The 115,343-nt window shown below is 59.5% G+C and carries 95 protein-coding genes, 1 tRNA gene, 3 rRNA genes, 1 pseudogene and 2 riboswitches (2 of these 102 running past the window's edge); of the genes and pseudogenes, 38 read left to right on the top strand and 62 right to left on the bottom strand.

Going from position 1 to position 115,343, the window contains the following annotated elements; all coding sequences use genetic code 11:
* Nucleotides 1-264 carry the end of a nucleoside-specific channel-forming protein Tsx gene (locus AC6I7Z_RS17505; protein ID WP_033793233.1) on the top strand. 603 nt of this gene lie to the left of the window's left edge, so the window shows 264 of its 867 coding nt (coding positions 604-867); the start codon falls outside the window, past its left edge; its stop codon occupies nt 262-264.
* A 317-nt stretch (nt 265-581) separates the two neighbouring features.
* On the opposite strand, the gene yjdN is transcribed toward AC6I7Z_RS17505, so the two are convergent.
* Nucleotides 582-1,019, bottom strand: coding sequence for a VOC family metalloprotein YjdN (gene yjdN, locus AC6I7Z_RS17510; protein ID WP_497815139.1), 438 nt, complete (start codon nt 1,017-1,019; stop codon nt 582-584).
* Nucleotides 1,020-1,093: 74 nt separating this feature from the next.
* Entirely contained in the window at nt 1,094-1,990 is an 897-nt protein-coding gene (locus AC6I7Z_RS17515) for a LysR family transcriptional regulator (RefSeq protein ID WP_497815140.1), read from the bottom strand.
* A 104-nt stretch (nt 1,991-2,094) separates the two neighbouring features.
* On the opposite strand from AC6I7Z_RS17515, the gene AC6I7Z_RS17520 reads away from it, so the two are divergent.
* The 4 genes from AC6I7Z_RS17520 to AC6I7Z_RS17535 all read left to right on the top strand — a co-directional run bounded on the left by AC6I7Z_RS17520 (nt 2,095) and on the right by AC6I7Z_RS17535 (nt 8,044).
* Nucleotides 2,095-3,408 carry an amidohydrolase gene (locus AC6I7Z_RS17520; protein ID WP_497815141.1) on the top strand — a complete coding sequence of 438 codons (1,314 nt, stop codon included), beginning with the start codon at nt 2,095-2,097 and terminating at the stop codon, nt 3,406-3,408.
* Complete coding sequence (locus AC6I7Z_RS17525; RefSeq protein WP_497815142.1) at nt 3,405-4,847, top strand: M20 family metallopeptidase; 1,443 nt, start codon at nt 3,405-3,407, stop codon at nt 4,845-4,847. Before AC6I7Z_RS17520 ends, AC6I7Z_RS17525 begins: the two co-directional genes overlap by 4 nt.
* Before the next feature lie 77 nt (nt 4,848-4,924).
* Nucleotides 4,925-6,445 carry a p-aminobenzoyl-glutamate transporter gene (gene abgT / locus AC6I7Z_RS17530; protein WP_497815143.1) on the top strand — a complete coding sequence of 507 codons (1,521 nt, stop codon included), beginning with the start codon at nt 4,925-4,927 and terminating at the stop codon, nt 6,443-6,445.
* A 186-nt stretch (nt 6,446-6,631) separates the two neighbouring features.
* Nucleotides 6,632-8,044: an MFS transporter gene (locus AC6I7Z_RS17535; protein ID WP_497815144.1), complete on the top strand. Its 1,413-nt coding sequence runs from the start codon at nt 6,632-6,634 to the stop codon at nt 8,042-8,044.
* On the opposite strand, the gene AC6I7Z_RS17540 is transcribed toward AC6I7Z_RS17535, so the two are convergent.
* The 5 genes from AC6I7Z_RS17540 to AC6I7Z_RS17560 all read right to left on the bottom strand — a co-directional run bounded on the left by AC6I7Z_RS17540 (nt 8,041) and on the right by AC6I7Z_RS17560 (nt 13,592).
* Nucleotides 8,041-8,553, bottom strand: a complete 513-nt coding sequence (locus AC6I7Z_RS17540) for a PIN domain-containing protein (protein WP_497815145.1) — start codon at nt 8,551-8,553, stop codon at nt 8,041-8,043. The genes AC6I7Z_RS17535 and AC6I7Z_RS17540 overlap by 4 nt on opposite strands.
* Nucleotides 8,534-9,601, bottom strand: coding sequence for a helix-turn-helix domain-containing protein (locus AC6I7Z_RS17545; protein ID WP_497815146.1), 1,068 nt, complete (start codon nt 9,599-9,601; stop codon nt 8,534-8,536). The genes AC6I7Z_RS17540 and AC6I7Z_RS17545 overlap by 20 nt, the downstream gene beginning before the upstream one ends.
* A 145-nt stretch (nt 9,602-9,746) precedes the next feature.
* Complete coding sequence (locus AC6I7Z_RS17550) at nt 9,747-11,063, bottom strand: c-type cytochrome (protein ID WP_497815147.1); 1,317 nt, start codon at nt 11,061-11,063, stop codon at nt 9,747-9,749.
* A 10-nt stretch (nt 11,064-11,073) separates the two neighbouring features.
* Complete coding sequence (locus tag AC6I7Z_RS17555; protein ID WP_497815148.1) at nt 11,074-12,858, bottom strand: GMC family oxidoreductase; 1,785 nt, start codon at nt 12,856-12,858, stop codon at nt 11,074-11,076.
* A gap of 2 nt (nt 12,859-12,860) precedes the next feature.
* The gene (locus tag AC6I7Z_RS17560) at nt 12,861-13,592 is read right to left on the bottom strand and encodes a gluconate 2-dehydrogenase subunit 3 family protein (RefSeq protein ID WP_033749195.1); all 732 of its coding nucleotides are present in this window, start codon (nt 13,590-13,592) and stop codon (nt 12,861-12,863) included.
* A gap of 297 nt (nt 13,593-13,889) precedes the next feature.
* On the opposite strand from AC6I7Z_RS17560, the gene sbmA reads away from it, so the two are divergent.
* The 4 genes from sbmA to AC6I7Z_RS17580 all read left to right on the top strand — a co-directional run bounded on the left by sbmA (nt 13,890) and on the right by AC6I7Z_RS17580 (nt 18,675).
* The gene (gene sbmA, locus AC6I7Z_RS17565) at nt 13,890-15,131 is read left to right on the top strand and encodes a peptide antibiotic transporter SbmA (protein ID WP_497815149.1); all 1,242 of its coding nucleotides are present in this window, start codon (nt 13,890-13,892) and stop codon (nt 15,129-15,131) included.
* A 281-nt stretch (nt 15,132-15,412) separates the two neighbouring features.
* A complete protein-coding gene (gene rbsK, locus AC6I7Z_RS17570) occupies nt 15,413-16,330 on the top strand; it encodes a ribokinase (RefSeq protein ID WP_497815150.1) in 918 nt (305 codons plus the stop codon).
* A gap of 9 nt (nt 16,331-16,339) precedes the next feature.
* A complete protein-coding gene (gene fucP, locus AC6I7Z_RS17575; RefSeq protein ID WP_497815151.1) occupies nt 16,340-17,665 on the top strand; it encodes an L-fucose:H+ symporter permease in 1,326 nt (441 codons plus the stop codon).
* A complete protein-coding gene (locus AC6I7Z_RS17580; RefSeq protein WP_497815152.1) occupies nt 17,662-18,675 on the top strand; it encodes an aldose 1-epimerase family protein in 1,014 nt (337 codons plus the stop codon). Before fucP ends, AC6I7Z_RS17580 begins: the two co-directional genes overlap by 4 nt.
* A gap of 49 nt (nt 18,676-18,724) precedes the next feature.
* Here AC6I7Z_RS17580 and AC6I7Z_RS17585 read toward each other — a convergent pair.
* From AC6I7Z_RS17585 to AC6I7Z_RS17600, 4 genes and pseudogenes are all read right to left on the bottom strand, one after another.
* Nucleotides 18,725-20,366: pseudogene (locus AC6I7Z_RS17585) on the bottom strand (dihydroxyacetone kinase subunit DhaK).
* 107 nt (nt 20,367-20,473) lie between these two features.
* Entirely contained in the window at nt 20,474-21,514 is a 1,041-nt protein-coding gene (yncE, locus tag AC6I7Z_RS17590) for a 7-bladed beta-propeller protein YncE (RefSeq protein WP_497815153.1), read from the bottom strand.
* A gap of 211 nt (nt 21,515-21,725) precedes the next feature.
* Nucleotides 21,726-21,935, bottom strand: a complete 210-nt coding sequence (locus tag AC6I7Z_RS17595; RefSeq protein ID WP_081140671.1) for a YdgH/BhsA/McbA family protein — start codon at nt 21,933-21,935, stop codon at nt 21,726-21,728.
* A gap of 215 nt (nt 21,936-22,150) precedes the next feature.
* Nucleotides 22,151-23,338 (bottom strand): MFS transporter, encoded by a 1,188-nt coding sequence (locus AC6I7Z_RS17600; protein WP_497815154.1) that lies wholly within the window; start codon nt 23,336-23,338, stop codon nt 22,151-22,153.
* Nucleotides 23,339-23,443: 105 nt separating this feature from the next.
* Between AC6I7Z_RS17600 and AC6I7Z_RS17605 the strand changes: the two genes are divergently transcribed.
* A complete protein-coding gene (locus AC6I7Z_RS17605; RefSeq protein ID WP_048783044.1) occupies nt 23,444-24,403 on the top strand; it encodes an AraC family transcriptional regulator in 960 nt (319 codons plus the stop codon).
* Here the strand turns inward: AC6I7Z_RS17605 and AC6I7Z_RS17610 are convergent.
* The 3 genes from AC6I7Z_RS17610 to gltP all read right to left on the bottom strand — a co-directional run bounded on the left by AC6I7Z_RS17610 (nt 24,400) and on the right by gltP (nt 28,597).
* On the bottom strand, nt 24,400-25,944 hold the full coding sequence (locus AC6I7Z_RS17610) for a methyl-accepting chemotaxis protein (RefSeq protein WP_497815155.1): 1,545 nt from the start codon (nt 25,942-25,944) through the stop codon (nt 24,400-24,402). The genes AC6I7Z_RS17605 and AC6I7Z_RS17610 overlap by 4 nt on opposite strands.
* Nucleotides 25,945-26,130: 186 nt before the next feature.
* Complete coding sequence (gene murQ / locus AC6I7Z_RS17615; protein ID WP_497815156.1) at nt 26,131-27,030, bottom strand: N-acetylmuramic acid 6-phosphate etherase; 900 nt, start codon at nt 27,028-27,030, stop codon at nt 26,131-26,133.
* Nucleotides 27,031-27,295: 265 nt separating this feature from the next.
* A complete protein-coding gene (gene gltP / locus AC6I7Z_RS17620; protein WP_497815157.1) occupies nt 27,296-28,597 on the bottom strand; it encodes a glutamate/aspartate:proton symporter GltP in 1,302 nt (433 codons plus the stop codon).
* 547 nt (nt 28,598-29,144) lie between these two features.
* On the opposite strand from gltP, the gene acs reads away from it, so the two are divergent.
* The 3 genes from acs (at nt 29,145) to AC6I7Z_RS17635 (ending at nt 33,220) form a co-directional block, all read left to right on the top strand.
* Nucleotides 29,145-31,100, top strand: a complete 1,956-nt coding sequence (acs, locus tag AC6I7Z_RS17625; protein ID WP_497815158.1) for an acetate--CoA ligase — start codon at nt 29,145-29,147, stop codon at nt 31,098-31,100.
* A gap of 144 nt (nt 31,101-31,244) precedes the next feature.
* Nucleotides 31,245-31,574, top strand: coding sequence for a DUF485 domain-containing protein (locus AC6I7Z_RS17630; RefSeq protein WP_033749179.1), 330 nt, complete (start codon nt 31,245-31,247; stop codon nt 31,572-31,574).
* A complete protein-coding gene (locus AC6I7Z_RS17635) occupies nt 31,571-33,220 on the top strand; it encodes a cation acetate symporter (protein WP_434124183.1) in 1,650 nt (549 codons plus the stop codon). The genes AC6I7Z_RS17630 and AC6I7Z_RS17635 overlap by 4 nt, the downstream gene beginning before the upstream one ends.
* 61 nt (nt 33,221-33,281) lie before the next feature.
* On the opposite strand, the gene AC6I7Z_RS17640 is transcribed toward AC6I7Z_RS17635, so the two are convergent.
* From AC6I7Z_RS17640 to AC6I7Z_RS17650, 3 genes are all read right to left on the bottom strand, one after another.
* Nucleotides 33,282-33,827 (bottom strand): YfaZ family outer membrane protein, encoded by a 546-nt coding sequence (locus tag AC6I7Z_RS17640; RefSeq protein ID WP_033749177.1) that lies wholly within the window; start codon nt 33,825-33,827, stop codon nt 33,282-33,284.
* Between the two features lie 118 nt (nt 33,828-33,945).
* On the bottom strand, nt 33,946-34,641 hold the full coding sequence (locus tag AC6I7Z_RS17645) for an LrgB family protein (RefSeq protein WP_497815159.1): 696 nt from the start codon (nt 34,639-34,641) through the stop codon (nt 33,946-33,948).
* Nucleotides 34,634-35,059, bottom strand: coding sequence for a CidA/LrgA family protein (locus AC6I7Z_RS17650; protein ID WP_033749175.1), 426 nt, complete (start codon nt 35,057-35,059; stop codon nt 34,634-34,636). The genes AC6I7Z_RS17645 and AC6I7Z_RS17650 overlap by 8 nt, the downstream gene beginning before the upstream one ends.
* A 103-nt stretch (nt 35,060-35,162) precedes the next feature.
* Here AC6I7Z_RS17650 and AC6I7Z_RS17655 point away from each other — a divergent pair, with 103 nt between their 5' ends.
* On the top strand, nt 35,163-36,065 hold the full coding sequence (locus AC6I7Z_RS17655) for a LysR family transcriptional regulator (protein ID WP_286870559.1): 903 nt from the start codon (nt 35,163-35,165) through the stop codon (nt 36,063-36,065).
* Between the two features lie 14 nt (nt 36,066-36,079).
* Here the strand turns inward: AC6I7Z_RS17655 and AC6I7Z_RS17660 are convergent, their stop codons facing one another.
* The 4 genes from AC6I7Z_RS17660 to soxR form a co-directional block, all read right to left on the bottom strand.
* Complete coding sequence (locus AC6I7Z_RS17660) at nt 36,080-37,729, bottom strand: Na+/H+ antiporter (RefSeq protein ID WP_497815160.1); 1,650 nt, start codon at nt 37,727-37,729, stop codon at nt 36,080-36,082.
* Between the two features lie 149 nt (nt 37,730-37,878).
* Nucleotides 37,879-39,228, bottom strand: a complete 1,350-nt coding sequence (locus tag AC6I7Z_RS17665) for an NCS2 family permease (protein ID WP_497815161.1) — start codon at nt 39,226-39,228, stop codon at nt 37,879-37,881.
* A gap of 311 nt (nt 39,229-39,539) precedes the next feature.
* A complete protein-coding gene (locus AC6I7Z_RS17670) occupies nt 39,540-40,205 on the bottom strand; it encodes a glutathione S-transferase family protein (protein WP_497815162.1) in 666 nt (221 codons plus the stop codon).
* A 47-nt stretch (nt 40,206-40,252) separates the two neighbouring features.
* Nucleotides 40,253-40,738, bottom strand: a complete 486-nt coding sequence (soxR, locus tag AC6I7Z_RS17675) for a redox-sensitive transcriptional activator SoxR (RefSeq protein ID WP_033749168.1) — start codon at nt 40,736-40,738, stop codon at nt 40,253-40,255.
* Nucleotides 40,739-40,821: 83 nt separating this feature from the next.
* Here soxR and soxS point away from each other — a divergent pair, with 83 nt between their 5' ends.
* Together soxS and AC6I7Z_RS17685 are read left to right on the top strand one after the other, a co-directional pair.
* Entirely contained in the window at nt 40,822-41,247 is a 426-nt protein-coding gene (soxS, locus tag AC6I7Z_RS17680) for a superoxide response transcriptional regulator SoxS (RefSeq protein ID WP_497815163.1), read from the top strand.
* A gap of 262 nt (nt 41,248-41,509) precedes the next feature.
* Nucleotides 41,510-41,791 carry a YjcB family protein gene (locus AC6I7Z_RS17685; protein WP_033749166.1) on the top strand — a complete coding sequence of 94 codons (282 nt, stop codon included), beginning with the start codon at nt 41,510-41,512 and terminating at the stop codon, nt 41,789-41,791.
* A 240-nt stretch (nt 41,792-42,031) separates the two neighbouring features.
* Here the strand turns inward: AC6I7Z_RS17685 and AC6I7Z_RS17690 are convergent, their stop codons facing one another.
* Both AC6I7Z_RS17690 and AC6I7Z_RS17695 read right to left on the bottom strand, forming a co-directional pair.
* Nucleotides 42,032-42,982: an ATP-grasp fold amidoligase family protein gene (locus AC6I7Z_RS17690; RefSeq protein ID WP_033749165.1), complete on the bottom strand. Its 951-nt coding sequence runs from the start codon at nt 42,980-42,982 to the stop codon at nt 42,032-42,034.
* Between the two features lie 8 nt (nt 42,983-42,990).
* Nucleotides 42,991-44,247, bottom strand: a complete 1,257-nt coding sequence (locus AC6I7Z_RS17695; RefSeq protein WP_497815164.1) for an oligosaccharide flippase family protein — start codon at nt 44,245-44,247, stop codon at nt 42,991-42,993.
* 525 nt (nt 44,248-44,772) lie between these two features.
* Between AC6I7Z_RS17695 and AC6I7Z_RS17700 the strand changes: the two genes are divergently transcribed.
* Complete coding sequence (locus AC6I7Z_RS17700; protein ID WP_048781395.1) at nt 44,773-45,168, top strand: transposase; 396 nt, start codon at nt 44,773-44,775, stop codon at nt 45,166-45,168.
* A gap of 545 nt (nt 45,169-45,713) precedes the next feature.
* Entirely contained in the window at nt 45,714-46,037 is a 324-nt protein-coding gene (locus AC6I7Z_RS17705; RefSeq protein WP_497815165.1) for a hypothetical protein, read from the top strand.
* 55 nt (nt 46,038-46,092) lie between these two features.
* On the opposite strand, the gene AC6I7Z_RS17710 is transcribed toward AC6I7Z_RS17705, so the two are convergent.
* Nucleotides 46,093-47,052, bottom strand: a complete 960-nt coding sequence (locus tag AC6I7Z_RS17710) for a DMT family transporter (protein ID WP_497815166.1) — start codon at nt 47,050-47,052, stop codon at nt 46,093-46,095.
* 80 nt (nt 47,053-47,132) lie between these two features.
* Complete coding sequence (locus tag AC6I7Z_RS17715; RefSeq protein ID WP_497815467.1) at nt 47,133-47,960, bottom strand: AraC family ligand binding domain-containing protein; 828 nt, start codon at nt 47,958-47,960, stop codon at nt 47,133-47,135.
* Between the two features lie 126 nt (nt 47,961-48,086).
* Here AC6I7Z_RS17715 and AC6I7Z_RS17720 point away from each other — a divergent pair, with 126 nt between their 5' ends.
* Complete coding sequence (locus AC6I7Z_RS17720) at nt 48,087-48,611, top strand: isochorismatase family protein (RefSeq protein WP_497815167.1); 525 nt, start codon at nt 48,087-48,089, stop codon at nt 48,609-48,611.
* A 145-nt stretch (nt 48,612-48,756) separates the two neighbouring features.
* On the opposite strand, the gene ssb1 is transcribed toward AC6I7Z_RS17720, so the two are convergent.
* Nucleotides 48,757-49,311, bottom strand: a complete 555-nt coding sequence (gene ssb1, locus AC6I7Z_RS17725) for a single-stranded DNA-binding protein SSB1 (protein ID WP_497815168.1) — start codon at nt 49,309-49,311, stop codon at nt 48,757-48,759.
* 226 nt (nt 49,312-49,537) lie between these two features.
* Here ssb1 and uvrA point away from each other — a divergent pair, with 226 nt between their 5' ends.
* Together uvrA and AC6I7Z_RS17735 are read left to right on the top strand one after the other, a co-directional pair.
* Complete coding sequence (uvrA, locus tag AC6I7Z_RS17730) at nt 49,538-52,375, top strand: excinuclease ABC subunit UvrA (RefSeq protein ID WP_497815169.1); 2,838 nt, start codon at nt 49,538-49,540, stop codon at nt 52,373-52,375.
* A gap of 294 nt (nt 52,376-52,669) precedes the next feature.
* Nucleotides 52,670-53,734, top strand: a complete 1,065-nt coding sequence (locus tag AC6I7Z_RS17735; protein WP_497815170.1) for an NAD(P)-dependent alcohol dehydrogenase — start codon at nt 52,670-52,672, stop codon at nt 53,732-53,734.
* A 38-nt stretch (nt 53,735-53,772) separates the two neighbouring features.
* Here the strand turns inward: AC6I7Z_RS17735 and AC6I7Z_RS17740 are convergent, their stop codons facing one another.
* The 6 genes from AC6I7Z_RS17740 to dnaB all read right to left on the bottom strand — a co-directional run bounded on the left by AC6I7Z_RS17740 (nt 53,773) and on the right by dnaB (nt 58,789).
* Nucleotides 53,773-54,108, bottom strand: coding sequence for an MmcQ/YjbR family DNA-binding protein (locus tag AC6I7Z_RS17740; protein ID WP_497815171.1), 336 nt, complete (start codon nt 54,106-54,108; stop codon nt 53,773-53,775).
* The gene (locus AC6I7Z_RS17745; protein WP_497815172.1) at nt 54,105-54,527 is read right to left on the bottom strand and encodes a secondary thiamine-phosphate synthase enzyme YjbQ; all 423 of its coding nucleotides are present in this window, start codon (nt 54,525-54,527) and stop codon (nt 54,105-54,107) included. Before AC6I7Z_RS17745 ends, AC6I7Z_RS17740 begins: the two co-directional genes overlap by 4 nt.
* Nucleotides 54,528-54,670: 143 nt before the next feature.
* On the bottom strand, nt 54,671-55,864 hold the full coding sequence (locus tag AC6I7Z_RS17750; RefSeq protein ID WP_497815173.1) for an amino acid aminotransferase: 1,194 nt from the start codon (nt 55,862-55,864) through the stop codon (nt 54,671-54,673).
* Between the two features lie 48 nt (nt 55,865-55,912).
* A complete protein-coding gene (locus AC6I7Z_RS17755) occupies nt 55,913-56,527 on the bottom strand; it encodes a YitT family protein (protein ID WP_497815174.1) in 615 nt (204 codons plus the stop codon).
* Nucleotides 56,528-56,767: 240 nt separating this feature from the next.
* The gene (locus AC6I7Z_RS17760; protein ID WP_048781401.1) at nt 56,768-57,259 is read right to left on the bottom strand and encodes an Lrp/AsnC family transcriptional regulator; all 492 of its coding nucleotides are present in this window, start codon (nt 57,257-57,259) and stop codon (nt 56,768-56,770) included.
* A gap of 123 nt (nt 57,260-57,382) precedes the next feature.
* Nucleotides 57,383-58,789: a replicative DNA helicase gene (dnaB, locus tag AC6I7Z_RS17765; RefSeq protein WP_497815175.1), complete on the bottom strand. Its 1,407-nt coding sequence runs from the start codon at nt 58,787-58,789 to the stop codon at nt 57,383-57,385.
* 95 nt (nt 58,790-58,884) lie between these two features.
* On the opposite strand from dnaB, the gene AC6I7Z_RS17770 reads away from it, so the two are divergent.
* Nucleotides 58,885-59,868: a quinone oxidoreductase gene (locus AC6I7Z_RS17770; RefSeq protein ID WP_497815176.1), complete on the top strand. Its 984-nt coding sequence runs from the start codon at nt 58,885-58,887 to the stop codon at nt 59,866-59,868.
* 189 nt (nt 59,869-60,057) lie between these two features.
* Here the strand turns inward: AC6I7Z_RS17770 and pspG are convergent, their stop codons facing one another.
* The 3 genes from pspG to AC6I7Z_RS17785 all read right to left on the bottom strand — a co-directional run bounded on the left by pspG (nt 60,058) and on the right by AC6I7Z_RS17785 (nt 62,858).
* Complete coding sequence (pspG, locus tag AC6I7Z_RS17775; RefSeq protein ID WP_497815177.1) at nt 60,058-60,324, bottom strand: envelope stress response protein PspG; 267 nt, start codon at nt 60,322-60,324, stop codon at nt 60,058-60,060.
* A 176-nt stretch (nt 60,325-60,500) separates the two neighbouring features.
* Nucleotides 60,501-61,496 (bottom strand): tRNA dihydrouridine(20/20a) synthase DusA, encoded by a 996-nt coding sequence (dusA, locus tag AC6I7Z_RS17780; protein ID WP_497815178.1) that lies wholly within the window; start codon nt 61,494-61,496, stop codon nt 60,501-60,503.
* 111 nt (nt 61,497-61,607) lie between these two features.
* A complete protein-coding gene (locus AC6I7Z_RS17785) occupies nt 61,608-62,858 on the bottom strand; it encodes a conjugal transfer protein TraF (RefSeq protein ID WP_497815179.1) in 1,251 nt (416 codons plus the stop codon).
* 445 nt (nt 62,859-63,303) lie between these two features.
* Here AC6I7Z_RS17785 and zur point away from each other — a divergent pair, with 445 nt between their 5' ends.
* The gene (gene zur / locus AC6I7Z_RS17790; RefSeq protein ID WP_033749147.1) at nt 63,304-63,825 is read left to right on the top strand and encodes a zinc uptake transcriptional repressor Zur; all 522 of its coding nucleotides are present in this window, start codon (nt 63,304-63,306) and stop codon (nt 63,823-63,825) included.
* A gap of 48 nt (nt 63,826-63,873) precedes the next feature.
* Here the strand turns inward: zur and AC6I7Z_RS17795 are convergent, their stop codons facing one another.
* The 4 genes from AC6I7Z_RS17795 to AC6I7Z_RS17810 all read right to left on the bottom strand — a co-directional run bounded on the left by AC6I7Z_RS17795 (nt 63,874) and on the right by AC6I7Z_RS17810 (nt 66,809).
* Nucleotides 63,874-64,086: a CsbD family protein gene (locus AC6I7Z_RS17795; RefSeq protein ID WP_033749146.1), complete on the bottom strand. Its 213-nt coding sequence runs from the start codon at nt 64,084-64,086 to the stop codon at nt 63,874-63,876.
* 180 nt (nt 64,087-64,266) lie between these two features.
* Nucleotides 64,267-65,589, bottom strand: coding sequence for an MATE family efflux transporter DinF (gene dinF, locus AC6I7Z_RS17800; RefSeq protein ID WP_497815180.1), 1,323 nt, complete (start codon nt 65,587-65,589; stop codon nt 64,267-64,269).
* 130 nt (nt 65,590-65,719) lie between these two features.
* Nucleotides 65,720-66,334: a transcriptional repressor LexA gene (gene lexA, locus AC6I7Z_RS17805; RefSeq protein ID WP_033749144.1), complete on the bottom strand. Its 615-nt coding sequence runs from the start codon at nt 66,332-66,334 to the stop codon at nt 65,720-65,722.
* A gap of 106 nt (nt 66,335-66,440) precedes the next feature.
* Complete coding sequence (locus tag AC6I7Z_RS17810; RefSeq protein ID WP_497815181.1) at nt 66,441-66,809, bottom strand: diacylglycerol kinase; 369 nt, start codon at nt 66,807-66,809, stop codon at nt 66,441-66,443.
* Between the two features lie 128 nt (nt 66,810-66,937).
* On the opposite strand from AC6I7Z_RS17810, the gene plsB reads away from it, so the two are divergent.
* On the top strand, nt 66,938-69,361 hold the full coding sequence (gene plsB / locus AC6I7Z_RS17815) for a glycerol-3-phosphate 1-O-acyltransferase PlsB (RefSeq protein ID WP_497815468.1): 2,424 nt from the start codon (nt 66,938-66,940) through the stop codon (nt 69,359-69,361).
* A gap of 104 nt (nt 69,362-69,465) precedes the next feature.
* Here the strand turns inward: plsB and ubiA are convergent, their stop codons facing one another.
* The 3 genes from ubiA to psiE all read right to left on the bottom strand — a co-directional run bounded on the left by ubiA (nt 69,466) and on the right by psiE (nt 71,355).
* The gene (gene ubiA / locus AC6I7Z_RS17820) at nt 69,466-70,332 is read right to left on the bottom strand and encodes a 4-hydroxybenzoate octaprenyltransferase (protein WP_497815182.1); all 867 of its coding nucleotides are present in this window, start codon (nt 70,330-70,332) and stop codon (nt 69,466-69,468) included.
* A 30-nt stretch (nt 70,333-70,362) separates the two neighbouring features.
* Nucleotides 70,363-70,875: a chorismate lyase gene (ubiC, locus tag AC6I7Z_RS17825; RefSeq protein ID WP_033749141.1), complete on the bottom strand. Its 513-nt coding sequence runs from the start codon at nt 70,873-70,875 to the stop codon at nt 70,363-70,365.
* 69 nt (nt 70,876-70,944) lie between these two features.
* Nucleotides 70,945-71,355, bottom strand: coding sequence for a phosphate-starvation-inducible protein PsiE (gene psiE / locus AC6I7Z_RS17830; RefSeq protein WP_497815183.1), 411 nt, complete (start codon nt 71,353-71,355; stop codon nt 70,945-70,947).
* A 288-nt stretch (nt 71,356-71,643) separates the two neighbouring features.
* Here psiE and AC6I7Z_RS17835 point away from each other — a divergent pair, with 288 nt between their 5' ends.
* Nucleotides 71,644-73,269, top strand: a complete 1,626-nt coding sequence (locus AC6I7Z_RS17835; protein ID WP_497815184.1) for a Na/Pi cotransporter family protein — start codon at nt 71,644-71,646, stop codon at nt 73,267-73,269.
* Nucleotides 73,270-73,295: 26 nt separating this feature from the next.
* Here the strand turns inward: AC6I7Z_RS17835 and panS are convergent, their stop codons facing one another.
* Together panS and lysC are read right to left on the bottom strand one after the other, a co-directional pair.
* Nucleotides 73,296-74,213, bottom strand: a complete 918-nt coding sequence (gene panS, locus AC6I7Z_RS17840) for a ketopantoate/pantoate/pantothenate transporter PanS (RefSeq protein WP_497815185.1) — start codon at nt 74,211-74,213, stop codon at nt 73,296-73,298.
* Nucleotides 74,214-74,453: 240 nt separating this feature from the next.
* Nucleotides 74,454-75,806 carry a lysine-sensitive aspartokinase 3 gene (lysC, locus tag AC6I7Z_RS17845; RefSeq protein ID WP_033749137.1) on the bottom strand — a complete coding sequence of 451 codons (1,353 nt, stop codon included), beginning with the start codon at nt 75,804-75,806 and terminating at the stop codon, nt 74,454-74,456.
* A 110-nt stretch (nt 75,807-75,916) separates the two neighbouring features.
* Nucleotides 75,917-76,109: riboswitch (Lysine riboswitch) on the bottom strand.
* A gap of 363 nt (nt 76,110-76,472) precedes the next feature.
* Between lysC and pgi the strand changes: the two genes are divergently transcribed.
* From pgi to AC6I7Z_RS17870, 5 genes are all read left to right on the top strand, one after another.
* Entirely contained in the window at nt 76,473-78,119 is a 1,647-nt protein-coding gene (gene pgi, locus AC6I7Z_RS17850; RefSeq protein ID WP_033749136.1) for a glucose-6-phosphate isomerase, read from the top strand.
* 511 nt (nt 78,120-78,630) lie between these two features.
* Nucleotides 78,631-78,879, top strand: coding sequence for an exopolysaccharide production protein YjbE (gene yjbE, locus AC6I7Z_RS17855; RefSeq protein ID WP_033749135.1), 249 nt, complete (start codon nt 78,631-78,633; stop codon nt 78,877-78,879).
* Between the two features lie 73 nt (nt 78,880-78,952).
* Complete coding sequence (locus AC6I7Z_RS17860; protein ID WP_497815186.1) at nt 78,953-79,600, top strand: YjbF family lipoprotein; 648 nt, start codon at nt 78,953-78,955, stop codon at nt 79,598-79,600.
* Nucleotides 79,597-80,334, top strand: a complete 738-nt coding sequence (locus AC6I7Z_RS17865; RefSeq protein ID WP_497815187.1) for a capsule biosynthesis GfcC family protein — start codon at nt 79,597-79,599, stop codon at nt 80,332-80,334. Before AC6I7Z_RS17860 ends, AC6I7Z_RS17865 begins: the two co-directional genes overlap by 4 nt.
* Nucleotides 80,334-82,424 (top strand): YjbH domain-containing protein, encoded by a 2,091-nt coding sequence (locus tag AC6I7Z_RS17870; protein WP_497815188.1) that lies wholly within the window; start codon nt 80,334-80,336, stop codon nt 82,422-82,424. The genes AC6I7Z_RS17865 and AC6I7Z_RS17870 overlap by 1 nt, the downstream gene beginning before the upstream one ends.
* A 122-nt stretch (nt 82,425-82,546) precedes the next feature.
* Here the strand turns inward: AC6I7Z_RS17870 and metH are convergent, their stop codons facing one another.
* Nucleotides 82,547-86,230 carry a methionine synthase gene (gene metH, locus AC6I7Z_RS17875; protein ID WP_497815189.1) on the bottom strand — a complete coding sequence of 1,228 codons (3,684 nt, stop codon included), beginning with the start codon at nt 86,228-86,230 and terminating at the stop codon, nt 82,547-82,549.
* A 195-nt stretch (nt 86,231-86,425) separates the two neighbouring features.
* On the opposite strand from metH, the gene iclR reads away from it, so the two are divergent.
* Complete coding sequence (gene iclR, locus AC6I7Z_RS17880) at nt 86,426-87,253, top strand: glyoxylate bypass operon transcriptional repressor IclR (RefSeq protein WP_497815190.1); 828 nt, start codon at nt 86,426-86,428, stop codon at nt 87,251-87,253.
* On the opposite strand, the gene aceK is transcribed toward iclR, so the two are convergent.
* From aceK to AC6I7Z_RS17920, 8 genes are all read right to left on the bottom strand, one after another.
* Nucleotides 87,250-88,968: a bifunctional isocitrate dehydrogenase kinase/phosphatase gene (aceK, locus tag AC6I7Z_RS17885; RefSeq protein ID WP_497815191.1), complete on the bottom strand. Its 1,719-nt coding sequence runs from the start codon at nt 88,966-88,968 to the stop codon at nt 87,250-87,252. The genes iclR and aceK overlap by 4 nt on opposite strands.
* A gap of 57 nt (nt 88,969-89,025) precedes the next feature.
* Entirely contained in the window at nt 89,026-90,327 is a 1,302-nt protein-coding gene (gene aceA, locus AC6I7Z_RS17890; RefSeq protein ID WP_497815192.1) for an isocitrate lyase, read from the bottom strand.
* Between the two features lie 16 nt (nt 90,328-90,343).
* On the bottom strand, nt 90,344-91,915 hold the full coding sequence (aceB, locus tag AC6I7Z_RS17895; RefSeq protein ID WP_497815193.1) for a malate synthase A: 1,572 nt from the start codon (nt 91,913-91,915) through the stop codon (nt 90,344-90,346).
* A 262-nt stretch (nt 91,916-92,177) separates the two neighbouring features.
* Nucleotides 92,178-93,107, bottom strand: coding sequence for a homoserine O-succinyltransferase MetA (metA, locus tag AC6I7Z_RS17900; RefSeq protein WP_497815194.1), 930 nt, complete (start codon nt 93,105-93,107; stop codon nt 92,178-92,180).
* Between the two features lie 239 nt (nt 93,108-93,346).
* A 5S ribosomal RNA gene (rrf, locus tag AC6I7Z_RS17905) occupies nt 93,347-93,462 on the bottom strand.
* 199 nt (nt 93,463-93,661) lie between these two features.
* Nucleotides 93,662-96,566, bottom strand: a 23S ribosomal RNA gene (locus tag AC6I7Z_RS17910).
* A gap of 212 nt (nt 96,567-96,778) precedes the next feature.
* A tRNA-Glu gene (locus AC6I7Z_RS17915) sits at nt 96,779-96,853 on the bottom strand.
* A 92-nt stretch (nt 96,854-96,945) separates the two neighbouring features.
* A 16S ribosomal RNA gene (locus AC6I7Z_RS17920) occupies nt 96,946-98,487 on the bottom strand.
* The 16S, 23S and 5S rRNA genes sit together here with 1 tRNA gene alongside, the layout of an rRNA operon.
* Before the next feature lie 614 nt (nt 98,488-99,101).
* Here AC6I7Z_RS17920 and purH point away from each other — a divergent pair.
* Both purH and purD read left to right on the top strand, forming a co-directional pair.
* The gene (purH, locus tag AC6I7Z_RS17925; RefSeq protein WP_497815195.1) at nt 99,102-100,691 is read left to right on the top strand and encodes a bifunctional phosphoribosylaminoimidazolecarboxamide formyltransferase/IMP cyclohydrolase; all 1,590 of its coding nucleotides are present in this window, start codon (nt 99,102-99,104) and stop codon (nt 100,689-100,691) included.
* Between the two features lie 16 nt (nt 100,692-100,707).
* Nucleotides 100,708-101,988 carry a phosphoribosylamine--glycine ligase gene (purD, locus tag AC6I7Z_RS17930; protein WP_497815196.1) on the top strand — a complete coding sequence of 427 codons (1,281 nt, stop codon included), beginning with the start codon at nt 100,708-100,710 and terminating at the stop codon, nt 101,986-101,988.
* A 35-nt stretch (nt 101,989-102,023) separates the two neighbouring features.
* Here the strand turns inward: purD and AC6I7Z_RS17935 are convergent, their stop codons facing one another.
* From AC6I7Z_RS17935 to nudC, 6 genes are all read right to left on the bottom strand, one after another.
* Nucleotides 102,024-102,686: a DUF1481 domain-containing protein gene (locus AC6I7Z_RS17935; protein ID WP_497815197.1), complete on the bottom strand. Its 663-nt coding sequence runs from the start codon at nt 102,684-102,686 to the stop codon at nt 102,024-102,026.
* 68 nt (nt 102,687-102,754) lie between these two features.
* On the bottom strand, nt 102,755-103,027 hold the full coding sequence (gene hupA, locus AC6I7Z_RS17940) for a nucleoid-associated protein HU-alpha (RefSeq protein ID WP_033755847.1): 273 nt from the start codon (nt 103,025-103,027) through the stop codon (nt 102,755-102,757).
* A gap of 188 nt (nt 103,028-103,215) precedes the next feature.
* Entirely contained in the window at nt 103,216-103,806 is a 591-nt protein-coding gene (locus tag AC6I7Z_RS17945; protein ID WP_033793167.1) for a YjaG family protein, read from the bottom strand.
* A gap of 62 nt (nt 103,807-103,868) precedes the next feature.
* Nucleotides 103,869-104,537 carry a deoxyribonuclease V gene (gene nfi, locus AC6I7Z_RS17950; RefSeq protein ID WP_497815198.1) on the bottom strand — a complete coding sequence of 223 codons (669 nt, stop codon included), beginning with the start codon at nt 104,535-104,537 and terminating at the stop codon, nt 103,869-103,871.
* A 2-nt stretch (nt 104,538-104,539) separates the two neighbouring features.
* Entirely contained in the window at nt 104,540-105,607 is a 1,068-nt protein-coding gene (gene hemE, locus AC6I7Z_RS17955) for a uroporphyrinogen decarboxylase (RefSeq protein ID WP_497815199.1), read from the bottom strand.
* A gap of 41 nt (nt 105,608-105,648) precedes the next feature.
* A complete protein-coding gene (gene nudC, locus AC6I7Z_RS17960) occupies nt 105,649-106,419 on the bottom strand; it encodes an NAD(+) diphosphatase (RefSeq protein WP_497815200.1) in 771 nt (256 codons plus the stop codon).
* 152 nt (nt 106,420-106,571) lie between these two features.
* Here nudC and rsd point away from each other — a divergent pair, with 152 nt between their 5' ends.
* From rsd to thiE, 3 genes are all read left to right on the top strand, one after another.
* The gene (gene rsd, locus AC6I7Z_RS17965) at nt 106,572-107,081 is read left to right on the top strand and encodes a sigma D regulator (protein ID WP_497815201.1); all 510 of its coding nucleotides are present in this window, start codon (nt 106,572-106,574) and stop codon (nt 107,079-107,081) included.
* A gap of 134 nt (nt 107,082-107,215) precedes the next feature.
* Nucleotides 107,216-107,316, top strand: a riboswitch (TPP riboswitch).
* A gap of 86 nt (nt 107,317-107,402) precedes the next feature.
* On the top strand, nt 107,403-109,328 hold the full coding sequence (gene thiC, locus AC6I7Z_RS17970; protein ID WP_497815202.1) for a phosphomethylpyrimidine synthase ThiC: 1,926 nt from the start codon (nt 107,403-107,405) through the stop codon (nt 109,326-109,328).
* Complete coding sequence (gene thiE, locus AC6I7Z_RS17975) at nt 109,325-109,957, top strand: thiamine phosphate synthase (protein WP_497815203.1); 633 nt, start codon at nt 109,325-109,327, stop codon at nt 109,955-109,957. The genes thiC and thiE overlap by 4 nt, the downstream gene beginning before the upstream one ends.
* Before the next feature lie 182 nt (nt 109,958-110,139).
* Here thiE and AC6I7Z_RS17980 read toward each other — a convergent pair whose 3' ends face one another.
* Nucleotides 110,140-111,609 carry an aminotransferase-like domain-containing protein gene (locus AC6I7Z_RS17980; protein WP_497815204.1) on the bottom strand — a complete coding sequence of 490 codons (1,470 nt, stop codon included), beginning with the start codon at nt 111,607-111,609 and terminating at the stop codon, nt 110,140-110,142.
* 173 nt (nt 111,610-111,782) lie between these two features.
* Between AC6I7Z_RS17980 and AC6I7Z_RS17985 the strand changes: the two genes are divergently transcribed.
* Complete coding sequence (locus tag AC6I7Z_RS17985; RefSeq protein ID WP_497815469.1) at nt 111,783-111,974, top strand: DUF1127 domain-containing protein; 192 nt, start codon at nt 111,783-111,785, stop codon at nt 111,972-111,974.
* 97 nt (nt 111,975-112,071) lie between these two features.
* Here AC6I7Z_RS17985 and AC6I7Z_RS17990 read toward each other — a convergent pair whose 3' ends face one another.
* Nucleotides 112,072-113,007 (bottom strand): LysR family transcriptional regulator, encoded by a 936-nt coding sequence (locus AC6I7Z_RS17990; RefSeq protein ID WP_497815205.1) that lies wholly within the window; start codon nt 113,005-113,007, stop codon nt 112,072-112,074.
* A gap of 85 nt (nt 113,008-113,092) precedes the next feature.
* On the opposite strand from AC6I7Z_RS17990, the gene AC6I7Z_RS17995 reads away from it, so the two are divergent.
* Complete coding sequence (locus AC6I7Z_RS17995) at nt 113,093-113,392, top strand: hypothetical protein (protein ID WP_497815206.1); 300 nt, start codon at nt 113,093-113,095, stop codon at nt 113,390-113,392.
* 141 nt (nt 113,393-113,533) lie between these two features.
* Here AC6I7Z_RS17995 and rpoC read toward each other — a convergent pair whose 3' ends face one another.
* Nucleotides 113,534-115,343, bottom strand: the 3' end of a protein-coding gene (gene rpoC, locus AC6I7Z_RS18000; RefSeq protein WP_497815207.1) for a DNA-directed RNA polymerase subunit beta'. The gene runs 2,414 nt beyond the window's last position; 1,810 of the gene's 4,224 nt are visible here — the last part of the coding sequence; the start codon falls outside the window, past its right edge; it ends in the stop codon at nt 113,534-113,536.

A 115,343-nucleotide genomic window follows, 5' to 3' on the forward strand; every position in this document is an offset into this window, starting at 1 on the left:
AACCTGAGCTATATCGGCTTTACCAACTTCGACTGGGGTTCCGATCTGCGCGACAAGTCAGACGCGTCGCGCACCAGCAACTCCATCGCCTCCAGTCATATTCTGTCGCTGGGCTACGACCACTGGCATATTTCCGCCGTGGCGCGTTACTTCCACAACGGCGGCCAGTGGGCGGATGGTCAGGAGCTGAACTTCGGTCGCGGACCGTTTGAAGTGAAATCAACCGGCTGGGGTTACTACCTGGTGGCGGGTTATAACTTCTGATAAAAGCGGGCTACTAACTGCTGCCCGCTTGAAAGCAGTGCTATCGCAGGAGAGCTGGCCCGATCGCAAAGACGCAAAAAACGGCATCCCTGCCAGCTCGGCCTGCGCGGATACGCACCTCATCCCTGAGGTGCGCCCGTTGCCGGGCCAACGCGATGCGTTGTTCAAAAACGCTCCCGGCGTTTTTGTCCATGGCGCAGGACGCTTTGCTCTTCGGGCCAGCTCTCCTGCTTGCAGGCATTTTAGCTGTCTGTAAGTAACCGTTTTGCAGTCGGATCAGCCTCACCGCGTAAACACTTTACTTGCCTGAGACAGACTTATTCCTGCGGCTTCTCAACGTTGATGCGCCACGGAATGCCGAACTTATCGATAAACATCGCGAAGCCGTTCGACCAGAAAGTCTCCTGCCACGGCGTCGTGACCTTGCCGCCCGCCGACAGTTTCTCAAACCAGGCTTTACCCTGTTCGACGTCGGTGGTCGACAGGCTAACCGCGTAACCGGCGTGCTCCGATGCCGGCGGCTTCTCGGTATTGCCATCGCTTAGCATCAGTTCTCCTTCGCCGATACGCAGCTGGGCATGCATAATCTTTTCCGGCGGCAGCGGCGCCGCAGATTGATCGCCAACCTGTTCGCCCTGATCCGGCATATCACCGAACGTCATTTTATGGAGCAGCTCTCCCTCGGTAGCCTGCAGATAAAAGTCGATAGCCTCTTCGCAACGGCCATAGAGAAACAGATAAGGACTGACTTGCATCTTCACCTCTATATTGTCGGTTGGATTTCTTACAGTACCTTACCAGTGTAGACGATCGGCTTTACCCGTTGTTTTTACTGGCAATAACGCCGAAAGAGCTGCGCCATGTAAGCGCTCATCGGCGTCAGCGCCGTCTCCTTTCGCTGGATCAAATAGAAGGTCGCTTTCGGTAAGGGATCGTCCAGATCCAGCGCCACCAGCTGCTGGCCGAGCACCGCATCGTTGATCACATCGACCGACAGAATACTGACAAAGTCGCTCTGCGCCACCAGACTGGTGCAGGCCATAAAGGTCTCGCAGGAGACCACGATTTTGGGTGCCATGCCGCGCTCGGCAAAGAGGTCGTGCAGCAGGCGATAGTAGCTGCCCTTCGGCGTCGGCATCGTCCAGTCGCACTGCTGGAGCGCCTCAAGCGAGCGCGCCTTCTCCATCGGGTGCCCCTTGCGCACCACCACTTTGTAGTCGCGCTGCATCATTTTCTCAAAACTCAGCTCCTGATCGAGATGGCTCTGATCGTAGGTATTGATGGTGAAATCGAGCTCGCCCTGGCGCAGCTCCGGGATCATCGACACCAGCTGGCCTTCAACGATGCGCACCTTAACCAGCGGATATTCGCGATGAAACTGGGTGATCACCTGCGGCATGATGGTGCGCGCCACGCTGCCGCCCACGCCAATATTCACCTGGCCGCCTGCCAGTCCAAGCCGCTGCTGAATATCCTCCTGCGCCACACGTAATTCTTCCAAAACCAGACTGGCATGGCGAAAAAAGTTATCACCCACGTCGGTCAGCACCACACCTTGCTGGCGACGAATAAACAATTTCGCCCCCAAAACCTGCTCCAGCTCCTGAATCGCTTTGGTCAGCGCAGGCTGGGAAAGCCCGGAAAGTCGGCTTGCGGCGCGGATGCTGCCCTGACGCGCCACCTCGACGAAGGCGCGTAGCTGATGCAATTTTAGCTGTGACGGCATGATAACCACGGTTTATCAGGAGTAAGTTATTCGCATCTTATGCGGTCAGGAAGGCTTGTGTAAATTCGGGTGTGTGCATAAAAAACCAACAATAAGGATTTCCTATGACAACCCTCTCTGAGCAGGTTCAGGCGCTGGCGCCGCAGATGCAAAGCTGGCGGCGCGATCTCCATCAGTTTGCCGAATCCGGCTGGCTGGAATTCCGTACCGCGACGCGGGTGGCCGACGCGCTGCATAAGCTGGGTTATCAACTGCAGCTGGGCCGCGAGGTGATTAACGCCGAGGCGCGGATGGGACTCCCCGACGCTGAGGTCCTGAAACAGCAGGAGGCGCGTGCGCTGCAGCAGGGCGCGCTGCCGCAGTGGCTGCCCTATTTTTCCGGCGGCTTTTGTGGCGTCGTCGCCACGCTGGAGACCGGTCGTCCCGGCCCGGTGATGGGATTCCGCGTCGATATGGACGCGCTCGATCTCAACGAGAGCCAGGCGCCCGATCATCTGCCGCAGCGCGAAGGTTTCGTCTCCTGCAATCCCGGCATGATGCACGCCTGCGGCCATGACGGCCATACCACTATCGGGCTGGCGCTCGCCAGCGTGTTGATGGCGATGAAGTCGCAGCTGAGCGGCACGATCAAGCTGATTTTCCAGCCTGCCGAGGAGGGCGTGCGCGGCGCGAAGGCGATGGTGGAGGCGGGCGTGGTAGACGATGTCGATCTTTTTACCGCGATCCATCTCGGCACCGGCGTGCCCGCCGGCGAGCTGGTGTGCGGCAGCGACAGCTTTCTCGCCACCACCAAGCTGGATGTCCATTTCACCGGCGTCGGCGCGCATGCGGGCGGCAGGCCTGAAGAGGGGCGCAACGCGCTGCTGGCGGCGGCGCAGGCGACGCTGGGGCTGCACGGGCTGCCGCAGCACAGCGGCGGCGTGGCGCGCGTCAACGTCGGCGTGCTGCAGGCGGGCACCGGCCGCAACGTGGTGGCCGACACCGCGCTGATGAAGGTCGAAACGCGCGGCGTCAGCAACCAGGTCAACGACGACATTTACCAGCAGGCGCTGCGCGTGATCGCTGGCGCAGCGGCGATGTACGGCGTGGAGTATGAGGTCAGGCTAATGGGCGCGGCGCGCAGCTGCACGCCGACCCAGCCCTGGGTCGATTTCCTGCACCAGCAGGCGGAGGCGCTCGGCATCTTCGACTCGGTGGTGGATCGCAAGGCGCAGGCCGCCGGATCGGAAGACGCCACCTATATGATGGAGCGCGTTAAACAGCGCGGTGGTCAGGCGACCTACGCCATCTTCGGCTGCGATCTGGCGGCGGGCCACCATAACGCCCGCTTCGACTTTGACGAAAGCGTGATGGGCAAAGCGGTGCAGATGCTGGCGACGCTGGCGCTCAATCAGGCGCAGTTCGGCGGTGCGCGATGAACGCAGATTTCCTTGCCGACTATATCGACGCCAGCCAGGCGCGCTTTACCGCCCTCAGCGACGCCATCTGGGACACGCCGGAAACCCGCTTCGCCGAAACGCGCTCCAGCGTGCTGCTGGCCGACGCGCTGGAGCGCGAGGGTTTCACCGTGACGCGCGGCGTCGGCAATATTGAAACCGCCTTCGTCGCCAGCCTGGGCGAAGGCAAGCCGGTGATCGCCATTCTCGGCGAGTTCGACGCGCTGGCCGGGCTGAGCCAGCGGGCGGGCTGCGCGCGGCCAGAGCCGCTGGAGCAGAACGGCAACGGCCACGGCTGCGGCCATAATCTGCTCGGCACCGCCGGACTGGCGGCAGCGTTCGCGCTGAAAGCCTGGATGGCGCAGCACGGCGGGCGCGGCACGGTGCGCTTTTACGGCTGTCCCGGCGAAGAGGGCGGATCCGGCAAAACCTTTATGGTGCGCGAAGGGCTGTTCGACGATGTCGACGCCGCCGTCACCTGGCATCCTGAGGGCTTCAGCGGCCTGTTCAACCTCAGCACCCTCGCCAATATCCAGGCAGCCTTTCACTTTAAGGGCGTGGCGGCGCACGCCGCCAATTCGCCGCACCTCGGACGCAGCGCGCTCGATGCGGTGACGCTGATGAACACCGGCGCCAACTTCCTGCGCGAGCATATCGTGCAGGAGGCGCGGCTGCACTATGCGGTGACCAACAGCGGCGGCGTCTCGCCCAACGTGGTGCAGGCCGACGCCGAAGTGCTCTACCTGATCCGCGCGCCGGAGCTGCCGCAGGCGCAGGAAATCTACCAGCGCGTCATCAATATCGCGCAAGGCGCGGCGCTGATGACCGACACGCAGGTGACGGTGCGCTTCGACAAGGCGTGCTCCAACTACGTGCCGAACCGCGCGCTGGAAGCGGTGATGGAGCGCTATTTGCATCACTTTGGTCTGCCCCACTACAGCGAGGATGAGCGCGCCTTCGCCGCCGAGATCCGCGCCACGCTGAGCGAGGAGGATCTGCGCAACGCGCGGCTCAATGCGGCACGCACCGGCGGCGAGGCGGGCGCGGCGTGGATCGAGGCGCACGGCGACAAGCTGCTGATGGATGAGGTGGCGCCCTGCGCGGCGACGCGCGAGCTGCTCTACGGCTCCACCGACGTCGGCGACGTCAGCTGGGTCACGCCCGTCGCGCAGTGCTTTGCGCCCTGCTTTACCTTCGGCACGCCGCTGCACACCTGGCAGCTGGTGGCGCAGGGCCGCACCAGCATCGCGCACAAGGGCATGCTGCTGGCAGCGAAGGTGATGGCCGCCACCGTGCTGGATCTGCTGACCGACGAGCAGGCGCTGGCGCGCTGCCGCGCCGAGTTCGAACGGGCGCGCCGCGCCCAGCCCTATACATGCCCGATTCCCGAAGGCGTGACGCCTTCAAAACTGGCCAACTGAGCCGCGGCCGCGCCACAGGCGCGGACCGATAACACAATAAAAACACGCAAACACGACCATACAAGACGAGGAATATCATGACCGTAATGTCGGAGAGTCGCAGCCCTGGGAAAGTGTTCGGCTGGATCGAGCGGGTCGGCAACAAAGTCCCTAATCCCTTCCTGCTGTTTGTTTATCTGATTGTGGTGCTGATGGTGGCGACCGCCATTATCAGCACTCTCGATCTGGCGGTGAAAAACCCGGTCAGCGGCGAGATGGTGCGCGTCAACAACCTGCTGAGCGTCGCGGGCCTGCAGTGGATCCTGCCCAACATCATCAAAAACTTCAGCGGCTTTACGCCGCTCGGCTCGATTCTGGCGCTGGTGCTCGGCGCCGGCCTGGCGGAAAAAGTGGGCCTGTTGCAGTCGCTGATGGTGAAGATGGCGTCGCGCGTCAGCCGCCGCTACGCCAGCTATATGGTGCTGTTTATCGCCTTTTTCAGCCATATCTCTTCCGATGCCGCGCTGGTGGTGATGCCGCCGCTCGGCGCGCTGATCTTTCTCGCCGTAGGACGTCATCCGGTGGCGGGCCTGCTGGCAGCGATCGCCGGCGTCGCCTCCGGCTTTACCGCCAACCTGCTGATCGTCACCACCGACGTGCTGCTCTCCGGCATCAGCACCGAAGCGGCGAAGGCGGTCAGCGACACGGTTCACGTCAGCGTCATCGATAACTGGTTCTTTATGGCCACCTCGGTGATCGTGCTGACCGTGGCCGGCGCCATTCTCACCGACAGATTTATCGAGCCGCGCCTGCCGCAGTGGCAAGAGGGCAGCAGCGATCGGCTGGCGGCCCTGACGCCGCTGGAGAATCGCGGCCTGCGCGCGGCGGGCATTGCGGCGCTGCTGTTTATCGGCGTGATGGCGCTGCTGGTGGTGCCGGAGCATGCGCCGCTGCGCGATCCGAAAACCGGCGGCATTGTGCCCTCGCCTTTCATCAAGGGCATCGTGCCGATCATTATCCTGTTTTTCTTCGTGGTGGCGACCGTCTATGGCGCGGTCACGAAGCAGATCCGCCGCCCGGACGATATTCCGCAGCTGCTGGTCGAGCCGATGAAGAGCATGGCGGGCTTTATCGTGATGGTGTTTCCGCTGTCGCAGTTCGTGGCCTTCTTCAACTGGAGCAACATGGGCAAGTTTATGGCCATCGGGCTGACCGACGTGCTGGAGAGCGCAGGCATCAGCGGCGCGCCCGCCTTTCTCGGCCTGATGTTCCTGTCGGCGTTTCTCTGTATGTTTATCGCCAGCGGCTCGGCGATCTGGTCGATTCTCGCGCCGGTGTTCGTGCCGATGTTTATGCTGCTCGGCTTTCACCCCGCCTTTGCGCAGATGATCTTTCGCATCGCCGACTCGGCGGTGCTGCCGCTGGCGCCGATGTCGCCCTTTCTGCCGCTGTTCCTCTCTTTCCTGCAGCGCTACCAGAAAGATGCCCAGCTCGGCACCTATTACGTGCTGATCTTCCCCTATCCGGTGGTCTTCTTCATCACCTGGATCGCGCTGCTGCTCGCCTGGTATGCGCTGGGATTGCCTATCGGACCTGGCGTCTGGCCGCAGATGCCGTAGCGGCTTCGCCACGGACGGCGAAAAGTGCAACGTACGTTGCTAAATACTCACCAACAACCCTCTCGGCAAGGATCGCCGAATTGATTATTCTGCACTCTCTTCGCTTGCTAACGGTCACTATTTTTACAACATCGCCCTGCCGTTAGCGAGACAGGCAAACACCGTCACACCGAGGTTCATAAAATAATGACAACCACCTGCACTCCAGGGATGGCGCCGGGGTTCGCTGCGCCGACGCCAGATAACAGCTTAGCGGCGCGCATCGACGCGCTGCCCTCGTCGCGCGGCCTGTGGCGTTTTATTACGCTGCTCGCGCTCGGCGGTTTCTTTGAACTCTACGATCTGTTTGAGACCGGCTATATCAGCTCCGGCCTGCTGGCCGCCGGCGTGTTCCACACCGGCAGCGCGGGCGTGTTCGGCATCGCCGATCAGGCTGCCTTCGCCTCCGCCACCTTTCTCGGCCTGTTTGTCGGCGCCAGCCTGCTCGCGCCTTATGCCGACCGCTTCGGCCGACGCCTGACCTTTATGTGCGCGCTGGCGTGGTACGGCCTTTTCTCGCTGCTGATGGCCTTTCAGCAGAGCGCGGAGATGATTATTCTGTTTCGCTTTCTGGTGGGCATCGGCCTCGGCATCGAACTGGTCACCATCGACACCTACCTTTCGGAGTGGGTGCCGACGCATCTGCGCAGCCGCGCCTTCGCCTTTTCGTTTTTCGTGCAGTTTCTCTCCGTGCCGACGGTGGCGCTGATGTCCTGGTGGCTGGTGCCGCAGACGCTGTTAAGCCTGGAAGGCTGGCGCTGGGTGGTGATCGCGGGCGCGCTCTGTTCGCTGATTATCTGGTTTATTCGCAAGGATCTGCCGGAGTCGGCGCGCTGGCTGGCGCAGCAGGGTCGTCATCAGGAGGCGCATCAGGTGCTGAGCGCGATGGAGAAACGCTGCGGCGTCGCGCCCGGCGCAGACTTCCCGCCGGATGACGCGGCGGCGCAGCTGCCGAAACGCGGCCGGTTCAGCGAGATCTGGTCGCCGGCCTACCGCAAGCGCACTCTGATGCTGGTGGTGATGAACTTCTTTCAGGCGATCGGCTTTTTCGGCTTTGGCAACTGGCTGCCCGCGCTGCTGTCGGGCAAAGGCACGACCGTGACCCACAGCCTGCTCTACGCCTTTTTTATCACCCTCGCCTACCCGCTCGGCTCGCTGATTTGCAGCCGCTACGCCGATAAGTTTGAGAACAAATGGCAGATCGTTTTCTCCTGCCTGATGACGGTGGTGTTCGGCACGCTGTTCGCGTTTCAGACCAACCCGGTGCTGCTGATCCTCTGCGGCTTTCTGATCACTTACTCCAATGCCTGGCTGACCTTTAGCTATCACGCCTACCAGACAGAGATTTTTCCCACCCATATTCGCGCCCGCGCGGTCGGCTTTTGCTACTCCTTCAGCCGCCTTTCGACGGTCTTCAGCAGTATTTTGATCGGCCTGATTTTGCAGTATGCAGGCAGCCAGGGCGTCATCGCCTTTATCGTGGCGAGCATGCTGATAGTGATGCTGTCGGTGGGGATTTACGGACCGAAGACGCGCGGCATCGATCTGGAGAATATTTAACTGTCTGGCTGCGGGTCGCTAAGGTCCGCTAGCTCATCGGACAGGCGCTGAAACGCCATCTCCCAGGGTAAACGCCTGCCGCTCGCGCGCATCAGTGAATAGGCGCGATGGGCGGCAGCGCGATCGATGACGGCGTAGCGTACCATCTCTTCCACCAGCCACAGCGTGCCTCTGACCTCGACCTGTTCAGCTTTCGCCGCCATTCGCAATGCTTTATCGCCCGTGAGCAACGGGCAGTTTTCCTGCTTAGCCAATGCCAGAGCGAAGCAGTCATAGCGGCTGGGACCCTGAACGCGCATCACCAGCTGGCTGACGTAGCGCAGCGTTTGCGGCGTCATCTCGCCGAGAAGCAGACCCTGCTCCAGCAGATAAGCATGATGCTCCGCCAGCTCGTCATAAAAGAGTAAATCAGGCACCGTGAACCGGTAAGGCAGCTGAAACAGAAAGCGAATCAGCTCGCCCTCTTCCAGATCGATGAGAATGTTGGCATCACTGATAAGAATCAACATCCGGCGAGTCCAGTTTTCGCGTGCGGTGGAACTGCGACAGTGAGATGCCGAGCAGCTCGGCAGCCTTAGACTCGCTGAGGATCCCTTCCCCAAGGCCGCGGAAAACCAGCTGCGAAAAAAGCGTTGTGCTTTCAGTCGGATAAGCCTCGCCCGGCTCCAGCGTGCGCCAGTGACTGGCGGAAAACAGCATAAACAGCTTTTGCCGCGTGTGGTCGCTGATAATGCCAAGATCGGCGGCCCGATAGATGCAGGCCATCATGCTCAGGCCCGCTTCCTGCTTCAGCAGATAAAGCTCACGCACTTCCAGCGCGTGGCGACGCGCGCCCAGGCGCTGACGCATTGTACTGGCAGGTAGCAAAAAAGCGCCGGCAAAGCGATGGCACGCCTTCTCTTCGTCCAGGTCATTCGCCAGGCGGTGATGCAGCACCAGATGACCCAGTTCGTGCGCCAGCGTAAAACGCTGGCGGTCGCCTGGCCATTTGCCAGAAATCACAATCACCGGCATACCGTTGACCTTCGCCTGGCAACCGTCGAACTTTTCGGCATGGTCCGCCTGCGTAACAATCACCAGAATGCCCTGACGCTCCAGCAGATCGATCAGGCTGGCAATGGGCTGGCTGCCCAGACACCACTTCTGGCGCAGACGCTCCGCCACCTTTTCCACGTCGTCGTAATGGGTGAGTCGCTGGGTAGAGAAAAGCGGCGCGCTAAACGCAGGAACGGGGAAACAGGGCCAGAGCGCGGCGAGTTCCATCCAGCGCTCTACCTGGTCGATGATATCCGCATGAATGCGCGTTAAGGCTTTTTTTGAGAGATTGCTGCGTTTACGGTACTCAACCTCTTTCAGCTCAACCGTCGTAGGCCGAAAAAAATATTCGTTTCTGACGCCCAGCGCGCGCGACATTTTCAACAGCACAGCCGAACCCGGCATGCTTTCATTATGCTCATACTTCTTGATCATGTTGGCGCTAACGCCTGCCAGCAGAGCAAGCTCTTTCATTGACAGGCCAGACGCAGCGCGGGCACGAAACAAACGCTCACCAAACACGCCAGCCTCCTGTGGTTTACAAATAAAGATGAAAAAAACTTTTCGTAAACCGGATTATGCGCGCGCAGTGCTGCATTTTCAATCAAAAATGGGGGGCTATGAGGGAGGAAAAGAGGCCCGCCGTTAGCCGGGCCTCCTGAGGTCACTACTGATTTTCCAGCTGATGGATATCCGCGCTGCCCTGATAAGGCTGGATGGTCTTATCTTTACGCAACTCCGCCACATCCTTCGCCGTGACGTCCGATTTGCCGCCGTTGCCCCAGCTGACGCGGATAAAGTTCACCACGTCCGCCACCTGCTGATCGTCGAGCCGCCAGCCGAACGCTGGCATGGTGATGGTGGTTGGCGCGCCTTTCACGCCCGGCAGGGTGCCGCCCGCCAGCACGATATGGATCAGCGAGGTGGGGTCTTCAGCCATCACCACCGGGTTGCCGCGCAGCGCCGGGAAAAAGCGCTGATAGCCGCTGCCGTCGGTTTTATGACAGGCGGCGCAGCTATCGACATAAACCGATGCGCCGGTCGCGCTGTCGTCCCCTTTCCACAGCGCTTTCGCCGTGGCGTCATCGACGCTAAACACCGCCTGGCTCGGGTCTTTCGCGCCGAGCGATTTCAGATAGTGGGCGATCGCCGCGATATCCTCATCGCTGAGGTGCTGCAGGCTGTGCTCCACCACGTCGGTCATGCCGCCGAACGCGGCGGTATGGTCGTTGCGGCCGTAGCGCAGGAACTGGCGCAGATCCTCTTCGCTCCAGCGTCCCAGTCCGTCGCGGTTATCGCCGCGCAGGTTGCTGGCGGTCCAGCCGTCAATCGGCGCGCTGCTGCCCGCCAGATAGTCATTGCCTTCGCCGTTGTTCAGCGCTTTTTCCTGCATGGTGATGCTACGCGGCGTATGGCAGGCGCCGCAGTGGCCCAGGCCTTCCACCAGGTAGCGGCCGCGCGCCAGTTCAGGATCTTCCTGCGCCATCGGCTGAAACGCTTTTACATCCGGCGCGAACATCGTGCGCCAGATCGCCAGCGGCCAGCGCATCGACAGCGGCCAGGGGATATCGCTTTTGTGGTTAGCCTGCTCGACCGGCGCGACGCCGTGCATAAAGTAGGCGTAGAGCGCCTGCATATCCTCGTCGCTCACCACCGCGTAGGAAGGGTAAGGCATCGCCGGATAGAGGGTATCGCCATTTTTCGCCACGCCGTGACGCACCGCCTTCTGGAAGTCGTCGTAGCTGTAGTCGCCGATGCCGGTCACTTTGTCCGGCGTGATATTGGTGGAGTAGATGGTGCCGATCGGCGTCGCCATCGGCAGGCCGCCGGCGAAGGGTTTGCCCTCTTTGCTGGTATGACAGGCGACGCAGTCGCCCGCGCGCGCCAGATACTCGCCGCGTTTTACCCGATCGCCGCCGTTATCGTCCGCCAGCGCGGCAAAGGTCATCGTGCCCAGAATCAGAGCCAGTAAGCCGTTTTTCATCGCCATTTCCTTATGCCTGCACCAGTGGACCCGGGTTTTTCAGATACTGTTCGCGGATCGCTTTCGCCGACCAGTAGGTCAGCGCCGCCACCATGCCCGTCGGGTTGTAGCCCAGGCCCTGAGGGAAAGCGGAGGCGCCCGGCACAAAGACGTTCGGCACGTCCCAGCTCTGCAGATAGCGGTTCACCGCGCTGGTGGCGGGATGGTCGCCCATAATGGCGCCGCCGCTGATGTGCGTGGTCTGATAGACCGTGGTGTCGAAATGGCTGCCCGGCTTTTTCGCGCCGCCGATAATCATCTTCGGACTCATCGCTTCGGCGATCTTATGCATCTTGCCGACCATAAACTGCGCCATCCTGATGTCGTTATCCTGCCAGTCAAAGGTCATGCGCAGCAGCGGCTGGCCGTGGGCATCTTTGTAGTTGGGATCGAGGTCGAGATAGTTCGCGCGGTAGGACTGATGCGCGCCGTGGGCGTCCATAGAGATATGGTGCGTGTAGGTATCCGCCACTGCCGCCTTCCATTTGCTGCCCCAGTTCGGCGTGCCGGTGGGCGTCGGCAGACCGGAGATCGGCTTGGTGCCTGCCTGGTTGACCCAGAACGGCGAACCGCCGACGAAGCCGTGCGGCCCGTGGTCGAAGTTGTCGGCGTTGAAGTCGTCGACGCCGACGCCCGCGCCGCCCGCGCCGATAAACGGGTTGGTGGTGGTGTTTTTGTCGAACAGCGCCTTCAGGGTCGAAATATTCTGGTAGGCGAAGTTGCGGCCGACGGTGCCTTCGTTGGTGATCGGGTTATAGGGCTTGCCGATGCCGGAAAGCAGCATCAGGTGCACGTTGTGGAACTGGAACGCCGACAGGATCACCAGATCCGCCGGCTGCACCACTTCACGCCCCTGCGCATCGACGTAGGTGACGCCGGTGGCGCGCTTTTTGTCGTCGGTCAGGTTGACGCGCAGCACGTAGGAGTTGTTGCGCAGCTCGAACTTCGGCTCCTGGCGCAGCGCGGGCAGGATATTCACGTTCGGCGACGCTTTCGAGTACATGTAGCAGGCGTAGCCGCTGCAGTAGCCGCAGAAGTTGCACGGCCCCATTTGCGCGCCGTAGGGGTTGGTGTAGGGGCCGGAGGTGTTGGCCGACGGCAGATCGTAAGGGTGATAGCCCACCGACTTCGCCGCCTCGGCGAAGAGCTGCGCCGAATAAGTGCGCTTCTGCGCCGGCAGCGGGAATTTGTCGGAGCGATCCGGCGCGAACGGGTTGCCGCCGCTCTCCTTGCCGACCACCTGCCCTTTAATGCTCCACGGCGTGCCGGAGGTGCCGAAGACTTTTTCCGCCTTGTCGAAGAACGGCTCCAGTTCGTCATAGGTGACGCCGAAATCCTGGATCGTCATCCCTTCCGGAATAAAGTTTTTGCCGTAGCGCTCTTCATAGTGGCTGCGCTGGCGCAGCTCGGTCGGATCGACGCGGAAGTGTACGCCGGACCAGTGCAGCCCTGCGCCGCCGGTGCCGGTGCCCGGCAGAAACGCCGCCAGCTGGCGATAGGGAACCGCCGTCTGCGAGGCGTCGTGACGGATAGTGACGGTGCTTTTCGACAGATCCTGGAAGAGCTTTTTGCGGATGTTATAGGTCAGCTCGTCGATTGACTGCGGATAAGATCCGTCTGGATAGGTGTCGCGATGCGGGCCGCGCTCCAGCGCGACCACGTTAAGACCCGCTTCGGTCAGCTCTTTCGCCATAATTGCGCCGGCCCAGCCGAAACCAACGATTACCGCGTCTGCTTTTTTCATCTCGTTTGCCATGATTACGCGCGCTCCCCGCGAATAGATACTGACGGGAACGGATAGCGTTCGCCGCGTTCAACCCAGTCCATAAAGTCGGCGCGCGCGCCTGGGAAGCCGATCAGCTTCCAGCCCACCATATTCTGGTTGCCGCCGTGGATCGGGTCGCTGAAGAAGCCTTCGCGGGTGTTCTGGATCAGAAAGGCGAAGAAGGTTTTCGCCGGCAGCTGACGAAAATCGGCCTGGCCGCTCTCCATCGCCTGCAGCAGCGCGTCCTGCTGCTCGCCGCTGAGATCGGCGAACACCTTGCCGTGCTGGCGCTTGCTGTAGTCGTCGGCGTCCGCTAGCCCCAGACGGTAGATCTGCTGCGGCACCAGCGGCAGCTGATAGCCCAGCTCTTTCGGCAGGTCCGGATTGAATGGCCCCTGCATATACCAGTTGGCGCCGGTGGCGTAAGGGGTGTTCATCTGGCGGTCGATAAATTCCGGCACGCCCGCTTCCAGCGCGCCTGGGCCGCGCTCGTCATTGGGGATCAGGCGGGCGACGGCAGCCTTGATAAAGGCGAACTCTTCAGCGGTAAACCAGCTGGGCTGGTAGTCGCGCGCCGGCTGCGCCGCCGCGGGATCGGCAGCCTGCACCGCAGGCGCCATGCTGAAGCCGCCGACGACGGCGCTGCCCGCCGCCATAGCTGGTGCCAGCGCAATGGTCTTTAACAGAAAATCCCTGCGCGTCTGCCCACGTTTTTGTTCTGACATGACATTGCCTCAGTACCGCTTATAATGCGGCATGAAAGTTAAACAGTTGCGTTGTAATGGTTTTTTTATGCGGATTAAGGGTTACAGCAGCACTGTTACCGGTAACAGTTGGCGCTAGTGTAACACTGTTGTGGTGAAACATTTAGTTCGCCGAAACAAATTCGCACAAATTCATTAACATCTCGTCGCAATGCTTTACCTGCCGCGGACGATAACTGTCACCATCGGAAACAACACACAACAGACAGATAACGCTAAAAGACGTTATAAAAGAGTGCACACAACAGCGGAGAGCCCATGTTTAAGTCCTATTTCCCCCGGCCAGCGCTGTTTTTCAGCTCGGCGGCGATCTGGAGTCTGATCGCGATTTTTGCCTGGTTCGGCTTTGCCGATGACCTGCCGTCCCGCTGGCCAGCGCTGCATGCTGCGATGCAGCAGCCGCTGCCGACCACGGCCGCGCGCTTTATCGCCCCCAGCCAGCTCTGGTTTTATGGCTATTACTGGATAGTGGTGGCGATATTCGCCCTGGCCTGGCGCGTTATCGATAACCATCCGTGGCAGCGCTGGTCAGTATGGGGATCGGCGCTGATTATCTTCGTCACCTGGTTCGGCGTGCAGGTCGGCGTCGGCGTCAACGCCTGGTACGGCCCGTTCTACGATCTGATCCAGCAGGCGCTGACCAAAGCGGGGTCAGTACCGATTAGTCGCTTTTACAGCGGCATAGGCGATTTTCTTGGCATCGCCCTGATTTCGGTGGTCGTTGGCGTCACGAATTCCTTTTTCATTAGCCACTGGGTGTTCCGCTGGCGCACCGCGATGAACAACTATTACATGCACAACTGGCAGCGCCTGCGTAAGGTTGAAGGCGCGGCGCAGCGCGTGCAGGAAGACACCATGCGCTTCGCCAGCACGCTGGAGGACTGGGGCGTGAGTTTCCTTCAGGCGCTAATGACGCTAGTGGCCTTTTTGCCGGTGCTGATCAGTTTGTCGCATCACGTTAAGGATGTGCCGCTGCTCGGCGATATTCCCTATGCGCTGGTGATCATCGCGCTGCTCTGGTCGCTGTTCGGCACGGCGCTGCTGGCGCTGGTGGGCATCAAGCTGCCGGGGCTGGAGTTCCGCAACCAGCAGGTTGAGGCGGCCTATCGTAAAGAGCTGGTCTACGGCGAAGACCATGCCGATCGTGCGACGCCGCCGACGGTGCAGGCGCTGTTCAGCCGCGTGCGTTATAACTATTTCCGCCTCTACTTTCACTATCTCTACTTTAATATCACCCGCATTCTCTATCTGCAGATTGATAATGTTTTCGGTCTCTTTGTGCTGTTCCCGTCAATCGTGGCGGGCACCATTACCTTCGGTTTGTTAAACCGCATTACTAATGCGTTCGACCAGGTGCGCTCATCGTTCCAGTATCTGATCACCTCCTGGTCGACGCTGGTGGAACTGATGTCGATCTATAAGCGTCTGCGCAGTTTCGAGCAGATCCTGCAGGATATTCCGCATCAGGAGATGATGCGCGAAGCGGCGGAAAACGAGTAAAGCAGCAAACGCAATCCGGGCGCAGCGCGGCAGAGCGCTGCGCCTTTCCCCACTTCCCCTTTGCGCGTTTCGCATGCCAGCCGCCAGCACCTCAACGCCCGCCGCTCTTAAAATCCTTTAGAATTGTTAAAATAATCACATTTACAGTTGCCGTTAACAGGCGATTTAACCGTTTGCATCGCGATTTCAGGTTGTGAAATTTGTCACATTATTAACTTTAACAAGCTGATAATGTGATTTTAATAACATTAAAACAGAATAAATTCACCTGGGAGCAAACAATGGACATCGCGGTTATCGGGTCAAACATGGTTGACCTTATTACCTATACCAGTCAGTTGCCTAAAGCAGGCGAAACGCTGGAAGCGCCGGATTTTGCCATTGGCTGCGGCGGGAAAGGCGCGAATCAGGCGGTGGCGGCCGCGAAGATGGGCGGACGCGTAATGATGGTTAGCAAGGTCGGCGACGATCTCTTCGCGCCGGAAACCGTCGCCAACCTGCAGCGTCAGGGCGTCGATACGCGCTACGTCACCACCGCGCCGGGCACCTCGAGCGGCGTGGCGCCGATCTTTGTCGACGAGCAGTCGCAGAACCGCATCCTGATTATCAAAGGCGCCAACCAGCAGCTGCGCGCGGCCGATATCGACGCTGCCGCCGAGGCGCTGAAAGCGTGCCGGCTGATTATCCTGCAGCTGGAGATCCCGCTGGAAACCGTCTACTACGCCATCGATTTCGCCCGTCAGCACGGCATCAACGTGATCCTCAATCCGGCGCCGGCGGTGGAAAATCTCGATATCGCTTACGCCTGCAAGTGCGACTTCTTTATGCCCAACGAAACCGAGCTGGAGATCCTGACCGGCATGCCGGTCGCCACTGATGAAGAGGTGAAACTGGCGGGCCAGACGCTGCTCAGGCGCGGGCTGAAGAACCTGATCATCACCATGGGGGCGCGCGGTTCGCTGTGGATGAGCGGCGACAGCCTGCACCAGGTGGCGCCGACGGCGGTGAAAGCGGTCGACACCAGCGGCGCGGGCGATGCCTTTATCGGCTGTTTCGCCCAGGCGCTGGTGCAAAGCGGCGATGTCGCGGCGGCGATGGCGCAAGCCTCCGCCTACGCCGCCTGCAGCGTGACCGGCCGCGGCACGCAGCGATCCTATCCCGACGCGGAAACCTTCCAGCGTTTTCTTAACGTTAACTGAGGTCGAGCTATGCAGCAGAACATTGTTCAGCAACCCGACGGCTACTTAAATAAAACGCCGCTGTTCCAGTTCATTTTGCTCTCGTGCCTCTTCCCGCTATGGGGCTGCGCCGCGAGCCTGAACGATATCCTGATCACCCAGTTCAAAAGCGTTTTCGCCCTCAGCGACTTCGCCAGCGCGCTGGTGCAGAGCGCCTTTTACGGCGGCTACTTTCTCATTGCTATTCCGGCCTCGCTGGTGATCCGCAGAGCAAGCTATAAGCTGGCGATCCTGATGGGGCTGGCGCTCTATATCGGCGGCTGCGTGCTGTTCTATCCCGCCTCGCATATGGCCACCTACACCATGTTCCTCGCGGCGATTTTCGCTATCGCCATCGGCCTGAGCTTTCTGGAAACCGCCGCCAATACCTATAGCTCGATGATTGGCCACCGCGATCGCGCCACGCTGCGCCTCAACGTCAGCCAGACCTTCTACCCGGTCGGCGCGCTGATGGGCATTGTGCTGGGCAAATATCTGGTGTTCCGGGAGGGCGACAGCCTGCAGAGCCAGCTGGCCGGGATGAACGCCGAACAGGCGCACGCGTTCCGCCTCAGCATGCTGGAGCATACGCTGGAGCCCTATAAATATCTGGTGATGGTGCTGGTGGTGGTGATGCTGCTGTTCCTGTTTACGCGCTATCCGCGCTGCAAACCGGCGTCGAGCGAAAAATCCCTGCCGTCGCTCGGCGAAACGCTGCGCTACCTGGCCGGCAACCGCCACTTTAAGCGCGGCATCGTGGCGCAGTTCCTCTATGTCGGCATGCAGGTGGCGGTGTGGTCGTTCACGATCCGTCTGGCGCTCACGCTGGGCGCCACCAATGAACGCCACGCCTCTAACTTTATGATCTACAGCTTTATCTGTTTCTTTATCGGCAAATTCGTCGCTAATTTCCTGATGACGCGCTTTCGCGCCGAGAAGGTGCTGATGGCCTATTCGGCGCTCGGCGTGCTGACCCTGGCGTGGGTGATGTTCGTGCCGAACTTCACCGCGGTCTATGCGGCGGTGTTTGTCAGCGTGCTGTTCGGCCCCTGCTGGGCGACGATTTATGCCGGCACCCTGGCGACCGTCGACAACAAGTACACCGAAGTGGCGGGCGCGTTTATCGTGATGTCGATTGTCGGCGCCGCTTTTATCCCGGCCATCCAGGGATTCGCCTCCGACCATCTGGGCTCAATGCAGCTGGCGTTTGGCGTCTCGCTGCTCTGCTTCGCCTGGGTGGGTTTCTATTTCTGGGGCGAGCTGCGTCATAAAAAACAGGCGCGGCAAACCGGCCGTTTAGTCGAGGAGATGCCATGAAAACGCGTCTGCCGCTCTGTCGGGAACAGTTTCACGCCACGCCGACCACGCTGCTGCAAAACGCCGAGTTCCACGTCGAGCTTTTCCGCTACCCGGCTGGAATCGAAGCGGTGCGTATCAGCAATCAGCGCGGCACGGTGACGGTGCTGCCCTTTTACGGCCAGATGATTTGGGACGCCTGTTTCGACGGCCGGACGCTGACCATGGGCCACAGCTTTAAGCAGCCGCTGCCGGGCAGTTCGATTATCGACACCTACGGCTGCTTTGCCTTCCACTCTGGGCTGCTGGCGAACGGCTGTCCGGCCGAAGATGATGATCACCCTCTGCATGGCGAAATGGCCTGCGCGCGCATGGACAGCGCGTGGCTGGTGCTGGAGGCGGATCGCCTGTCGCTTGAGGGCGAAACCGAGTATGTGAAAGGCTTTGGCCATCACTATCTGGCGGCGCCGGCGGTGCGGCTCGAGGCTGGCCAGCCGCGCCTGCATATCGAGATGAAGGTGACCAACCTGGCGGGCGCGCCGATGCCGCTGCAGTATATGTGTCATCTGAACAGCGCATGGATTGATGGGGGCGAGTTTAAGCAGTCGATCCCGCAGCAGGCTTTCCAGCTGCGCACCTCGGTGCCGGCGCACGTAAAGCCGACGCCGCAGTGGCAGACCTATACCGCCGCGCTGGCGCGCGATCCGCAGGCATTTCAGCGGCTGGATCGGCCGGAGATGTGCGATCCGGAGATCGTCTTCTTCGCCGACGATCTGCCGCAGTATGGCGACGAGATGCAGTTCGAGCTGCATTCGCCGCAGGGCTTCGCGCTGATGACGCGCTTCAGCAGCCGGCAGTTTCCGCACGCCACGCGCTGGATGCTGCACAACCGCGATCAGCAGGTGGCGGCTTATATTCTGCCAGCCACCTGTCGGCCGGAGGGCTTCAACGCCGCGCAGCGCGCCGGCACGCTGCTGTGGCTGGCGCCGGGCGAACAGCGCCATTTCAGCGTCGAGACGGGCATAGTGTGACGTCGTGCGTGATGGCGACCCGCAGGGTCGCCAGCCGGCCGCGCGAAGGTTAACCCGCCAGCGCGGCGAAAACCTTCTCCACGGCGTAAGCGCCGGGATCTTTCACCCCATCCAGCGTCTGCTGATTCAGGTAGGATGAGCGCCCCGCTCTGGCGCTCTGCATCTGCGCGGTGGAATCGGCGCCCTGGGCCGCCGCCGCAGCCGCCTCCGCCAGCGATCCGCCCGCCGACAGCGCCTCCAGCGCCGGCTCCAGCGCATCGACCAGCGTGCGGTGACCAATCTGCGCGCCGCCGTAGTGCTTCATCTGCTCCAGTCCCTGCGTCAGCGCCTCCGGCAGCGTACCGCCCTGCGCCAGCCGCTGGCCCGCCGCGGTAAACAGGATCGACATCAGCACGCCGCTCGACCCCGCCCATCACCGTCGCCAGCTGCTCGCCCACCAGCGCGAACAGCGACGGCAGATCCGCCAGCGGCAGCTGCTGCGCCTCCAGCGCGCTCTTCACCTTACGCGCGCCCGCGGCGAAGGTCGAGCCGGTGTCGCCGTCGCCGACTTTCGCGTCCAGCGCGTTCAGCTCGGCTTCAAGATCGATCAGCGTCTGCGCCACGCGCCCCACCACCTGCGCCGTGCGCTCGTCCTGAGAAGGCGTAAACTCGAGCTTGCTCACCACGCGCTGGCTGCTCAGCGTCGTGACCGGCTCCACCGCATGGACTGGTGCCCAGCCCAGCACCTCTACCGGCGCTTTCAGCGCTTCGAGAAACGCCGCCTCCACCTGCAGCACCGTCAGCGAGAAGCCTTTCATATCGAGCGCGCTCACCAGCGTCGCCGGGCCAATCAAATGGCTGATCTGCGCCGCCAGCGGGCTTTTCAGCACGTCGCGCGTCACCAGCGCCAGCTCCAGCATCGAGAAGCCGCCGAGATTGTTCACCAGCAGCACCGCGCGGGTGCCGGAAGAGAGACTGTTGGCCAGCTTATCCGTCATGATGCTCACCAGCTGCTGGCTGTTCTGCGTGTCCAGCGTGATGACGCCCGGCTCGCCGTGAATGCCCATGCCCAGCTCGCTCTCGCCCTCTTTCACGCGGTTGTCGCGCTTCTCGCCGGGAATATGGCAGGTGGAAAAGGCGACGCCGATGCTTGCCATGCCCTTAATGGCGCGCTGCGCCAGGGTTTTCACCTGCGCCAGCGACTGTCCCTGCTCTGCGGCGTAGCCGGCGATTTTGTGGATGAGAGCGGTACCGGCGATGCCGCGCGGCTGGGGGTTGTCCGGCAGGGCGATATCGTCCTGCACCATCACCATCTCGACCTTGTAGCCCAGCGCGCGCGCCTTCTCCGCCGCCAGGCCGAAATTGAGCCGGTCGCCGGTGTAGTTTTTCACGATCAGCAGGCAGCCCGCGTCGCCGGTAACGTTAATAATGGCGCTCAGCACCGCGTCGACGCTGGGCGAAGCGAAAATATCGCCGCAGACTGCGGCGGTCAGCATCCCTTTGCCGACGAAGCCGGCATGCGCCGGTTCATGTCCCGAGCCGCCGCCCGAAATCAGCGCCACCTTGCTTTTATCCCAGTCGTTGCGCACCACCACCCGAATGTCGTCGCCTAAGTCGAGGCGGCTAAGGTTGTGCCACGGCGTGCTCAGCAGCACCCCCTCGATCGCTTCGTTGACCAGATTATTTTTTTCATTCATCAGGAACTGGCTCATTGCATCCTCTCCAATGGTGTTGATGCCGCCAGGCAGCGGCACGCTTTAAAGGTAGCCGAAGAAATGCAAAGGGCGGCCGATGGCCGCCCCTGAGGATGTGGCTGGAATCAAAGCGCGATGCGCATCACGCTGTCGGGGTTTTTCGGCGGCGCTTTGCGCGATCCCGGCTGTTTGACGCTGACGTAGAGCGCCTTGCCGTCGGCGGAAAGCGCCAGGCTGTTAGGCAGGCCCGCCGTTTTCACCCTGCGTTTCACTTTATAGCTGCTGGCGTCGATGATGCTGACCTCGCCCGCTTTGCGGTGGGTGACGTAAAGCTCGTCGCGCTGCGGATTGAACAGCACCGCCAGCGACTCTGGCGCGGCGATCGCCTGGATCACTTTCCCATCGCGCAGATCGACCACCAGCACCTGCGGCTGCTTCGAATCGCTGAGGAAGGCGCGCTGACCCTGCGTATCCAGCGCGATATTCAGGAAGAAATGCGCGTTGTCGTCGCCGATTTTCTGCCGCTTTTCAACGGCGTTAGTGCGGCTGTTGATGGTGATAAGTTCGCCGTCGGCGTTGGTGACGTAGAGTTTCTGCCGCTCGCTGTCGACCGCCAGGCCGGTAGCCATTTTGCCGGTGTTCGGCACCACGCTGATAAGCTGCAGGGTTTTGCCATCCACCACCCAGACCACGCTCTGCGGCCCCAGCCCGGTGACGTAGACGCGGTTGGTTTTCACATCGACGGCGATTTCGCGCGGCTGCAGCGGCCGCACGCTGTCGCCGCGCTGGCGGCCGTCCAGCACCAGCGTGTTGAGCACTTTGCCGCTGACGGCGTCGATGGCGGTCAGCGCGCCGTTCAGGGTATTGCCGATATAGAGCACGTTGGTTTGCGGATTGATCGCCGCGCCGAAGCTTTTCAGCTCGGTGGGGATGGTTTGCTTTACGGCCAGGCTGTGCGCATCAAGGCGGAATACCGCGCCGCCCGGCGCATCGCTGCCCTGCGACGCGGCGAGGAACAGCGTATCGTCGCTGGGGCTAAAGGCAAGCTCATAGGCGCCCTTGCTGACCGGCTGGGTGAGAGGGTCCGCATGCGCCAGCATGCCGGAGGCGGAAAAGAGCGCGGTGGCGAGCAGCGTCGCGCGCAGCGCAGAGGATAAGGATGTCATGATCTCTCCATAGCAAAAAATTCACCGCCATCAGGCAGTGCTGGAAAGCTCACATTGCAAACCGAATAAAAAAAGCGAAACGGCCATAAGGCCAGCAGAGACAATTTTTTTGGCAGATCATAAGGATTTATCGCCAGAAGGGAAGCGGTTTCATCCGCTTAAACGCCGCCAGGACGCCCGAAGGCGTCCTGTCAGCAACAGCCGGTCGGACTTATTTCAGCAGTTCAGCCGTCATGTGCACGCCGTTGTTGTTGTAGGCTTCGGTCACTTTGTATGAGGCGCCCGCTTCTTTCGCCTGCGCCGCGATTTTTGCTTCCGCGCCGTCAAGGGTAGAGTCGATAGCGGTCACGCTCTGGGCGAAGCTGGTCAGCGGAAGAACGGAGAGAGCGATAACAGCAGCAAAAGTTTTGATAGTTTTCATGGTCAATTCCTCGGTAGATGTTTAATCAGATAAGGCGTGTTGCCTTGTTGAGATGAATAATAGACCGAGGATGAAACTGTTGATAGCGGAGATAATTGCCGTTCTTTATCAAATTTACTGACAATCAAATCGCACATTGGGTGTAGCGGCGCCGCAAAAGGTTAACTCGCTGGCAGAAAGAAAAAGGGCAGCATATTCCGCTGCCCTTCGGCCAATTAGCCGTGATGTCGCACGCGAGTGAAGATGGTAAGCGAGGCGAGCAGCATCAGCACGCCGCTGGCGAGAAAGACGCCGCCTGCGCCCTGCAGGTCGAACATCCAGCCGCCCGCCGCCGCGCCGGCCGTAATCGCCAGCTGGATGGTGGCCACCAGCAGGCCGCCGCCCGATTCGGCGTCGTCCGGCACCGCGCGCGAGATCCAGGTGGACCAGCCGGTCGGCATCGAACCAAACGCCAGGCCCCACAGCGCCACGCCCGCGGCGACCAGCCAGGAGACGTCGACAAAGCTCACCAGCAGCAGCGCGGTGGCGCTCATCACCAGCGCCATCGCGCTCAGCGTCAGCGATACGCTGCGCGTTACCAGATAGCCCGCCAGCGAGGTGCCGAAAAAGTTAGCCACGCCAAACGCCAGCAGCACCAGAGAGAGCTGGTTGAGATTAAGCTGCGCGCTGCTCTCCAGAAACGGACGCAGGTAGGTAAAGAAGGCGAAGTGGCCGGTAAACATCATAATCACCGCCAGCATGCCCCAGCGCATCAGCCCGCTGCGCAGCAGGTCGAGCACGCCGCCGCTGCGCGCTTTATTCTCTGGCGGCATCGCCGGCAGGGTAAAGCTCTGCCAGATCAGCGCCAGCACGCCCAGCCCGGCGGTCAGCATAAAAATATTGCGCCAGCCGATCAGGCCGCCGAGATAGCTGCCGAGCGGCGCGGCGATAATGGTCGCCAGCGAAATGCCGCTGAAGACGATCGAGAGCGCGCGCGGCACCTGGTCGCTGGGCACCAGCCGCATGGTGATGGCGGTCGAGAGCGTCCAGAAGCCGCCAATCGCCATGCCGAGCAGCACGCGCGCCAGCAGGATCAGCGTCAGGTTGCTCGCCAGCGCCACCAGCAGCGCCGAGGCGACCAGCAGCAGCGTAAAGGCCAGCATCACCACGCGGCGATCGAGCCGCCGCGTGACGCTGCCCACTATCAGACTGGTCAGCAGCGCCACCAGCGCGGTCACCGTTACCGTCTGTCCCGCCTGCCCTTCCGACACCTGCAGCGAGGCGGCGATCGGCGTCAGCAGACTGACCGGCAGAAATTCGGCGGTAATGAGGCCGAATACCCCGAACGCCATCGAAAATACCGCGCCCCAGGCTGGACGCGTGGGGACGGAAACCTCATCAGCCACTTCTGTACTCAGACTCATGCAGCTTCTCCATAAAAAAATTTATTAAGGCTGGAGCATAGAGGCAGCGGGCAAGACGATCTATGATGGCAACACCTTCATTATTGATAATTCGTCTGGAATGCAATGAGCCACTATGAAGATCTGACCAGCGAACTGCTGATGGGCATGCGGCTGCACGGCGTGACCTATCAGCGCATCCAGCTCGCCGCGCCCTTCGGGCTGCGCTATGAGCATGCGCCGGGCCGGGCGCAGTTTCACTTCGTCGGGCGCGGCCCGCTGCTGGTGCGCGGCGCGTCGGGCGCAATTTTTACGCTTAATACCGGCGACGCGCTGCTGATCCCGCACGGCAAGCCGCACAGCCTGCTCTCCTCGCCCGACGCCGACTGCGAGAATATCGCCGCCTTCAGCAGCAAGCCGATCTGCGACAGCGTCTGCGCCATTGGCGCGCCCGCCGACGCCTGCGACGACGAGGAGAGCGTGATCCTGTTCAGCGCCTGCATGAAGTTCGAGCTGGGCGGCATGCAGCCGCTGATCAACACCATGCCGGATATCATGCTGGTGAGCACCCTGCTGTCGCAGTATCCGGAGATCCAGCCAATTCTCGACGCTATGGAGCGCGAGTCGCGCACGCGTCACGCCGGCTTCGCCGGTATTCTGTCGCGGCTGGCGGATGTGGTGGCGGCGCTGATCGTGCGCGGCTGGGTAGAGAACGGCTGCGGTCAGGGCAGCGGGCTAGTGCAGGCGATGCGCGATCCGCGCCTGAGCAAGGCGATCGCCGCGATGCACCGCGAACCGGGAGAGAACTGGACGGTAGAACGGCTGGCGCGCGTGGCGGGCTGTTCGCGTTCGGTGTTCGCCGAGCGCTTTCAGAACGCCACCACCATGACGCCGCTGCGCTATCTCACCGAGCTGCGCATGCGGCTGGCGGTGCAGCGCATCGTCAATAACGGCGAAGCGGTGGAAGTGGTGGCCTTTCAGCTCGGCTACGGCTCGCTCGCCGCTTTTAGCCGCGCCTTTAAGCGTATTGTCGGTCAGCCGCCCGGCGCGCTGCGCGCCGGGCGGGAAGAGGCGCGCGCCTCCTAGCGGAAGACGCTGATCGCTTCCACCAGGCGGTTAGCCTGACGCGTCATGCGGCCGGACGCCTCGGCGCTCTCCTGCACGCGCGCCGCGTTGCGGTGGGTGATGTCGTCGAGGTCCTCGACCGCCGTAGAGACCTCGCTCAGCGCGGTGGACTGTTCGGCGGTGGCGGCGCTGATCTGCGCGATCAGCGACGAGACGTTCTGCACCTGCGCAACGATGTCCTGCATGGTGCGTCCCGCCGCGTCGGCGTGCCGGCTGCCGAGCTGAACCCGGCTGGAGCTGGTTTCCACCAGGCTTTTGATTTCGCTGGCGGCCTTCGCGCTGCGCTGCGCCAGGCTGCGCACTTCTCCCGCCACCACCGCGAAGCCTTTGCCCTGCTCGCCCGCGCGCGCCGCTTCCACCGCCGCGTTGAGCGCGAGGATATTGGTCTGGAAGGCGATGCCGTCGATCACGCTGGTGATGTTGGCGATGCGCTGCGAGCTTTCGGCGATCTCCGCCATCATGCCGACCATTTCCTGCATTACGTCGCCGCCCTTGCTCGCCGCCTGGCTGGTGCGCGCCGAGAGCGTATTGACCTCGCCCGCCGTTTCGGTGTTGCTTTTTACCGTGGCGGTCATTTCGTTCATGGTGGCGGCAGTCTGCTGCACGTTAGCCGCCGCCTGTTCGGTGCGGCGGCTTAGCTCGCTGTTGCTGCTGGCGATGGCGTCGCTGGCGCTCAGGACGTTAATCGCCTGGCCGCTGACGTCATCCACCAGCCAGCGGAACATCAGGCCGAGCTGGCCGATAGCACGCTGCGTCATCCCCACCTCATCGACGCGATCGATTTGCTCAACTTTATGGCTGGCGCCGGTGGCCACGCTAAGCGCCTGCTGGCACATGCGTTCGATGGGGCGCGAGATTTGCTGTTCCATCCACAGGCTGGTCAGCAGCAGCAGCAGCGCCATGCCGCCGGTAAAGCAGCCCAGCGAGGCGGGCGTCATGCCGAGCAGCGCGGCGCTGATTGCCGCCAGCGGCAGCAGCGCGATCAGCGGCAGGCGGATGCGCCAGCGCAGCGGCAGCGTTTTCAGCAGTGACCCGACGCGACGCCAGCCGGTGCGGACGATCAGCCCTTTATGGAAGCGCCGCCCTTTCGTCCGCCCTTCGCGAAAATCGCGGTAGAGCGCTTCAGTGGCGCGAATTTCCGCCTCGTCCGGTTTGGTGCGCACCGACATAAATCCCTGCACCTTGCCGTCGCGCACCACCGGCACCGCATTGGCGCGCACCCAGTAGTGATCGCCGTTTTTACGGCGGTTTTTCACCAGCGCCGTCCAGGGTTGGCCCTGCTTGAGCGTCGCCCACATGTCGGCAAACGCCTCGGGCGGCATGTCGGGATGGCGCACCATGTTGTGCGGCTGGCCGTTGACCTCTTCCGGCGTAAAGCCGCTGACCTCGATAAAGGCGTCGTTGGCGTAGGTGATGTAGCTGTTGATATCGGTGGTCGACATTAACGTCGCGTTATCGTCAAACACGAATTCGCGCTGGGTGACTGGCTGATTGTTACGCATGACGGGTCCTTGAACGAGCTGCTGAAGGTAGGGAGATTATCAGTTATGTTTTTTTATGTTTTCGGCAGCGAAAGACCCGGGCTTTAGAGGCGGCAATAAATTTTTCCCGCTTAAAAAGAGGCTGGCGAGCAATTGACCCGCCAGCCGTTTATCTGTGAATCGTTAGTCCTTTTTAATAATCCTGTGTTAGCCCTGTAGCGCGCGGCGGATAAAGCCCTGATGCCTGTTAAGGCGCGCGCGGGCTTCTTCGGCGTCGATGTCGGCCAGCAGCATCAGGATGGCGGTTTTGCAGTGGCCGTCGCAGGCCGCCAGCGCGCGGCTGGCGTTCGCTTCGTCGCAGTCGGTGGCCTGCATGACGATGTTGATTTGGCGCTGTACCAGTTTCTGGTTGGTGGCCTCTACGTCGACCATCAGGTTGCCGTAGACTTTGCCGCTGCGGATCATCGCGCCGGTGGTGAGCATGTTGAGCACCAGTTTCTGAGCGGTGCCCGCTTTCATGCGCGAGGATCCGGTGACCACTTCCGGGCCGACCACCGGCGTGAGCGCGATGTCTGCCGTCTGCGCCATGGCGCTGTTGGGGTTGCAGGTGAGCGCCGCCGTGGTGGCGCCCAGCGTCCGGGCATATTCCAGCGCGCCCAGCACGTAGGGCGTGCGGCCGCTGGCGGCGATGCCCACCAGCACATCTTTTGCGCTGAACTGGATGTCGCGCAGGTCCTGCGCGCCCTGTTCGCGGTCGTCTTCCGCATTTTCTACCGCCTGCAGTATCGCCTTGTGGCCGCCGGCGATGATCCCCACCACCTGGCCGCGCGGCGTGCCGAAGGTCGGCGGGCATTCGCTGGCGTCGAGGATGCCGAGTCGTCCGGAGGTGCCTGCGCCGCTGTAGATCAGTCGGCCGCCCTGCGCGAAGGCGGCGACGATGGCGTCAACCGTCTGGGCGATCTGCGGCACGATCGCTTCGACCGCCAGCGCCACTTTTTTGTCTTCGTCGTTGATGACGCGCAGCATGGCGTCGGTGGAAAGCTCGTCGATGTTCTGGCTGGCCGGATTGCGGCCTTCGGTGATGAGCTGGCTGAGGTCGATGGTCATGGGGCGTGCTCCGGGCATGATTTATTCAGGCCCGGTTTTATCATATTTGCGGGATAAAAAAAGGGTTCAGACGAGGTCTGAACCCTGTTACATGGCCTGATGTTGCCTGGAAAGCCGGAGCCTGCGCGGATAAGACGGCCCGATCGCAAAGACGCAAAAAGCGCCATCCCTGGCAGCTCGGCCCGCAACATCCATGTCGCGGGACGCTTTGCTCTTCGGGCCGTCTTATCCGCTTGTTAGCAAGGGGAGTCGCCTGTAAGAAGCGTTAGCTCGCCGTTTGTGCGCGCAGCTGCAGCTCGTAGGCTTTCGCCTGCTCGGCGTCGAACTGGTTCTCCCAGCGGGCAATAACCAGCACCGCCAGCGCGTTGCCGATAACGTTAAGCGCGGTGCGCGCCATATCCATAATGCGGTCGACGCCGGCGATAAAGGCCAGGCCTTCCAGCGGAATGCCGACGCTGCCCAGCGTCGCCAGCAGCACCACGAACGAGACGCCCGGCACGCCTGCGATACCCTTGGAGGTCACCATCAGCGTCAGCACCAGGATGATCTCGTCGGTCAGCGACAGGTCGATGCCGTAAAGCTGCGCGATAAAGATGGCGGCGATGCTCTGATAGAGCGTTGAGCCGTCCAGGTTAAAGGAGTAGCCGGTCGGCACCACGAAGCTGGTGATCGCCTTCGGCGCGCCGTAGGCCTCCATCTTCTGCATAATGCGCGGCAGCACGGTTTCCGAGCTGGAGGTCGAGTAAGAGAGGATCAGCTCATCTTTCAGGATACGCATCAGAGTGGTGATACGCAGCTTACAGAAGCGCGCCACGCCGCCGAGGATAACGAACGCGAAGAAGAGAATCGCGGCGTAAACCAGCAGCACCAGCTTCGCCAGCGGCCACAGCGAGGTAAAGCCGAAGTTGGCGATGGTCACGGCGATCAGCGCGAAGACGCCTACCGGCGCGTAACGCATGATCATGTGCGTCACTTTAAACATGGTTTCCGACACGCTGCGGAAGATGTTGACCAGCGGATCGCGCTGCTCTGACGGCAGCGCCGACAGGCCCATGCCGAACAGCACCGAGAAGAAGATAATCGGCAGCATGTCGCCCTTCACCAGCGAGGCGAAGATGTTCTGCGGGATCAGCGACAGAATGGTGGTGACCAGGCTATGAGGCCCGTTCTGCACCGCTTCGGTCGTGGCTTCATACTTAGAGATGTCCACCGTTGCCAGCGTTGACATATCAATGCCGGTGCCGGGTTGAAACACGTTAGCCAGCGTAATGCCGACCACAATGGCAAGGGTGGTGATCACTTCGAAATAGACGATAGTTTTGACGCCAATTCGTCCCAGTTTCTTGGCATCGCCCACGCCGGCAATGCCGACAATCAGCGATGAAATCACGATAGGCACAACGATCATCTTGATCAGATGAATAAAGATATCGCCCGCCGGGCTGAGAATGTTGGTGATTAACCATTCACGATCGTCTGGCTGATTATGCAGCACTGAACCGACAACGATGCCGAGCACCAGCGCAATCAGAATCTGCCAGGCCAGGCTTATTTTAAAACCTTTCATAACGCGTTATTTCCTCAGTCAAAACCCCTATTGCTACGCTGCGAAGGTGCAGAGAAGGATACACACAGGGAAGTGAGCAAAAGCCCGGTAAATTAGAGGGTTATTGAGGACAGCGTCCTCGACGAAAATGCGAAAATTCCCGTACTTTTTTCAGACGCCGTCTGGTTGAGTCCTGCTGAGCAGGGGCGAGATAAGTACCATTTTCACTGTGGTAAATGCAACCCCTGGCGTGTTCGATTAAAGATTAGCCACTCTAATAGCATAAAATGCTGTTTGGTTATCAAAACCCTAACCTGCTGTTCTAAAAAGTAATACTTATTAAATTATCCGCATAGCTATGCAGCGCTGCGCAAAAAGGCGGCGGGTTCGTTTGCTGGATTTTTCGCCAGGCGCAAGCGCGGATAAGGGCGCAGGTTTGACGGTTTTATCAGGCATAGCGGGCAGGCGCGCGCTCGTGATCTGAGGCGCAAAAAAGAAACAAAGCTCTGGCTCAGGCTTCACTTAACCTTTGATTGACATATTATTAACATCTTCAAGGAGATCCGCCATGAGCCAACTACATAAACACCCGATACCTGCCGCCATTGCCGCGAATGCCCTGATCACTGCCGAGCAGTATCAGACGATGTATCAGCAGTCCGTCAGCGACCCGGATGCGTTCTGGGGCGAACAGGGGAAAATCCTCGACTGGATCAAGCCCTACAGCAAAGTGAAAAACAGCTCTTTCGCGCCGGGCAATATTTCTATTCGCTGGTATGAGGACGGCACGCTCAATCTGGCGGCCAACTGCCTCGATCGCCATCTGGAAAAGCGCGGCGACCATCCCGCCATTATCTGGGAAGGCGACGACGCCAGCGAAAGCAAGACCCTGACCTTCCGCCAGCTGCATAACCAGGTGTGCCGCTTCGCCAACGTGCTGCTGTCGCTGGGGGTGAAAAAAGGCGACGTGGTGGCGATCTATATGCCGATGGTGCCCGAAGCCGCGGTGGCGATGCTGGCCTGCGCGCGCATCGGCGCGGTGCATTCGGTGATTTTCGGCGGCTTTTCGCCGGACGCGGTGGCGGGCCGCGTGGTGGACTCCAGCGCGAAACTGGTGATCACCGCGGATGAAGGCGTGCGCGCCGGTCGCCCTATCCCGCTGAAGAAAAACGTCGACGACGCGCTGAAAAACCCCACCGTCAACAGCGTGAAAAATGTGGTGGTGCTGAAGCGCACCGGCGGGCCGATCGACTGGCAGGATGGCCGCGATCTCTGGTGGTCCGAGCTAATGGATAAAGCGAGTGAGCAGCACGCGCCCGCCGAGATGCAGGCGGAAGATCCGCTTTTTATCCTTTATACCTCCGGCTCTACCGGCAAGCCAAAAGGGGTGCTGCACACCACCGGCGGCTACCTGGTTTATGCGGCGACCACCTTCAAATACGTTTTTGATTATCACCCGGAAGATATCTACTGGTGTACCGCCGACGTCGGCTGGGTCACCGGCCACAGCTATCTGCTCTACGGCCCGCTGGCGTGCGGCGCCACCACGCTGATGTTCGAGGGCGTGCCAAACTGGCCGAAACCGAGCCGCATGGCGGAAGTGGTGGATAAGCATAAAGTAACCCTGCTCTATACCGCGCCGACGGCGATCCGCGCCCTGATGGCGGAGGGCGACAAGGCGATTGAGGGCACCAGCCGCCAGAGCCTGCGCATCATGGGCTCGGTGGGCGAACCCATTAACCCGGAAGCCTGGGAGTGGTACTACAACAAGATTGGCGACGGCCGCTGTCCGATTGTCGATACCTGGTGGCAGACCGAAACCGGCGGCTTTATGATCGCGCCGCTGCCGGGCGCCACCGAGCTGAAAGCGGGCTCCGCGACCAAACCTTTCTTCGGCGTGCAGCCTGCGCTGGTGGATAACGAAGGCAATCCGCAGGAGGGCGCGGCGGAAGGCAACCTGGTGATCACCGACTCCTGGCCGGGCCAGGCGCGTACGCTGTTCGGCGATCATGACCGCTTCGAGCAGACCTACTTCTCTACGTTCAAGAATTGCTATTTCAGCGGCGACGGCGCGCGCCGCGACGAAGATGGCTACTACTGGATCACCGGCCGCGTCGACGACGTGCTCAACGTCTCCGGCCACCGTCTCGGCACCGCCGAGATCGAGTCTGCGCTGGTGTCGCATCCCAAAATCGCCGAAGCGGCGGTGGTGGGCATTCCGCACAGCATTAAAGGTCAGGCGATCTACGCCTATATCACGCTGAACCATGGCGAAGAGCCGTCGCCGGAGCTTTATACCGAGGTGCGCAGCTGGGTGCGGAAAGAGATCGGCGCCATCGCCACGCCCGATATCCTGCACTGGACCGACTCGCTGCCGAAAACCCGCTCCGGCAAGATTATGCGCCGCATTCTGCGCAAGATCGCCGCGGGCGACACCAGCAATTTAGGCGATACCTCTACGCTGGCCGATCCGGGCGTGGTGGATAAACTGCTGGAGGAGAAGCAGGCGCTCCGTATGCCGTAAACCGTCTTACCGGCGGGAGGTCTCTTCTTCCCGCCGCCCTTTCCTTACGCAGTGTGTTTCTGAAGTCACATAACAATATCTGACCAGGCCTTCCTCGCGCAGCAGCGTGAGGCTGCCGCCTGCATAACCTCTGGAGAAACTGTGATGAACGACGCCCTTTCCACTCAGGAGGCGCTCAATCAACGAATTGAGCGTCATCCGCGCTTTCAGGAGCTGGTGCATAAGCGCCAGCGGTTCGCCCTGGTGCTGTCGCTGATTATGCTGGTGCTCTACGTCGGCTTTATTTTGCTGATCGCTTTCGCGCCCGGCTGGCTCGGCACGCCGCTGCATGACGGCACCAGCGTGACGCGCGGCATTCCCATCGGCGTAGGCCTGATTGTGATTTCTTTTGTGCTGACCGGCGTTTACGTCTGGCGCGCCAACGGCGAGTTCGATCGCCTGACGAAGCAGATCCTCAGCGAGGTAAAACCATGAAGCGTCTTTCTCTCTGGCTGCTGGCGCTGCTGCCCGCCTCCGCGCTGGCGGACGCCCTGACCGGCGCGGTGCAGCAGCAGGCCACCAACTATCAGGCGATCGGCATGTTTGTGGTGTTCGTCGCCGCCACGCTGGGCATTACGTACTGGGCGTCGAAGCGCACCCGCTCGCGCAACGACTACTATACCGCCGGCGGCAATATCACCGGCTTTCAGAACGGCCTGGCGATGGCGGGCGACTTTATGTCCGCCGCCTCTTTTCTCGGCATCTCCGCGCTGGTGTATACCTCCGGCTACGACGGTCTGATCTACTCGCTCGGCTTCCTGGTGGGCTGGCCGATGATCCTGTTTCTCATCGCCGAGCGCCTGCGCAACCTGGGCCGCTACACCTTCGCCGACGTCGCCTCCTATCGCCTGCAGCAGAAGCCGATCCGCACCCTCTCCGCCTGCGGCTCGCTGGTGGTGGTGGCGCTCTACCTGATTGCGCAAATGGTGGGCGCGGGCAAGCTGATCCAGCTGCTGTTCGGCCTCGACTATCATATCGCCGTGGTGCTGGTGGGCATTCTGATGGTGCTCTACGTGCTGTTCGGCGGCATGCTGGCGACCACCTGGGTGCAGATTATCAAAGCGGTGCTGCTGCTGTTCGGCGCCTCTTTTATGGCGATCATGGTGATGAAGGCGACCGGCTTCAGCTTCAATAACCTCTTTACCCAGGCGATGGCGGTGCATCCGAAAGGCGCGGCCATCATGCAGCCGGGCGGGCTGGTGAAGGATCCCATTTCCGCGCTCTCGCTCGGGCTGGGGCTGATGTTCGGCACCGCCGGATTGCCGCATATTCTGATGCGCTTTTTTACCGTGGCGGACGCGCGCGAGGCGCGTAAAAGCGTCTTCTGGGCCACCGGCTTTATGGGCTACTTCTACTTCCTGACCTTTATTATCGGCTTCGGGGCGATTCTGCTGGTCGGGGCAAATCCCGCCTTTAAAGACGCCAGCGGCGCGCTGATCGGCGGCACCAATATGGCGGCGGTGCATCTGGCGAACGCGGTGGGCGGCAGCACCTTCCTCGGCTTTATCTCCGCCGTGGCCTTCGCCACCATTCTGGCGGTGGTCGCCGGGCTGACGCTGGCGGGCGCGTCGGCGGTATCGCATGACCTTTACGCCAGCGTTATTCGTAAAGGCCAGGCGACCGAGCGCGAAGAGCTGCGCGTGTCGAAGATTACCGTACTGGTATTGGGCGTGGTGGCGATTGCGCTGGGCATCCTGTTTGAGAAGCAGAACATCGCCTTTATGGTCGGCCTGGCGTTCTCAATCGCCGCCAGCTGTAACTTCCCGATCATTCTGCTGTCGATGTACTGGTCGAAGCTGACCACGCGCGGCGCGATGATCGGCGGCTGGCTGGGGCTGATCACCGCGGTGGTGCTGATGATCCTCGGCCCGACGGTCTGGGTGCAGGTGCTGGGTCACGCCTCCCCGGTTTATCCCTATGAATATCCGGCGCTCTTCTCGATGATCGTCGCCTTTGTCGGCACCTGGCTCTTCTCCGTTACCGACCATTCGCCGCAGGGCGCGCAGGAGCGCGGCCGCTTCCGGGCGCAGTTTATCCGCTCGCAGACCGGTATCGGCATCTCGCAGGGCAAGTCGCACTAATCTTAGGGCGCGGCAAAATAAAAAAGGCGGCTGATAAGCCGCCTTTTTTTATCCGATCGAATCAGAAACGCAGCGAAGCGCCGACGTACGGGCCGTCGACCAGCACGTTGTCTTTACGGCCGCCTTTGTTGTTCAGCTCGATATACTGATAGCCCACGCGCAGGTTCAGCAGCGAAATCGGGGTGAAGCTCAGGCCGCCAGCGGCTTCCTGATAGCTGTCGAGATGGTCAGTCAGACCTTCTGGCGCGTAGTAGTACTCGCCGTACAGGCCCCACATGCTGTTGAAGCTGTACTGCGCGCCGCCGCCCAGCGCCACGGCGAAGCCATCTTTACCATCTTCCGGATGGGTGAAAATGGTCTTGGCGGTCGGCGCCAGACGCAGTCCGCCGATATCGACGTTGTAACCCAGTCCCAGGCCGTAGGTGCTGCCGTCGTGATCGCTGCGCAGCCAGTTGCCTTTAAGGAACAGGCCCGGAGAGGTGGTGCCCAGACCGACGTTCAGATTAGTGTTGTGCTCGCCGACATCCACGCTGCCTTCGATAGCCTGCGCCGCGCCGCTCAGCAGGACCAGACCCAGTGCGCTCCCGGTAACAAGTTGCTTAAACATGATTCCACTCCATGAAAGGACAATAATTTCGGCGCAAAGGTTAACAGCCTGAAATCCTCTGACAACTCTATTTGGCAACCTTTACGTAAACAGACATGTCGATCGGCAAATTTTGTTGTCAGGCTGCCCACATCAGGTGGCCGATCAGCGGCGCCAGCACCACCGTCACCACGCCGGAAAGCATCATCACCAGGCTGGCGACCACGCCCTCCTGTTCGCCCAGCTGGTAAGCGCGCGCCGTGCCTGCGCCGTGCGACGCCGCGCCGAAGCCCGCCCCTTTCGCCACGCCCTGCCGGATAGCGATGCGCAGAAACAGCACGTCGCCGATCGCCATGCCGAACACCCCGGTGATCACCACAAACAGCGCCACCAGATCGGGCTGGCCGCCGATAGGCTTCGCCGCCGCCAGCGCGAAAGGCGTGGTGATGGAGCGCACCGCCAGGCTGCGCTGGATTGATTCAGGCAGCGTCAGCAGCCGCGCCAGCCACACCGAACTGCACACCGCCACCAGCGTGGCGGTCAGCACCCCAGCGCTCAGCGAAAGCCAGTGACGGCGAATAATCGTCATGTTTTCATACACCGGCACGGCGAAGGCGAGCGTCGCCGGGCCGAGCAGCCAGAGCAGCCAGTGGCTTTCGGCGATATAGTCCCGCCAGGAGACGTGCGTAATCAGCAGCAGCGCCACCAGCAGCACGGGCGTCGCCACCAGCGGCATCAGCAGCAGCGTGCGCCAGCGGCGATAGAGACGCTTGTTGAGAAAGTAGATCAGCAGCGTGACCGCCAGACAGAGCAGGCTCAGGATAAAATCACGCATCGCGCTGTTCCCTGCGCGCCGCGCGCGCCACTTCATAGCGGTAGAGGCGATCGACCACCAGCGCGGTGGAGGCGAGCACCAGTACCGTGCTGAGCGCAATCACCACGCAGATGCGCCAGCCGTCGACGCGCAGCAGGTCGCCGTAGTTCACCACCGCCACCACCGCCGGAATAAAGAACAGCAGCATTTCGGCCAGCAGCCAGCGCGAGCCCGCCCTGACCCAGCGCAGCGGCAGCACGCGCGTGACGATCAGCGCCAGCAGCAGCAGCATGCCGACGATATTGGCGGGCAGCGGCAGATGCAGCCAGCTCACCAGACGATCGCTGGCGATAAACATGCCAATGTACAGCAGCAGCTGCAGCGGCAGCCAGAGTCGTTGCAGCCTGCCTACGCGCTGCGGGCTGAGCGCTAACGCCATTTTCGTTTCTCCTTTCATCAGATTCGGCGCTTAGTATAAATCCGCAACAGAAGGTGAAAAAAATGAATTAAAATCATTCCAGTCATGCCAAAAGGGAATAGTTATGGACGTCCGCGCTTTACGCTACTTCACCGAGGTGGTGCGCCAGCAGAGCTTTACCCGCGCCGCGCAGAAGCTCTATGTGACTCAGCCCACCATCAGCAAAATGCTGCGCCAGCTGGAAGAGGAGCTGGGCTGCACGCTGCTGCTGCGCGACGGCCGCAAACTGCATCTGACCGACAGCGGCCAGGCGGTCTACCAGCGCGGACTGGCGATTCTGCAGGAGTTCCACCAGCTCGAGGCGGAGATCGGCGACATCAACCAGCTGAAAACCGGCGAGCTGCGCCTCGGCATTCCGCCGATGGTCGGTATGCAGATCGCCGGCTCGATCTCGGCGTTTCGCCGCCGCTATCCCGGCGTCACCCTGAACATCGCCGAATTTGGCGGCCTCACGGTGCAGCAGGCGGTGCTGGCGGGCAGCCTGGATATTGCGCTTACCGCCCTGCCGGTCGATCCCGATCTGCCGCTGAACACGCTGCCTCTCATGCACCATCCGCTCTGCGTGCTGGTGCCGCGCCAGCCCGCCTGGCTTAACCGCAGCCATATCGCGCTGACGGAGCTGGCGGCGCATCCGCTGCTGATTTTCAACGAGGAGTTCTCGCTGAACCGCCAGCTGATGAAGGCGTTTCAGCGCCTTGGCGTTACGCCACATATCGCGGTGCGCAGCGGACAGTGGGATTTTCTGGCGGCGATGGTGCAGGCGGAGATGGGGCTGGCGATCCTGCCGGAGCCGATCTGTCAGCGGCTGGATAAGCAGTCGCTGCTGTGGCTGCCGCTGGAGTCGGAGCTGATGTGGAGTCTGGGATTGATCTGGCGGGAGGGAAGCTATCTGTCGCGCAGCGCGCAGGCGTGGATCGCCTGCTGCCGCGAACACTGGCCGGATGAAGCGCCGCGCCTGTCGGTATAGGCGCGGCGCGCGGCTTACTCTTCTTTCTCGATCAGCAGCGCTTCCAGCAGGTCGAGATCGCGCAGCAGCCGCTGCATGCTCTCATCGGAGATCTGCTGGGTGGCGCGCAGGTGATAGACCTCGGCGCGCTCGGCGCGCAGCGCGGTCAGGCGGAAGCGACGCTCCAGATTCTCGGCAAACAGCGCCTGCTCCAGATCGCTTTTGCCGTCGGCGCGGCGGCGCAGATTGCCGATAACGCGCAGGCTGACCTCTTTAAGCAGCTCAGGATCGATATTCTCTTCGCTGCTGTTCTCCAGCCGCTCTTCCATTTTATGCAGGCTTTCGATCGCCACGCTCGCCATCACCGCGCGGGCGTTTTGCAGCTCGCGGCGGTGTCCGGCTTTATCGATGCCGTCCACGCCGCGCAGCAGCAGCGGCAGCAGCACCACGCCCACCAGCAGCGAAAACAGGATCACGCCGGTCGCGATAAACACCAGCTCATAGCGCGCCGGAAACGGCTCGCCGGAGGTCAGGAACAGCGGGATAGAGAGCACGCCCGCCAGGGTAATGGCGCCGCGCACGCCGGCAAAGGTGGCGATCAGCAGTTCACGCAGCGAATAGTTGGCGAACTCCATCGGCTTCTTCTTCAGCACGCGCTTGCTGAGACGCTGCATGATCCAGAGCCAGCCGAAGCGCACCGCCATCAGCGCGCCGTAGACCAGGATAATGTCGGTGAACAGCATCCAAAGCTCGACGTTGGGATCGGCGTTGGCGGCGTCAATGGAGGTGCCGATAATATCCGGCAGCTGCAGGCCGAGCATCAGGAACACCATGCCGTTAAACACGAATTCCAGCATCTGCCAGACGCTGTTGGCGCGCAGGCGCATCGCCAGCGGCGCCTGACGGATAATGCCGGAGCGGGTAATGGTCATGCCCGCTGCGACCGCCGCCAGGATGCCGGAGACGCCGAGATGTTCGGCAATCAGGTAGGAGGCGAACGGCAGCAGCAGCAGCAGCACGGTTTGCGTCGCCGGATCGTCGCCACTCCAGCGGCTCAGCAGGCGCAGCGATTTACCATAGAGCCAGCAGACCGCCACGCCCGCAATCAGGCCGCCGATCGCGACTTTGAGAAACTCGACGCTGGCGCCGCCCCAGGTAAACACCATGGTGCCCATCGCCACCGCAACGGCGAACTTCAGCGAGACCAGGCCGGAGGCGTCATTCATCAGCGCCTCGCCCTGCACAATCGACATGATTTTCTTCGGAATGCGTCCCTCGCCGACGATGCCGGAGAGCGCCACGGCGTCCGTCGGCGACAGCACCGCCGCCAGCGCAAAGGCGGGGATCAGCGGGATACCCGGCACCATCCAGTAGATAAGGTAGCCGATGCCGACCACGGTAATCAGCACCAGCACCAGCGCCAGGCCGATAATTTCCCGGCCATGATGCAGGAACTCGCTGATCGGCGTCTTCCAGCCGTCGGCAAACAGCAGCGGCGGAATAAACAGCACCAGGAAGAGTTCCGGATCGAAATCGACATGCAGGCCGAAGGTCGGCCAGGCGAGCAGCGCGCCGGCGAGGATCTGCACCAGCGGCAGCGGGATCTGGAACGGCAAGATGCGCGCGGCCACCCCGGAGAGCGACACCACCAGCGTCATAATGAGAATAGTGAAGAAGATTTCCATGCTTTCCTTAGGCGAATCGTAAAGTCAGAAAAATGTTGTGAGCGCTAAAGTGTAAAGCAAAGTGCGCAGAGAATGACACGTCACGCGTGCGGCGCAGCGAAAAATCAGGAGAACATTCCGGGCGAGACGGCGCTCGCCCGTTTTTACTGCTAGATCGCCCAGCCGCCTGCGTAAAAAATCACCAGCGCGGCGGCAATCACTACCGTGCCGACGTTCAGCCTGCGCCACTCGCCGGCGAACAGGCGCCCCACCACCAGCGTGGCGAAACCGAGCATGATGCCGGTAACGATATTGCAGGTGAGTACGATAAAGACCGCGGTCACCAGGCCGGACATCGCATCGACGAAGTCGCCGAAGTCGATTTTCGCGACGTTGCTCAGCATCAGCAGGCCGACATACATCAGCGCGGGCGCGGTGGCGTAGGTGGGCACCAGATAGGCGAGCGGCGACATAAACAGAATCGCCAGGAACAGCAGGCCGACCACAATCGCCGTCAGGCCGGTCTTGCCGCCCGCCGCCGTGCCGGCCGCGGATTCGATATAGACCGCCGCAGGCGACGCGCCGACCAGGCCGGCGAACAGGCTGCTGACCGAGTCGGTGGTCAGGGCGCGTCCGCCGTTGATGATCTGGCCCTTCTCATCCAGCAGGTTCGCCTGTCCCGCTACCGCGCGGATAGTGCCGGTGGCGTCGAACACCGCCGTCATCACCAGCGCCAGCACGCTCGGCAGCACCACCGGCTGTAGCGCGCCCATAATATCCAGGCTGAACAGCAGCGACTCGCCCTGGCTGTCGCGCAGGCTGGGCATGGCGAACAGTCCCTGAAACTTCACTGCCGGATCGAAGATCAGCCCGAGAATCGAGATGGCGATAATGGTGAGCAGAATGCCGCCCGGCACCCGGCGCTTCTCCAGCCCGACGATCGCCGCCAGTCCCAGCAGCGACATCATTACCGGGAACGAGGTGAAGTGGCCCAGCGCCACCGGCATGCCGGCCGCGGGGTTCTTCACCACCAGCCCGATACCGTCGGCGGCGATCAGCAGCAGAAACAGGCCGATACCCACGCCGGTGCCGTGCGCCACGCCCATCGGCAGATTGCGCAAGATCCAGGCGCGGATGCCGGTCACGGAGATAACGGTGAACAGCAGCCCCATCAGGAATACCGCGCCGAGCGCCACCGGCACGCTGATATGCTGGCCGAGCACCAGGCTAAAGGCGGTAAAGGCGGTAAGCGAGATAGCGCAGCCGATGGCCATCGGCAGGTTGGCCCACAGCCCCATCACGATAGAGCCGACGCTGGCGACCAGACAGGTGGCGACGAAGACCGCCGTCGGCGAAAAGCCCGCCTTGCCCAGCATGCCAGGCACCACAATGACCGAGTAGACCATCGCCAGGAAGGTGGTCAGTCCCGCCAGAATTTCCTGCCGGACGCTGCTGCCGCGTGCAGAAACAGAGAACCAGGCGTCCAGCTTGCCAGCGGACGAGCGTGATTCGTATGACATAGTTGAGCCTCAAGAATTTTTTGTTGTGTGAAACGCCCTGCGTCGCTGCCTGCAAAATCCCTGGTTATCGACCCGACGCAATGGCGCGCCAGGCGGCAGGCAAACGTTTACTTCGCGGCGGATAACTCTCCGCTATGCGGACAGATAAAAGGCAAGGGATTATCCGGCGTTTGGCAGCAGATTTTCAACTGCTTCCTCGCCTTAATTCAGGATAAAGAAGAGCGCTTACCGGCGTTTCTGAAGGCTTGTGCGGCATCGGCGCCTGGGCCGCCGCCGCGTTACTCTTTGATGTCTCAGATTTTTTGGGGCGCTCAGCCGCCCGGCAGCACCTCGCCGCCCTGCTGAATGGCGCGCTGCCAGGCGGCGCGCTGCTGTACGGTATTCAGCCACGCCGCCGTGGCGGGCATATCCTCCAGGCCGCCGCGCGACCGCAGCGCCAGCAGAGGAAAACTCATCTGGATATCGGCAATGCTGAAGCGCTTGCCGGCGAACCAGGGCTGAGCGGCCAGATGCTGCTCGATCATCTGGCGATGCGGCACCAGCTGCTTGTCGAGCCAGGCCTTCTGCATGCCCTTGCCCAGCGCCGCGCCCGCCGGACGCAGCAGCCAGGGTACCGGCGCCTTGCCGAGGCGGCCAAAGACCAGCTTCATCACCAGCAGCGGCATCAGCGACCCTTCGGCGTAGTGCAGCCAGTAGTTCGCCTGCAGACGCGCCTGCTCGTCGAGAGAGGTAAGTCGCTGTTCGCGGTCATATTTGCCTTCGAGATAAGAAAGGATGGCGCCCGATTCAGCCACCACCTGGTTGCCGTCGGTAATCACCGGCGACTTGCCGAGCGGATGAACCTTTTTCAGCGCGTCCGGCGCCAGCATCGACGCCTCGCGCTGATAGCGTTTGATTTGGTAAGGCACTTCCAGCTCTTCCAGCAGCCACAGCACGCGGTGCGAGCGCGACTGCTCAAGATGGTGGACGGTAATCATAGTCAATTCCTGTTATGAACCTCAGGCAAGTATAGCGCTCATCCTCTTTAGCGCGGCGGCTCGCCTTTATCATCCTGTTCGGGATCGAGCAGCACCGCGCCGGAGCCCTGCTGCGCCAGCCGGTCGCCGGGGTTGCGCAGCGGACAGTCGCGCATCGACAGGCAGCCGCAGCCGATGCAGCCGTCGAGGTCGTTGCGCAGGCGCGTCAGGGTTTCAATGCGCTTATCCAGCTCCTCGCGCCAGTGCTGGGTCAGGGCGTCCCACTCGTGGGTCGACATGCGCTTGTTGGCGGGAATATGCATCAGGCTGTCGCTGACGGTGGCGAGCGGGATGCCGATGCGCTGGGCGATTTTGATAATGGCGACGCGCCGCAGCACGTCGCGGCTGTAGCGGCGCTGATTGCCGCCGTTGCGCGTGCTGGAGATGAGCCCTTTGCTCTCATAAAAGTGCAGCGCGGAGACCGCCACGCCGCTGCGGCGCGCGACTTCGCCCGGCGTCAAAACCGGTTTCGGGTAGTTGCGATCTTTTTTCATCTGGCTCTTTACCTCAAGTTAACTTGAGGAATTATACTCGCCTCCGTCAAATAACGAATCCCTCAGGACTAAAGGACGAGATTATGATGCAAGAAGAGATCATTCACTCCCTGACGCGCTGGATCGACCAAAACCTGGATAAGACGCTGTCGATTGATGAAGTGGCGGCCAGGTCCGGCTATTCAAAATGGCACCTGCAGCGTATGTTCCGCACCGTGACGAAACAGACGCTAGGCGGCTACATTCGCGAACGTCGCCTGACGCTGGCGGCGGAAGCGCTGCGCCAGACGCAGCGTCCGGTATTTGATATCGCGATGCAGTACGGCTATGACTCGCAGCAGACCTTTTCCCGCGTCTTCCGCCGTCAGTTTTCGCAGACGCCGACCGCCTATCGCCACTTTATGCGTCGCCAGGCGACTCAGCGTCCGCGTATGCTGAGCTTCGACTGCAGCGAAACGGCGGCAAGCTATACCCAGCGCACCACCGGCGAATGCTGCCCCGTTCGCTAAGCAAAAGGCGCCCTTAGCGGGCGCACCTTCCCGACTTCCTCGCCTAATGCCCTGATTTTTCGGCCAACATTTCGATAAAAAAATTTCTACCATACCAGGTACAAATTTTGTTCAAAAAATCAAATCCAGTGATATAATGTGACCCAGCTCACATATTACACCCCTTATGACGGCGAAAAGCCTTTCCCTGACCACGCTTTTCGTCGCCAGTGATGTCCGGTAACCGTCAGGGATAATCACTCAGATTCAGAGGCTTAAGTCGATGGCGACCATAACCACCAGCTTGATTGTCATGCGTTGGGAACTGCTCAGCGCAATCATGATGTTTTTTGCCAGCACTCTTAAAATTAAATTCCGCCAGAGCAGCCATCACGTGATGGCGTTTATGTGCGGCGGCGTCGGTCTCGGGATGACCTGCTGGTTCGTGATGGGGCTGCTGGGTATCTCGCTGAGCATGGAAAATGTGCATCACTTTATGCTGGTGACCAAAGATACTTTTATTCAGGTGATGAGCCAGACCCCGCCCGACTGGCCGATGCCTTAACCGTTAGCCAATAAAAAACCCCGCATAGCGGGGTTTTTTATTTTGCTGAGGTTACACAGAGCTGACGAAGCTGGCATGGCCCGATCGCAAAGTCGCTTAACGCATCCATGCTCGCTCGGCCCGCGCCTTCCATGGCGCGGGACGCTTTGCTCTTCGGCCCATGCCAGCTTCGTTTTGGCTTCGTTAGCCGTCTGTAATAAAAAACCCCGCAGCGCGGGGTTTTTTATTTTGCTGTGTGACTCAAACTTTCTTCAACAGCGCAGGGATATTGACGTCCTGCACCGAAACGCCCGGTATCTGCGTGCCGCGGCGATCCTGAATCCACATATCTCCCATCATCTGGTTAAGTCCGCGATCCAGCCCTGTCACCAGACCTGCGCCCGGCGTAAAGGTCAGCTCGCCGAAATAGATGCGGCCTTCATGGATATACCAGTCCACGCGCACATAGTCGAAATCGCTCGCCAGCTTCTTGCTCAGATCGAGCGCGTGCTGCAGCGAGTCGGCGATTTTCGTCACATCCAGCCCGGTATCGCGAATCTTGTGGAACGCTTCGGTCAGATTGTTAACGTAAAAATTCATCGACAGCTGCGGCTGGCAGCGGTTGTAGATCACCTGCAGCACATATTCAAAGCGGCCGTCGCGCTTGTTGAACATATGGAATTTGTAATCGATCGGCGCCGTTTTGCCGTCGCCGATATACTTTTCAACCAGAATACGCGGCTTGATATAGCGATAGTGGATCTCGCGCGCCTCGTTGGCGAAGTCGGTCTTCAGCCACTTATAGCAGCTGTTGATAATCTGCTGCTTGCGCAGCGCGTCCGGCTCTTCCAGCAGGATCTCTACCATGTTGGACGCGTGATTCGGCTTGATCACCGTGCCCTTCCAGCACTGCAGGCTGTTCAACGATGCCGGATCGGTCGACTCATGCACCAGCGGAATCAGATACTCGTTGCCAATTTTCTCGGCGATATAGTCGCGCACCGAATACTTATCCGAAAGGCGGCCGTAAATCTGGTAGTCGCCATAGACGAACTTGCGGTACAGCACCTTTTCGTTGAAGACCTTGGGTTGACGCAAATTGGGCAATTTTTTGAACTTGTGGAAGTAGTAAATGCGGTCCTGGTATGCCCAGGGCATCTTCTTAATGAAGTACTGCACACTTCTTCTGAGTTCATCTTTCAACTTAAACATATCTGACCTCATTTGTAGGTTTTGTAGTTGAGTGAGGAAACCTGAATTCTTTGAATGACGCCGTTTTTGAAGAAGTAATTCATTACGGTAAGCGACAAGAGTTCCGACACGAAGACGCTCCATGCGGCGCCCATAATGCCGTAGCCCTGGATCAGCCACCATGAAAGCGGCAGGCTGATGACCATCAGGCAGATGATTTTCTTCAACAGATAGTTGAAACCACCCTCTTTTACCATGTAGCGGTAGGCTACGGTGCCCATAGCGGAGAAACAGGTCGCCATTGACAACAACGTAATGAGACTTCCTGACTGTGTGTATTCTGAACCGTACAAAGCGATGATGATTTTCTCGCCGAACAGCGCGATGACCAGCAACATCATCAGTGAAACTCCCATGACATAGCCGTTAAGCCGCGCTGCCAGCTTAATAGCCACTTCGCCGCGTTCCCTGAAGATTTCAGTGAAGCATGAAGTTATGAGCGCCACGGGGATAAAAATCCACGAAGCCGCGATAGTGTTGGCCGCCGCAAACAGCCCGAGATCGCTTGCCGACGCAATGCCGGCCAAAAACATCTGCGCAGCTTTAACCTGCACTGAAATAAAAATGCTGGAGATCGCCAGCGGCAGACCGGCGTACATCAGATAGCGCAGATAGGCGCTGCGTTTCTCCTGCGGCGGAGCAATATCCTGCGTTTCGCGGTAAAAGTTGTATCGCTTGATAACGTAAGGCACCAGCGTCACGGCCACGATAGAGAGCGTCAGCCATGCCGGATTCAGGCGCAGCCAGGCGATAACAAAGCTGATGGTAAAGCTCAGCAGCATGCCGAGCGAGTTGGCAACGGTATTGAGCCGGGAGGCGAGGCGCGCGTTGTTGTAGACGCTGAAGGTGTCCTGCGTCACGAATACCGAGGCGACGAACGACGCCAGCGTGAACGCCAGAAAATTCTCCGGCATGGTGAACCATACCCATGCCAGCACCGGCGCCGCGGTGACCAACAGCAAAATCATGCGCAGCGTGCGCGCCACGTTCATCAGGCGCAGCCCTTTCGGCGCGCTTTTGCTGATCCGCTTAAACAAGATAGTTTCGGTACCGAAGATGGCGACGGTCTGGACCATTGAAAATAAAGAGGTAGAAAACGCCATCTGGCCAAATACGGTTGGCCCGAATGATTTCGCCACGTAGGAGGTCACAAATATGACGCCAAAAACCGAGACGATCTTCTCAGACATCATCCAGGCGGCATTAGACATTACGCTTAATTTCATTGACTCATCCTTTGCATTACTTACTTCAACCGCTTCGGTACAACGTCCCTGTAACGAATTAACAAGCGCTCAGTGGGCCTGGCGTTATTTAAAGATTTCAAACCAGGCTGGTCCGAAAAATGAGAATCAGAACACGATTCGGTGAATATTTTCAGGATAATTCTGATTAAATTTGGCTCAGAATGGCAAAACTGGAATCGATTTCACGGTGAAAACAGAACCCATTCGCAAGCCATTTCCCTGCGAATTTAGCAAGCACGTTATGCTAAATATCAAATGTACGTAGAAATTTTTCGTATTTGGGATGGGAAGAATCTATAACAAAAATCCCCGGCCAGGAAGGTGCGCCCATCCGATAAGAATAAAATAAGATTTATCCCATGATGATATTTATTCTAAATATCTTAATTTAACCCACGCAATTCTAATCGCGCACTTTAATACTGCATTAATAGTTTATTTACAGTGCCAGATATTAATACAGTACATCTCATCCATTAATCGATAAGAAAGGTAAGAGCATTTATGAGAAAGTCACGATATAGCGAAGAGCAAATCACAAATGCCATTAAAGCTTCTGAATCAGGGGTTAAAGTCAGGGAGATTTGTGACGAGCTGGGGATCTCTGAGGCCACCTTCTATAGCTGGAAAAAGAAATTCTCCGGCCTCTCTTCGGAGGAAGGAAGGAAAATCAAAGAGTTAGAAGACAAACTACAAACACTTACCCGTGAGCTGCAAACGCTCAACTCAGATAAGGAGATGCTGCAAAGCGTATTGAAGAACTTCTTTACTACCAACGAGAAGCGTCAGGCGGTCAACTTCTTGCAGAGCACGTTCGACATCGGCACGCGCCGCAGCTGCCGCCTGCTCGATATTAGCCGCAGCGTTTATCACTATCCGTCAGGCTCGGAAAATCGATAAAACCAATAATACTGCCCTAAACTGACTTAGCGCTGAGATTGTTCTTACCAGAAGAGATGATGACACTTTAAGATACCATTCGTGGCTTTAATTTTCGCTCCATGCATTCCTGATGGGTTTGCCGCCGGATCGATTTTCATTTTTTGCGGTAATATTGATAAGCACCAGCAAAAGTCTCGCATTTCTCGCTACTTCTCCTCTCGCCCAATCTCATTTCGATGAGATTGGTGCTTTCTGCTTTACATCAGGCATGTTAATACACGGTGCTAAAACGCTCTCCTTTCATTAAGCCGCGCTGAACAGCTTTTCTAAGATAAGTCATTTTTACTTCAACATAGGCTGGCACTAAGATTACATCCAGTGGAGAATATTTAACCAACCTTAAATAAGCGGAGCGGTAAAAAAGTGCCAGGAATTTTCCTGGCTGAAAGGTTTATCAATGCTTATCGCTTTCCTTATTCGGGTGCGAACTCATATAAGAATATTCAGCATAAAGATCGCCAAAGCTAAAGTTTCGTAAATTTTCTCATTGGGAATTATTCTTAATGGCCAGCTCCTTTCTGGAAAAAAAGGTGGTTTATCAGACGCTATTCTCAGGGCCAAATGCCAATAAAAACGCACCGGCAGACGATAAATATGCAGCAAAATGGCGAATTGATCGCCATTGTCCAGACCCTAAAGCCTGTCTGGGAGGGAATATCAGCCGTCTGAAGAGCTATTTGCGGTCTGTGAAAGAAGTTAAGCGCCGGTTAAAGAGAGGAAAAAATGCGATCGCGATCGCTTTTTATTACGCTTCTCACGCCGCCTTTAGCGATTTAATAGCAAAAGAGCGGCAAATTTTGCCGCTCCGCTCTGCGTATTATTCTTAAAACGGTGTGAAATCAGCAGGTCAGCGCCTGTTAATTAAGGTGCTGGCCGGAGGAATTAATGCTCAATCGAGGTCAGCAGCGGCTCAGGCTTGATGCGCATCGCCCAGAGCACGCCGAAGATCAGGCAGAGAATACCGGTCAGCGTCAGCAGCGGCGGCCAGCTTTGTCGCCAGAGAAAGGTCCACAGCAGGCCGGACAGCGTTTCGAATACGATAAGCGGCCCCATAAAAACCGTCGGCAGGCGCTGGCTGGCGGCATTCCAGCACAGGGTGCCGAGCCAGGAGCAGAGCAGGCCAATCATCAGCATCAGCGGCAGAAAACGCTGCGGCTGCGGGCCAAACGGCAGCGCGAAGCCCGGCTGCTGCCACGCCAGCTGGGCGCTTACCAGCGCATACATCACCAGCGCCAGCGGCAGCGTCACGATCCCCTGCGCCGTCGCCCAGGTGGATGGCTTATGCTGCGGATGGGTGCGCAGCCAGCGCGCGTTGCGCAGCGGATACCAGGTCCAGCATGCGACTGCCAGCACCGCCAGCGCGATGCCGCTCAGGTAGCGTGTTAAATCCCATTCGCCCTCTTGCCCGCGCAGTTCGGCGATATTAACGCACGCCAGACCGGCGCCGATCGCCAGCAGCGCAGGCGCCAGCCGACGCCAGGCCAGGCGTCCTTCAAGATGGCCGTAACAGAGGTTGGCGGTAATCGCCATCACCACCGGCAGCGTGCCGATAATCATGGTGGATACCGGCGCGCCGGTGCGCTGGATCGCGCTGGCGAGAAAAGTGTAATAAAGGAGGTTGCCCACCAGCGACAGCTTTAGCGCCTCGCGCCAGTCAGCCGGCAGCAGCTTGCGCAGGCGACGGCGATCCAGCCAGGCGAGCGGCAGCGCGATCAGTCCAAACGCGACATAGCGTCCGGCAGACTGCAGCGCGCCGGGATAGTCCGGCACCAGCAGCGGCCCAACGAAAATCAGTCCCCACATCAGCCCTGCGGCAAGGGCAAACAACACGCCAGCTAACATCGTCTCTTCCTTTATTAAAGTGCGTAAGGAAGTGTGGCGGAAAAAGCAGGGGGAAATCTTGTAGCAGATTGCGGTGCGTCTCAGGCGCCGCGCACCTGTTTTTGATAGCGCACCGGCGTAATGCCGTAACGCTGGGCGAAGGCGCGGGTAAGATGCGCCTGGTCGCTCAGGCCGACGCTCGCCGCCACGCTGGCGGCCGACAGTCCACGCGCCAGCAGCAGCTTGGCTTCGTATAGCCGATAGGCCATCAGCATCTGATGCGGCGTAACGTGAAAGTGGGCGCGGAAGGCGCGCAGAAAATGCCACGGCGAGAGCCCCGCCAGTGAAGCCAGCTCTTCCAGCCTCACCGACTCGGCAAGATTGTCGCGCAGGTAATCGCGCACCTGGTCGAAGCGGTGCCGCCCCTCTTCTTTCCCTTTCTGCGCCATGCGCGCCAGCGGCCGCAGCTGCGCCAGCACGTCGCCCAGCAGGCTTTGCCGCGCCAGCGGGCTGTCGGCCAGCCACAGCGCCGACAGCGTCTGCGAGAGCGGCAGCGCCAGATGCGAGTCGGTGCGCAGCGCTTCGCTGAACCACCAGCCGCGGTCGCCGGTAAGCTGCGCCATTTCATCTGGCTGGATGTAGATCATCTGGTAACGCCAACCCTCATCGCAGGCGGATTCGCCGGTGTGCAGCTCATCGGGATTCATCATTATCAGCGAATGGGTCGGCGCCGTGTACTGCGCGCCGCGATAGCGAAACCGCTGCGCGCCCGATTCGATAGTGCCGATGCCGAAAGCCTCATGCGTATGCGGCTCAAAAGCGTAGCGGGTGATATGCGCCTGATAGAGTTCTACGCCTGGCAGCTCAGCAAGCTGGCGAAACTGCGCGCGATCTTTTTCGCAGGGAAAAATAGCCGGAACGCCCTCCACCTCGACCTCCTCGTTAACCAGACAGGCTTTCAGCATGCCAGCGATGGCTGGCGAATTGCAAAAGAGTTTTGCCCTTTCGCCACGGCTGGTTGACACTGAAGCGCACCGTTCACAAGGAGAAAGAAGATGACCCAGCGAGTTGTTGTCGTTGTCGATATGCAAAACGGCGTGTTCGCCACGCCGCGCTTCGATCGCGCCGGGCGTATAGCGCGTATCAATCAGCTCACTGACGCAGCCGACCGGGCAATCTTTATCACTCACCGCGAAGGCGAGATGCAGCCAGGCACCGAAGCGTTTGAACTGCTGCCCGAGCTGCGCCAGCCGGCAGGTTCGCTTTACGTGACGAAAACCGCCTGCGACAGCTTCTGGCAAACCGGACTGGCCGCCGCGCTGACTCAGCTCGACATCGATAATTTCGTGATTTGCGGTTGCGCGAGCGATTACTGCGTCGATACCACGATTAAAGTCGGCGCGGGCCTGGGCTATCGCATTACCGTCGCCGCTGATGCGCACACCACGGCGGATCGCACTTACGCCAGCGCGGAGCAGCTGATTGGGCAACACAATGAGGTGTGGGCGGGCTTGTCTCTGCCGGGAAATGTGCCGCAGGTCGTCAGCACGGCGGAAATTTTAACCAGATGGGCCGATTAACGCCATTTCGGCAGGCGATCGCTCCCCGCAGGCATTGTGCTGCGGCTTATAGATTGCGGACGATAGCGCCCTGGCAACCGGTTAAGCGCGCAAGAAAAAGCCCCGCGTAAACGGGGCCTGAGATCGTGATGCGATGGCGCAACAATCAGAACGGGATATCGTCGTCGAAATCCATTGGCGGTTCGTTGTTGTTGCTCGCCGGGGCGCTCTGCGGCTGCGGACGCGACTGCGCGCCGCCGCTGAACTGATTTCCGCCCTGCGGCTGCTGCGGCTGGCCCCAGCCGTTGTTGTTGCCGCCGCTCTGCTGGCCGCCGCCCATTGGCGCGCCGCCTGCGTTAGCGCCGCCCTGCTGACGGCCGCCCAGCATCTGCATGGTGCCGCCGACGTTAACCACGACTTCGGTGGTGTAACGATCCTGGCCGCCCTGATCCTGCCATTTGCGCGTGCGCAGCTGGCCTTCGATATAGACCTGCGAACCTTTACGCAGATACTCGCCAGCCACTTCCGCCAGCTTGCCGAACAGCACCACGCGGTGCCACTCGGTGATCTCTTTGTTTTCACCGGTCTGCTTGTCACGCCAGCTTTCCGAGGTGGCCAGCGTAATGTTGGCAACCGCGCCACCATTCGGCATGTAGCGCACTTCCGGATCCTGACCCAGATTCCCGACAAGAATCACTTTATTTACGCCACGACTGGCCATGTTGCTCTCTCCCGATGAGTTAATGCTAAGAGTCTAAACCATCAATTCTACCACGTCCTGCTAAGCGATCCCACTTTCGAGCCGTCTCGCAGAAGCGCTCATTTTACACCCAAAACGCAAAAAATACTGGATATTTAATCAGTCTATTTTTTGTGCCATAATATCGTGTTTACGCTAAATCGTGTCGCAAGGACACAGAGCGTGCTGCTTAATCCGGGAAAGGTGAATGGATAAGATCGAAGTTCGTGGTGCCCGCACCCATAATTTGAAAAACATCAACCTGATCATCCCTCGCGACAAACTCATAGTGGTCACCGGCCTGTCAGGCTCCGGCAAGTCCTCTCTGGCGTTTGATACGCTCTATGCGGAAGGTCAGCGCCGCTACGTAGAGTCGCTCTCTGCCTATGCGCGCCAGTTTCTCTCCTTGATGGAGAAGCCGGACGTCGACCATATTGAAGGTCTGTCGCCCGCTATCTCTATCGAGCAGAAGTCCACTTCACACAACCCGCGCTCGACGGTCGGCACCATTACCGAGATCCACGACTATCTGCGTCTGCTGTTCGCCCGCGTTGGCGAGCCGCGCTGCCCGGATCACGACGTGCCTCTGGCGGCGCAGACCGTGAGCCAGATGGTGGACAACGTGCTGGCGCAGGATGAGGGACGCCGCCTGATGCTGCTGGCCCCGGTGGTGAAAGATCGCAAGGGCGAGCATACCAAGACGCTGGAAAACCTGGCGGCGCAGGGCTACATCCGCGCGCGTATCGACGGCGAAGTGTGCGATCTCTCCGATCCGCCGAAGCTGGAGCTGCAGAAGAAGCACACTATTGAGGTGGTGATCGATCGCTTCAAGGTGCGCGAGGATCTGGCAACGCGTCTCGCCGAGTCTTTCGAAACCACGCTGGAGCTCTCCGGCGGCACGGCAATCGTCGCCGACATGGACGACCCGCACGCGGAAGAGCTGCTCTTCTCCGCCAATTTCGCCTGCCCGATCTGCGGCTACAGCATGCGCGAACTGGAGCCGCGTCTCTTTTCGTTCAACAACCCGGCGGGCGCCTGCCCGACCTGCGACGGTCTGGGCGTACAGCAATATTTCGATCCCGACCGCGTGGTGCAGAACGGCGAGCTGTCGCTGGCCGGCGGCGCCATTCGCGGCTGGGACCGTCGTAACTTTTACTACTTCCAGATGCTGCGCTCGCTGGCCGAGCACCTCAATTTTGACGTCGAAGCGCCGTTCAACACGCTGAGCGACAAGGCGCAGCAGGTGATCCTGTACGGCTCCGGCAAAGAGAATATCGAGTTTAAATACATCAACGATCGCGGCGATACCTCGGTGCGCCGCCATCCGTTCGAAGGCGTGCTGCACAATATGGAGCGCCGCTATAAAGAGACGGAGTCCACCGCGGTGCGCGAAGATCTGGCGAAGTTCATCAGCAACCGCGCCTGCGCCAGCTGCGAAGGCACGCGCCTGCGTCGCGAAGCGCGCCACGTGTTTGTCGAGAACACCAATCTGCCGACCATCTCCGATATGAGCATCGGCCACGCGATGGATTTCTTCCGCAACCTGAAGTTGAGCGGCCAGCGCGCCAAAATCGCGGAGAAGGTGCTGAAGGAGATTGGCGACCGTCTGAGCTTCCTGGTGAACGTCGGCCTGAACTACCTGTCGATGTCGCGCTCCGCAGAGACGCTTTCCGGCGGCGAAGCGCAGCGTATCCGTCTGGCGAGCCAGATCGGCGCAGGCCTGGTAGGCGTGATGTACGTGCTGGATGAGCCTTCCATCGGCCTGCACCAGCGCGACAATGAACGACTGCTCAGCACCCTGATCCACCTGCGCGACCTCGGCAACACCGTGATTGTGGTCGAGCATGACGAAGACGCCATTCGCGCGGCGGACCACGTGATCGATATCGGCCCCGGCGCTGGCGTGCACGGCGGCCAGGTCGTGGCGGAAGGCACGGTGCACGAAATCATGGCGGTGGAAGAGTCGCTGACCGGCCAGTTCCTCAGCGGCAAGCGCGAGATCGCGGTGCCGCAAGAGCGGGTGAAAGGCGATCCGGCGAAAACGCTGAAGCTGAGCGGCGCGCGCGGCAACAACCTGAAAGATGTGACGCTGACGCTGCCGGTCGGCCTGTTTACCTGCATCACCGGCGTCTCCGGCTCAGGTAAATCGACGCTGATCAACGATACGCTGTTCCCGATCGCGCAGCGTCATCTGAACGGCGCGACCACCGGTGAAGCGGCGCCTTATCGCGAGATCAACGGGCTTGAGCACTTCGATAAAGTGATCGATATCGACCAGAGCCCAATCGGCCGCACGCCGCGCTCCAACCCGGCGACCTACACCGGCATCTTTACGCCGGTGCGCGAGCTGTTCGCGGGCGTGCCGGAAGCGCGTTCGCGCGGCTACAACCCGGGCCGCTTTAGCTTTAACGTGCGCGGCGGACGCTGCGAAGCCTGTCAGGGCGACGGCGTGCTGAAGGTCGAGATGCACTTCCTGCCCGATATCTACGTGCCCTGCGACCAGTGCAAAGGCAAGCGCTATAACCGCGAGACGCTGGAGATTAAGTACAAAGGCAAGAGCATCCACGAAGTGCTGGAGATGACCATCGAAGAGGCGCGCGAGTTCTTTGACGCCGTCCCGGCGCTGGCGCGCAAGCTGCAGACCCTGATCGATGTCGGCCTCTCCTATATTCGTCTCGGCCAGTCGGCGACGACCCTTTCCGGCGGCGAGGCGCAGCGCGTCAAGCTGGCGCGCGAGCTGTCGAAACGCGGCACCGGCCAGACGCTCTATATTCTAGATGAGCCGACCACCGGCCTGCACTTCGCCGATATCGCCCAGCTGCTGGAGGTGCTGCATCAGCTGCGCAACCAGGGCAATACCATCGTGGTGATTGAGCATAACCTTGACGTGATCAAGACGGCGGACTGGATTGTCGATCTCGGCCCGGAAGGCGGCAGCGGCGGCGGTGAGATCCTTGTCGCCGGCACGCCGGAAACCGTGGCGGAGTGCGAGAAATCGCATACCGCGCGCTTCCTGAAGCCGCTGCTGGAGAAAAAGAGCGCCTAGCGCTCATTTCCGACAAGCGGCTGGCATAGGGCGAAGCGCAAAGCGTCCCGCGTTAGTCTATATGAACGCCTCTCAGGCCCGCCGCAAGCGGGCCTATTTTTTACTGCTTATTCCCCCCGATAAAAACAGAATCAGGCAAGATTCAGGCATGTATAGGCATAGTCGCGCTCGTCTTCTGTGACTATCCTTTTAACGTTCCTCATTGGCGCGCCCTGCTGGCTGCGCCCTCTTATCACGGCGCTCTGCGCGCCGAAATCAAGACGCTATTCACGACACAACGAACCTGGAGACACCATGAATATTACGCACGCCTATGCTGCACAGGACGCGACATCCCCGCTGGCGCCGTTCGATTACAAACCGCGTGAGCTGCGCGCGCATGATGTACAGATTGAAGTGATGTTCTGTGGCGTTTGTCACTCTGACCTGCACCAGGCCCGCAACGAATGGAAAAACACCCTTTTTCCGGTCGTGCCGGGACATGAAATCGTCGGCCGCGTGACCGCTGTCGGCGGCCATGCCAGCAAATATAAAGTCGGCGATCTGGTTGGCGTCGGCTGCATGGTCGACTCCTGCCGCAGCTGTCCGAGCTGTCAGGAAGGGCTGGAGCAGTATTGCGAAGACGGCTTCGTCGGCACCTATAACGGCCAGGATCGCGAAACCGGCGACGTCACCTACGGCGGTTACTCAACGGCGGTGGTCGTCGATGAGAACTTCGTGCTGCGCGTGCCGGAAAATCTGGATCTGGCGGGCGTCGCGCCGCTGCTGTGCGCGGGCATCACCACCTATTCGCCGCTGCGCCACTGGAACGTCGGGCCGGGCAAAAAAGTCGGTATCGTCGGCCTGGGCGGCCTCGGCCATATGGGCGTGAAAATTGCGCACGCGATGGGCGCGCATGTGGTGCTGTTCACCACCTCGCCGTCGAAAATTGAAGACGGCAAGCGCCTGGGCGCGGATGAAGTGGTGATCTCGAAAGACGCGGATCAGATGGCGCAGCACGCCAACAGCTTCGATTTCATCCTGAATACCGTGGCGGCGCAGCACGATCTCAACCCGTTTATCGCCCTGCTGAAGCGCGACGGCAATATGACGCTGGTCGGCGCGCCGGAGCACGATCATCCGGCGCCGCAGGTATTTAACCTGATCATGAAACGCCGCAGCATCGCCGGCTCGCTGATCGGCGGCATCACCGAAACGCAGGAGATGCTCGACTTCTGCGGCAAGCACGGCATTACTTCCGATATCGAACTGATTGCGATGAATCAGATTAACGAAGCCTACGAGCGTATGCTGAAAAGCGACGTGAAGTACCGCTTTGTTATCGATATCAATACGCTGCGCGACGAAGCGGCGGCGTAAGCGACACCCGGCGCGCGACCTCAGGCCGCGCGCTTCTCTCAGGCGCCCGCCGCGCGGGTCGCGCCAGCCTGCTGATAAGAGGCATCCACCAGATAGTAGATCTGCGAATCTTTCAGCGTTCCGTCCAGCAGCAGCGTGCTCCAGTGCGTCTTATTAAGATGCTCGCTGGGGAAGACGTCGCTGTGCTCCTCGCGCAGCAAGTCCGCCAGCGCAGGCGTCGTTTTCAGCGACACCGCCGGACGCCCATCAACCTCATGCACCATGGCGAACAGCACGCCGCCGCTTTTGATTTGCGTCGCTTTCCAGTCGCTGTGGACGCTCTGCTCCGCGTCCGGTTTGCTCATGCAGTATGTCAGCAGGTCTGACGTATTCATTTCGACTCCCCTTGTAAAGTAGCGACAATGCGCCGCGCGCCGCCGTGGATGCGGTGTTCCCCTAACCAGATGCCCTGCCAGGTACCCAGCATCAGCCTGCCGCGCTGAACCGGCAGCAGCAGCGATACGCCCAGCGTGGAGGATTTGATATGGGCCGGCATATCGTCGCGGCCTTCATAGTCGTGCTGGTAAGGCGCCGCTTCCGGAACCTGACGCATAAAATGGTTTTCCATATCGCTGCGCACCGTGGGATCGCAGTTTTCATTCAGCGTCAGCGACGCTGAGGTGTGCTGCAGCAGCAGGTGCAGCAGGCCGGTCTGCACCTGAGCCAGCGCCGGAATTTGGCCGACGATCTCGTCAGTGATCAGATGAAAACCGCGTGATTTCTCACCGAGCGTGAGCGTTTGTTGATGCCACATGCCTTGTTCCTGAGTTGGTTACACCGTTTAAGTGTGCAATAAGACGCGGAAAGGTAAACCTGAAGGCGAAAAAAAACCGTCAGCCTGAGCGGACGGTTTGCATCTGGAACGAGCCAGGGGTGTGGATGACAGAATCAGCTACATCACATGACGGCGGCAAACGCCTGCGCCACCTGGTGCACGTTATGGCTGTTAAGCCCGGCGACGCAGATACGGCCGCTGCCCACCAGATAGATGCCGAACTCTTCACGCAGGCGATCGACCTGCTGCGCGCTCAGGCCGGTGTAGCTGAACATGCCGCGCTGCTTCAGCAGATAGTCGAAGTTTTTGCCGGGCAGCGCCGTACTGAGCACGTCCACCAGGGTTTTGCGCATGGCGATGATACGCAGGCGCATCGCCTCGACTTCCGCCAGCCAGTTCGCTTTCAGCGCGTCGTCGTTGAGCACGCGCGCCACCACCTGCGCGCCGAAGTTCGGCGGGCTGGAGTAGTTGCGGCGCACCGTGGCTTTCAGCTGGCCCAGCACGCGTCCCGCCTCTTCGGCGCTGTCGCACACGATAGAGAGGCCGCCGACGCGTTCGCCATACAGCGAGAAGATTTTCGAGAAGGAGTTGCTGACCAGCGCCGGCAGGCCGGCGGCGGCGATAGCGCGAATGGCATAGGCGTCCGCTTCCATTCCCGCGCCGAAGCCCTGATAGGCGATGTCGAGGAACGGGATCAGCTCCTGCGCCTTCAGCACCTCAACGGTTTGATCCCACTGCGCGTCCGTGAGGTCGGCGCCGGTCGGATTATGGCAGCAGGGGTGCAGCAGCACGATGCTCCTCTTCGGCAGCGCGCTCAGCGCGGCGAGGAAGGCGTCGAATTTTACGCCGTTGGTCTCTGCGTCGTACCACGGATAGCTCTTCACCTCGAAACCCGCGCCGTTAAAGATCGCCACGTGGTTATCCCAGGTCGGATCGCTGACCCAGACGCTGGAGTCCGGGAAGTAGCGCTTGAGGAAATCCGCGCCGACTTTCAGCGCGCCGGAGCCGCCGAGTGTCTGAATCGAGGCGATACGGCCCGCCTTCAGCATAGGGTGGTCGGCGCCGAACAGCAGCGGCGCAATAGCGTTGCGATACGCGTTGAGGCCTTCCATCGGCAGATAGAGCGACGCCTGCTGCGGCTCGGCCTTGAGCTGCTCTTCTGCGGCGGCGACCGCCTGCAGCTGAGGAATAATGCCCTGCTCGTCGTAATAAAGGCCGATGCTGAGATTCACTTTATTCGTGCGCGGATCCTGTTTAAAGGTTTCCATCAGCGACAGAATCGGATCGCCGGCGTAGGCATCAACGTTTTGAAACACGGTGCAGATCTCCATGTGTGGTCGTAAAAATCAGAGGTGTATGCAGCATTAAACCATGTACCGTCCGGGACGATGGTTCATGGCGATAATCAGGTTAAGGATCACTGCGCCCGCGACCGACGCCAGCAGCATCGGCCCGCTGACGACGAACAGCGACGCCAGCACGACGCAGGTATCGACGGCCATTTGCAGTTTACCGGCGCGCAGCCCAATGCGATCCTGCAGCCACAGCGCCAGGATATTGATCCCGCCCAGGCTGGCTTTATGACGAAACAACACTATAAACCCAATGCCCATGATCACGTTACCGAACAGTGTCGCATAAAAGGGATTGAGCGCGGAAAAGTGGACAAAGAGCGGATGCAGATGGGTGAAAAGCGACACCAGCCCCACCGCGCAGAAGGTTTTCAGCGTGAATTCCCATCCCATACGGCGCACCGCCAGCCAGTAAAACGGCAGATTGATCAGGAAAAAGGCGCTGCCGAATGAGAGCGGCGACAGATAGCTAATCAGGAAGGCGATGCCGGCGGTGCTGCCGGTTAGCGCGCCCGCCTGTTTCAGCATAATGACGCCGAAAGAGACCATCAGCGTGCCGAGCAGAATCGCCAGCGCGTCTTCGAGGCGCGAATGAGGAATGCGGGTAGGTTCTACGACGTTATCCATAGGTAATCTTATTGCACTCTAAGCGGAAAAAGCGTGGCGTAGAGATGCAAAAAACGCACCATACCGTCGGCTTACAGGCGCTTTCGGCAGGTGCCAGTGATTATCCAGTTGATAACTAAGGCGCTTTTGTTGCTTGTTTTTGCGCATAACTTGCGGGTAAACCGTCAATTCATGCACAAATTCGAATTCTGACGCATATCTTTTGCATTATCTGGCGCAACCATGCACCAATTAAGCACATCATGCACTCTTTTGGCGCACTTTGTGCGCGGGCGCCATCATCAGCCCGTTCTCTTTCAGGCGGCCCAGCACCACCGAGGTTTTCACATGCGACACGCTTTGATGGCCCGCCACCAGCTGGCTGATCAGCGCGCTCAGCGAAGCGAGATCCGCTACCGCGACTTTCAGCAGATAATCGGCGTCGCCGGTGGTTTTGTAGGCGTCGACGATCGCCTCCTCCTGCTCCACCATGCGGTGAAAGCTGTCAACGTATTCGGCGGTATGATTAATCAGCCGCACCTCAATCAGACCGACCATGCCCAGCCCAATCGCATCAGGCGAAAGACGCGCATGATAGCCGAGAATCAAATTCGCCTGTTCAAGGTTGATGCGCCGGCGCGAACATTGCGATGCCGACAGACCCACTAAATCGCTCAGCTCCTGGTTGGTCAGCCGGCCGTTAGATTGTAATAAGGTCAGTATTTTCAGATCGTAATCATCTACGTGAGTCATGCTGCTTCCAGTGCGTAAACGTGCGCTGTGATACAGATAACCCGATTAACGGCGGGGTTGTCCAACACTATTTTCTGATGATGCGAGGCGGCATGCACAGATCGTGCATGCCGGGAGAGAGAGTTATTCGTCGTCGTACGCCGGGCCGGCATAGTTGTCGAAGCGCGACCACTGGCCGTTAAAGGTCAGGCGCACCGTACCGATAGGACCGTTACGCTGTTTACCCAGAATAATCTCGGCGATGCCTTTAAGATCGCTGTTTTCATGGTAAACCTCGTCGCGGTAGATAAACATAATCAGGTCGGCGTCCTGCTCAATAGAGCCGGATTCACGCAGGTCGGAGTTGACCGGACGCTTATCGGCGCGCTGCTCCAGCGAGCGGTTAAGCTGCGACAGCGCCACTACCGGCACGTTAAGCTCTTTCGCCAGCGCCTTGAGCGAGCGAGAGATTTCGGCGATCTCCAGCGTACGGTTGTCGGAGAGCGACGGCACGCGCATCAGCTGCAGGTAATCGATCATGATCATGCTCAGGCCGCCGTTTTCGCGGAAAATGCGTCGCGCGCGCGAGCGCACTTCGGTCGGCGTCAGGCCGGAGGAGTCGTCGATATACATATTTTTCTTCTCCAGCAGGATGCCCATGGTGCCGGAGATACGCGCCCAGTCTTCATCATCAAGCTGGCCGGTACGGATGCGCGTCTGATCCACGCGCGACAGCGACGCCAGCATACGCATCATAATCTGCTCGCTGGGCATCTCCAGACTGAAGATCAGCACCGGCTTGTCGTGCAGCATGGCGGCGTTTTCGCACAGGTTCATGGCGAAGGTGGTTTTACCCATCGACGGACGCGCCGCGACAATAATCAGATCCGACGGCTGCAGGCCGGCGGTCTTTTTATTCAGATCCTGATAGCCGGTGTCGACGCCGGTCACGCCGTCGTGCGGCGTTGAGACCAGGGATTCGATGCGCGACACCGTGGCTTCCAGCACCTCCTGAATGTTCTTCGGCCCTTCGTCTTTGTTCGCGCGCGATTCGGCGATTTTAAAGACGTTGGACTCGGCGAAGTCGAGCAGTTCGTCGCTGTTGCGTCCCTGGGGATCGTAACCGGCGTCGGCGATCTGATTCGCTACCGAGATCATCTCGCGCACTACCGCGCGTTCGCGCACGATATCCGCATAGGCGCCGATGTTCGCCGCGCTGGGGGTGTTTTTCGCCAGCTCCGCCAGATAGGCGAACCCGCCCGCCATCTCCAGCTCGCCGCGCGTTTCCAGCGACTCGGAGAGCGTGATCAGGTCGATGGGCTGGCCCGCTTCCAGCAGACGCTGCATCTCGGAAAAGATCAGACGGTGCGAGCGGTTGAAGAAATCTTCCGCCACGACGCGCTCGGAGACGTTGTCCCAGCGTTCGTTATCCAGCATCAACCCACCCAGCACCGACTGCTCCGCTTCAATCGAATGCGGCGGCATTTTAATACCTTCCAGCTGCCGGTCGGGCGTGTCGTTCGATTTGTTGGTGGGTTTATTTCCTGCCATAGTGAATGCAATACCGATCTTCTGAGGGGACGCGCCAGTATACCTTATGGCGGCGCGCCTCTCACGCCTCATATTGAACAATCACAGGAGTAAAAATGGCAAAGCGTATTCAGTTTACCGCGCAGGGCGGGCCTGAGGTATTGCAATGGGTAGATGTCGATCCTGCCGATCCTGCTGAACGCGAAGTGCAGGTAGAGAACCGCGCCATCGGCATTAACTATATCGACACCTACGTGCGCGGCGGCCTCTATCCGGTTCCCGCGCTGCCCTCTGGCCTCGGCACCGAAGCGGCGGGCGTGGTGAAGCGCGTCGGCAGCGCGGTCACGCGCTTCAAGCCGGGCGATCGCGTGGTCTATTGCCAGGCGACGCTGGGCGCCTACAGTGAGCTGCACAACGTGGCGGAAGATCGGCTGATGCTGCTGCCGGACGCCATCAGCTTCGAACAGGCTGCCGCCAGCTTTCTGAAGGGGCTGACCGTGCACTATCTGCTGCGCCAGACCTACCGGGTGAAGCCGGACGAGACCTTTCTGTTCCACGCGGCGGCGGGCGGCGTCGGCCTGATCGCCTGCCAGTGGGCGAAAGCGCTCGGCGCGCATCTGATCGGCACCGTTGGATCGGCGGAAAAGGCGAAGCTGGCGAAAGCGGCGGGCGCCTGGGCGACCATCAACTACCGGGAAGAGAATATCGCCGAGCGCGTCAGCCAGCTGACCGACGGCAAAAAAGTTGCGGTGGTGTATGACTCGGTGGGCAAAGATACCTGGGAAGCGTCGCTGGATTCGCTGCGTCGTCAGGGACTGATGGTGAGTTTTGGTAATGCTTCCGGGCCGGTTACCGGTGTGGATTTAAGCATCCTCAACCAAAAAGGCTCGCTGTTCGTCACGCGTCCTTCGCTCTACGGCTATATCACCAACCGCGAAGAGCTAGAGCAGGCGAGCAACGATCTTTTCTCGCTGCTTGCCAGCGGCGCAATCAAGGTTGAGGTGCCGGAACAGCAGAAGTTCCCGCTGAAAGAGGCGGAGCGAGCGCACCGCACGCTGGAAAGCCGCAGCACCCAGGGCTCCAGCCTGCTTATTCCCTGATGCCTGAACGCAAACGGGGCTTCCCGTAGGAAGCCCCTTTTCTTTTTATCGTTCGCGCTGGTGTAGGGACAGCGGCGATGAATTCATGTCGACTCAACGGCGATCATCCTGGCAGAAAACATAAGTAAAAAATATGTTTAATTGCGAAACTGGCATAAGCAATCTGTCAGTCTGTGATCGCACCCGCAATTAATAGCCGCGACGCCGTTCTAACTTGCTGATTTTTCGACGCAGCTTGCGGCGCGCCCGTTCGCGGCTATCACCGCAAAAGGCGCGATAAACCCAGGCGGCAACCAGCGCCATCACCAGCCAGGGCAACAATTTGATTACAAGCGCAAACAGGCCGCCGATGAACATTACCGCCGTCGCGACCACCAGCGCCGCCAGCACGCCCAGCAGCGAGACGCCCGTCACCAGAAGCATCACAAAAAAACCCAGCACAAACAGAATTTCCACGTTGTTACTCCTCTTGTTAGTTCTACAGCTCTATTACAAGAAGCGTGCCATATGTTATCTGTTTGAATAGATTCAAGAATAGCGATAGTGACCGCCGAAAAATAGCGAATTTCACCGATTTTTGGCGTAAAAAAAACCAGCGCTCAGGCTGGCTTTTTTACCGCTGCCGCGGGTAATCAGGCTTCCTGTGGGATCTTATCCGCTACCAGCGCCAGCGCCGCTTCCAGCACGCGTACGTCTGCGCCCGGCTTATGGGCGTTTTCACTCAGATGACGACGCCACTGGCGCGCGCCGGGAATGCCCTGGAACAGGCCGAGCATATGACGCGTGACGTGGCCGAGATAGGTGCCCTTCGCCAGTTCCGCCTCTATATAGGGATACATGCTGCGCACCACCGCTACCGGATCCGCAATCGGCGCGTCACGGCCGAACAGCTCGCGATCGACCTGCGCCAGCAGGCCGGGATTCTGGTAAGCCTCGCGTCCCATCATCACGCCATCGAGATGCTGCAGATGGGTTTTGGCCTCTTCCAGCGACTTCACGCCGCCGTTAATGGCGATAGTCAGCTGGGGAAAATCACGCTTCAGCTGATAGACGCGCGGATAGTCAAGCGGCGGGATTTCACGGTTCTCTTTCGGGCTCAGGCCGGAAAGCCAGGCTTTACGCGCATGGATGATAAAGGTGTCGCAGCCGCCGCGCTGCGCGACGGTGCCGACAAAATCGGTCAAAAATGCGTAGCTGTCCTGTTCGTCGATGCCGATACGGGTTTTTACCGTCACCGGAATTGAAACCACCTGACGCATAGCGTCGACGCACTCGGCCACCAGCGACGCTTCCGCCATCAGACAGGCGCCGAAGCGTCCGTTCTGGACGCGATCGGAGGGGCAGCCGACGTTGAGGTTTACCTCATCGTAGCCACGCTCTTCCGCCAGCTTCGCGCACTGCGCCAGCGCCGCCGGATCGCTGCCGCCAAGCTGCAGCGCGACCGGATGTTCCGCCTCGCTGTAGGCCAGGTAGTCGCCCTTGCCGTGAATAATGGCGCCGGTGGTCACCATTTCGGTGTAGAGCAGCGCGTCGCCGGTCAGCTGACGATGGAAATAGCGACAGTGTCGGTCGGTCCAGTCGAGCATCGGCGCGATGGAAAAACGTTGCGAGGAGAAAGAATTGCTCATGAAGCGCAGAAAATCCGTTAAGGGTGATGATAATCTGCGCAATGATAGCACATTTACAAGGTGCCGGGCGACTCTGCATCGCCCGGCATAATGACGGCTAAAAATCGCCGATTAGAAGTTAAACCCGAGCTGCATCATCGCGCCCCAGGTATTGTTGTCGCCTACCGAACCTGCCAGATCCAGATGCACCGCGTTGTTGAACGGCGACACGCCGAAGCCGGCGGTGAAGACATTTTCGTCGTTGGATTTCATATCCGCGCGGTAGCCAGCGCGCAGCGCCAGCCAGTCCAGCACGCGGTATTCGCCGCCGACGCCGGCGTACTGGCTGCTCTCTTCCGATTTAAAGCGTTTCGTTTCGGTAAGATCCACATCCAGCGCCGCGGTAAAGGGGCCGCCGTTCCACGACAGGCCAGAGGTCACCAGCGGACGGATCTGGTAGGTGTCGCGATAGCCGTTAGTCTCTTTAGTCTTCAAATCGCGCGACACCAGATTCTGTCCGGTAACGCCCAGCGTCCAGCTGTCGCTCAGCGGCGTCGCTAAACCGGCGTCGATGTTGAAACCGGTATTATCGTTGCGGTAGCGGCTGCCGTTGAGGTCGTTTTTATCGTAGTTGTAGATGCTGGCGGTGTAGTTATAGAGCCAGGTTTTCTGGATCTTAGGCGTGACGCCGATCGAAACCGGATGTCCCGCCACGCTGAACTCGTGCGCGACGGCGATGCCGTAGTCGGTGACCAGCGCCGCCAGTCCGTTTGCGCTGGAACGCAGGTTATTCTGGTCGCCCGGCACGGGAATAACGGTGCCGTTCGCCACGCCGTCGAGATAGGCGATGTCGCTCTGCGCCACGTTAGCGCGCAGGTGCACCGTGCCATACGCCTTAGTGATAAAGGCGAAGGGCAGCGTTTCGTTGGGAACGGTCACCGCCAGCGCGACGCCCGCCGTGCCGTTGGCTTTGTTGCCGCGCAGGTCGCGAAGCTGGTTCGCCACGTCTCGCGACGCCGTTTTCAACTGCGGATAACCGTTGAGATAGTCGCGGAAGGTCAGGCCATTGATTACGTCACGATAGCGATCGACGGTATCGCTGATGTCATCGACCTTATCGACCATCTTGTCTTTATCGGTTATCTGCAGGCCGGCAGAAGGAAAAATAATGCCGACATTATCGTCCGGCTGCGCGCGCGTCATTAGCGCCGGGTTCGCCAGCACGGCAGAACTCCACGTAGAGGACGCGACGCCTGTACCGCCCATCGCGTCGTTGCGCGCGTCGTACCAGGTCCCCGCGGCCATAGCGGAAGAGGAGATAAAGAGCGCGTTTAAAACAGCAGGATATAAAAGCGCAGAGCGCCGGGTGGTTTTGTTCGCCATTTGTCTGCCATCACCTTGATCAGGAAAACATTCATCATCGGAATTTGTCGTTAGCGCTATTGTGAATCGCGGCTAACGGTTCATTGCTGTGAATTGAGTCGAAACAGCATTGTTATTCGCCGGATTGGATGTTTTAGCTACAAATCGGCGCTTTTATTATTTAGCGGGGTAGTCAAAAAGGATATTAAGGCCAGCAGTTGCTTAAGGCCTCATGAACATTAGTGCTTAACCTGGTGAGTTGTAAAGCAAAACTCTAGTTTTGTTAGTTAATGTCTCAATGATGTTGGCACTGATTAGCGTCACAAAACCAACTTCATCCTCTGCTTTTTATCCTAATGCATTGATATTAATAGGTCATAACAGGGATTGTGCTGAAAGCGCGCAACTTCAGCGCAAGCGCGTCTGCTGTGATAAGATAACATCTCGTTTTCAGCGGAGAATCACCATGTCGACAATGACGCCAGAAAAAATCATGACTCAGGCGGAAAAACTCTGCCTGCAACGCGGAGTGCGGCTAACCGCGCAGCGCGCTGAGGTGTTACGTCTGATGGCGGCGCAGCATGGATCGATTAGCGCTTACGACCTGCTGGATCAGCTACGCGCCAGCGAGCCGCAGGCGAAGCCGCCGACGGTCTATCGCGCGCTCGATTTCTTGCTGGAACAGGGATTTATCCATCGCGTGGAATCCAACAACAGCTACGTGGTTTGCCATCATTTCGAGGCGCCGGCGCATACTTCGGTGATGCTGGTTTGCGATCGCTGCGCGGCGGTCACGGAAAAACAGGCGCAGGGCGTCGAGAATATCATTGCCGATCTGGCTGGCGAGGCGCGCTTCACGTTACGCCATAGCGTAATTGAGGCACATGGACTCTGTACCCGATGTGCGGAGGTTGAAGCCTGTACGCATCAGGATAGCTGCAGTCACGATCATGAGTCTGAAGGGAAAAAGCGCGGAAAAAGAGGGTAAGCGGCACTTCCCTGTGCCGATCGCTCAGATCAAGCCTGAGCGAGGAGATTACCAGCGGTAATCTTTATTCTGGGTTTCCCAGTCTGAGACTTCTTTCTCTGCCTCATCCTTAGCGTAACCGTAGCGTTCCTGAATTTTGCCGACAAGCTGATCGCGTTTACCTTCGATAACCTGCATGTCATCGTCGGTCAGCTTGCCCCATTTTTCTTTGAATTTGCCTTTGAACTGCTTCCAGTTACCGCTCGCTTCGTCTTTATTCATGTCAGACCTCCACGTCATCCTTAGTTTTACATACCACCACACATTGGCAGTACGACAATACAAAGCGCTGCTGTGTCGCGCTGTTGTAAGGTAATTATAGTAGACGAATCGGCAACCGGCGCATAAATACAGAATAATCCGTCAGGCGCAGCGTGTTACGGCTGCCGCTGCGCGCGCAAATTAACTTTGAAACCAGCGTTTTAAGCGCCATTCACGCCGCCAGATCAGCCAAAGCGAAACGCCGCGTAGCGCAAGAAAAACCGTGACCGCCAGCCATAAACCGTGATTGCCTAGCCAGGGGAGAGTCAGCAATGTCAGGAAATAGCCCAGCGCGGCCATCGCCATACTGTTGCGCATTTCGCGTCCGCGCGTCGCGCCGATAAACAGGCCGTCCAGCAGATAGCACCATACGCCCGCCAGCGGCAGAACGATCTGCCAGATAAGATAGCGATCGACCAGCTGCCGCAGCGACTCCAGCGAGGTCAGCATCGACACGATAGCGTCGCCGCTCGCCGCGTAAATAAGCGCAAAGGCGAGCGCGACCATGCCCGCCTGTCGGCAGGCGGCGCGCCACACCGACAGCAGTCGTTTGCCGTCGCGCGCGCCATAGGCCTCGCCGGAGACGGCTTCCACCGCGTAGGCGAAGCCGTCGAGCGCATAGGCGGTAAAGGTGATGAACATCAGCAGCACGGCATTAGCGGCGACAATTTCCGACCCCAGTCGCGCGCCGATAAGCGTCAGCGAGGCAAAGCAGAGCTGCAGCAGCAGCGAGCGCAGCATAATGTCGCGATTGAGGCGCAGCAGGCGGCTGATATCGCCGCGCCAGCTCTCTTTCAACATCGCTATCGAGATGCCGCGTAGCTTCAGTACGCGCCACACCATCGCCAGTCCGACCGCCAGCGTAACATATTCCGCCAGCGCCGTGGCGCTCGCCGCCCCTGCCACGCCCCACTTCAGCCCGAGCACCAGCCAGAGATCGAGCAGAATATTGACCGCGTTGCCCACCACCAGCAGCACGACCGGCGCGCGGGCGTACTGCACGCCCAGCAGCCAGCCGAGGATCACCATATTCGCCAGCGTCGCCGGCGCGCTGAGCCAGCGGATATTAATAAAGATCGCGGCCTGCTCCTGCACCTGCGGATCGCCGCCCGCCAGCCGACCTGTCAGCGCGCTGAGCGGCTCGCGCAGCAGGATAAACAGCAGGCCCGCAAGCAGCGCCATCAGTAGCGGCTGCGTCAGGGCGCGCGCCAGCGCCTGCGTATCCCGCGCGCCAAAGGCCTGCGCGGTAATGCCGGTGGTGCTCATGCGCAGAAAGAGTAAAAGCATAAAGACGAAGCTGGTCGCGGTCGCGCCAATCGCTACGCCGCCAAGGTAAACCGGACTGTCGAGATGGCCGATAACGGCAGTGTCCACCAGGCCAAGCAGCGGCACGGTGATATTGGAGAGGATCATCGGCAGCGCCAGCCGCCAGAGTTGTCGGTCGTCAGCAGAGAAGAGACGCATCAGCCGGTCCATGCCTGAAAACGTTAAAAGAAGCGAGGCGGCCCCGGCGCGACGTTAGCCGCAGGAGACGCGTGAAAAGATTAGCGTACAGACGCCTGACGAAGGGATGCAGGCGTCTGAAGGCCAGCGGTCAGAGCCACTCGCCGTTGCGCACCACGCCTACCGCCAGACCTTCAACGGTCAGCGACTGCGTGCGGGTGTCGACGATAATCGGCTCGAAGTCGTTGTTTTCCGGCAGCAGATGAACCACGGTGCCCTGCTTTTTCCAGCGCTTTACCGTGACTTCGTCATCAATGCGCGCCACGACGACCTGACCGTTACGTACATCCTGCGTTTTATGCACAGCCAGCAGATCGCCATCCATAATGCCGATATCTTTCATCGACATACCGGCGACGCGCAGCAGGAAGTCAGCAGAGGGCTTGAACAGGTCGGGATCGACTTTGTAGTGCGTTTCAATGTGTTCCTGCGCCAGCAGCGGCTCGCCGGCGGCGACGCGGCCGATTAACGGCAGTCCGTTGGACTCTTCCTCTTCCATCAGCAGGCGAATGCCGCGTGATGCGCCGGAAACGATCTCGATAACGCCTTTACGCGCCAGCGCTTTGAGGTGTTCTTCGGCGGCGTTGGGGGAACGGAACCCCAGCTGCGAGGCGATCTCCGCACGCGTTGGCGGCATGCCCGTCTGGTTGATATGGTCGCGAATCAGGTCATAAACCTGTTGCTGCCTGGTGGTTAATGCTTTCATCCCGCCCCCTGGTTGTTTATACAGTCGCTGTGAGTATATACAGGTATTGGCGAAATGAAAACCAAAACCCAGGGAAATAACAGCCATTTGGGTAATTCTGGAAAGGCTATCGCAAATGGGTCCAGAGCAGCGCGACCCAGACAAACAGCGCCAGTATGATAGTGAGCAAGACGGCGGCGGATCCCATATCTTTCGCCCGCCCCGCCAGCGGATGACGCTCCTGGCCGATGCGGTCGACCACCGCTTCAATCGCGCTGTTGAGGATCTCGACGATGATCACCAGCACCACCGATCCGATCATCAGGATGCGCGCCACGGTGTCGACATCCAGCCAGCAGGCGATGACGATCGCGACGATGGCGGCCGTAGCTTCCTGACGAAACGCGGCTTCATGCTGCCAGGCGGCGCGCAGCCCCTGCCACGAGTAGCCTGCCGCTTTTACAATCCTGAGTAAACCGGTGGTATTACTTGCCATTGCGAGGGAACCCTTTTAGTTGTTTGACGTCAATGTCTGGGCCAGGTGCGTTTGGCACCACCACAGATCTTCGCAGCACTTTCTGATATGCTTGCGGCGCTTTGCTAACAAGAGGCTTCATGTTGTCTATGTCAGGTTGGCGTAAACTTTATTATAAATTGTTGAATTTACCACTTTCTATTCTGGTAAAAACGAAGGCTATTCCGGGCGATCCCGTTTCCGAACATGGACTCGATCCGACGCGGCCGATTATGTACGTGCTGCCATACGATTCCAAGGCGGATTTGCTGACGCTGCGCCAGCAGTGTCTGAAGCATAATTTGCCCGATCCGCTGTCGCCGCTGGAAATCGACGGCGCGCTGCTGCCGCGCCACGTGTTTATCCACGACGGTCCGCGCGTATTCCCCCATTTCGGGCCGAATACGGAATCGGTGAAGATTTTCCACGAGTACCTCGATCTGCACCGCAGCAATCCTCAGCTCGATATCCAGATGCTGCCGGTATCGGTGATGTTCGGGCGCGCGCCTGGCCGCGAGGTTCAGGGCGACGATGCGCCACACCTGCGCGAGCTTAACGGGGTTGAAAAGTTCTTCGCTATTATCTGGCACGGCCGCGACAGCTTTGTGCGCTTTTCCCCCACCGTTTCGCTGCGCTGGATGGCGACGCAGCATGGCACCGACAAATCGATCGCGCAGAAACTGGCGCGCGTGGCGCGCATTCATTTCGCGCGCCAGCGTTTAGCCGCGGTCGGCCCGCGTCTGCCGGCGCGTCAGGATCTCTTCAACAAGCTGCTGCAGTCCAAGGCGATTGAAAAAGCGGTGGAAGAAGAGGCGCGCAGTAAAAAGCTTTCCCATGAGAAGGCGCAGCAGAACGCCGTCGAAATGATGGAGGAGATCGCCGCCGACTTCTCCTATGAGGCGATCCGCGTTACCGATCGCGTGATGGGCTGGCTGTGGAGCCGTCTCTATCAGGGCATCAACGTCAACGGCGGCGAACGCGTGCGCCAGCTGGCGGAAGATGGCCACGAGATCGTCTATGTGCCCTGCCATCGCAGCCATATGGATTACCTGCTGCTCTCCTACGTGCTTTATCACCAGGGGCTGGTGCCGCCGCATATCGCCGCAGGCATCAACCTGAACTTCTGGCCAGCCGGGCCAATCTTCCGCCGCCTGGGCGCGTTCTTTATTCGCCGCACCTTCAAAGGCAACAAACTCTACGCCACCGTGTTCCGCGAATATCTCGGCGAGCTGTTCAGCCGCGGTTACTCGGTCGAGTATTTCGTTGAAGGTGGGCGCTCACGTACCGGTCGTTTGCTCGATCCGAAAACCGGCACGCTGGCGATGACGCTGCAGGCGATGCTGCGCGGCGGCAAGCGACCGATTACGCTGGTGCCGATCTATATCGGCTATGAGCACGTAATGGAAGTGGGCACTTACGCCAAAGAGCTGCGCGGCGCGGCGAAAGAGAAAGAAGGCTTTATGCAGATGGTGCGCGGCCTGCGTAAGCTGCGCAATCTGGGCCAGGGCTACGTTAACTTCGGCGAACCGCTGCCGCTGGTGAACTACCTCAACAAGCAGGTGCCGGAGTGGCGCGACGCCATCGATCCGATTGAACCGCAGCGTCCCAGCTGGCTGACGCCAACGGTGAACGATATCGCGGCGCGTCTGATGGTGCGCATCAATGAAGCGGGCGCCGCCAACGCCATGAACCTGTGCGTGACCGCGCTGCTCGCCTCACGTCAGCGTTCGCTAACCCGCGAGCAGCTGATCGAGCAGCTTGAGTGCTATACCGAGCTGCTGCGCAATGTGCCCTATTCGCCGGAATCGACCGTGCCGCCGCTTTCAGCGGAAGAGCTGCTGAACCATGCCATGAGCATGAATAAGTTCGAAACCGAGCAGGACAATATCGGCGACATCATCATTCTGCCGCGCGAGCAGGCGGTGCTGATGACCTATTACCGCAACAATATTCACCATATGCTGGTCATGCCGTCGCTGATCGCCGCCATTATTCAGCAGCACCCGAACCTGAGCGAAGCCGAACTGCTGCGCCAGGTGCGTCTAATCTACCCGATGCTGAAAAGCGAGCTATTCCTGCGCTGGGAAATCGACGCGCTGCCGGCGCTGCTGAGCGCCCTCTGTCAGGAGCTGGCGCGTCAGGGTCTGATCACCCTGCAGGATGGACAGCTGCGCCACACCGCCGCGCGTTATCGCACGCTGCAGCTGCTGGCCGCCGGCATCCGCGAGACCCTGCAGCGTTTCGCCATCACCTTCTCGATCCTCAGCGCCAAACCGACCATCAACCGCGGCACGCTGGAGAAAGAGAGCCGTATGCTGGCGCAGCGTCTTTCGGTGCTGCACGGCATTAATGCGCCGGAGTTTTTCGATAAGGCGGTGTTCACCACGCTGGTGCTGACGCTGCGCGATGAGGGTTATATCAGCGACACCGGCGACGCCGACGTCGAGCGTACGCAGGCTACCTGGCATATTCTGGCCGATCTGGTGACCAGCGATGTGCGGCTGACCATCGAAAGCGCGGTGGCGCACGAGTAGCCTGCCGCGGGCAGCAAAAACCAGGGGCGACAGAGATGTCGCCCTTTTTTGTTGCCTGGAAGGTGCCTGCGCGGTGGGCATGGGTGCCCGTTAAAAAACGGCGTTTAAAACAGCTGGCTAAACGGCGGCGTATTCAGCACCACGCCGATAAACACCACCAGCCCGACATAGTTGTTGTTAAGAAAGCCCTGAAAGCAGGCGTCGCGCTCGCGGCGGACAATCAGCTTCTGCTGATAAATAAACAGCGCGGCGGCGCCGAGCAGCGACCAGTAAAAGAAGGCGTTAAGCTGCATCAGCAGTCCCACCAGCGCCAGCAGACCCAGGGTTGCGAGCTGCAGCAGGCCGATAATCAGCTTGTCGTAGCGACCAAACAGAATCGCCGTCGATTTGACGCCAATCTTGATATCGTCATCGCGATCGACCATGGCGTACTGCGTATCATAGGCGACGGTCCAGCAGATGTTTGCCAGAAATACCAGCCAGCACTCTAGTGGTAAGGACTCACTAACCGCAGCCCAGGCCATGGGAATCGCCCAGCCGAACGCCGCGCCTAACACCACCTGCGGCAGATGGGTGTAGCGCTTCATAAAGGGATAGCACCAGGCCAGCGCCAGGCCGCCGAGCGAAAGCAGAATCGTCATCAGGTTCATGGTGAGCACCAGCGCGAACGCCAGCAAGCCCAGCAGCACAAACAGGATTTTAGCCTCTTTCTCGCTGACCGCGCCGCTGGGCAGCGGTCGGCCTGCGGTACGCTTCACGAAGCCGTCGACCTTGCGGTCAGCGAAATCGTTAATCACGCAGCCCGCCGCGCGCATCACAAACACGCCGAGCACAAACACCACCAGCACCGACAGCGGCGGCACGCCCATATCCGACAGCCAGAGCGCCCACAGCGTCGGCCACAGCAGCAGCAGCGTGCCGATCGGTTTATCAATACGCATCAGGCGGCTATAGGCCTGAAACTTACTCATCTGTACGCTTTTTTCCACGTTTAATCGTCCTCAGGCCAGGTCGCGATAGAGCGGCGAGGCGGGTAAAAACAGTTCCGTCAGCAGCAGCGGCTTGCCCGACAGCCGCAGGCGCGAGCGGCGTCCCCAGAGCGCGCCGACGCTGCCCGGTTCGATAAAATCGCGGCTTAAGGTCGAAGAGGAGAAAAGATAGCGGCCAAGCGGGCGCGTTCCCAGCTGTTGCAGCATCTGCTCCGGGCCGTTGAGCGTGCTCTCCGGCACCAGCGTGCGGCCGATAAGCCAGGGTTCGTCATCGCCGCACAGCACGATCTCGCGCAGCCAGAAGCGTGCATCGTCCGGCAGAAGCGCCCTTTCATCGGTAAGCTCATCGGCGTTGATAAAGCCTTCGCGCATCGGCCGCACCGTCACCTGCCGACAGTGCTGCTCGAAACGGCGCGTCATGGAGTCCTCCTCCATCAGCCAGTCCAGCAGCGGCGCGGTCAGCGTCGGATGCGTGGATGGCAGCCAGTTGAGCGCGCGTAATAAGCTGAGCGCCTCTTGCGACATATCACCACTCCCGTCAATTTTGAGGGCAACAGTGTAGCGCAGAGGCGCGGCGGGCACACCTGGCGGCAGCTATTCGCGCTTCAGGCGGTTGCTGTTCGCCAGCCACAGCGTCACCACCAGAATCAGGATGGCACCGGAGTAGCAGAGCGTGTCGAAGGGATTTTTATGGTCGACGATAATCAGCCGAATAATCGCCGTAATGCCGATATAGACAAAATAGCGCAGCGGGAAGTGGTAGCCAGACTGGAAGTATTTAACGATCAGCGCGATAAATTCGAAGTAGAGGAAATAGATTACGATCCCCTCAATCAGCAGATAAGAGGAGGCCTGTTCCCCGACATTCAGCAGCACGTTGGCAAGGTGCAGCGTCTCTTTGCCCAGAAACACCGCCAGAATAACCGCCAGCGCCAGCAGCCCCAGGTTCAGTACCCATTGCAGCGCCAGTGCGATGTACTGACCGCCGGTGGGTTTAAGGTTCATGATTCGCCTCGATAATGGCTTATTAATAAAGAACCGTCATCATGCTGTAATGTGACCTGAATCACAAGATAGCGGCATCGCGGCGCGCGTCGCCGTGGGCAAAAATGCAGCGTCGATCCCCTTCCCGTATCAGCGAACTGGTCTACAGTTAAAAGGTCGGCAGCGCGCGCAGGTCGCTTAAAATTCAGGAAAAAATGCGCCCGCCCGGCCGTTCGTTTTGCAGATTGCTCTTTCCGTCAGGCTGGCTCTCTGCTGCTTTTTAGCCTGACGGTTGTGGAGTGGCATGACGTGTTAACCCTGCTTAATCTTCTCTCCGCCGTCGCCCTGCTGGTCTGGGGCACCCATATCGTGCGCTCCGGCATTATGCGCGTCTTCGGCGCCGACCTGCGCCGCGTGCTCAGCCGCAGCATCGAAAAGAAACCCATGGCTTTTCTGGCGGGCATCGGCGTGACCACGCTGGTGCAGAGCAGCAACGCCACCACGCTGCTGGCGACCTCCTTTGTGGCGCAGAAGCTGATGGGCCTGACGCCTGCGCTGGTGGTAGTGCTGGGCGCCGACGTCGGCACCGCCATCATGGCGCGTATTCTGACCTTCGACCTCTCCTGGCTGTCGCCGCTGTTTATCTTTTTCGGCGTGGTCTTCTTCCTGTCGCGCAAGCAGACGCGCATCGGTCAGATGGGGCGCGCCAGCATCGGTCTGGGGCTGATTTTGCTGGCGCTGCAGCTGATTGTCAGCGCTGCCCGGCCGATTACGCAGGCGGCTGGAGTACAGGTGCTCTTCTCCAGCCTGACCGGCGATATTCTGCTGGATGCCCTTATCGGCGCGGTCTTCGCCATTATCAGCTACTCCAGCCTGGCGGCGGTGCTGATTACCGCCACGCTGACCGCCGCAGGCGTGATTTCGTTTAAAGTCGCGCTCTGTCTGGTCATCGGCGCCAACCTCGGCAGCGGCCTGCTGGCGATGCTGAACGCCAGCGGCTCCAACGCCGCCGGCAAGCGGGTGGCGCTCGGCAGTCTGCTGTTCAAACTGCTCGGATCGCTGGCGGTGCTGCCCTTTATCAACCTGCTGGCGCCCTGGCTGGATAAGATGCCGGTCAACGATGAAGAGCTGGTGATCTTCTTCCACGTCTTCTACAACCTGATCCGCTGCCTGATCATGGTGCCCTTCGCCGATCCGATGGCGCGGCTCTGCACCCGTCTTATCAGCGAGGATGCCGAGGCGGATATGGCGATGAAACCTCGCCATCTCGACCGCAGCGCGCTGGATACGCCGACGCTGGCGCTGGTCAACGCCGCGCGCGAGACGCTGCGCATCGGCGACGTGCTGGAAATGATGCTGGAGGCGTTCAATAAAGTGGTGCACGGCGAAGTGCGCGAAGAGCGCACGGTGCGGCGGCTGGACGACGATGTAGACGTGCTCTATACCGCCATCAAGCTCTATCTGGCGCGCATGCCGAAAGAAGATCTGTCGGAAGAGGATTCGCGCCGCTGGGGTGAAATTATCGAAATGTCGCTGAATCTTGAGCAGGCGGGCGACATTATCGAACGCATGAGCGGCGATGTGGCGGATAAGGCGCTGACGCCGCGCCGCGCCTTCTCGGCGGAAGGGATCGAGGAGTTAGAGACGCTGCATGAGCAGCTGCTGGCGAACCTGCGCCTCAGCCTGTCGGTATTTCTCTCGCGCGACGTCACCAGCGCGAAGCGGCTGCGCCGCGCCAAGCATCGCTTCCGCATTCTGATTCGCCGTTTTTCGCATGCGCATGTCGAGCGACTGCATCAAAAGAACGTCCAGAGCATTGAAACCAGCTCGCTGCATCTCGGTCTGCTGGGGGATATGAAGCGCCTGAATTCGCTGCTGTGCAGCGTAGCCTATACGCTGCTGGAGCAGCCGGACGACGAGCGGGACGAGGAGTGAAGCGGGGGCGCCCGGCCCCCGCTCTGTTACTTCTTGTCGACCGGTTTGCCTGACCAGTAGCCCGCCAGCAGCGAACCAGAGAGATTGTGCCAGACCGAAAAGAGCGCGCCCGGCAGCGCGGCCAGCGGCGAGAAGTAGAGCTTGCCCAGCGTCGCCGCCAGGCCGGAGTTCTGCATGCCGACCTCCAGCGCCAGCGTGCGGCAGGTCGACTCGTCAAAGCCGAACAGCTTGCCGCCCCAGTAGCCGCCCAACAGGCCGATGGCGTTATGCATCACCACGGCGGCGATCACCATCAGGCCGACCGAGCCGATAAAGCCCTGACTGCCCGCCACCACGGCGCTGATGATCAACAGAATGCATACCATAGAGAAAGCCGGCAGATAAGGCTCGATCCGGCGCACCAGACCGTTAAAAGTGTGGTGGACGATCAGCCCCAGGCTAATTGGGATCGCCACGATCTTCACGATGCTGAGCAGCATGCCCACGACGTCCACCTGAATATGCGTATCGACGTAGAAGCGCGTCAGCAGCGGCGTCGCGAAAACGCCCACCAGCGCGGAGACCGAGGAGATGGTCACCGACAGCGCGACGTCGCCCTTCGCCAGATAGATCATCACGTTCGAGGCGGTACCGCTGGCCACGCTGCCCACCAGGATCATGCCTGCGGCGAGATCCGGCGGCATCTGGAACAGCTTCGCCAGCGCCCAGGCGGCGAGCGGCATCACCAGATAATGCAGAAAGGTGCCGGCGATCACCGGCGCCGGGCGCACCAGCACGCGTTTGAAATCGTCGATATTAAGCGTAACGCCCATACCAAACATAATCAGCATCAGCAGCCAGGAGACCCAGGGTCCGATGCCGAGAAAAGTGCCGGGCGAGTAGTAGGCGGCCACCGAGAGCAGCACGGCCCATAGCGGGAACAGGCGGGTTAATTTGGCGAGCATAGCCAGACTTCCTTCTTTGAATGTTGTGTTTTTTCGCGGATTTGCCACAGAGAAACGCGACGCAGGAACGGGTGCGCCAGCGGAGCGGGATCATAACATTTCGTTATCGCAAGGTGAGGCCGGAAGGGAAAATGGGGATCGACTGCTGCCGATCCGCCAGATAGTGCCGGAAATACGCTGGCTTTTACGCTAAAAAGCGGTCGATCGCACCAGCCGGATCCGATCCGGCCGGGCGGATCGTTATTCGAACAGGTTTTTATGCAGCGCGCGCACCACGCTTTCCGCATCTTCGCCCGGCACCAGGAAACAGAGGTTGTAGCTGCTGGCGCCGTAGCAGATCAGGCGCAGGTTAAACGGCTCAAGCGTGCCGAACACCTCTTTGCCGACGCCGCGCGCGCGGGAGAGGTTATTGCCGATGATCGCCACCAGCGCCAGGTTCTCTTCCACTTCGACGCGGCAGAGCGACGACAGCTCTGTCAGCAGCGCCTGGGTCAACAGACTGTCGCCGGTAGAGGTCGAACCGGTGGTGTCGAGCGTCAGCGCCACGCTCACTTCCGAGGTGGTGATCAGATCCACGGAGATATTGTGGCGCGCCAGAATAGTGAAGACTTCGACGAGGAAGCCGCGCGAGTGCAGCATGTTCAAACTGTGCAGCGTCAGCAGCGTCTGACGACGACGCAGCGCCAGCGCGCGGAACAGCGGCGGGTTGGCGGTTTCGCGATGCACGCGCGTGCCGCCGGCGGCGGGATCTTTGCTTGAGCCGACAAACACAGGAATGTCGCTGCGCACCGCCGGCAGCAGCGTCGCCGGATGCAGCACCTTGGCGCCGAAGATCGCCATTTCGGTCGCCTCTTCAAAGGTGATGTCGTCGATACGCTTCGCGGACGGCACTACGCGCGGGTCGGTGGTGTAGATGCCCGCCACGTCGGTCCAGATATCGACGCGCGCCGCTTTCAGCGCCTCGCCCAGCAGCGCGGCGGTATAGTCGCTGCCGCCGCGTCCCAGCGTGGTAGTGCGGCCCTTTTGCTCGCTGCCGATAAAGCCCTGGGTAATCACCAGCGACTGCGCCAGGCGCGGGGTCAGCAGCGCGGCGGCCTGTTCGGCCAGCGTCGCGATTTCCGGCTCGGCGCGGCCGAAGCGGTCGTTGGTGCGCATCACTTTACGCACATCGAACCACTCCGCCTCGACCTGACGCTCGCGCAGGATCTCCACGAACAGCAGCGTGGACATCAGCTCGCCGTGGCTGACCAGCTCGTCGGTGAGCGCGTTGGAGGTCGCCAGCGAGGCGGCGTCGGAAAGCATGGTGATGTTTTCGATCATGCGATCGATTTCATCACGGATAACGGCCGGGTTTTGCAGGCGTTCGACTATCGCATACTGGATGCGGCGAATTTCGTCCAGCAGGTAAGCGCGCTGCGCCTGCTCCTGGCCTTCTGCCAGCGAGACCAGCAGATTGGTCACGCCCGCCGAGGCGGAGAGCACCACCAGACGCGTGTTGGCGTTGGCCAGCACCACATCGGCGCTGCGGTTCATAGCATCGAAATCGGCAACGCTGGTGCCGCCAAATTTCGCCACGATCAGAGTTTGAGACATGTACGACCTCGTGTCAGGTTATCTTCTCCCGCGTTTATGGGACGGGAGACATTGTATCAGCCTTGGCACAAGGGAAGAGCAGAATTGGGCAGACAAGATCAGGAGACGAGTCACCCAGAAGCACTTCACCTTGCGAAGCGACCGACTGTGGACGCCTCTGGTGACAACCCAGGGGATTCAGCCCCTGCAGCCGACAGGCAACACTCCGTGTGTTGACCACCTCGGCGTCGCTCCCCCTGATGTGTTATCCCCGGATACGGTTCCTCCAACACACTGCCTGGGCGACGCGCCTCTTCTGGCTTGCGCACGGGTGCGCAAGTAGCCGCATAAAAATACCGGGTCATAAGGTTGCTGTCTACGTCTGTCGGCGATTTGCTGCGCCCGCAGAGCTAAATGGCCTCCTTCAGACCGGTTTATTCTGATTCGGCACAAGGTTCGACGGCGGTATTAGCGGCACAATACGCGCCGCCTGAACTGAAAATCGCCCGTGGCGACAGGCGAAAACGGCGCGCGGTTTCCGTCGCGCGGTCCGCTGCCGCCTGCCGCAAAGGTGACGACGCCGACAAAATTTTTCCTTTCAGCGGACACTATTGTCATACTGAAACGCTATACGGGTGTGGTTGCCCACGATGGAATGACGGTTCTTAAATCAACAAGAGTGTTGCCATGAAAAATATCAATCCGACCCAAACCGCAGCCTGGAAAGCGCTGCAACAGCATTTTGAACAGATGAAATCGGTGACTATCGCCGAGCTGTTCGCCCAGGATGCCGATCGTTTTGCTAAATTCTCCGCCACCTTTGACGACCAGATGCTGGTGGATTTTTCGAAAAACCGCATTACCCAGGAGACGCTCGACAAGCTGCAGGCGCTGGCGAAAGAGACCGACCTGAGCGGCGCGATTAAGTCGATGTTCTCCGGCGAGAAGATCAACCGCACCGAAGATCGCGCCGTGCTGCACGTCGCGCTGCGCAACCGCAGCAATACGCCGATTCTGGTAGACGGCAAAGATGTGATGCCGGAAGTGAACGCGGTGCTGGAGAAGATGAAGCACTTCTCCGAGCGCATTATCGGCGGCGAGTGGAAAGGCTATACCGGCAAAGCGATCACCGACGTGGTGAATATCGGCATCGGCGGGTCGGATCTGGGTCCGTTTATGGTGACGGAGGCGCTGCGCCCCTATAAGAACCACCTCAATATGCACTTCGTCTCCAACGTGGACGGCACGCATATCGCGGAAACCCTGAAAGATCTCAGCCCGGAAACCACGCTGTTCCTGGTGGCGTCGAAAACCTTCACCACCCAGGAGACCATGACCAACGCCCACAGCGCGCGCGACTGGTTCCTGAAAACCGCCGGCGATCAGCAGCACGTGGCGAAACACTTCGCCGCGCTCTCCACCAATGCGAAAGCGGTGGGCGAATTCGGCATCGATACCGCCAATATGTTTGAGTTCTGGGACTGGGTCGGCGGCCGCTACTCGCTCTGGTCCGCCATCGGCCTGTCGATTATCCTCTCTATCGGCTTCGACAACTTCGAGCAGCTGCTGAGCGGCGCGCATGCCATGGACCAGCACTTCTCCACCACGCCAGCCGAGCAGAACCTGCCGGTGCTGCTGGCGCTGATCGGCATCTGGTACAACAACTTCTTCGGCGCCGAGACCGAAGCGATTCTGCCTTACGATCAGTACATGCACCGCTTCGCGGCCTACTTCCAGCAGGGCAATATGGAGTCCAACGGCAAGTACGTCGATCGCGACGGCAACCCGGTGGATTACCAGACTGGCCCGATTATCTGGGGCGAGCCGGGCACCAACGGCCAGCACGCATTCTACCAGCTGATCCACCAGGGCACCAAGCTGGTGCCGTGCGACTTTATCGCGCCGGCCATTACCCACAACGCGCTGGCGGATCATCACCAGAAGCTGCTCTCTAACTTCTTCGCCCAGACCGAAGCGCTGGCGTTCGGCAAGTCGCGCGACGTGGTAGAAAAAGAGTTTGCCGATGCCGGCAAGTCTGCTGAATCCGTCGCGCATATCGTGCCGTTCAAGGTGTTTGAAGGCAATCGCCCGACCAACTCGATCCTGCTGCGCGAAATCACGCCTTACAGCCTTGGCGCGCTGATTGCGCTTTACGAGCACAAGATCTTCACGCAGGGCGCGATCCTGAATATCTTCACCTTCGATCAGTGGGGCGTAGAGTTAGGCAAGCAGCTGGCTAACCGTATTCTGCCGGAGCTGGAAAACAGCGCCGATATTACCAGCCACGACAGTTCCACTAATGGCTTAATTAATCGCTATAAATCCTGGCGTTAATAAAGGCGCAACTTTGTAAAGGCGGCCGCGCGGCCGCCTTTTTCTTGCCATCTCGAACAAAATAACCGCGCCCGCGCAGAAAATATGCGCAATTCAGACGGGATAATTCTTAAATTAAGCTGAGATTCTTCTGAAGCTGAAGCAGCAAACGCCTTAACCTCGCGTTTTAAATGGCCCTTTTTCGCCCATCACCATTCCCCTTCTTACTGTTTTTAAAAGAAATTTAATTTTCAGACGGCCCGACAAAATCTGATAATGCCGTTTTCGGTCCAGCTATTAATAAAAAAGCGCAAAACGCTTTGCATTTAATTTTCGACCAGCAATAAATTCTGGCCTCTGGTAAATCTTGCCGATAAAAAGGGGGTTATTGCTGTTTAGCCCCCTTTTTAGCCAAAATAAAGTGCCCTTTCCGACCGCTTTTTCCCACGCTGAACTCTGGTAATTTGTTGCCCTATACTGAACGCGCCCGAACCGGGTACATCCTTCATTCACTCAATGCAGGACAAGCTGTATGAAAAAAATCATGGTTGCCGGAGCAGCCGTACTATACGTCGCAGCGCATTCCGTGGCTTTTGCCGCTCCGGAAGAAGCGGGTGCCGCAGCGGGCGCGCAGGCGGGAGCAATCTCCGCCGGCACCTCGACCGCTGTCGGTATCGGCGCGCTTGGCGCATTAGTCGGTGTCGGCATTGCCGCTTCTGGCGGTGGTGACGGCGCGAATACCGGTACAACAACCACGACCACAACGAGCACCACTCGTTGACGTAGCACCTTTAAACATAACCACACAGCCGTGTGGTTATTTTTTGCTTTGGCTTCTTTTACAGGGACACACAGTGCGCCAACTTCCTTTGTTGCTGGCTTGCCTGCTGCTGCAGGCCTGCACGCAGACGCAAAAAGGGCTGGAACAGACCGTTATGATGGCGGTCTCCGGCCCCGATGACGTGATTAAAACCAGCCAGCAGATCGCCGATTTGCCCTACGCCAGCCTCTACGCGCGGATTAACGAAGGCCCGCAGATTTTCGTGGTGCTGGGCTATAACGAAAATGGCCAGCAGAAGTGGATCACCCAGGACAACGCCATGCTGGTGACCCGGCATGGTCGCCTGGTGAAAACGCTCGGCCTGCCGGATAACCTGCAAGAAGTGAGCAATCTGCCGCAGGATCCGCTGGCGGATGCGCTCCATCTGCGCGACGGCGCCAGCTGGACGCGCATCGCGCAGTGGACCGAGCACGGCGAGACGCGCGCCGCCACGGTCAGCTCGCGCTTTACGCGCGGCGCGGACGAGGTGCTGACGCTGGCGGGCCGCCGCGTCGCCTGTCGCGTCTGGACCGAGCAGGCGCGCATCGAGGCCACCGGCCGCGCGTGGCAGAACACCTTCTGGATCGATAACGGCAGCGGCGATGTGGTGCAGGCGCGCCAGATGCTGGCTGCGGACGACTTCCCTGTTGCCACTACCCTTCTGAAGCCGGCGAAATCATGAAAACAACACTCTCTTTGCTGGCCGCCCTGATGCTGGCCGGCAGCAGCGCCGCGTGGGCGGCGGGTCAGGTTACGGTGCATAGCGCGCAGGGCAGCGCCACGCTCGAAAACGTGCAGGATCTGGCGCAGCTGACGACGCAGCCTGCGCTGATGGACGCCGTCTGGTGGCGCGGCGCGGTTATCGCGGCGCGCAACGCCAGCGCGGCCGCGCAGCGCCAGCAGCAGCAGACGCTGGCCGATCTGCGCGCCTGGCAGGCGCAGAGCAGCGGCGATCGCGCCGCCGCTATCGGCGAGGTGCTGCGCCAGCTCAGCGCCGTCAAGGTTGCTGGCCGCCAGTTCGTCTCTCTCGATCCCGACGCGATCCGCCTCCATCCCGAGGGCAACCGTCGCCTGGAAGGCCGCTACGACCTCTGGCTGACGCCGCCGTCCGACGGCGTATGGCTGCTGGGCGCGCTGCGCGGCGCAGGCAAAGTCAGCTGGCAGCCAGGCCAGACGGTGCGCGACTATCTGGCGCAGCATCAGCCTCTTTCCGGCGCGGAGAACAGCTACGCCACGGTGATCGCCCCCTCCGGCGAAACGCAGCGCGTGCCGGTGGCCTACTGGAATCAGCGCCACAGGGAAGTTGCGCCCGGCAGCATTATCTGGCTGGGCTTCTCCTCCTGGAGCCTGCCTGACGCATATGACGATTTGAACCAGCGCATGATTTCTGTTCTGACTCACCGGGTGCCAGAGTGATGAATAAACGACTTCTTTTCAGCCTGCTGGCTGTTTCCGTGGCCGCCGCATGCCAGGCGCAGGCCGATACCTTTCCTGACCCGGTGGGTCCGTCGCAGTCTGACTTCGGCGGCGTCGGCCTGTTGCAGGTGCCGACCGCGCGCATGGCGCGCGAGGGCGAGTTCAGCCTTAACTTCCGCGATAACGATCAGTACCGCTATTACTCCGCCTCGCTGCAGCTGCTGCCCTGGCTGGAGACCACGGTGCGCTATACCGACGTGCGCACGCGACGCTACAGCGCCGTAGAGAGCTTCAGCGGCAACCAGAGCTATAAAGACAAGGCGTTCGACCTTAAGCTGCGCCTGCTGAAAGAGAGCTACTGGCTGCCGGAGGTCGCTTTAGGCTCGCGCGATCTCGGCGGCACCGGCCTGTTCGACAGCGAATATCTGGTGGCGAGCAAAGCCTGGGGACCCTTCGACTTTACCCTTGGCCTCGGCTGGGGCTATCTCGGCAACAGCGGCACGGTGAAAAACCCCTTCTGCTCCTACAGCGACAGCTACTGCCAGCGCCCCGGCGTTGGCGAAGCGGGCTCGATCAACGGCTCGCAAATGTTTCACGGCCCGTCGGCGCTGTTCGGCGGCGTGGAGTATCAGACGCCGTGGCAGCCGCTGCGCCTCAAGCTGGAGTATGAAGGCAACGATTATCAGGATGACTTCGCCGGCAGGCTCGAACAGCGCAGCAAGGTTAACGTCGGGGCGATTTATCGCGTTACCGACTGGGCCGATATCAACGCCAGCTACGAGCGCGGCAACACCTTTATGTTCGGCGTGACGCTGCGCACCAACTTCAACGATCTGCGCCAGACGCATATCGACAGCGCGAAGCCCGAGTACCGCCCTCAGCCGCAGGAGAGCATGCTGGAGCCGACCGTGGTCGCCAGCCAGCTGAGCGATCTGAAGTACAACGCCGGGCTGAGCGGGCCGCGCATTCAGACCCGGGGCAGCACGCTGTTCGTCTCCGGCGAGCAGACCAAATATCGCGACACGCGCGAAGGGGTCGATCGCGCCAACCGCATCATCATGAATAACCTGCCGGCGGGCATCGAAACGATCGAGGTGACCGAGTCGCGCTTCAATATGCCGCAGGTCACGACGCGCACCGACGTCAGCAGCCTGCGCAATGAGCTGGCGGGCTATCCGCTCGGTCAGGAGCAGCCGCTGCGCCAGACGCGCATGAACCCGGTGGATGCGGGCGAGACCGAGCAGGGCTTCTTTATTCGTAAAGAGCGCCTCAACTACAGCCTGTCGCCGGTGCTGAACCAGTCGGTCGGCGGCCCGGAAAGCTTTTATATGTATCAGGTCGGCGTGATGGGCAACCTGGACTACTGGTTTACCGATCACCTGCTGGTGGGCGGCAGCCTGTTCGGCAACATCGCCAATAACTACGACAAGTTCAACTACAACGGCGCGCCCGCCGACTCGACGCTGCCGCGCGTGCGCACCCATATTCGCGACTACGTCGAGAACAACGTCTACGTTAACGATCTGCAGGCCAACTACATGGGTTACCTCGGCAACGGCTTCTACGGCCAGATGTACGGCGGTTACCTTGAGACCATGTACGGCGGCGTCGGCGGCGAGATGCTCTACCGACCGATCGACAGCAACTGGGCCGTTGGCGTCGACGCCAACTATGTGCGCCAGCGCGACTGGGACAACATGATGCAGTTCACCAACTACAAGGCGCCGACCGGCCATGTAACGGCGTACTGGCGTCCGTGGTTTATGCAGGATCTGCTGGTGAAGGCGAGTGTCGGACAATATCTGGCGAAGGACAAAGGCGTGACGATCGACGTGTCGAAGCGCTTTGACAGCGGCGTCATGGTGGGCGTCTATGCCACCAAAACCAACGTGTCGTCAGAACAGTATGGCGAAGGCGATTTCACCAAAGGTTTCTACCTGTCGATTCCAATGGATCTCTTTACCGTCACCCCGACGCGCGGCCGCGCGCAGGTGAACTGGGTGCCGCTGACGCGTGACGGCGGGCAGATGCTGGGACGCAAGTATCAGCTGTATGATCTGACGTCAGACCGCGACGCGCGCTTCAATTGATGAAAAAAGGCGGCCTGACGGCCGCCTTTATTATTGGTCAATGCAGATCGCACATCGTTCAAGGCATTCCTGCTCGTTCGGCCCGCGCCGCCTGCCTTTTACTTTCGAAGCCGTCCGTGGTTTTAATCCGCGTCATACCCCAAATTCGGCGCCAGCCAGCGCTCAACCTCGCTCACCGCCATGCCTTTACGCGCCGCATAATCCTCGACCTGATCGCGCTGGATCTGCGCCACCGCGAAGTAGCGGCTGTCGGGATGGCTGAAGTACCAGCCTGAAACCGACGCGCCCGGCCACATGGCGAAGGATTCGGTGAGCTTCATGCCGGTGTGGGTTTCTACATCCAGCAGCTGCCAGATCGCCGCTTTCTCGGTATGCTCCGGACAGGCGGGATAGCCCGGCGCGGGACGAATGCCCTGATAATTTTCGCGGATCAGCTCCTCGTTGCTCAGGTTCTCATGGGCGGCAAAGCCCCAGATCACCTTACGCACCCGCTCGTGCAGATACTCGGCGAAGGCCTCCGCCAGCCGATCGGCCACCGCTTTGACCATGATTTTGTTGTAGTCGTCATGCTGCGCGTCATACGCCTCCGCCAGCGCGTCCTCTTCAAGGCCGCCGGTCACGGCAAACGCGCCCAGATAGTCGGCCTTGCCGCTGGTCTTCGGCGCAACATAATCGGCCAGACAGTAGTTGGGGAAATCGGTTTTCTCCGTCTGCTGGCGCAGATGATGGCTGACAGCAACCACCTCGCGGCGGCTCTCGTCGCGGTAAATCTCAATATCGTCCCCGACGCGGTTAGCCGGGAAGATGCCTGCCACGCCGCGCGGCGTCAGCGCTTTTTGCGCGCTCAGCCTGTCCAGCATGGCGTTGGCGTCGGCAAACAGACGCTTCGCCTCTTCGCCCACCACCTCATCTTCCAGAATGCGCGGATACTTGCCCGCCAGCGACCAGGTCATAAAAAACGGCGTCCAGTCGATGTAGTGGCGCAGCGTGTCGATGCCGACCGCTATCTCGCTGACGCCGAGTCGATGCGCCACCGGCGGCGTATAGCTTTCCCAGTCGATGGGCACCGCGTTATCGCGCGCAACCTGCAGCGACACCGGCGGCGTGCGCGGTTTTTTACGCGCGTGCTGGATGCGCACGGTCTCGTACTCTTTGCGTGTGCGCGCCACAAAATCCTCTTTCAGCGTCGACGAGAGCAGCGACGACACCACGCCCACGGTGCGCGAGGCGTTCTGCACATAGACCGTCGGGCCGCTGTAGTTCTGCTCGATCTTCACGGCGGTGTGCGCCTTTGAAGTGGTCGCGCCGCCAATCAGCAGCGGCAACGTAAAGCCCTGACGCTCCATCTCTTTGGCGACGTTCACCATCTCATCCAGCGACGGCGTAATCAGGCCCGACAGTCCGATAATATCGGCCTTCTGTTCGATAGCGGTTTTCAGGATTTTATCGCTCGGCACCATCACGCCAAGATCGATAATCTCGTAGTTATTGCACTGCAGCACCACGCCAACGATATTTTTACCGATGTCATGTACGTCGCCCTTTACCGTCGCCAGCACGATTTTGCCGTTGCTGCGGCCCGCCTCTTTGCTGGCCTGAATATAGGGTTCAAGGTAAGCCACCGCCTGCTTCATCACGCGCGCCGACTTCACCACCTGCGGCAGGAACATCTTCCCTTCGCCGAACAGGTCGCCCACCACGTTCATACCCGCCATCAGCGGACCTTCAATCACCTCAATCGGCCGCGCCGACGCCTGACGCGCCTCTTCGGTGTCCTGCTCGATAAACTCGGTGATGCCCTTTACCAGCGAATATTCGAGACGCTTAACCACGTCCCAGCCGCGCCATTCCGCCTGCTGCTTCTCCTCGGCGCCGTCGCCTTTGCTGGCGCGATACTTCTCCGCCAGCGCCAGCAAACGCTCGGTGCCGTCGTCGCGGCGATTAAGGATAACGTCCTCTACCGCCTCGCGCAGCTCGGCGGGAAGATCGTCGTAAATCGCCAGCTGACCAGCATTGACGATGCCCATATCCATGCCGTTGCGGATGGCGTAATAGAGGAACACCGCGTGGATGGCTTCGCGTACCGGATCGTTGCCGCGGAAAGAGAACGACACGTTAGAGACGCCGCCGGAGATCATCGCATGCGGCAGCTCGCGCTTGATATCTTCGCAGGCGCCGATAAAGTCCATCGCATGGTTGTTGTGCTCGTCGATGCCGGTGGCGACGGCAAAGATATTCGGGTCGAAGATAATATCTTCCGGCGGAAAGCCGACCTGCTCGGTGAGGATCTTATAGGCGCGGCGGCAGATCTCGATTTTGCGCGCGCGCGTATCCGCCTGGCCCGCTTCGTCGAAGGCCATGACCACCATCGCCGCGCCGTAGCGGCGCACCAGCCGCGCATGGCGGATAAAGGTCTCCTCGCCCTCTTTCATCGAGATCGAGTTAACGATGCCTTTGCCCTGGATGCACTGCAGCCCCTTTTCGATCACCTCCCACTTTGAGGAGTCGATCATAACGGGCACGCGCGCGATATCGGGCTCGCCGGCGATCAGGTTAAGGAAGCGCACCATCGCCGCCTCGGCATCGAGCATGCCCTCATCCATATTGATGTCGATTACCTGCGCGCCGCTCTGCACCTGCTGCAGCGCCACTTCCAGCGCCTCATTGTATTTCTCTTCTTTAATCAGGCGCTTAAATTTGGCCGAGCCGGTGACGTTGGTGCGCTCGCCCACGTTGACGAACAACGTGTCGCCGCTGATGTTAAGCGGCTCAAGCCCGGAGAGACGACAGGCGACCGGCAGTTCAGGCAGTTTGCGCGGCGCCACCCCGGCGACGATATCCGCCATCGCCCTGATGTGCTGCGGCGTGGTGCCGCAGCAGCCGCCGATAATGTTAAGGAAACCGGCGCGCGCCCATTCGCCGATCTGATCGGCCATGACGTCGGCATCGAGATCGTATTCGCCGAAGGCGTTGGGGAGTCCGGCGTTCGGGTGCGCGGTGACATAGCACTCGGCGATGCGCGACATCTCCGCCACATACTGACGCAGCTCGTCCGGCCCGAGCGCGCAGTTAAGGCCGAACGACAGCGGTTCGGCGTGGCGCAGCGAATTATAGAAAGCTTCGGTGGTCTGGCCGGAGAGCGTACGGCCAGAGGCGTCGGTAATGGTGCCGGAGATCATCAGCGGCAAGTTGACGCCCAGCGCCTCCATCTCGCTCTGCACCGCGAAAATCGCCGCTTTGGCGTTCAGCGTGTCGAATACCGTTTCGATCATGATGAGATCGGCGCCGCCTTCCACCAGCGCGCGCGTCGATTCACGATAGGCTGCTACCAGCTGGTTAAAGGTGACGTTGCGGTAAGCGGGATCGTTGACGTCCGGCGAGATTGAGCAGGTGCGGTTGGTCGGGCCGAGCACGCCGGCGACGTAGCGCGGACGATGCGGCGTTTTCGCCGTCCATTCGTCGCAGCAGGCGCGCGCCAGTCGGGCGGCCTCGAAGTTGATCTCCGCCGAGAGCGCTTCCATCTGGTAATCCGCCATCGCAATGGTGGTGGCGTTAAAGGTATTGGTTTCCAGAATATCGGCGCCCGCTTCCAGATAGGCGTGGTGGATCTCGCGGATCACGTCAGGCTTGCTGAGCACCAGCAGATCGTTGTTGCCTTTGAGATCGCAGGGCCAGTCGCCGAAGCGGCTGCCGCGAAAATCCTGCTCGTCCAGCCTGTAGCTCTGGATCATCGTGCCCATGCCGCCGTCCAGCACCATGATGCGTTGCGCGAGCTGCTGATGCAGCGCTTCGATTCTGTCGCTCACTCTTGCCTCGTTTCGCTCAATTTGCTGGCTAAAACGCCAGCGCCTCATACTGTCATAACTTACGCAGAGGAGAAAGCCGCAGCAGGTGAGACATTTTCAGCCCGATCGCGCCACAGGTCAGACCAGAAAGCGCGGGTTTGCAAATTGCGCAATTAAGCTGAAAATGATTTCCACTTTGCGCAAGGAGATACCTCAATGGTTACGCCCGTTCCCGCTAAACGCGGCAAAAAACCGCGCGGCACCCCTGCCGCGCCGCCAGCCAACGGCCAGGTGCAGTCTCTGCAACGCGGCCTGCATCTGCTGGAGCTGATCGCCGACTCCCACGGCAGCGTGGCGCTGACCGAACTGGCGCAGCAGGCTGGATTGCCTAACTCCACCACGCACCGTTTGCTGACGACGATGCAGCAGCAAGGCTTTGTGCATCAGACCGGCGATCTCGGCCTGTGGACGATTGGCGCGCACGCCTTCGTGGTCGGCAGCAGTTTTTTGCAGAGCCGAAATTTGCTGGCGCTGGTTCATCCCGTGCTGCGCACGCTGATGGAAACCTCTGGCGAAACGGTCAATCTGGCCGTGCTGGATCTCAGCGATTATCAGGCGGTGATCATCGATCAGGTGCAGTGCACCCAGCTGATGCGCATGTCGGCGCCGATTGGCGGCAAGCTGCCGATGCACGCCTCAGGCGCGGGCAAGGCTTTTCTAGCGCACCTGAGCGATGAGCAGGTCACCGCGCTGCTGCATCAGAAAGGACTGCACTACTACACGCCCAATACCCTGATGTCGCCGCAGAGCCTGAAGGCCAATCTGGCGCAGGTGCGCAAAGGCGGCTTCGCCTTTGACGATGAGGAGCATGCGCTGGGACTGCGCTGCGTCGCCGCGCCCATCTACGACGAGCACGGCGAGCCCTTTGCCGCCCTGTCGATATCCGGGCCGATCGCGCGTATGACGGACGATCGCATTACCGAGCTGGGCGCGCTGGTGATCCGCGAGGCGCGCCAGGTGACGCTGGCCTACAGCGGCCGCTAAGCCAGCGCGCGGGCGTAGCGCACGCTGAAGCGCTGCGCCTGACGCCAGGCAATCACCTCTTCCACATGCCCCTGCCGGATGCGCTGCTGCTGGGCACGCCACCAGCCCGCATCGAAGAGTTCAGGATGCAGCTGTTGCAGCAGCGCGCCGGTCGCGGCTTCGCTGCACAGCGCGTAGCGAAAGGTTTCAGGAAAGACATCGTCCGGGCCGACACTGTACCAGGGTTCGGCGCTCAGTTCGTCTTCGTCGTAGCGCGCCTGCGGCACGTCGCGGAAGTGCAGCTCATCCATTGGCCGGATTTCATCGTAGTCGTAAAACACCACGCGTCCGTGCCGCGTCATGCCGAAGTTTTTGAACAGCATATCACCGGGAAAAATATTGGCCGCCGCCAGCTGTTTGATGGCGTTGCCATACTCCTCAACCGCGTGCCGCCGCTCTTCGCTGTTCGCCTGCGCCAGATAGAGGTTGAGCGGCTGCATACGCCGCTCCAGCCACAGATGGCGGATAATCAGGCGGTCGCCGTCGATATGCATCTTCGTGGCAATGCTGGCCTGAAACTCCGCCATCAGCGCAGGCGGGATACGCGCCAGCGGTAGCGCAAACTGCTCGAACTCCAGCGTGTCCGCCATACGGCCGACGCGGTCGTGCTCTTTGACCTGCTGATAACAGGCGCGCACCTGCGCCTCCGTCACCTCTTTCTGCGGCGCAAAGCGATCGCGGATCACTTTAAAGACGCGATCAAAGCCCGGCAGCGTAAAGACCAGCATCACCATGCCGCGCACGCCGGGCGCTATTTCGAATGCCGCGTCGCTGTGCGCCAGCGCATGCAGATAGTCGCGGTAGCTTTCGGTTTTGCCGTGCTTCTGGCAGCCGATGGCCATATAGCGCTCAGAGAGCGTTTTGCCTGGCAGAATCGGCTGGAGCCACGCCACCAGCGCAGCGGGCACTGGCGCGTACACCATAAAGTAGGCGCGGGCGAAGCCGAATACGATGCTGGCGTCGTTAGCATCCGTCAGGCAGGTATCGATCCACAGCTCGCCCTGGGCAGTGCGTTGAACCGGTAGCAGACAGGGAAAAATGGCGTGCGGCAGGTGCAGACGCGCCACGATCCACGCGGTTTTATTACGGAAAAAGAGCTCGCTGGCCACCTCCAGCCAGCCGCCATCCAGCCTGAAATGCTGTTGCAGATGGCGCAGGATATAGCTGGCGTCGCGCGCGCGGTCCTGCCAGGGCAGCGTCAGCATGGTATCGCGCAGCACCTGCTCCAGCATCGCCTGCCAGCCGTGCTGCGGCTGATAGCGTCGCGCCAGCGGTCGTGCAGGCTGCGCGGCGCGCTGCTGGGTCGAGAAGATAAACAGCCGCTTCGGCTGCAGGTGGGTATGCCCATGCAAACGGCAATAGACTGAATTGAAAAAGCTTTCGGCGATTTCCGCGCGCGGATAGTCCGGCAGCAGCGCTTCGTAGTCCTGCTTGACCTGTAGCCAGAACGCATCGTCCCAGTGCGCCGCGTCGTTGAGGATGCGCAGCTGATCCACCACCAGCGCGACATGGCTATCGTAAAGGTGGATGCGCGTTTTCATCGCCTGCTGTACTGCCTGCCAGTCCGCCTGTTCAAAGCGCTGCTGCGCGCCAGCGGTAATATCAAGAAAGCGGCCATACTGCGCGTCAAAGCCTTGCAGGATGGTATGAGCAATTAAGGATTCGCGTGGCGGCACAGGCTGCTCCCGTCAAAAGCCTGCCCAAACGCGTCGGGCAGGCAATCTGATAGCGCGTTAAAACTGGTGCTGTTCGGTCGAGCCGGTCAGCGCCGTCACCGACGAATGGCCGCCCTGGATCAGCGTAGTGACCCGATCGAAATAGCCCGTCCCCACTTCCTGCTGATGGGATGAGAAGCTGTAGCCTTTATCGCGCGCCGCAAACTCCGGCTGCTGCACCTTTTCGACGTAGTGGCGCATGCCCTCTCCCTGGGCATAGGCGTGCGCCAGGTCGAACATGTTGAACCACATGCTGTGAATGCCCGCCAGGGTGATGAACTGGAAGCGATAGCCCATCTCGCTCAGCGCCTGCTGAAAGCCTGCGATGGCGCGGTCGTCGAGGTTCTTTTTCCAGTTAAATGAGGGCGAGCAGTTATAGGCCAGCAGCTTGCCGGGATAGCGTGCGTGAATGGCCGTGGCGAAGCGCTGCGCCAGCACCAGATCCGGCGTCGAAGTTTCGCACCACAGCACATCAGCGTAGGGCGCATAGGCCAGCCCGCGGCTGATCGCCTGCTCGATGCCCGCGTGCGTGCGAAAGAAGCCTTCCGCCGTGCGATCGCCGCGAATAAACGGCCGGTCATACTCGTCACAGTCGGACGTAATCAGATCGGCCGCATCGGCGTCGGTGCGCGCTAACAGGATAGTCGGCACATCCATCACGTCAGCCGCCAGCCGTGCCGCCACCAGTTTCTGTATCGCTTCCTGCGTCGGCACCAGCACCTTGCCGCCCATATGGCCGCACTTTTTCACCGCCGCCAGCTGATCTTCGAAATGTACCGCTGCGGCGCCCGCGCTAATCATCGCTTTCATCAGCTCAAAGGCGTTGAGCACGCCGCCAAATCCCGCTTCGGCATCGGCGACAATCGGCAGGAAATAGTCAATGTACGCCTCATCACCTGGTTCAGCGCCGTTCGCCCACTGAATCTGATCGGCGCGCTGAAAGGTCTGATTGATGCGCTGCACCACTTCCGGTACCGAGTTTACGGGATAGAGCGACTGATCGGGATACATCTGTCCGGCAAGATTGGCATCCGCCGCCACCTGCCAGCCGGAAAGGTAGATCGCTTCAATGCCCGCTTTCGCCTGCTGCAACGCCTGGCCGCCGGTGAGTGCGCCAAGGCTGTTAATGTAGCCTTTGCGCGCTGCGCCGTTGAGCAGCGTCCAGAGCTTTTCCGCGCCGCGCTGCGCCAGCGTGCAGGCCGGATTAACCGAGCCGCGCAGTTTAACGACCTCTTCCGCGCTGTAGGGACGCGTGATGCCTTCCCAGCGCGGTGCGCGCCAGGCTTGTTCAAGCTGCTGAATCTGTTGGATACGAGTCATGGCAACGGCTCCTTTTTCAGGGGATCAGGCGATAGCCCGGCAGAGTAAGAAATGAAACCAGTTCGTCTTCAGTGGTGATTTGCGCCATCAGCCGCGCCGCGTCGTCATAACGCGCATCGTTGAGCTGGCGTCGTTCTTCATCCAGCATGCGCAGAAAGCTTTCGGCGCTGACGGGCTGACCGTCGCTCAGGGTTTGCTGATGATGGATCCACTGCCAGATGGAGGTGCGAGCAATTTCCGCCGTGGCGGCATCCTCCATCAGACCGTCGATCGGCACGCAGCCGTTGCCGCCCAGCCAGGCCTCCAGATAACGCAGCGCGACGCGGATATTCGCGCGCATACCCGCTTCGGTGCGTTCGCCTGCGCAGGGTGCCAGCAGCTGTGCGGCGTCGACAGGCGCATCCTTTTCGCGCAGCACGTCGAGCTGGTTTTGCCGCTCGCCGAGTGCGGCGTCGAAGACCGCCATCGCCGTATCAGCCAGTCCAGGATGGGCTATCCAGGTGCCGTCGTGACCGTTATCCGCTTCACGCTGTTTATCTTCGCGCACGCGCTGCAGTACCCATTCATTGCGCGCGCGCTCTTTGGCTGGGATTAAGGCCGACATGCCGCCCATCGCGAACGCACCGCGACGATGGCAGGTTTTCACCAGCAGCCGCGAATAAGCATCCAGGAAAGGCTGCGCCATGGTGATCGACTGGCGATCGGGCAGGATGCGGTCGCCATAATGACGCAGCGTTTTGATATAGCTAAAGATGTAATCCCAGCGGCCGCAGTTAAGGCCGACAATATGGTCGCGCAGGTTCCACAGGATCTCATCCATCTGGAATACCGCTGGCAGGGTTTCGATCAGTGCCGTGACCTTGATGGTGCCGCGCGGGAGCTGGAAGCGATCTTCAGCGAAGCAAAAGATCTCGCGCCACCATGCAGCCTCCTGCCAGCTTTCGCTTTTCGGCAGATAGAAGTAAGGCCCGCTGCCTTTGTTGAGCAGCGCGGCGGCGTTGTGGAAAAAGTAGAGAGCGAAATCAAACAACCCGCCGGGAATCGCCTTGCCCTGCCACTGCACATGTTTTTCATCCAGATGCAGGCCGCGCACGCGGCACATTAGCACCGCAGGATCGGCACGCAGTTGGTAGATCTTCCCGCTTTCGCTGGTAAAGCTGAGCGTACCGTTCACCGCCTCACGCAGCGTTTGCTGTCCCTCTATCAGCTTGTCCCACTGCGGCGTCAGCGAGTCCTCAAAATCCGCCATATAGACCTTCACGTTCGCGTTCAGGGCGTTAATGACCATTTTGCGTTCCGGCGGCCCGGTAATTTCCACGCGCCGATCCAACAGGTCATCAGGTATGGTGCCGATACGCCATGCGCTTTCACGAATGGAAGCAGTTTCCATATCGAAGTCAGGAAGCTGGCCAGCGTCATAACGCTGCTGCCGCTGCTGTCTGAGAACAAGCAGCCTTTCACGCTCAGCGGAGAAATGCGTGACCAGTTCAAGCAAAAACTGCCGGGCTTCTGGGGTTAGCAGCTGCTGTTCCGCATGGGAGAAGGGTTGTGTGAAGGTAAGATCGCTATGAATTATCGTGTCGGTCATGCGAGATCGCTCCTGTCGCCGATCGGATCCTGTCATAGCGATCCGGTTAAAGGATAATTTTTGCGCTACAGGATCCAAGCATATACTCGCCATTTTCAAAATCAAAAACTATTTCCATTTTAATTTAAAAACTCATGTAACCAGATGATTAAAATGAAATTAAAATTTTTTAATTAAAGGGAGCGGTTTTCGACAAGAGACAGGCATAAAAAAACCGTGACAGCTTTGCAGCTGGCACGGTAAAGACAAACGAGGAAATCGATTATTCGAGCGTGGGATTCATGCGACGCAGATCGAATGGCGTAATCTGGTACACATAGTAATTCAGCCAGTTAGAGAACAGCAGATTGCCGTGACTGCGCCAGGTGGCGCGTGGCGGCAGCTCCGGGTTGTCCTGCGGGAAGTAGTTGAACGGTACCTCCGGCTGCAGCCCCGCCTCGTAGTCTCGATGGTATTCGCCTGACAGGGTCAACGCGTCATATTCAGGGTGGCCGGTAACAAAGACCAGACGCTTGTCTTTGCTGGCCATCAGATAGGCGCCGGTCTTTTCAGATTCGGCGAACAGCTCCAGATCGGTGTAATCGGTGATGAGCTGCGTCGGGAAATCGGCATAGCGTGAATGGGGCGCGAGAAAGTTGTCGTCAAAGCCGCGCGTCAGCAGCGCATGCGGATGCAGAATCTGATGTTCATAGACGCCCGACAGTTTGTTTTGCCGCGTCTGTTTGGGGATGCCGTAGAGAATATTAAGCGCCGCCTGCACCGCCCAGCAGACAAAGAGCGTCGAGGTAACGTGCTCTTTCGCCCAGTGCAACACGCGCTGGATCTGCGGCCAGTAGGCGACGTCGTTGAAATCGACCAGGCCCAGCGGCGCGCCGGTGACGATCAGCCCGTCGAAGTTATCGTGCTGAATATCGTCAAAGTTGCAGTAGAAGTTGTTGAGATGTTCTGTTGGCGTATTACGCGATTCGCGGCTGTCGATGCGCAGCAGCTGAATATCGATCTGTAAGGGCGAGTTGGAAAGCAGACGCAGGAACTGGTTTTCCGTCTCAATCTTTTTCGGCATCAGATTGAGCACCAGAACTTTCAACGGACGGATTTCCTGAACACTGGCGCGCGACGAAGTCATGACAAAGACGTTCTCTTCACGCAAGAAATTTACTGCCGGTAATTCGTCGGGAACCCTGATTGGCATGTGTGACTTTCCTCTTTACAACCGTATATACGTTTAGACATCCAGATGCCCAACAATAGCCTGGCGTCATGATGATGTCGAGTCTTCATGCGATTTATGAAAATCTTTCAGCTTTAAACGGCAAAATGAAAAAGGAAAGGTAGGAACAGGCGACAAAGAGAGCATCTGAGGCGTTTTTTTCGCCGATCGCCAGACGTAAAAAAGCCCTCTGCGTCAGCAGAGGGCTTTTTTGTTTGGATGCCTGGCAGTTCCCTACTCTCGCATGGGGAGACCCCACACTACCATCGGCGCTACGGCGTTTCACTTCTGAGTTCGGCATGGGGTCAGGTGGGACCGCCGCGCTAAGGCCGCCAGGCAAATTCTTGTGCTCGGAACGAATCTTTTACGCTGCTGCTGCGTTGGCTGCTCTCGTAAAGTCAGTCACATACCTCAGTATGCTCCTTCCTTTACCGCGCTTGCCGCCTTGCTTCAGCGCAAAATCTTTCGTTCCCGCTAGTTCTTTATCCGGTACAAGCTGAAAATCTTCGCGTCTCACAAAACGCCTCTGGCGTTGTAAGGTTAAGCCTCACGGGTCATTAGTACCGGTTAGCTCAACGCATCGCTGCGCTTACACACCCGGCCTATCAACGTCGTCGTCTTCAACGTCCCTTCAGGACCCTCAAGGGGTCAGGGAAAACTCATCTCGGGGCAAGTTTCGTGCTTAGATGCTTTCAGCACTTATCTCTTCCGCACTTAGCTACCGGGCAGTGCCATTGGCATGACAACCCGAACACCAGCGGTGCGTTCACTCCGGTCCTCTCGTACTAGGAGCAACCCCCCTCAGTTTTCCAGCGCCCACGGCAGATAGGGACCGAACTGTCTCACGACGTTCTAAACCCAGCTCGCGTACCACTTTAAACGGCGAACAGCCGTACCCTTGGGACCTACTTCAGCCCCAGGATGTGATGAGCCGACATCGAGGTGCCAAACACCGCCGTCGATATGAACTCTTGGGCGGTATCAGCCTGTTATCCCCGGAGTACCTTTTATCCGTTGAGCGATGGCCCTTCCATTCAGAACCACCGGATCACTATGACCTGCTTTCGCACCTGCTCGAGCCGTCACTCTCGCAGTCAAGCTGGCTTATGCCATTGCACTAACCTCCTGATGTCCGACCAGGATTAGCCAACCTTCGTGCTCCTCCGTTACGCTTTGGGAGGAGACCGCCCCAGTCAAACTACCCACCAGACACTGTCCGCAGCCCGGGTAACGGGCCTACGTTAGAACACCAGCCATTAAAGGGTGGTATTTCAAGGACGGCTCCACGCAGACTGGCGTCCACGCTTCAAAGCCTCCCACCTATCCTACACATCAAGGACCAGTGTTCAGTGTCAAGCTGTAGTAAAGGTTCACGGGGTCTTTCCGTCTTGCCGCGGGTACACTGCATCTTCACAGCGATTTCAATTTCACTGAGTCTCGGGTGGAGACAGCCTGGCCATCATTACGCCATTCGTGCAGGTCGGAACTTACCCGACAAGGAATTTCGCTACCTTAGGACCGTTATAGTTACGGCCGCCGTTTACCGGGGCTTCGATCAAGAGCTTCTCCTTACGGATAACCCCATCAATTAACCTTCCGGCACCGGGCAGGCGTCACACCGTATACGTCCACTTTCGTGTTTGCACAGTGCTGTGTTTTTAATAAACAGTTGCAGCCAGCTGGTATCTTCGACTGGCCTCGGCTCCGGGAGCAAGTCCCCTCACCTACGCGCCAGCGTGCCTTCTCCCGAAGTTACGGCACCATTTTGCCTAGTTCCTTCACCCGAGTTCTCTCAAGCGCCTTGGTATTCTCTACCTGACCACCTGTGTCGGTTTGGGGTACGATTTCGTGTTGCCTGGAGCTTAGAGGCTTTTCCTGGAAGCAGGGCATTTGTTGCTTCAGCACCGTAGTGCCTCGTCGTCACGCCTCAGCCTTAAGCATCCGGATTTGCCTGGATGCTCAGCCTACACGCTTAAACCGGGACAACCGTCGCCCGGCCAACATAGCCTTCTCCGTCCCCCCTTCGCAGCAACACCAAGTACAGGAATATTAACCTGTTTCCCATCGACTACGCCTTTCGGCCTCGCCTTAGGGGTCGACTCACCCTGCCCCGATTAACGTTGGACAGGAACCCTTGGTCTTCCGGCGAGCGGGCTTTTCACCCGCTTTATCGTTACTTATGTCAGCATTCGCACTTCTGATACCTCCAGCATGCCTCACAGCACACCTTCGACGGCTTACAGAACGCTCCCCTACCCAACAACATTTACATGTCGCTGCCGCAGCTTCGGTGCATGGTTTAGCCCCGTTACATCTTCCGCGCAGGCCGACTCGACCAGTGAGCTATTACGCTTTCTTTAAATGATGGCTGCTTCTAAGCCAACATCCTGGCTGTCTGGGCCTTCCCACATCGTTTCCCACTTAACCATGACTTTGGGACCTTAGCTGGCGGTCTGGGTTGTTTCCCTCTTCACGACGGACGTTAGCACCCGCCGTGTGTCTCCCGTGATAACATTCTCCGGTATTCGCAGTTTGCATCGGGTTGGTAAGCCGGGATGGCCCCCTAGCCGAAACAGTGCTCTACCCCCGGAGATGAGTTCACGAGGCGCTACCTAAATAGCTTTCGGGGAGAACCAGCTATCTCCCGGTTTGATTGGCCTTTCACCCCCAGCCACAGGTCATCCGCTAATTTTTCAACATTAGTCGGTTCGGTCCTCCAGTTAGTGTTACCCAACCTTCAACCTGCCCATGGCTAGATCACCGGGTTTCGGGTCTATACCCTGCAACTTAACGCCCAGTTAAGACTCGGTTTCCCTGCGGCTCCCCTATACGGTTAACCTTGCTACAGAATATAAGTCGCTGACCCATTATACAAAAGGTACGCAGTCACCCCACAAAGAGGCTCCCACTGCTTGTACGTACACGGTTTCAGGTTCTGTTTCACTCCCCTCGCCGGGGTTCTTTTCGCCTTTCCCTCACGGTACTGGTTCACTATCGGTCAGTCAGGAGTATTTAGCCTTGGAGGATGGTCCCCCCATATTCAGACAGGATACCACGTGTCCCGCCCTACTCATCGAGCTCACAGAATGTGTGTTTTCGTGTACGGGAGTATCACCCTGTACCCTGCGACTTTCCAGACGCTTCCACTAACACACAAGCTGATTCAGGCTCTGGGCTGCTCCCCGTTCGCTCGCCGCTACTGGGGGAATCTCGGTTGATTTCTTTTCCTCGGGGTACTTAGATGTTTCAGTTCCCCCGGTTCGCCTCGCAACACTATGTATTCATGTTGCGATAGTGTGTCGAAACACACTGGGTTTCCCCATTCGGACATCGCCGGCTGTTGCGGTTCATATCACCTTGCCGGCGCTTTTCGCAGATTAGCACGTCCTTCATCGCCTCTGACTGCCAGGGCATCCACCGTGTACGCTTAGTCGCTTAACCTCACAACCCACAGGCGTCTTGCGACGTCGCGGATGTGATTAATTGAGAGACTCGAACGCGCCGCCTTTACTCCCTGTTACGGGGGAATAACGCCGCGCGTCGTTTCAATTTTCAGCTTGTTCCGGATTGTTAAAGAGCAATATCTCAAACCTGACGTTGCCGCCGGCTTTGAGATATTTCGTGGAGACACCTTTCACCTGTCACCAAGCAAGTGGCGTCCCCTAGGGGATTCGAACCCCTGTTGCCGCCGTGAAAGGGCGGAGTCCTAACCGCTAGACGAAGGGGACACAAAAAATGCGTCACGACTTCGCAGCCGTCTTGCTTCTTTACTTTTCTATCAGACAATCTGTGTGAGCACTTCGAAGGCAGTATCTTCAGGTAAGGAGGTGATCCAACCGCAGGTTCCCCTACGGTTACCTTGTTACGACTTCACCCCAGTCATGAATCACAAAGTGGTAAGCGCCCTCCCGAAGGTTAAGCTACCTACTTCTTTTGCAACCCACTCCCATGGTGTGACGGGCGGTGTGTACAAGGCCCGGGAACGTATTCACCGTGGCATTCTGATCCACGATTACTAGCGATTCCGACTTCACGGAGTCGAGTTGCAGACTCCGATCCGGACTACGACGCACTTTATGAGGTCCGCTTGCTCTCGCGAGGTCGCTTCTCTTTGTATGCGCCATTGTAGCACGTGTGTAGCCCTACTCGTAAGGGCCATGATGACTTGACGTCATCCCCACCTTCCTCCGGTTTATCACCGGCAGTCTCCTTTGAGTTCCCGACCGAATCGCTGGCAACAAAGGATAAGGGTTGCGCTCGTTGCGGGACTTAACCCAACATTTCACAACACGAGCTGACGACAGCCATGCAGCACCTGTCTCACGGTTCCCGAAGGCACTAAGGCATCTCTGCCAAATTCCGTGGATGTCAAGAGTAGGTAAGGTTCTTCGCGTTGCATCGAATTAAACCACATGCTCCACCGCTTGTGCGGGCCCCCGTCAATTCATTTGAGTTTTAACCTTGCGGCCGTACTCCCCAGGCGGTCGACTTAACGCGTTAGCTCCGGAAGCCACTCCTCAGGGGAACAGCCTCCAAGTCGACATCGTTTACGGCGTGGACTACCAGGGTATCTAATCCTGTTTGCTCCCCACGCTTTCGCACCTGAGCGTCAGTCTTTGTCCAGGGGGCCGCCTTCGCCACCGGTATTCCTCCAGATCTCTACGCATTTCACCGCTACACCTGGAATTCTACCCCCCTCTACAAGACTCTAGCCTGCCAGTTTCGAATGCAGTTCCCAGGTTAAGCCCGGGGATTTCACATCCGACTTGACAGACCGCCTGCGTGCGCTTTACGCCCAGTAATTCCGATTAACGCTTGCACCCTCCGTATTACCGCGGCTGCTGGCACGGAGTTAGCCGGTGCTTCTTCTGCGGGTAACGTCAATCGACGCGGTTATTAACCGCATCGCCTTCCTCCCCGCTGAAAGTACTTTACAACCCGAAGGCCTTCTTCATACACGCGGCATGGCTGCATCAGGCTTGCGCCCATTGTGCAATATTCCCCACTGCTGCCTCCCGTAGGAGTCTGGACCGTGTCTCAGTTCCAGTGTGGCTGGTCATCCTCTCAGACCAGCTAGGGATCGTCGCCTAGGTGAGCCGTTACCCCACCTACTAGCTAATCCCATCTGGGCACATCCGATGGTGTGAGGCCCGAAGGTCCCCCACTTTGGTCTCGCGACGTTATGCGGTATTAGCTACCGTTTCCAGTAGTTATCCCCCTCCATCGGGCAGTTTCCCAGACATTACTCACCCGTCCGCCACTCGCCACCCAAAGAGCAAGCTCTTCTGTGCTGCCGTTCGACTTGCATGTGTTAGGCCTGCCGCCAGCGTTCAATCTGAGCCATGATCAAACTCTTCAATTTAAGTTTGATTTGCTTAAACCAGTTAAGCGGTGCTCATCTGTAAAACGTCATAATGAATGTCATTATGTGTCCACTCGTGAGGCTTGATATTTTTTAAGCCCGGAGGCTTTGATATCTGCTCTCGAGTGCCCACACAGATTGTCTGATAAATTGTTAAAGAGCGGTGCATCCAGCGGCTCAGCCTGCTGCTGCGAGGTGGCGTATATTACGCTACTCTCTGTGTCAGTCAAGCGTTTATTTTCGCTCTGACTGACGGTGACTTTCATCACCTCAACACCGCATTCCGTAAGCCGTTGTGCCGTGTCGATGGAGGCGCATTATAGGGAGTCGTTCAGAGAGCGCAACAGCTAAATTGCAGAAAAATGACCGTTCGCTGCATTCCACAGCAAAACCCCGCCTTATACGTGATTACCCACAAAGTTATCCACAATGCATTTCAAAACGAATTTTTGCGAGCAGCACGCAAACGTTTTCGCTACAATGCCCCGCGACGTCACGGATGCCCCTTTTCGGGGCGTTACCTGAAGTTTCGCCTCTTTTTATTCATAAGAAGATCGCTAAGCTTGATGTAACGCTCTTATTTACGCGAAACAAAGCCAAGGGATAAAACCACCATGCAACAACGTCGTCCTGTACGCCGCGCTCTGCTGAGTGTCTCAGACAAAGCAGGTATCCTCGAATTTGCTCAGGCGCTCTCCAGCCGCGGCGTCGAACTCCTCTCTACAGGCGGAACCGCTCGCCTGCTGGCCGATGCGGGTCTCGCCGTTACCGAAGTGTCTGACTACACCGGCTTCCCGGAAATGATGGATGGACGCGTCAAAACGCTGCACCCGAAAGTGCATGGCGGCATTCTGGGTCGTCGCGGCCAGGATGATGCCATTATGGCGCAGCACGCTATCGAACCTATCGATATGGTGGTGGTTAACCTCTATCCCTTCGCGCAAACCGTCGCGCGCGAAGGCTGCACGCTGGAAGATGCGGTCGAGAATATCGATATCGGCGGCCCGACCATGGTGCGCTCAGCCGCCAAGAACCATAAAGACGTAGCGATTGTGGTCAAGAGCAGCGACTACGACGCCATTGTGGCGGAGCTGGACGCCAACGAAAACTCGCTGACGCTGGAAACCCGTTTTGACCTTGCGATTAAAGCGTTTGAGCATACCGCGGCCTACGACAGCATGATCGCCAACTACTTTGGCTCGCTGGTTCCCGCCTATCATGGGGAGCGTAATCAACCCGCCGGCCGTTTCCCGCGCACGCTCAACCTGAACTTCATTAAGAAGCAGGATATGCGCTACGGCGAAAACAGCCATCAGGACGCCGCCTTCTATATAGAAGAGAACGTGCAGGAAGCGTCGGTGGCGACCGCGCAGCAGGTGCAGGGCAAAGCGCTCTCCTATAACAACATTGCCGATACCGACGCGGCGCTGGAGTGCGTGAAGGCGTTCAGCGAAGCGGCGTGCGTTATCGTCAAACATGCTAACCCCTGCGGCGTCGCCGTTGGCGCATCGATCCTTGAGGCGTACGAGCGCGCTTATCAGACCGACCCGACCTCTGCCTTCGGCGGCATTATCGCTTTCAACCGCGAGCTGGATGAAGCCACCGCGCAGGCGATCATCAGCCGTCAGTTCGTCGAAGTGATCATCGCCCCTTCCGCCAGCGAAGCGGCGCTGAAAGTTACGGCGGCCAAGCAGAACGTTCGCGTGCTGGTTTGCGGCCAGTGGCAGGCGCGCGTCGCCGGTCTCGACTTTAAACGCGTTACCGGCGGCCTGCTGGTGCAGGATCGCGATCTGGGCATGGTAGACGCGAGCCAGCTGCGCGTGGTCAGCAAGCGTCAGCCGAGCGAGCAGGAGCTGCGCGACGCGCTCTTCTGCTGGAAGGTCGCGAAGTTCGTGAAATCCAACGCCATCGTTTATGCGCGCGACAATATGACCATCGGCATCGGCGCCGGCCAGATGAGCCGCGTCTACTCCGCTAAGATCGCCGGCATCAAGGCGGCGGACGAAGGGCTGGAGGTAAAAGGCTCGGCGATGGCTTCCGATGCGTTCTTCCCGTTCCGCGACGGTATCGATGCCGCGGCGGCCGTCGGCGTCACCTGCGTTATCCAGCCGGGCGGCTCTATTCGCGACGAGGAGGTTATCGCCGCGGCAGATGAGCACGGCATCGCCATGATCTTCACTGACATGCGCCACTTCCGCCATTAATTATCCGGAGAGCAATATGAAAATTTTAGTGATTGGCAACGGCGGTCGTGAACACGCTCTGGCCTGGAAAGCGGCGCAGTCGCCGCTGGCGGAAACGGTATTCGTCGCGCCCGGCAACGCCGGCACCGCGCTGGAGCCCGCGCTGCAAAATGTTGATATCAGCCCGACCGATATCCCTGCCCTGCTGGCGTTCGCCCAGCGCGAAGCGATCGACCTGACCATCGTCGGTCCGGAAGCGCCGCTGGTTATCGGCGTGGTCGACGCCTTCCGCGCGGCGGGTCTGAAGATTTTCGGCCCGACCAAAAACGCCGCGCAGCTGGAAGGCTCCAAAGCCTTTACCAAAGATTTCCTTGCCCGCCACCATATTCCTACCGCGGAGTATCGCAACTTTACGGATGTTGAAGTCGCGCTGGCATACCTGCACGAGAAAGGCGCGCCTATCGTCATCAAGGCCGACGGTCTGGCCGCCGGTAAAGGCGTGATCGTCGCGATGACGCTGGAAGAAGCTGAAGCGGCAGTGAAAGATATGCTGGCCGGCAACGCCTTCGGCGACGCGGGCCATCGCATCGTGATTGAAGAGTTTCTCGACGGCGAAGAAGCCAGCTTTATTGTCATGGTTGACGGCGAACATGTGCTGCCGATGGCCACCAGCCAGGATCACAAGCGCGTCGGCGACGGCGATACCGGCCCGAACACCGGCGGCATGGGCGCCTACTCTCCTGCGCCGGTGGTTACCGACGAGATCCACCAGCGCGTTATGGATCAGGTGATCTGGCCGACGGTGCGCGGCATGGCGGCGGAAGGCAATGTCTATACCGGCTTCCTGTATGCCGGTCTGATGATCGATCAGTCGGGTCAGCCGAAAGTCATCGAATTCAACTGCCGCTTCGGCGATCCTGAAACTCAGCCGATCATGCTGCGCCTGCAGTCGGATTTGGTTGAACTCTGCCTGGCAGCCTGCGACGGCGTGCTGGATCAGACCGATTCAAAGTGGGATCCGCGCCCGGCGCTAGGCGTCGTCCTGGCGGCGGGCGGCTATCCGGGCGACTACGTCAACGGCGAGCAGATTCACGGCCTGCCGCTGGAGCAGGTTGACGACGGCAAGGTATTCCATGCCGGAACGCGCCTCGAGAACGATCTGGTGCTGACCAACGGCGGCCGCGTGCTCTGCGTTACCGCGCTGGGCGACGACGTGGCGGCGGCGCAAAAGCGCGCCTATGAGCTGGCTCAGCCGATCTCCTGGAACGGCAGCTTCTGCCGCCGCGATATCGGCTATCGCGCCATTAACCGCAAGTAAGCAAAAAGGGCGCGTTATGCGCCCTTTTCTCTGCCTTAAAAATCTTCTTCTTTCGGCTGCGCATCGCAGCTTTCTCCCGGCGAAGCGCGCAGCAGCTGCGTGCCTTCGGGCGCTTCCAGCCAGGAGACCAGCAGCGGCGCGGCGCTGCGTCTCTGCTGCTGCGCCAGCGTCTGCAGCGCGTAATCATCAAAGGATGGCGACGCGCGCCCGCCGTCGCAGAGGGCGATTTGCTTCGCGCCCAGCCACTGGCCCTGCTTCAGCATCACGCGACCGCTGAGCAGCGCATTACTCTGCGCCAGCATTCGCTGCGCATCGAACTTATAGAGCTCTACCGTATCCGGGTCGACCGCTTCGCGCCGGCCGGCCAGCTGCCGCTGCATAAAGCTCAGGCTGCCGTCCTGATCGAAACGCAGGGTGACATCGTCGGGCTGCTTGCCGCTGACGTGGCGCGCGACGCTGACCAGCTTCTCCTCTTGCCACACATAGTCGGTGGTTTCAGTTGCGTCGCCGTTGAAAGGCGTATAGAGGGTACGCAGATGAATTGTGAGATGGCTGTTTTTGCGCCAGATGCGCACCGCACCGCGATCGGCAAGATAGCCGCTGGCGCTAAAAGGAGGCGTGTCGGGCGTAGAACCGCAGCCGGAAAGCAGTAGCAAGGCAAGCAGGGCAAAACAAGAGGGCGAACGCAGGTTCGGCATAGCTGGCCCCTAATACAAAAGGGGCCGATTCGCCCCTTTTTTTAAAATTCTGACCGCAGTGCGACGTCTTATTTAACAGAGTCTTTCAGCGCTTTACCAGACACGAATGCCGGTACGTTTGCCGCAGCGATTTTGATCTCTTTGCCAGTTTGCGGGTTGCGACCGGTACGCTCAGCGCGGTGGTTCACTTTAAAAGTGCCAAAACCAACCAGTTGTACAGCATCACCTTCTTTCAGAGACTCAGTGATCGCAGCCAGAGTTGATTCCAGAGCCGCTTTAGCCTGGGTTTTCGACAGGTCCGCTTTTTCCGCGATCACATCAATCAGTTGAGTCTTGTTCATAAGTTATCCTTAAAGTGTATTTATCGCTTGCTAAGCAACGAGTGCGAGGGAAAAGCCATATTCTGGCACTCTTCAGCCTGCACGCACCGATAGCCACAATTTTCAGCCCCCCAAATGTAGACCAGAGAGGGGGCCGATGTGAAGCCTCCAGGCGCGCTAATTCGGGCCTGAAGTCACGTTTTCCCGCCTTACTGCTGAAAATTTATACCGATGTTGCTGATTCCCGCCTCCCGCAGGTCCAAACGCAAACCTTTGATCAATTCAAGGTCTCGTTCTTCGCAGTCGGCAAGCAGGCGGAAAATCTCCCATTGCAGGTCCCATTCGTCGATAACGGCTGGGTTTTCGCGCAGCTCTTCGTCGCTCATTTCGCGTCCGGCCTGGGTCATTTCCAGCATCGCAACGGTGGTGATCGACGTCTTGCTGACTTCAATCGCATGCTCCAGCGTTTCGCCGCTCAGCATCGCGTGCAACACTTCGCTTAGCGCCACGCAGGCGTCGATAGCTGGATAAACGCCGTACACCTCGAAGGCGTCGCCGTCGGGAATGGCGGCTTCAAGCTTTTCCAGCTGGCTGTCGAAGTTGATTTTGGCATCTTTAACCGTCAGGCTTTCCCAGATCAGATCAAGAAGACGGCGATAAAGCGCCGGATCGGCGAATTCCGTCTGCTGGCAGAATGCCCAATAGTTGGGGAACATACGCTCGCACAGGCAAGCCATAAACGTCAGATGCTGCCAGCTTTCCAGCTTAGCCAGACGCAGGTGAACGGGGTTTTGTAACATGAACAGGGCTCTTCATCGTTTAGCTGGCGGCAGTGTACCGCAAAAGCGCCGCGCGCACAGCGTTAAAGCGCGCTTTGCCAGCGCTGAAAGGCGGTGCGGTTGGACGCCACGGCATCGGCCCAGCGCGTGGGTTCCGGCAGGCGATAGCCGCCCATGCAGTTTTCTACCCAGTGCAGCGCGCTGTCCAGGCTGACGCGGTGTCCGGTCGCCACGAAAAGCGGGTTGCAGCGCGCTTTGCTGCGCCATACCCAGCCAATCTGCTCGCCTTTGTCTATCAGCGGCTGGCGCGAGCCCGGCTCAGCGCCCAGATCGGCAAAGCGACCGCACAGGCGCTTTTTCGCCACGCCGATAGTCGGCACGTCTACCAGCAAGCCAAAGTGCGAGGCGACGCCGAGACGACGCGGGTGCGAAATGCCGTGTCCGTCGACGAAAAGAAGATCCGGTTTGCGCTCGAGCATTTCCCATGCCGCCAGCAGCGCAGGATATTCGCGAAAAGAGAGGAAGCCGGGAATATAAGGCATGGTGGTAGCGATACGCGCGATGCGATGCTCCACCAGCTTCAGGGAAGGATATTCGAGGATCACCAGGGCGGCGCGCGTCACCGCCCCTTCCTGCTCGAAGCCGACGTCGGCGCCGCCGATAAAACGCGGCGGCAAAACGTCGAAATCATCCTGCCGCACCACCTCTGCAGCGCGCTGAATCTGCTCCGCGCGCAGTGCAGCAACGTCCATACTTACTCCTGATGATATTGGCCTGAGAGACGGTGCACCGCCTCAACGAACACGCCCGCATGCTCTGGCGGCACATCCTGATGGATGCCATGCCCCAGGTTGAAGACGTGACCGCTGCCCGCGCCGAAGCCGTCGAGAATGCCCGCGACCTCCTGCTCAATACGCGCAGCTGGCGCATAAAGCATAGACGGATCCATGTTGCCCTGCAGCGCCACTTTGTCGCCGACGCGACGACGCGCTTCGCCGATGTCGGTGGTCCAGTCGAGACCAAGGGCGTCGCAGCCGGTTGCGGCCATCGCTTCCAGCCACTGTCCACCGCCTTTGGTGAAGAGCGTAATCGGCACGCGGCGCCCTTCGTTCTCATGCAGCACGCTGTCGACGATTTTATGCATGTAGTAGAGCGAGAACTCCAGGTAATCGCGGCCGGTCAGCACGCCGCCCCAGGTGTCGAACACCATCACCGACTGCGCGCCCGCGCGGATCTGCGCGTTGAGATAAAGCGTGACGCTGTCCGCCAGCTTATCGAGCATCGCATGCAGCGTTGCCGGATCGGCGTACATCATTTTTTTGATTTTCGTGAAGGCTTTGCTGCTGCCGCCCTCTACCATGTAGGTCGCCAGCGTCCAGGGGCTGCCGGAGAAACCGATCAGCGGCACTTCGCCGTTAAGGTTTTTGCGAATGGTGCGCACCGCATTCATCACATAGCCAAGTTCCTGCTCGGGATCGGGCACCGGCAGTTTGTCGACATCGGCGCGGCAGGTAACTGGATTAGAGAAACGCGGGCCTTCGCCGGTTTCGAAGTAGAGTCCCAGCCCCATCGCGTCGGGGATCGTCAGGATATCGCTGAAGAGGATCGCCGCATCGAGCGGATAGCGGCGCAGCGGCTGCAGGGTGACTTCACACGCCAGTTCGGCGTTTTTGCACAGCGACATAAAATCGCCGGCTACGGCGCGCGTCGCTTTGTACTCCGGCAAATAACGCCCGGCTTGTCGCATCATCCATACCGGCGTGATATCGACCGGTTGACGTAACAGGGCGCGCAGATAACGATCGTTCTTCAGTTCACTCATTTCAGGACTCTCTCAATTTCAGGCGCGTAGTGTAACACTTCTTACGCCTCACCGCGGCAGATGGCGACGGTATCTTCGATTAGCCGGCGCGCCACGGTGCCCGGCGGCGGCAGCTGCGGCAGCGCGTCGAAGCGGTACCAGCCGGCGTCCAGCAGCTCTTTGTTATCGATTTGCAGATCGCCGCCGTCATATTCCGCCATAAAGGCCATCATCAGCGAGTGCGGAAAGGGCCAGGGCTGCGACGTGACGTAGCGTAGGTTTTTGACGCGGACGTTGCTCTCTTCCATTACCTCACGCGCCACCGCCTGCTCCAGCGTCTCCCCTACCTCGACAAAGCCCGCCAGCACGGTATAGATGCTGTTGCGATGACGCGCATGGTTGGCCAGCAATATCTCGTCGCCGCGCCGGATGGCGACGATAATGCAGGGCGCGATTTGCGGATAGTAGCGCTCGCGGCAGTGTCCGCAGAGGCAGGCGTTTTCATGCTTGCTCAGATGCATTTCGTGGCCGCAGTAGCCGCAGAAGCGATGGGAGCGGTAAAACTCCGCCAGCTGCACGGCGCGCCCGGCCAGCTGAAACAGCCCTGGCTCTTCATCGATCAGCTGGCGCACCGAGAACATGTCGCGATCGCGGCTCTCACACACCAGCCATACCGTTTCGCCCTGCCACTCGCCGACCGCCTGCGCCTTGCTGCCTGCGAGCTTAAACGCAGCGGCGCTGCCGTGCGGCAGATCGCCTTGCGGCAACCAAAGTTTCTGTTCATGGCTGACAATCCACCATCCAGCGTCTACGCTTGAGATCTCATGTTGCATCTAATCGTCATCCTTAGCGTCTTATCAATACGCTGAAGTCCTGATGTTAAGTGTGTAGACAAACAACTATACCCTAAATCGTCCAGCTTGCAGGCGGCGCCAGGCCAGCCGCAGCGTGACGGGAAGGGCACTTTCTTTACATGGAGTCAGATATGCTTAACCAGTTAAACGTCCTGACTGAGCGCGTAGGTGGCAGCAACGAACTGGTAGACACGTGGCTGGACGCCCGTCGCCAGCTACTTGTTTCTTATTACCACCTGGTTGGGCTGAAGCCTAACAAAGAGGCGCTCACGACGTTAGACGAGCAGGCGCTCGACAACTTTTGTCACAGCCTGGTCGATTACCTTTCCGCCGGTCACTTCAGCATTTATGAGCGCATCATCAATGAGATGGAAGGCGATAGCCCGATGATCGCCGCCGCGCAGATTTATCCGCCGCTGGAGGGCAACACCGAGCGTCTGATGCAGCTCTATGACGGCCATCTGCAGCAGTCTATCGACGACGATAACTGCGTCGATTTTCAGCTGGCGCTGTCGGAAGTCGGCGAAGTGCTGGAAGCGCGTTTTACGCTGGAAGACAAGCTGATCCAGCTTGCCTGGGACAACCGCCTGGTGCGCGCGCCGGTGGCAAACGACAGCAGCCAGCTGTCGCGCCCGGCTTAAGGTTAGTCAGTTGTAAATCGCTTGTTATTCTAAAGCAGCCCTTCTATGCTGAACGGGTTTTCGACGATAGCGCCGAAAACCCGTTTTGTTTTTTGTGCGATATGCACGGGCGTTTTGCGTGTAAAGCGTAAAACAACATCTTGTCGGAGTGCCCGCAAGGGCTGAGACCGTTAATTCGGGATCCGCGGAACCTGATCAGGTTAGAACCTGCGAAGGGAACAAGAGTAAACATCATCAGTGCGCTGGCGATTTTGCCTGCCGTTTCTGTTACTCCTTCCGAACTCCGGACAAGCAACGTTCCCCCTCAACAGGAAAATTGCTATGTCTATGACCAAAACCAACCGACGTGAACAGCGCGCTCAGGCGCAGGCCTTTATTGAGGCGCTGCAGAGCGGCATCGCCTTTCCCAACTCGAAACGTATCTGGATCCAGGGCAGCCGTGACGATATCCGCGTGCCGATGCGCGAGATCCAGCTCAGTCCGACGCTGCTCGGCGGCGATAAAGATCGTCCGCGCTATGAAGAGAATGAGGCGGTGCCCGTCTACGATACCGCCGGTCCCTACGGCGATCCCGATGCCGTTATCGACGTACAGCGCGGACTGGCGAAGCTGCGCGCCGACTGGATTGTCGCGCGCGACGACAGCGAGGCGCTGACGCACACCAGCTCGCGCTATACGCAGCAGCGTCTGGCCGACGACGGGCTCGATCATCTGCGTTTCGAGCGGCTGCCGCAGCCGCGGCGCGCAAAAGCGGGACGACGCGTTACCCAGCTCCACTATGCCCGTCAGGGCGTCGTCACGCCGGAGATGGAGTTTATCGCGCTGCGCGAGAATATGGGCCGCGAACGCATTCGCAGCGAAGTGCTGCGCCAGCAGCATGACGGCCACGGTTTCGGCGCGCAGCTGCCGGAAAACATCACCCCTGAGTTCGTACGCCAGGAAGTGGCCGCCGGACGCGCCATTATTCCCGCGAATATCAACCATCCCGAATCGGAGCCGATGATTATCGGCCGCAACTTTCTGGTCAAGGTCAACGCCAATATCGGCAACTCGGCGGTCACCTCCTCTATCGAAGAAGAGGTGGAGAAACTGGTCTGGTCGACCCGCTGGGGCGCCGACACCGTGATGGATCTCTCCACCGGTCGTTATATTCACGAAACGCGCGAGTGGATCCTGCGCAACAGCCCGGTGCCCATCGGCACCGTACCGATTTACCAGGCGCTGGAAAAGGTCAACGGCGTCGCGGAAAACCTCGACTGGGAAGTGTTTCGCGACACGCTGCTGGAGCAGGCGGAGCAAGGCGTCGATTACTTCACCATCCACGCCGGCGTGCTGCTGCGCTATGTGCCGATGACGGCGAAGCGCCTGACCGGCATCGTTTCGCGCGGCGGGTCGATTATGGCGAAGTGGTGTCTGTCGCATCACCGCGAAAGTTTTCTCTATACGCACTTTCGCGAAATTTGCGAAATCTGCGCCGCCTACGACGTTTCGCTGTCGCTTGGCGATGGCCTGCGTCCCGGCTCGATTCAGGACGCCAACGACGAGGCGCAGTTCGCCGAGCTGCGCACGCTGGGCGAGCTGACGAAGATCGCCTGGGAGTATGACGTGCAGGTGATGATCGAAGGGCCCGGCCATATTCCTATGCAGATGATCCGCCGCAATATGACCGAGCAGCTGGAGCACTGTCACGAAGCGCCGTTCTATACGCTCGGCCCGCTGACCACCGATATCGCCCCCGGCTACGATCACTTCACCTCCGGCATCGGCGCCGCGATGATCGGCTGGTTCGGCTGCGCCATGCTCTGCTACGTGACGCCCAAAGAGCATCTCGGCCTGCCAAATAAAGAGGACGTTAAGCAGGGATTGATTACCTATAAGATCGCCGCCCATGCGGCGGATCTGGCGAAGGGGCATCCCGGCGCGCAGATCCGCGATAACGCCATGTCCAAGGCGCGCTTTGAATTTCGCTGGGAGGATCAGTTCAATCTGGCGCTCGATCCTCATACCGCGCGCGCCTATCACGACGAAACCCTGCCGCAGGAGTCGGGTAAAGTGGCCCACTTCTGCTCGATGTGCGGGCCAAAATTCTGCTCGATGAAAATCAGCCAGGAAGTGCGCGACTATGCGGCGAGCCAGGCCGAGGCGCAGCCGATCGCCATCGGCATGCAGCAGATGTCTGAAACCTTTCGCCGCCGTGGCAGCGAGCTTTACCACTCAGCCGACGCGCTGAACGAGGAGAAACGATGAACGCCCCTTTCCCTGCCACCGCCTCGCGCTTAGGGCTCTATCCGGTCGTCGACAGCGTGGAGTGGATTGCGCGACTGCTGGAGGTCGGCGTGCGCACTATTCAACTGCGTATTAAAGATCGTGAGGAGAAGGCGGTAGAGCCTGCGGTTATCGAGTCGATCGCGCTCGGCAAGCGTTACAATGCCCGTCTGTTTATCAACGATTACTGGCAGCTGGCAGTTAAGCACCGCGCCTACGGCGTGCATCTGGGTCAGGAGGATCTGGATGTCGCGAACCTGAACGCCATTCGCGAGGCGGGCCTGCGGCTGGGCGTGTCGACGCACGACGACCACGAGCTGGACCGCGCGCTGGCGATACGCCCTTCCTATATCGCGCTGGGGCATATTTTCCCTACCGAGACCAAGGCGATGCCCTCCGCGCCGCAGGGGCTGACCGAGCTTCAGCGGCATATCACGCGGCTTAAGGGCGTTTCAACCGTGGCGATTGGCGGCATCAGCCTGGCGCGCGCGCCGGCGGTGCTGGCGACCGGCGTCGGCAGTATCGCCGTCGTCAGCGCCATTACCCAGGCGCCGGACTGGCGCGCCGCGACCCAGGCGTTGCTGGCGCTGGCGGAACCGCCGGAGGCGTAACGCGCAACGCGCCACGCAAAAAGCGGCAACATCCTGCAACAGCGGTAAAAAGAGTGGAAAACGGCGCGCAGCGAAAGGCTTTCTTGCTCGCGCCGTTATTCTGCTGCGCTACAGTGGCTTTCGCCGGGTATCCGCCCGGCCAGGGCCAGAACCTCCCCTTCACCTCTCTGGCCCTGCCTCAACTATTTAGCCAGGAGGGTGTCATGCTGCAGGGAGTGTGGAGAGTGTTCGCCCGCGCAGGCGGCTATCGCGCGCTCGACCGCCTGACCGACTTTTTCCAGCGCCTGTTCGACACGGTCGTCCGGCGTTACCGCGAAGCTCAGTCGCAGGCAGTTGCGATATTTTCCCGATGCGGAAAAAAGCGATCCGACCGCAATCTGAATATGCGAATCGCGCAGCTCGCGATTAAGCCGCACGGCGTCAAACGCTTCCGGCAGTTCAACCCACATCATAAAGCCGCCCTGCGGACGCGAGACGCAGATGCCGCAGGGAAAATAGTGGCGTACCCAGCAGCTGAAGCAGTCGTAGTTGCGCTGATAAAGCTGACGCATGCGCCGCAGATGCGGCTGATAGTAGCCCTGGCGAATAAACTCCGCCATCGCATGCTGCGCCAGCGTGTTGCTGGAACCGGTGGCGATATATTTCATATGCAGCACGCGATCGCGATAGCGTCCTGGCGCAACCCAGCCGATGCGCAGGCCTGGCGCCACGGTTTTCGAAAAAGAGCTGCACAGCAGCACCCGGCCGTCCAGATCGAGCGATTTCAACGTGGCGGGCCGTGGATACTCCCAGGCCAGCTCGCCGTAAACGTCGTCTTCAATCACCGCTACGTCAAAACGCTGCGCCAGCGTCAGCAGCGCGCGCTTACGCGCCTCCGGCATAATAAAACCCAGCGGATTGTTACAGTTAGGCACCACCATAACCGCTTTGATTGGCCACTGCTCAAACGCCAGCTCCAGCGCCTCCAGACTGATGCCGGTGACCGAATCGGTAGGGATCTCAATGGCGCGGATGCCGAACCCGCGCAGGGTCTGCATAATGCCGTGAAACGACGGCGACTCGACCGCAATAATATCACCCGGCTCACATACCGCGCGGATCGAAACCGACAGCGCCTCATGGCAGCCGGTGGTAATGACAATATCGTCAACCGACAGCTGACATCCGCTGTCGATCGCCAGCCGCGCCACCTGCTCTCGCAAGCCGGTTACGCCATACAGATTATCGTAGCTGAGAAGCTGCGTTTCCTGCCGCTGCGCCTGCCGGCTGAGAATTTTCCACAGCGGTTTCAGGGTCGGCTGGGTGAGGTTGGGCATGCCGCTGCCCAGCTGCAGCGTATCGCCTTCCTGACGACTCTCGAGCAGATCCAGCACCGACTCCCACTGAGTGATCTCTACCGGACGCTGCACCGGACGCGTCAGCGCCGGCACCGGCGGCGCGGCCTTGCGCGGCGCGACGAAATAGCCGGAACGCGGCTGCGGCGTAATCAGCTGCTTCTCCTCCAGCACGTGGTACGCCTGCTGCACGGTGCTAATGCTGACGCCATGTTCAAGGCTCAGCGTGCGCACTGACGGCAGCTTTTCGCCGCTGCGGAAAAGCCCCTGCTCAATACGCTGCGCCAGATGCATGGCCAGCTGTTGATAACGCGTCATGTTCGGCTCCCGTCAGGCTGAGAAGTTAAAAAACAGTACAGACAAGATGATTTTTTACCATTCAGACGCCGCTTACGGCAATCTGTATGTTAAACAAAATCGAATTTTGCGTCTGTATCCTTTGCGTCATCAGGCGGAAACTATTCCTCAGTTCACCTGATGAGGAAAGTAAAATGGGATACGAAGAAAACTGTGCGGCAAAACCTTTTTCAGTTACGCCCTGGTCTTTGCTACGCGCTATCGTGCGTAGCCTGAGAGAGCTCCACCAGCGGCGTAAGACGCGGCTCATCCTGCTGCACCTCAGCGATGCGCAGCTCAAAGATATCGGTCTGACGCGCGGCGATATTGAAAGCGAGAAACGCTAGCGTGCTGACCATCCATACAGCGCGTCTCGTCCTCTTTTTTACCCTGGCGGACACTAAGATCCCGTCCGCCAGCAAGCAGCGCCTTTACGCGCGAGAGCTACACCAAAGATTCATAGGGCAGGAAAAGCCCGATTAAAAAATCGATAACCGTCTGCGTTCGTCGGGGCGTTAATCGCCGTTCCAGACGCAGCACCCACATATTTACTCTCTCTGTCCGCCAGGCTTTCAATATCTCAACCACTTCGCCGCTGGCGAAATCGGATGCGCCCAGCCAGGCAGGTGCCCAGCCTGTGCCGCACCCGGCGCGAATCATCTGCCACGCAGCCTGACCGTCATCGAACAGATAGCGCGAGGCGGGCTCCCAGCGCACCGCTCTGCCATCCTCAGGCGAACGAAAATGCCAGGCGTCCGCTCGTCCTTTATTAGGATTCCAGAAGCCTATCTGACTATGCGCGCTCAGCTCGGAAGGCGTAGCAGGTTCGCCGTGCTGCGCCAGATAGCCGGGCGTTGCGCAGGCGACCCAGGGAAAGCTAAAGAGCTTGCGAGCGGAGTGACCCGGCCAGGCTTCCAGCGGGCCGGAGCGGATCACGAAATCAAAGCCGCCGCTCGCTAAATCCACCATCGCGTCGCTGAAGTGCATTTCCAGCGAGATCTCAGGGTGCGCGGCAAGGAAGGCTGGCAGCGCTGGCATGATACAGACGCGTCCAAAAGAGGACGGCACAGAGATGCGCACCCGGCCGCTGGCGCCCTCGCCCTCGATGCCGCTCAGCGCGTTTTCAACCTGAGAAACCTCCTCCAGCAGCCCGCGCGCCAGCATCAGCATTCTCTCGCCCTCTTCGGTCAGCGACAGCGCGTGCGTGGTGCGGTGCAGCAGGCGCACGCCATGCTGGCTCTCGAACCGGCTTAACGCTTTAGAGACGGCCGAGGTGGTTGTGCCGGCACGGCGCGCGGCTTCGGCAAAGGATCCGGCTTCAACGATACGCGCGAACCAGAGCAGCTGCGTCAGGCTGGATGAAAAGAGCGGTGTTGCCATCTGGTCAATATCTCCTTGCTGCCAGGCAGCCTACAAGCGCCTGGCTACGGCTGATAACGTTGAGCCTCTTAAAGGAGATCATGATATGAAATTTTTAGTTCTACTCACACCTGCTGCCGGTCGCGATCCGGCAGAATTCAAGTCTTATGCGGTGGCAGAGATGCAGGGGGTATGGCATGACTACAAGGCTGGGGCGCTGCGGGAGATCTATTTTTCTCCCAGTCCGGTGACTGTTAGCGTTATTTACGAGACCTTCGCCCGTGACGAGCTGGAAACGCTGGTGTCGCGTTTGCCGATGGTCGAGGCCGGTTTGCTCACTGTACAGATTATTGAAATGGGCCCGATGCACAGCTTCGAAGTGCTGTTTGCGCCCACGGCGGCATGAACCGTACGACGTTCAGACCGGCGTTTGTTCAGGCCTTACCACCAGCTAGCGTGTTAAACGGTTCATCTAACGTGGCGGCTATCTCTTCTACATGCAAAAAAAAACCCTGCCGAGGCAGGGTTTTTATTACGCGAGGAGCGATTAGTCGTTGTCGCTGCCGCCGAGACCGGCGTTCAGCAGTTCAGCCAGGCTGGCAGAGGCTTCATCCGCAGTAACCTGCGGCGCTACCGGTGCTTCACCTGCGGCTTTACGACGCATACGATCCTGATGGTAAGCGTAACCGGTACCGGCCGGGATCAGACGACCCACGATCACGTTCTCTTTCAGACCGCGCAGTTCGTCGCGCTTGCCTGCAACAGCGGCTTCGGTCAGGACACGAGTCGTCTCCTGGAACGAGGCTGCCGAGATGAACGATTCGGTTGCCAGTGACGCTTTGGTGATACCCAGCAGATCGCGCATGTAGGTCGCGCCGATTTTGCCGTTCGCTTCGAGATCGCGGTTAGAGATCTTGATGCGAGAGACTTCCGCCTGCTCACCTTCCAGGAAGTCGGTGCTTCCCGCGCTCATGATGGTTGCTTTACGCAGCATCTGACGAACGATGACTTCGATGTGCTTATCGTTAATCTTAACGCCCTGCAGGCGGTAAACTTCCTGCACTTCGTTAGTGATGTAACGGGTCACAGCATGGACGCCACGCAGACGCAGAATATCGTGCGGCGATTCCGGACCGTCGGAAACCACGTCACCACGTTCTACGCGCTCGCCTTCAAACACGTTGAGCTGACGCCATTTCGGGATCATCTCTTCGTACGGCTCGCTACCATCAACCGGCGTAATCACCAGACGACGTTTACCTTTGGTCTCTTTACCGAAGGAGATAATACCGCTGATCTCCGCCAGGATTGCTGGCTCTTTCGGACGACGCGCTTCGAACAAGTCGGCAACGCGCGGCAGACCACCGGTGATGTCCTTGGTACCGCCAGATTCCTGCGGCACACGCGCCAGGGTGTCACCGGAGCTGATTTTCTTACCATCTTCCAGCTGCACGATCGCTTTGCCTGGCAGGAAGTACTGAGCCGGCATGTCGGTGCCCGGGATCAGAACGTCTTTGCCCTGCTCGTCGACGATTTTCAGCGCCGGACGCAGGTCTTTACCACCAGCAGTACGCTCTGCGGTATCCAGAACCACCAGCGAAGAGAGGCCGGTCAGTTCGTCAGTCTGACGCGTGATGGTCTGGCCATCAATCATGTCAGTAAAGCGAATGAAGCCGCTTACTTCGGTGATAACCGGCATGGTGTGCGGATCCCAGTTCGCTACGGTTTCGCCCGCTGCAACCTGTTCGCCGTCGCCTTTCGCCATGGTCGCGCCGTAAGGGACTTTATAGCTCTCTTTAGTACGGCCAAACTCATCGATCATTTTCAGTTCGACGTTACGCGAGGTAATAACCAGTTTGCCAGCGGAGTTGGTTACCGACTTGGCGTTGGTCAGTTTGATAGTACCTTTGTTCTTCACCTGAATGCTGGATTCAGCAGCCGCACGCGATGCCGCACCACCGATGTGGAACGTACGCATGGTCAGCTGTGTACCCGGCTCACCGATGGACTGTGCCGCGATAACACCGATCGCTTCACCTTTGTTGATGATGTGACCACGTGCCAGGTCGCGACCGTAGCAGTGGGCGCACACGCCAAAATCGGTTTCACAGCTAACAACGGAGCGAACCTTGATGGTGTCGACAGAGTTCTGTTCGACCACATCACACCAGTGCTCATCCAGCAGCGTGTTACGCGGAACCAGGATGTCAGCGGTGCCCGGCTTCAGCACGTCTTCTGCGGTCACACGACCCAGTACGCGCTCGCGCAGCGGCTCTTTGACGTCGCCGCCTTCGATAACCGGCGTCATCATGATGCCTTCGAAGGTGCCGCAGTCGTCTTCGGTCACAACCAGATCC

It is taken from the genome of Pantoea sp. X-Soil-MYKO-1289 (genome assembly GCF_059730625.1).

Coding starts and splice junctions, on each gene's coding strand:
- yjdN (WP_497815139.1), bottom strand. CDS start 1,019: ATGCAAGTCAGTCCTTATCTGTTTCTCTATGGCCGTTGCGAAGAGGCT.
- AC6I7Z_RS17515 (WP_497815140.1), bottom strand. CDS start 1,990: ATGCCGTCACAGCTAAAATTGCATCAGCTACGCGCCTTCGTCGAGGTG.
- AC6I7Z_RS17520 (WP_497815141.1), top strand. CDS start 2,095: ATGACAACCCTCTCTGAGCAGGTTCAGGCGCTGGCGCCGCAGATGCAA.
- AC6I7Z_RS17525 (WP_497815142.1), top strand. CDS start 3,405: ATGAACGCAGATTTCCTTGCCGACTATATCGACGCCAGCCAGGCGCGC.
- abgT (WP_497815143.1), top strand. CDS start 4,925: ATGACCGTAATGTCGGAGAGTCGCAGCCCTGGGAAAGTGTTCGGCTGG.
- AC6I7Z_RS17535 (WP_497815144.1), top strand. CDS start 6,632: ATGACAACCACCTGCACTCCAGGGATGGCGCCGGGGTTCGCTGCGCCG.
- AC6I7Z_RS17540 (WP_497815145.1), bottom strand. CDS start 8,553: ATGTTGATTCTTATCAGTGATGCCAACATTCTCATCGATCTGGAAGAG.
- AC6I7Z_RS17550 (WP_497815147.1), bottom strand. CDS start 11,063: ATGAAAAACGGCTTACTGGCTCTGATTCTGGGCACGATGACCTTTGCC.
- AC6I7Z_RS17555 (WP_497815148.1), bottom strand. CDS start 12,858: ATGGCAAACGAGATGAAAAAAGCAGACGCGGTAATCGTTGGTTTCGGC.
- AC6I7Z_RS17560 (WP_033749195.1), bottom strand. CDS start 13,592: ATGTCAGAACAAAAACGTGGGCAGACGCGCAGGGATTTTCTGTTAAAG.
- sbmA (WP_497815149.1), top strand. CDS start 13,890: ATGTTTAAGTCCTATTTCCCCCGGCCAGCGCTGTTTTTCAGCTCGGCG.
- rbsK (WP_497815150.1), top strand. CDS start 15,413: ATGGACATCGCGGTTATCGGGTCAAACATGGTTGACCTTATTACCTAT.
- fucP (WP_497815151.1), top strand. CDS start 16,340: ATGCAGCAGAACATTGTTCAGCAACCCGACGGCTACTTAAATAAAACG.
- AC6I7Z_RS17580 (WP_497815152.1), top strand. CDS start 17,662: ATGAAAACGCGTCTGCCGCTCTGTCGGGAACAGTTTCACGCCACGCCG.
- yncE (WP_497815153.1), bottom strand. CDS start 21,514: ATGACATCCTTATCCTCTGCGCTGCGCGCGACGCTGCTCGCCACCGCG.
- AC6I7Z_RS17595 (WP_081140671.1), bottom strand. CDS start 21,935: ATGAAAACTATCAAAACTTTTGCTGCTGTTATCGCTCTCTCCGTTCTT.
- AC6I7Z_RS17600 (WP_497815154.1), bottom strand. CDS start 23,338: ATGAGTCTGAGTACAGAAGTGGCTGATGAGGTTTCCGTCCCCACGCGT.
- AC6I7Z_RS17605 (WP_048783044.1), top strand. CDS start 23,444: ATGAGCCACTATGAAGATCTGACCAGCGAACTGCTGATGGGCATGCGG.
- AC6I7Z_RS17610 (WP_497815155.1), bottom strand. CDS start 25,944: ATGCGTAACAATCAGCCAGTCACCCAGCGCGAATTCGTGTTTGACGAT.
- murQ (WP_497815156.1), bottom strand. CDS start 27,030: ATGACCATCGACCTCAGCCAGCTCATCACCGAAGGCCGCAATCCGGCC.
- gltP (WP_497815157.1), bottom strand. CDS start 28,597: ATGAAAGGTTTTAAAATAAGCCTGGCCTGGCAGATTCTGATTGCGCTG.
- acs (WP_497815158.1), top strand. CDS start 29,145: ATGAGCCAACTACATAAACACCCGATACCTGCCGCCATTGCCGCGAAT.
- AC6I7Z_RS17630 (WP_033749179.1), top strand. CDS start 31,245: ATGAACGACGCCCTTTCCACTCAGGAGGCGCTCAATCAACGAATTGAG.
- AC6I7Z_RS17635 (WP_434124183.1), top strand. CDS start 31,571: ATGAAGCGTCTTTCTCTCTGGCTGCTGGCGCTGCTGCCCGCCTCCGCG.
- AC6I7Z_RS17640 (WP_033749177.1), bottom strand. CDS start 33,827: ATGTTTAAGCAACTTGTTACCGGGAGCGCACTGGGTCTGGTCCTGCTG.
- AC6I7Z_RS17645 (WP_497815159.1), bottom strand. CDS start 34,641: ATGCGTGATTTTATCCTGAGCCTGCTCTGTCTGGCGGTCACGCTGCTG.
- AC6I7Z_RS17650 (WP_033749175.1), bottom strand. CDS start 35,059: ATGGCGTTAGCGCTCAGCCCGCAGCGCGTAGGCAGGCTGCAACGACTC.
- AC6I7Z_RS17655 (WP_286870559.1), top strand. CDS start 35,163: ATGGACGTCCGCGCTTTACGCTACTTCACCGAGGTGGTGCGCCAGCAG.
- AC6I7Z_RS17660 (WP_497815160.1), bottom strand. CDS start 37,729: ATGGAAATCTTCTTCACTATTCTCATTATGACGCTGGTGGTGTCGCTC.
- AC6I7Z_RS17665 (WP_497815161.1), bottom strand. CDS start 39,228: ATGTCATACGAATCACGCTCGTCCGCTGGCAAGCTGGACGCCTGGTTC.
- AC6I7Z_RS17670 (WP_497815162.1), bottom strand. CDS start 40,205: ATGATTACCGTCCACCATCTTGAGCAGTCGCGCTCGCACCGCGTGCTG.
- soxR (WP_033749168.1), bottom strand. CDS start 40,738: ATGAAAAAAGATCGCAACTACCCGAAACCGGTTTTGACGCCGGGCGAA.
- soxS (WP_497815163.1), top strand. CDS start 40,822: ATGATGCAAGAAGAGATCATTCACTCCCTGACGCGCTGGATCGACCAA.
- AC6I7Z_RS17685 (WP_033749166.1), top strand. CDS start 41,510: ATGGCGACCATAACCACCAGCTTGATTGTCATGCGTTGGGAACTGCTC.
- AC6I7Z_RS17690 (WP_033749165.1), bottom strand. CDS start 42,982: ATGTTTAAGTTGAAAGATGAACTCAGAAGAAGTGTGCAGTACTTCATT.
- AC6I7Z_RS17695 (WP_497815164.1), bottom strand. CDS start 44,247: ATGAAATTAAGCGTAATGTCTAATGCCGCCTGGATGATGTCTGAGAAG.
- AC6I7Z_RS17700 (WP_048781395.1), top strand. CDS start 44,773: ATGAGAAAGTCACGATATAGCGAAGAGCAAATCACAAATGCCATTAAA.
- AC6I7Z_RS17705 (WP_497815165.1), top strand. CDS start 45,714: ATGGCCAGCTCCTTTCTGGAAAAAAAGGTGGTTTATCAGACGCTATTC.
- AC6I7Z_RS17710 (WP_497815166.1), bottom strand. CDS start 47,052: ATGTTAGCTGGCGTGTTGTTTGCCCTTGCCGCAGGGCTGATGTGGGGA.
- AC6I7Z_RS17720 (WP_497815167.1), top strand. CDS start 48,087: ATGACCCAGCGAGTTGTTGTCGTTGTCGATATGCAAAACGGCGTGTTC.
- ssb1 (WP_497815168.1), bottom strand. CDS start 49,311: ATGGCCAGTCGTGGCGTAAATAAAGTGATTCTTGTCGGGAATCTGGGT.
- uvrA (WP_497815169.1), top strand. CDS start 49,538: ATGGATAAGATCGAAGTTCGTGGTGCCCGCACCCATAATTTGAAAAAC.
- AC6I7Z_RS17735 (WP_497815170.1), top strand. CDS start 52,670: ATGAATATTACGCACGCCTATGCTGCACAGGACGCGACATCCCCGCTG.
- AC6I7Z_RS17740 (WP_497815171.1), bottom strand. CDS start 54,108: ATGAATACGTCAGACCTGCTGACATACTGCATGAGCAAACCGGACGCG.
- AC6I7Z_RS17745 (WP_497815172.1), bottom strand. CDS start 54,527: ATGTGGCATCAACAAACGCTCACGCTCGGTGAGAAATCACGCGGTTTT.
- AC6I7Z_RS17755 (WP_497815174.1), bottom strand. CDS start 56,527: ATGGATAACGTCGTAGAACCTACCCGCATTCCTCATTCGCGCCTCGAA.
- AC6I7Z_RS17760 (WP_048781401.1), bottom strand. CDS start 57,259: ATGACTCACGTAGATGATTACGATCTGAAAATACTGACCTTATTACAA.
- dnaB (WP_497815175.1), bottom strand. CDS start 58,789: ATGGCAGGAAATAAACCCACCAACAAATCGAACGACACGCCCGACCGG.
- AC6I7Z_RS17770 (WP_497815176.1), top strand. CDS start 58,885: ATGGCAAAGCGTATTCAGTTTACCGCGCAGGGCGGGCCTGAGGTATTG.
- dusA (WP_497815178.1), bottom strand. CDS start 61,496: ATGAGCAATTCTTTCTCCTCGCAACGTTTTTCCATCGCGCCGATGCTC.
- AC6I7Z_RS17785 (WP_497815179.1), bottom strand. CDS start 62,858: ATGGCGAACAAAACCACCCGGCGCTCTGCGCTTTTATATCCTGCTGTT.
- zur (WP_033749147.1), top strand. CDS start 63,304: ATGTCGACAATGACGCCAGAAAAAATCATGACTCAGGCGGAAAAACTC.
- AC6I7Z_RS17795 (WP_033749146.1), bottom strand. CDS start 64,086: ATGAATAAAGACGAAGCGAGCGGTAACTGGAAGCAGTTCAAAGGCAAA.
- dinF (WP_497815180.1), bottom strand. CDS start 65,589: ATGCGTCTCTTCTCTGCTGACGACCGACAACTCTGGCGGCTGGCGCTG.
- lexA (WP_033749144.1), bottom strand. CDS start 66,334: ATGAAAGCATTAACCACCAGGCAGCAACAGGTTTATGACCTGATTCGC.
- AC6I7Z_RS17810 (WP_497815181.1), bottom strand. CDS start 66,809: ATGGCAAGTAATACCACCGGTTTACTCAGGATTGTAAAAGCGGCAGGC.
- plsB (WP_497815468.1), top strand. CDS start 66,938: ATGTCAGGTTGGCGTAAACTTTATTATAAATTGTTGAATTTACCACTT.
- ubiA (WP_497815182.1), bottom strand. CDS start 70,332: ATGAGTAAGTTTCAGGCCTATAGCCGCCTGATGCGTATTGATAAACCG.
- ubiC (WP_033749141.1), bottom strand. CDS start 70,875: ATGTCGCAAGAGGCGCTCAGCTTATTACGCGCGCTCAACTGGCTGCCA.
- psiE (WP_497815183.1), bottom strand. CDS start 71,355: ATGAACCTTAAACCCACCGGCGGTCAGTACATCGCACTGGCGCTGCAA.
- panS (WP_497815185.1), bottom strand. CDS start 74,213: ATGCTCGCCAAATTAACCCGCCTGTTCCCGCTATGGGCCGTGCTGCTC.
- lysC (WP_033749137.1), bottom strand. CDS start 75,806: ATGTCTCAAACTCTGATCGTGGCGAAATTTGGCGGCACCAGCGTTGCC.
- pgi (WP_033749136.1), top strand. CDS start 76,473: ATGAAAAATATCAATCCGACCCAAACCGCAGCCTGGAAAGCGCTGCAA.
- yjbE (WP_033749135.1), top strand. CDS start 78,631: ATGAAAAAAATCATGGTTGCCGGAGCAGCCGTACTATACGTCGCAGCG.
- AC6I7Z_RS17865 (WP_497815187.1), top strand. CDS start 79,597: ATGAAAACAACACTCTCTTTGCTGGCCGCCCTGATGCTGGCCGGCAGC.
- AC6I7Z_RS17870 (WP_497815188.1), top strand. CDS start 80,334: ATGAATAAACGACTTCTTTTCAGCCTGCTGGCTGTTTCCGTGGCCGCC.
- iclR (WP_497815190.1), top strand. CDS start 86,426: ATGGTTACGCCCGTTCCCGCTAAACGCGGCAAAAAACCGCGCGGCACC.
- aceA (WP_497815192.1), bottom strand. CDS start 90,327: ATGACTCGTATCCAACAGATTCAGCAGCTTGAACAAGCCTGGCGCGCA.
- aceB (WP_497815193.1), bottom strand. CDS start 91,915: ATGACCGACACGATAATTCATAGCGATCTTACCTTCACACAACCCTTC.
- metA (WP_497815194.1), bottom strand. CDS start 93,107: ATGCCAATCAGGGTTCCCGACGAATTACCGGCAGTAAATTTCTTGCGT.
- purH (WP_497815195.1), top strand. CDS start 99,102: ATGCAACAACGTCGTCCTGTACGCCGCGCTCTGCTGAGTGTCTCAGAC.
- purD (WP_497815196.1), top strand. CDS start 100,708: ATGAAAATTTTAGTGATTGGCAACGGCGGTCGTGAACACGCTCTGGCC.
- AC6I7Z_RS17935 (WP_497815197.1), bottom strand. CDS start 102,686: ATGCCGAACCTGCGTTCGCCCTCTTGTTTTGCCCTGCTTGCCTTGCTA.
- hupA (WP_033755847.1), bottom strand. CDS start 103,027: ATGAACAAGACTCAACTGATTGATGTGATCGCGGAAAAAGCGGACCTG.
- AC6I7Z_RS17945 (WP_033793167.1), bottom strand. CDS start 103,806: ATGTTACAAAACCCCGTTCACCTGCGTCTGGCTAAGCTGGAAAGCTGG.
- nfi (WP_497815198.1), bottom strand. CDS start 104,537: ATGGACGTTGCTGCACTGCGCGCGGAGCAGATTCAGCGCGCTGCAGAG.
- hemE (WP_497815199.1), bottom strand. CDS start 105,607: ATGAGTGAACTGAAGAACGATCGTTATCTGCGCGCCCTGTTACGTCAA.
- nudC (WP_497815200.1), bottom strand. CDS start 106,419: ATGCAACATGAGATCTCAAGCGTAGACGCTGGATGGTGGATTGTCAGC.
- rsd (WP_497815201.1), top strand. CDS start 106,572: ATGCTTAACCAGTTAAACGTCCTGACTGAGCGCGTAGGTGGCAGCAAC.
- thiC (WP_497815202.1), top strand. CDS start 107,403: ATGTCTATGACCAAAACCAACCGACGTGAACAGCGCGCTCAGGCGCAG.
- thiE (WP_497815203.1), top strand. CDS start 109,325: ATGAACGCCCCTTTCCCTGCCACCGCCTCGCGCTTAGGGCTCTATCCG.
- AC6I7Z_RS17980 (WP_497815204.1), bottom strand. CDS start 111,609: ATGACGCGTTATCAACAGCTGGCCATGCATCTGGCGCAGCGTATTGAG.
- AC6I7Z_RS17985 (WP_497815469.1), top strand. CDS start 111,783: ATGGGATACGAAGAAAACTGTGCGGCAAAACCTTTTTCAGTTACGCCC.
- AC6I7Z_RS17990 (WP_497815205.1), bottom strand. CDS start 113,007: ATGGCAACACCGCTCTTTTCATCCAGCCTGACGCAGCTGCTCTGGTTC.
- AC6I7Z_RS17995 (WP_497815206.1), top strand. CDS start 113,093: ATGAAATTTTTAGTTCTACTCACACCTGCTGCCGGTCGCGATCCGGCA.